At 49.6% G+C, this 115,343-nt stretch carries 93 protein-coding genes, 2 tRNA genes, 1 pseudogene and 1 riboswitch (2 of these 97 only partly in view); of the genes and pseudogenes, 37 read left to right on the top strand and 59 right to left on the bottom strand.

The window, feature by feature from the left end; translation table 11 throughout:
• Window positions 1-12, bottom strand: partial view of an alcohol dehydrogenase family protein gene (locus ACN5NT_RS01990; RefSeq protein WP_419174290.1) — the 5' end (the start) only. 1,161 nt of this gene lie to the left of the window's left edge; only the first 12 of its 1,173 coding nucleotides appear in the window; it begins with the start codon at window positions 10-12; its stop codon lies beyond the left edge, outside the window.
• Window positions 13-702: 690 nt separating this feature from the next.
• Between ACN5NT_RS01990 and ACN5NT_RS01985 the strand changes: the two genes are divergently transcribed.
• The 4 genes from ACN5NT_RS01985 to ACN5NT_RS01970 all read left to right on the top strand — a co-directional run bounded on the left by ACN5NT_RS01985 (window position 703) and on the right by ACN5NT_RS01970 (window position 5,897).
• A complete protein-coding gene (locus ACN5NT_RS01985; RefSeq protein WP_419174289.1) occupies window positions 703-2,295 on the top strand; it encodes an ABC transporter substrate-binding protein in 1,593 nt (530 codons plus the stop codon).
• A gap of 102 nt (window positions 2,296-2,397) precedes the next feature.
• Window positions 2,398-3,354, top strand: coding sequence for an ABC transporter permease (locus ACN5NT_RS01980; protein WP_136797558.1), 957 nt, complete (start codon window positions 2,398-2,400; stop codon window positions 3,352-3,354).
• A gap of 16 nt (window positions 3,355-3,370) precedes the next feature.
• Complete coding sequence (locus ACN5NT_RS01975; RefSeq protein WP_136797560.1) at window positions 3,371-4,192, top strand: ABC transporter permease; 822 nt, start codon at window positions 3,371-3,373, stop codon at window positions 4,190-4,192.
• Between the two features lie 67 nt (window positions 4,193-4,259).
• Entirely contained in the window at window positions 4,260-5,897 is a 1,638-nt protein-coding gene (locus tag ACN5NT_RS01970; RefSeq protein ID WP_419174288.1) for an ABC transporter ATP-binding protein, read from the top strand.
• Between the two features lie 227 nt (window positions 5,898-6,124).
• On the opposite strand, the gene ACN5NT_RS01965 is transcribed toward ACN5NT_RS01970, so the two are convergent.
• The 5 genes from ACN5NT_RS01965 to ACN5NT_RS01945 form a co-directional block, all read right to left on the bottom strand.
• Window positions 6,125-7,210, bottom strand: a complete 1,086-nt coding sequence (locus tag ACN5NT_RS01965) for a type I restriction endonuclease (protein ID WP_419174287.1) — start codon at window positions 7,208-7,210, stop codon at window positions 6,125-6,127.
• Window positions 7,211-7,311: 101 nt separating this feature from the next.
• The gene (locus tag ACN5NT_RS01960) at window positions 7,312-7,911 is read right to left on the bottom strand and encodes a hypothetical protein (RefSeq protein WP_419174286.1); all 600 of its coding nucleotides are present in this window, start codon (window positions 7,909-7,911) and stop codon (window positions 7,312-7,314) included.
• 971 nt (window positions 7,912-8,882) lie between these two features.
• A complete protein-coding gene (locus ACN5NT_RS01955; RefSeq protein WP_419174285.1) occupies window positions 8,883-9,950 on the bottom strand; it encodes a glucosaminidase domain-containing protein in 1,068 nt (355 codons plus the stop codon).
• 28 nt (window positions 9,951-9,978) lie between these two features.
• Window positions 9,979-11,142: a polysaccharide deacetylase family protein gene (locus ACN5NT_RS01950; RefSeq protein WP_419174284.1), complete on the bottom strand. Its 1,164-nt coding sequence runs from the start codon at window positions 11,140-11,142 to the stop codon at window positions 9,979-9,981.
• A 785-nt stretch (window positions 11,143-11,927) separates the two neighbouring features.
• Window positions 11,928-13,265 carry an acyl-CoA dehydrogenase family protein gene (locus tag ACN5NT_RS01945; protein ID WP_419174283.1) on the bottom strand — a complete coding sequence of 446 codons (1,338 nt, stop codon included), beginning with the start codon at window positions 13,263-13,265 and terminating at the stop codon, window positions 11,928-11,930.
• Window positions 13,266-13,698: 433 nt separating this feature from the next.
• Here ACN5NT_RS01945 and ACN5NT_RS01940 point away from each other — a divergent pair, with 433 nt between their 5' ends.
• Window positions 13,699-14,292, top strand: coding sequence for a histidine phosphatase family protein (locus ACN5NT_RS01940; protein ID WP_419174282.1), 594 nt, complete (start codon window positions 13,699-13,701; stop codon window positions 14,290-14,292).
• 788 nt (window positions 14,293-15,080) lie between these two features.
• On the opposite strand, the gene sbtM is transcribed toward ACN5NT_RS01940, so the two are convergent.
• The 3 genes from sbtM to ACN5NT_RS01925 form a co-directional block, all read right to left on the bottom strand.
• Window positions 15,081-16,649, bottom strand: coding sequence for a thio(seleno)oxazole modification radical SAM maturase SbtM (gene sbtM / locus ACN5NT_RS01935; RefSeq protein WP_419174281.1), 1,569 nt, complete (start codon window positions 16,647-16,649; stop codon window positions 15,081-15,083).
• A gap of 16 nt (window positions 16,650-16,665) precedes the next feature.
• Window positions 16,666-17,121 (bottom strand): SbtA family thio(seleno)oxazole RiPP natural product precursor, encoded by a 456-nt coding sequence (sbtA, locus tag ACN5NT_RS01930; RefSeq protein ID WP_419174280.1) that lies wholly within the window; start codon window positions 17,119-17,121, stop codon window positions 16,666-16,668.
• 456 nt (window positions 17,122-17,577) lie between these two features.
• Window positions 17,578-18,405, bottom strand: coding sequence for an MBL fold metallo-hydrolase (locus ACN5NT_RS01925; protein WP_419174279.1), 828 nt, complete (start codon window positions 18,403-18,405; stop codon window positions 17,578-17,580).
• A 992-nt stretch (window positions 18,406-19,397) separates the two neighbouring features.
• On the opposite strand from ACN5NT_RS01925, the gene ACN5NT_RS01920 reads away from it, so the two are divergent.
• The gene (locus tag ACN5NT_RS01920; protein ID WP_419174278.1) at window positions 19,398-21,833 is read left to right on the top strand and encodes a hypothetical protein; all 2,436 of its coding nucleotides are present in this window, start codon (window positions 19,398-19,400) and stop codon (window positions 21,831-21,833) included.
• 153 nt (window positions 21,834-21,986) lie between these two features.
• Here ACN5NT_RS01920 and ACN5NT_RS01915 read toward each other — a convergent pair whose 3' ends face one another.
• Window positions 21,987-24,923 carry an Ig-like domain-containing protein gene (locus ACN5NT_RS01915; RefSeq protein ID WP_419174277.1) on the bottom strand — a complete coding sequence of 979 codons (2,937 nt, stop codon included), beginning with the start codon at window positions 24,921-24,923 and terminating at the stop codon, window positions 21,987-21,989.
• A 414-nt stretch (window positions 24,924-25,337) separates the two neighbouring features.
• Window positions 25,338-25,496, bottom strand: a riboswitch (cyclic di-GMP riboswitch).
• A 746-nt stretch (window positions 25,497-26,242) separates the two neighbouring features.
• On the opposite strand from ACN5NT_RS01915, the gene ACN5NT_RS01910 reads away from it, so the two are divergent.
• Complete coding sequence (locus ACN5NT_RS01910) at window positions 26,243-29,437, top strand: HD domain-containing phosphohydrolase (RefSeq protein WP_419174276.1); 3,195 nt, start codon at window positions 26,243-26,245, stop codon at window positions 29,435-29,437.
• A gap of 573 nt (window positions 29,438-30,010) precedes the next feature.
• Here the strand turns inward: ACN5NT_RS01910 and ACN5NT_RS01905 are convergent.
• The 3 genes from ACN5NT_RS01905 to ACN5NT_RS01895 are packed head-to-tail and all read right to left on the bottom strand — an operon-like array spanning window position 30,011 to window position 31,634.
• A complete protein-coding gene (locus ACN5NT_RS01905) occupies window positions 30,011-30,490 on the bottom strand; it encodes a hypothetical protein (protein ID WP_419174275.1) in 480 nt (159 codons plus the stop codon).
• 11 nt (window positions 30,491-30,501) lie between these two features.
• Complete coding sequence (locus ACN5NT_RS01900; RefSeq protein WP_419174274.1) at window positions 30,502-31,005, bottom strand: DsrE family protein; 504 nt, start codon at window positions 31,003-31,005, stop codon at window positions 30,502-30,504.
• A 53-nt stretch (window positions 31,006-31,058) separates the two neighbouring features.
• Window positions 31,059-31,634, bottom strand: coding sequence for a TetR/AcrR family transcriptional regulator (locus ACN5NT_RS01895; RefSeq protein WP_136797587.1), 576 nt, complete (start codon window positions 31,632-31,634; stop codon window positions 31,059-31,061).
• Between the two features lie 432 nt (window positions 31,635-32,066).
• Between ACN5NT_RS01895 and ACN5NT_RS01890 the strand changes: the two genes are divergently transcribed.
• Window positions 32,067-32,438, top strand: coding sequence for a hypothetical protein (locus ACN5NT_RS01890; RefSeq protein ID WP_419174273.1), 372 nt, complete (start codon window positions 32,067-32,069; stop codon window positions 32,436-32,438).
• A 92-nt stretch (window positions 32,439-32,530) separates the two neighbouring features.
• On the opposite strand, the gene ACN5NT_RS01885 is transcribed toward ACN5NT_RS01890, so the two are convergent.
• The 15 genes from ACN5NT_RS01885 to ACN5NT_RS01815 form a co-directional block, all read right to left on the bottom strand.
• Window positions 32,531-34,165 carry a TPM domain-containing protein gene (locus tag ACN5NT_RS01885; RefSeq protein WP_419174272.1) on the bottom strand — a complete coding sequence of 545 codons (1,635 nt, stop codon included), beginning with the start codon at window positions 34,163-34,165 and terminating at the stop codon, window positions 32,531-32,533.
• Window positions 34,166-34,215: 50 nt separating this feature from the next.
• On the bottom strand, window positions 34,216-34,521 hold the full coding sequence (locus ACN5NT_RS01880) for a LemA family protein (RefSeq protein ID WP_419174271.1): 306 nt from the start codon (window positions 34,519-34,521) through the stop codon (window positions 34,216-34,218).
• A gap of 265 nt (window positions 34,522-34,786) precedes the next feature.
• Window positions 34,787-35,953, bottom strand: coding sequence for a glutathionylspermidine synthase family protein (locus tag ACN5NT_RS01875; RefSeq protein ID WP_419174270.1), 1,167 nt, complete (start codon window positions 35,951-35,953; stop codon window positions 34,787-34,789).
• Window positions 35,953-36,561 carry a DUF1190 domain-containing protein gene (locus tag ACN5NT_RS01870; RefSeq protein ID WP_419174269.1) on the bottom strand — a complete coding sequence of 203 codons (609 nt, stop codon included), beginning with the start codon at window positions 36,559-36,561 and terminating at the stop codon, window positions 35,953-35,955. The genes ACN5NT_RS01875 and ACN5NT_RS01870 overlap by 1 nt, the downstream gene beginning before the upstream one ends.
• A 12-nt stretch (window positions 36,562-36,573) precedes the next feature.
• Window positions 36,574-36,984 carry a DUF350 domain-containing protein gene (locus tag ACN5NT_RS01865; protein WP_419174268.1) on the bottom strand — a complete coding sequence of 137 codons (411 nt, stop codon included), beginning with the start codon at window positions 36,982-36,984 and terminating at the stop codon, window positions 36,574-36,576.
• Window positions 36,985-37,002: 18 nt separating this feature from the next.
• Window positions 37,003-37,650: a YjfK family protein gene (locus ACN5NT_RS01860; protein WP_419174267.1), complete on the bottom strand. Its 648-nt coding sequence runs from the start codon at window positions 37,648-37,650 to the stop codon at window positions 37,003-37,005.
• Window positions 37,651-37,799: 149 nt separating this feature from the next.
• Window positions 37,800-38,492 carry a PspA/IM30 family protein gene (locus tag ACN5NT_RS01855; protein ID WP_419174266.1) on the bottom strand — a complete coding sequence of 231 codons (693 nt, stop codon included), beginning with the start codon at window positions 38,490-38,492 and terminating at the stop codon, window positions 37,800-37,802.
• Window positions 38,489-38,893 carry a DUF2170 family protein gene (locus ACN5NT_RS01850; RefSeq protein ID WP_419174265.1) on the bottom strand — a complete coding sequence of 135 codons (405 nt, stop codon included), beginning with the start codon at window positions 38,891-38,893 and terminating at the stop codon, window positions 38,489-38,491. Before ACN5NT_RS01850 ends, ACN5NT_RS01855 begins: the two co-directional genes overlap by 4 nt.
• A 427-nt stretch (window positions 38,894-39,320) precedes the next feature.
• Entirely contained in the window at window positions 39,321-40,010 is a 690-nt protein-coding gene (locus ACN5NT_RS01845) for a transposase (RefSeq protein WP_419174264.1), read from the bottom strand.
• Between the two features lie 98 nt (window positions 40,011-40,108).
• Entirely contained in the window at window positions 40,109-40,711 is a 603-nt protein-coding gene (locus tag ACN5NT_RS01840; RefSeq protein WP_419174263.1) for a CIA30 family protein, read from the bottom strand.
• Window positions 40,712-40,911: 200 nt separating this feature from the next.
• Window positions 40,912-42,108 (bottom strand): response regulator, encoded by a 1,197-nt coding sequence (locus ACN5NT_RS01835; protein WP_419174262.1) that lies wholly within the window; start codon window positions 42,106-42,108, stop codon window positions 40,912-40,914.
• Between the two features lie 193 nt (window positions 42,109-42,301).
• Complete coding sequence (locus tag ACN5NT_RS01830) at window positions 42,302-43,660, bottom strand: sigma-54-dependent transcriptional regulator (RefSeq protein ID WP_419174261.1); 1,359 nt, start codon at window positions 43,658-43,660, stop codon at window positions 42,302-42,304.
• Complete coding sequence (locus tag ACN5NT_RS01825; RefSeq protein WP_419174260.1) at window positions 43,660-45,135, bottom strand: ATP-binding protein; 1,476 nt, start codon at window positions 45,133-45,135, stop codon at window positions 43,660-43,662. The genes ACN5NT_RS01830 and ACN5NT_RS01825 overlap by 1 nt, the downstream gene beginning before the upstream one ends.
• A gap of 58 nt (window positions 45,136-45,193) precedes the next feature.
• Window positions 45,194-45,712, bottom strand: a complete 519-nt coding sequence (locus ACN5NT_RS01820; protein ID WP_136797603.1) for an ATP-binding protein — start codon at window positions 45,710-45,712, stop codon at window positions 45,194-45,196.
• A 9-nt stretch (window positions 45,713-45,721) separates the two neighbouring features.
• Window positions 45,722-46,360, bottom strand: coding sequence for a PHP-associated domain-containing protein (locus ACN5NT_RS01815; protein ID WP_136797605.1), 639 nt, complete (start codon window positions 46,358-46,360; stop codon window positions 45,722-45,724).
• A gap of 1,008 nt (window positions 46,361-47,368) precedes the next feature.
• On the opposite strand from ACN5NT_RS01815, the gene ACN5NT_RS01810 reads away from it, so the two are divergent.
• The 3 genes from ACN5NT_RS01810 to ACN5NT_RS01800 all read left to right on the top strand — a co-directional run bounded on the left by ACN5NT_RS01810 (window position 47,369) and on the right by ACN5NT_RS01800 (window position 52,638).
• Entirely contained in the window at window positions 47,369-48,346 is a 978-nt protein-coding gene (locus ACN5NT_RS01810; protein ID WP_419174259.1) for a LysR family transcriptional regulator, read from the top strand.
• Window positions 48,347-49,176: 830 nt separating this feature from the next.
• Entirely contained in the window at window positions 49,177-50,850 is a 1,674-nt protein-coding gene (gene hcp / locus ACN5NT_RS01805) for a hydroxylamine reductase (RefSeq protein WP_419174453.1), read from the top strand.
• 867 nt (window positions 50,851-51,717) lie between these two features.
• Window positions 51,718-52,638: a homocysteine S-methyltransferase family protein gene (locus tag ACN5NT_RS01800; RefSeq protein ID WP_419174258.1), complete on the top strand. Its 921-nt coding sequence runs from the start codon at window positions 51,718-51,720 to the stop codon at window positions 52,636-52,638.
• A 165-nt stretch (window positions 52,639-52,803) separates the two neighbouring features.
• Here ACN5NT_RS01800 and ACN5NT_RS01795 read toward each other — a convergent pair whose 3' ends face one another.
• Complete coding sequence (locus ACN5NT_RS01795) at window positions 52,804-54,828, bottom strand: PAS domain S-box protein (protein ID WP_419174257.1); 2,025 nt, start codon at window positions 54,826-54,828, stop codon at window positions 52,804-52,806.
• A gap of 683 nt (window positions 54,829-55,511) precedes the next feature.
• Between ACN5NT_RS01795 and ACN5NT_RS01790 the strand changes: the two genes are divergently transcribed.
• Window positions 55,512-56,327: an HD-GYP domain-containing protein gene (locus tag ACN5NT_RS01790; protein ID WP_419174256.1), complete on the top strand. Its 816-nt coding sequence runs from the start codon at window positions 55,512-55,514 to the stop codon at window positions 56,325-56,327.
• 120 nt (window positions 56,328-56,447) lie between these two features.
• On the opposite strand, the gene ACN5NT_RS01785 is transcribed toward ACN5NT_RS01790, so the two are convergent.
• Complete coding sequence (locus ACN5NT_RS01785; protein WP_419174255.1) at window positions 56,448-56,675, bottom strand: hypothetical protein; 228 nt, start codon at window positions 56,673-56,675, stop codon at window positions 56,448-56,450.
• A gap of 282 nt (window positions 56,676-56,957) precedes the next feature.
• On the opposite strand from ACN5NT_RS01785, the gene ACN5NT_RS01780 reads away from it, so the two are divergent.
• On the top strand, window positions 56,958-59,777 hold the full coding sequence (locus ACN5NT_RS01780) for a hypothetical protein (protein WP_419174254.1): 2,820 nt from the start codon (window positions 56,958-56,960) through the stop codon (window positions 59,775-59,777).
• A 485-nt stretch (window positions 59,778-60,262) separates the two neighbouring features.
• Here the strand turns inward: ACN5NT_RS01780 and ACN5NT_RS01775 are convergent, their stop codons facing one another.
• The 7 genes and pseudogenes from ACN5NT_RS01775 to ACN5NT_RS01745 all read right to left on the bottom strand — a co-directional run bounded on the left by ACN5NT_RS01775 (window position 60,263) and on the right by ACN5NT_RS01745 (window position 64,689).
• Window positions 60,263-60,541, bottom strand: coding sequence for a hypothetical protein (locus ACN5NT_RS01775; RefSeq protein ID WP_419174253.1), 279 nt, complete (start codon window positions 60,539-60,541; stop codon window positions 60,263-60,265).
• A 332-nt stretch (window positions 60,542-60,873) separates the two neighbouring features.
• Window positions 60,874-61,053 (bottom strand): annotated as a pseudogene (locus ACN5NT_RS01770) (transposase); the annotation flags it as partial.
• Window positions 61,054-61,364: 311 nt separating this feature from the next.
• Window positions 61,365-62,135 carry a hypothetical protein gene (locus tag ACN5NT_RS01765; RefSeq protein WP_419174252.1) on the bottom strand — a complete coding sequence of 257 codons (771 nt, stop codon included), beginning with the start codon at window positions 62,133-62,135 and terminating at the stop codon, window positions 61,365-61,367.
• A gap of 74 nt (window positions 62,136-62,209) precedes the next feature.
• On the bottom strand, window positions 62,210-63,283 hold the full coding sequence (locus ACN5NT_RS01760; protein WP_419174251.1) for a serine/threonine-protein kinase: 1,074 nt from the start codon (window positions 63,281-63,283) through the stop codon (window positions 62,210-62,212).
• The gene (locus ACN5NT_RS01755) at window positions 63,280-63,741 is read right to left on the bottom strand and encodes a hypothetical protein (protein ID WP_419174250.1); all 462 of its coding nucleotides are present in this window, start codon (window positions 63,739-63,741) and stop codon (window positions 63,280-63,282) included. Before ACN5NT_RS01755 ends, ACN5NT_RS01760 begins: the two co-directional genes overlap by 4 nt.
• A 97-nt stretch (window positions 63,742-63,838) precedes the next feature.
• Complete coding sequence (locus tag ACN5NT_RS01750; RefSeq protein WP_419174249.1) at window positions 63,839-64,099, bottom strand: hypothetical protein; 261 nt, start codon at window positions 64,097-64,099, stop codon at window positions 63,839-63,841.
• Window positions 64,100-64,603: 504 nt separating this feature from the next.
• Window positions 64,604-64,689: transfer RNA gene (locus ACN5NT_RS01745), tRNA-Leu, on the bottom strand.
• 134 nt (window positions 64,690-64,823) lie between these two features.
• Here ACN5NT_RS01745 and ACN5NT_RS01740 point away from each other — a divergent pair.
• Complete coding sequence (locus ACN5NT_RS01740) at window positions 64,824-65,963, top strand: tyrosine-type recombinase/integrase (protein WP_419174248.1); 1,140 nt, start codon at window positions 64,824-64,826, stop codon at window positions 65,961-65,963.
• Window positions 65,964-66,220: 257 nt separating this feature from the next.
• Here ACN5NT_RS01740 and ACN5NT_RS01735 read toward each other — a convergent pair whose 3' ends face one another.
• On the bottom strand, window positions 66,221-67,309 hold the full coding sequence (locus ACN5NT_RS01735; protein WP_419174452.1) for an Abi family protein: 1,089 nt from the start codon (window positions 67,307-67,309) through the stop codon (window positions 66,221-66,223).
• A gap of 582 nt (window positions 67,310-67,891) precedes the next feature.
• Window positions 67,892-68,482 (bottom strand): tyrosine-type recombinase/integrase, encoded by a 591-nt coding sequence (locus tag ACN5NT_RS01730; RefSeq protein ID WP_419174247.1) that lies wholly within the window; start codon window positions 68,480-68,482, stop codon window positions 67,892-67,894.
• Between the two features lie 462 nt (window positions 68,483-68,944).
• On the opposite strand from ACN5NT_RS01730, the gene ACN5NT_RS01725 reads away from it, so the two are divergent.
• Window positions 68,945-71,545: a bifunctional DNA primase/polymerase gene (locus ACN5NT_RS01725; RefSeq protein ID WP_419174246.1), complete on the top strand. Its 2,601-nt coding sequence runs from the start codon at window positions 68,945-68,947 to the stop codon at window positions 71,543-71,545.
• Window positions 71,546-72,005: 460 nt separating this feature from the next.
• Here the strand turns inward: ACN5NT_RS01725 and ACN5NT_RS01720 are convergent.
• Both ACN5NT_RS01720 and ACN5NT_RS01715 read right to left on the bottom strand, forming a co-directional pair.
• Window positions 72,006-72,092, bottom strand: a tRNA-Leu gene (locus tag ACN5NT_RS01720).
• A 106-nt stretch (window positions 72,093-72,198) separates the two neighbouring features.
• Window positions 72,199-73,815 (bottom strand): SulP family inorganic anion transporter, encoded by a 1,617-nt coding sequence (locus ACN5NT_RS01715; RefSeq protein WP_419174245.1) that lies wholly within the window; start codon window positions 73,813-73,815, stop codon window positions 72,199-72,201.
• Window positions 73,816-74,620: 805 nt separating this feature from the next.
• Here ACN5NT_RS01715 and ACN5NT_RS01710 point away from each other — a divergent pair.
• From ACN5NT_RS01710 to ACN5NT_RS01700, 3 genes are all read left to right on the top strand, one after another.
• Complete coding sequence (locus tag ACN5NT_RS01710) at window positions 74,621-75,397, top strand: IclR family transcriptional regulator (protein ID WP_419174244.1); 777 nt, start codon at window positions 74,621-74,623, stop codon at window positions 75,395-75,397.
• Window positions 75,398-75,470: 73 nt separating this feature from the next.
• Window positions 75,471-76,826: an aspartate aminotransferase family protein gene (locus ACN5NT_RS01705; protein ID WP_419174243.1), complete on the top strand. Its 1,356-nt coding sequence runs from the start codon at window positions 75,471-75,473 to the stop codon at window positions 76,824-76,826.
• 78 nt (window positions 76,827-76,904) lie between these two features.
• Window positions 76,905-77,675 (top strand): ABC transporter substrate-binding protein, encoded by a 771-nt coding sequence (locus ACN5NT_RS01700; RefSeq protein ID WP_419174242.1) that lies wholly within the window; start codon window positions 76,905-76,907, stop codon window positions 77,673-77,675.
• Window positions 77,676-77,684: 9 nt separating this feature from the next.
• Here ACN5NT_RS01700 and ACN5NT_RS01695 read toward each other — a convergent pair whose 3' ends face one another.
• A complete protein-coding gene (locus tag ACN5NT_RS01695; RefSeq protein ID WP_419174241.1) occupies window positions 77,685-77,849 on the bottom strand; it encodes a hypothetical protein in 165 nt (54 codons plus the stop codon).
• 59 nt (window positions 77,850-77,908) lie between these two features.
• Between ACN5NT_RS01695 and ACN5NT_RS01690 the strand changes: the two genes are divergently transcribed.
• From ACN5NT_RS01690 to ACN5NT_RS01655, 8 genes are all read left to right on the top strand, one after another.
• Window positions 77,909-78,568, top strand: a complete 660-nt coding sequence (locus ACN5NT_RS01690; RefSeq protein WP_419174240.1) for an amino acid ABC transporter permease — start codon at window positions 77,909-77,911, stop codon at window positions 78,566-78,568.
• Window positions 78,565-79,347, top strand: coding sequence for an amino acid ABC transporter ATP-binding protein (locus ACN5NT_RS01685; RefSeq protein ID WP_419174239.1), 783 nt, complete (start codon window positions 78,565-78,567; stop codon window positions 79,345-79,347). The genes ACN5NT_RS01690 and ACN5NT_RS01685 overlap by 4 nt, the downstream gene beginning before the upstream one ends.
• On the top strand, window positions 79,344-80,039 hold the full coding sequence (locus ACN5NT_RS01680) for a CoA transferase subunit A (RefSeq protein ID WP_419174238.1): 696 nt from the start codon (window positions 79,344-79,346) through the stop codon (window positions 80,037-80,039). Before ACN5NT_RS01685 ends, ACN5NT_RS01680 begins: the two co-directional genes overlap by 4 nt.
• Window positions 80,029-80,685, top strand: coding sequence for a 3-oxoacid CoA-transferase subunit B (locus tag ACN5NT_RS01675; protein ID WP_419174237.1), 657 nt, complete (start codon window positions 80,029-80,031; stop codon window positions 80,683-80,685). Before ACN5NT_RS01680 ends, ACN5NT_RS01675 begins: the two co-directional genes overlap by 11 nt.
• Window positions 80,686-80,757: 72 nt before the next feature.
• On the top strand, window positions 80,758-82,029 hold the full coding sequence (locus tag ACN5NT_RS01670; RefSeq protein WP_419174236.1) for an ArgE/DapE family deacylase: 1,272 nt from the start codon (window positions 80,758-80,760) through the stop codon (window positions 82,027-82,029).
• Window positions 82,030-82,062: 33 nt separating this feature from the next.
• Entirely contained in the window at window positions 82,063-83,271 is a 1,209-nt protein-coding gene (locus tag ACN5NT_RS01665; protein WP_419174235.1) for an acetyl-CoA C-acetyltransferase, read from the top strand.
• 18 nt (window positions 83,272-83,289) lie between these two features.
• The gene (gene gabT, locus ACN5NT_RS01660) at window positions 83,290-84,597 is read left to right on the top strand and encodes a 4-aminobutyrate--2-oxoglutarate transaminase (protein WP_419174234.1); all 1,308 of its coding nucleotides are present in this window, start codon (window positions 83,290-83,292) and stop codon (window positions 84,595-84,597) included.
• Window positions 84,598-84,692: 95 nt separating this feature from the next.
• Window positions 84,693-86,462, top strand: a complete 1,770-nt coding sequence (locus tag ACN5NT_RS01655; RefSeq protein WP_419174233.1) for an aldehyde ferredoxin oxidoreductase family protein — start codon at window positions 84,693-84,695, stop codon at window positions 86,460-86,462.
• Window positions 86,463-86,542: 80 nt separating this feature from the next.
• On the opposite strand, the gene ACN5NT_RS01650 is transcribed toward ACN5NT_RS01655, so the two are convergent.
• From ACN5NT_RS01650 to argB, 13 genes are all read right to left on the bottom strand, one after another.
• Window positions 86,543-87,124, bottom strand: a complete 582-nt coding sequence (locus ACN5NT_RS01650; RefSeq protein ID WP_419174232.1) for a transglycosylase SLT domain-containing protein — start codon at window positions 87,122-87,124, stop codon at window positions 86,543-86,545.
• A 189-nt stretch (window positions 87,125-87,313) separates the two neighbouring features.
• Entirely contained in the window at window positions 87,314-87,958 is a 645-nt protein-coding gene (gene fsa, locus ACN5NT_RS01645) for a fructose-6-phosphate aldolase (protein WP_136796043.1), read from the bottom strand.
• Complete coding sequence (locus tag ACN5NT_RS01640; protein ID WP_136796044.1) at window positions 87,958-88,236, bottom strand: YHS domain-containing protein; 279 nt, start codon at window positions 88,234-88,236, stop codon at window positions 87,958-87,960. The genes fsa and ACN5NT_RS01640 overlap by 1 nt, the downstream gene beginning before the upstream one ends.
• Window positions 88,237-88,585: 349 nt before the next feature.
• A complete protein-coding gene (gene folK, locus ACN5NT_RS01635; protein WP_419174231.1) occupies window positions 88,586-89,143 on the bottom strand; it encodes a 2-amino-4-hydroxy-6-hydroxymethyldihydropteridine diphosphokinase in 558 nt (185 codons plus the stop codon).
• Between the two features lie 139 nt (window positions 89,144-89,282).
• Window positions 89,283-90,092: a 4-hydroxy-tetrahydrodipicolinate reductase gene (dapB, locus tag ACN5NT_RS01630; RefSeq protein ID WP_419174230.1), complete on the bottom strand. Its 810-nt coding sequence runs from the start codon at window positions 90,090-90,092 to the stop codon at window positions 89,283-89,285.
• Between the two features lie 48 nt (window positions 90,093-90,140).
• Complete coding sequence (dapA, locus tag ACN5NT_RS01625) at window positions 90,141-91,022, bottom strand: 4-hydroxy-tetrahydrodipicolinate synthase (RefSeq protein WP_136796047.1); 882 nt, start codon at window positions 91,020-91,022, stop codon at window positions 90,141-90,143.
• Window positions 91,023-91,139: 117 nt separating this feature from the next.
• A complete protein-coding gene (gene dapF, locus ACN5NT_RS01620) occupies window positions 91,140-91,976 on the bottom strand; it encodes a diaminopimelate epimerase (protein WP_136796048.1) in 837 nt (278 codons plus the stop codon).
• Between the two features lie 114 nt (window positions 91,977-92,090).
• Window positions 92,091-93,152, bottom strand: coding sequence for a fibronectin type III domain-containing protein (locus ACN5NT_RS01615; RefSeq protein WP_419174229.1), 1,062 nt, complete (start codon window positions 93,150-93,152; stop codon window positions 92,091-92,093).
• A 2-nt stretch (window positions 93,153-93,154) separates the two neighbouring features.
• Window positions 93,155-94,555 carry an argininosuccinate lyase gene (gene argH, locus ACN5NT_RS01610; RefSeq protein ID WP_419174228.1) on the bottom strand — a complete coding sequence of 467 codons (1,401 nt, stop codon included), beginning with the start codon at window positions 94,553-94,555 and terminating at the stop codon, window positions 93,155-93,157.
• 4 nt (window positions 94,556-94,559) lie between these two features.
• Entirely contained in the window at window positions 94,560-95,756 is a 1,197-nt protein-coding gene (locus ACN5NT_RS01605) for an argininosuccinate synthase (protein ID WP_136796051.1), read from the bottom strand.
• Window positions 95,757-95,974: 218 nt separating this feature from the next.
• Window positions 95,975-96,889 (bottom strand): ornithine carbamoyltransferase, encoded by a 915-nt coding sequence (gene argF, locus ACN5NT_RS01600; RefSeq protein ID WP_136796052.1) that lies wholly within the window; start codon window positions 96,887-96,889, stop codon window positions 95,975-95,977.
• Between the two features lie 300 nt (window positions 96,890-97,189).
• The gene (locus tag ACN5NT_RS01595) at window positions 97,190-98,389 is read right to left on the bottom strand and encodes an acetylornithine transaminase (RefSeq protein WP_419174227.1); all 1,200 of its coding nucleotides are present in this window, start codon (window positions 98,387-98,389) and stop codon (window positions 97,190-97,192) included.
• Window positions 98,389-99,279: an acetylglutamate kinase gene (gene argB / locus ACN5NT_RS01590; protein WP_136796054.1), complete on the bottom strand. Its 891-nt coding sequence runs from the start codon at window positions 99,277-99,279 to the stop codon at window positions 98,389-98,391. The genes ACN5NT_RS01595 and argB overlap by 1 nt, the downstream gene beginning before the upstream one ends.
• Window positions 99,280-100,186: 907 nt before the next feature.
• Between argB and lptA the strand changes: the two genes are divergently transcribed.
• From lptA to ACN5NT_RS01545, 9 genes are all read left to right on the top strand, one after another.
• Window positions 100,187-100,738, top strand: coding sequence for a lipopolysaccharide transport periplasmic protein LptA (lptA, locus tag ACN5NT_RS01585; RefSeq protein WP_419174226.1), 552 nt, complete (start codon window positions 100,187-100,189; stop codon window positions 100,736-100,738).
• Window positions 100,739-100,831: 93 nt separating this feature from the next.
• Window positions 100,832-101,554, top strand: a complete 723-nt coding sequence (gene lptB / locus ACN5NT_RS01580) for an LPS export ABC transporter ATP-binding protein (protein WP_136796056.1) — start codon at window positions 100,832-100,834, stop codon at window positions 101,552-101,554.
• Window positions 101,555-101,568: 14 nt separating this feature from the next.
• Window positions 101,569-103,029 carry an RNA polymerase factor sigma-54 gene (gene rpoN / locus ACN5NT_RS01575; protein WP_419174225.1) on the top strand — a complete coding sequence of 487 codons (1,461 nt, stop codon included), beginning with the start codon at window positions 101,569-101,571 and terminating at the stop codon, window positions 103,027-103,029.
• 6 nt (window positions 103,030-103,035) lie between these two features.
• Window positions 103,036-104,001, top strand: coding sequence for a helix-turn-helix transcriptional regulator (locus tag ACN5NT_RS01570; RefSeq protein ID WP_419174224.1), 966 nt, complete (start codon window positions 103,036-103,038; stop codon window positions 103,999-104,001).
• A gap of 193 nt (window positions 104,002-104,194) precedes the next feature.
• Window positions 104,195-104,647, top strand: a complete 453-nt coding sequence (locus tag ACN5NT_RS01565; RefSeq protein WP_419174223.1) for a hypothetical protein — start codon at window positions 104,195-104,197, stop codon at window positions 104,645-104,647.
• Window positions 104,648-104,801: 154 nt separating this feature from the next.
• Entirely contained in the window at window positions 104,802-105,635 is an 834-nt protein-coding gene (locus ACN5NT_RS01560; RefSeq protein ID WP_419174222.1) for a TRAP transporter TatT component family protein, read from the top strand.
• 46 nt (window positions 105,636-105,681) lie between these two features.
• A complete protein-coding gene (gene dctP, locus ACN5NT_RS01555) occupies window positions 105,682-106,692 on the top strand; it encodes a TRAP transporter substrate-binding protein DctP (protein ID WP_419174221.1) in 1,011 nt (336 codons plus the stop codon).
• A gap of 10 nt (window positions 106,693-106,702) precedes the next feature.
• On the top strand, window positions 106,703-107,266 hold the full coding sequence (locus ACN5NT_RS01550; protein ID WP_419174220.1) for a TRAP transporter small permease: 564 nt from the start codon (window positions 106,703-106,705) through the stop codon (window positions 107,264-107,266).
• A gap of 15 nt (window positions 107,267-107,281) precedes the next feature.
• Entirely contained in the window at window positions 107,282-108,544 is a 1,263-nt protein-coding gene (locus ACN5NT_RS01545; RefSeq protein ID WP_419174219.1) for a TRAP transporter large permease, read from the top strand.
• Window positions 108,545-108,651: 107 nt separating this feature from the next.
• On the opposite strand, the gene hpt is transcribed toward ACN5NT_RS01545, so the two are convergent.
• The 4 genes from hpt to ACN5NT_RS01525 all read right to left on the bottom strand — a co-directional run bounded on the left by hpt (window position 108,652) and on the right by ACN5NT_RS01525 (window position 113,646).
• On the bottom strand, window positions 108,652-109,185 hold the full coding sequence (gene hpt, locus ACN5NT_RS01540; protein ID WP_136796064.1) for a hypoxanthine phosphoribosyltransferase: 534 nt from the start codon (window positions 109,183-109,185) through the stop codon (window positions 108,652-108,654).
• Between the two features lie 177 nt (window positions 109,186-109,362).
• Window positions 109,363-110,535: a glycosyltransferase gene (locus ACN5NT_RS01535; protein WP_419174218.1), complete on the bottom strand. Its 1,173-nt coding sequence runs from the start codon at window positions 110,533-110,535 to the stop codon at window positions 109,363-109,365.
• Between the two features lie 241 nt (window positions 110,536-110,776).
• On the bottom strand, window positions 110,777-111,430 hold the full coding sequence (locus tag ACN5NT_RS01530; protein WP_419174217.1) for a class GN sortase: 654 nt from the start codon (window positions 111,428-111,430) through the stop codon (window positions 110,777-110,779).
• Entirely contained in the window at window positions 111,418-113,646 is a 2,229-nt protein-coding gene (locus tag ACN5NT_RS01525) for a marine proteobacterial sortase target protein (protein WP_419174216.1), read from the bottom strand. Before ACN5NT_RS01525 ends, ACN5NT_RS01530 begins: the two co-directional genes overlap by 13 nt.
• A gap of 268 nt (window positions 113,647-113,914) precedes the next feature.
• Between ACN5NT_RS01525 and ACN5NT_RS01520 the strand changes: the two genes are divergently transcribed.
• Entirely contained in the window at window positions 113,915-114,610 is a 696-nt protein-coding gene (locus ACN5NT_RS01520; RefSeq protein ID WP_419174215.1) for a response regulator, read from the top strand.
• A 98-nt stretch (window positions 114,611-114,708) separates the two neighbouring features.
• Window positions 114,709-115,343: the start of an ATP-binding protein gene (locus ACN5NT_RS01515; RefSeq protein ID WP_419174214.1), read on the top strand. Its footprint extends 1,522 nt past the window's final position; only the first 635 of its 2,157 coding nucleotides appear in the window; its start codon is at window positions 114,709-114,711; its stop codon lies beyond the right edge, outside the window.

Below are 115,343 nucleotides of genomic sequence, written 5' to 3'. Positions count from 1 at the left end.
CTTATTGCTCATGACTTCCCTCTTTTTTCTGATTCTCCCTCACGTTCAAACAGAACCGGCCTGAATTTAAGCGCAAAGGGGCAGGCCTGTAGACGTTGTACGGTGAGCCAACATGCCCAACGAGTTATAACGGGTTACTACAACATGCAATTACTGTAATTGCACATGGGCTAAGGTGCAGTTTTGCCCTTGCCCCGGATGAGTACCTGCCACTGATGAATATGATTCATTCATAAAACACCAACGGAATTTACCAGAACAATGTACACATCCTATTTTGCAAACACATTTGACATTACATCGTGTCCAATGTAGTTTATGCACTGATTGCGGAGTTCTGAATTTTCATATATCCGATTTTGCATAAATAATACAAGGCTCACATTTAACGGCCACAATATTTTTTTTTACAACTGCTCTCAAAGTGTCCTGGCTAAACGATCGACAATGATTCAGAACACTGCTCAATCCACCCTGTACGCCACATTCCTTTAAAATCTGAAAGTAGCGAAAATTGGCGGCGAACCCTGCGCCTGCCAGACAAATAGCTGAGGTGCCGGGAAACGTCTTTACCGAGCAGTGAAGACTTAAGACTAAAGATGGCCTGGCATCCAGGAATACATACTTCTCGGGGTCCTGTTCCACGGTTGGAAGAATTACACGCAAGAATGAAAATCTATTAATTCAAATTGGAGAAATTCTATGATCGGGCTGGAGCTATTACAAAAACTGTTTTCCGAAGGAAAAGTATCACGAAGAGAATTTATCTCTCAGGCTGCGGCACTTGGCGCAACAGCTGCTCTTTCTCAATCGTTTCTTGCAAGCCACGTTTTTGCAGCAAGCTCACAACCCCAGCGCGGCGGTCGTCTGAGAATTGGTATATCCGGCGGCTCCACCACCGATACAATCGATCCTGCTGCCAGCACTGACATGATGAACCAGATTATCATCAATGGTCAGCTCGGCAACTGTCTCGTTGAGGTGGACCATGAAAACAATACCGTGCCGGAACTGGCCGAGAGCTGGGACAGTTCCCCCGATGCCAAAACATGGAATTTCAAACTGCGCAAAGGAGTTGAGTTTCACAATGGCAAAACCATGGACGCCGACGATGTCATCTACTCCCTCAACCACCATAGAGGTGAAGACACAAAATCTGCAGCCAAGGTAATTGTCGACTCCATCGCAGAAATTAAAAAAGAAGACAAGTACAGCATCTCCTTTATCTTAAAAAGCGCCAACGCCGATTTTCCATATTTGCTGAGTGATTACCACCTGATCATATCTCCTAAAACCAGCGACTTTACCGACGGCGTCTTCAGCGGCGGCTATATCCTCAAAAAATATGAGCCGGGTGTCCGCTGCTTAACAGTCCGGAATCCGAACTATTTCAAAAGCGACCGGGCATTTTTCGATGAAGTTGAAACACTTGGAATCAACGATGTAAATGCCAGGACCAATGCCCTGAAAACCGGCCAGATCGACATGATGAACCGGTGTGAACTCAAAACCGTGCATCTGCTGAAGAGAACCAAGGGCATTCAGGTGCTCAGGCAGAATGGATTTAAACATTACACCTTTGCCATGCAGTGCAACCAGGCACCATACAACAACAATGATGTACGCCTGGCCCTGAAATATGGCGTTGACCGTGAGCAGATGCTGAAAACCGTCCTGCGTGGGTATGGCTCTGTGGGTAATGATCATCCAATCAGCTCCGCCAACCGGTACCATGCATCAGAACTCCCTCAACGTCAGTTTGATCCGGATAAAGCCAAATTCCACCTCAAAAAAGCTGGCTTGGAGGGTGAAATGTTCAAATTCCACACCTCTGAAGCAGCCTTCTCCGGCGCAATCGATGCCGCTGTCATGTACAAAGAATCCGCCGGCCGCATAGGTCTGAACATTGATGTCGTACGCGAGCCCAATGACGGGTATTGGTCCAATGTCTGGATGAAAAAGCCCTGGTGTGCTGTGTTCTGGGGCGGAAGACCAACTGAGGACATGATGTTCAGCACGGCATACGCCGCAGATGCAGCCTGGAATGACACCTCCTGGAAGCATGACCGCTTTAACGAACTGTTGATTGGCGCCAGGGCAGAACTCGACCAGACCAAACGCCGGGCAATGTATGTTGAGATGCAAAGCATTGTCAGGGACGAAGGTGGTGTGGTCGTGCCCATGTTTGCAGCAGACCTCGCAGCGACATCGGACAAGGTTGCACACGGCCCTCTGGCTGCGAACTGGGAGCTTGACGGCCTCCGGGCACCGGAGCGCTGGTGGTTCAAGTCCTAACCCGCCCCAACCACAGTCTCATATGAACATTGCAGGGGAATCGGCGGTACGTCATTCCCCTGCAACTTCATGCCCCTGAAAGACAATAGAGTATCCGTATTTATGAATAAACTCACATCAATGATCACCAAGCGTTTGATCTTCGGTGTCTTTACCTTATTGGTGATTTCCCTGCTGATATTCGTTGGGGTAGAAGCTTTGCCCGGCGACCTGGCCGAAGCCATACTCGGCCAGAATGCCACCCCGGAGACCATACAGGCCTTCCGCACAGACCTGAAACTGGATCTGCCGCCCCATGTTCGCTACTTCAGCTGGATCGGCTCCTTCCTCCAGGGTGATCTTGGAACTTCGCTGGCCAATGGACGCCCCATTGCAGAGGTAATCGGCTGGCGATTCGGCAATAGCCTGTTTCTGGCCGGAGTAACGGCCCTATTCGCCATTCCTGTGGCAATTATTCTCGGCCTGCTTGCCGCAATTTATCGCGACTCCTGGTTTGACAGGTTTATCTCAATCACCACCCTGAGTGCCATTTCACTGCCTGAGTTTTTCGTGGCCTACATCCTGATCGCCCTGCTGTCTGTGCAGATATTTCTCTTTCCCAGCATCAGCGCCATCAATGAAGATATGTCGCTCTTCCAGAAACTTCATGCAATCTTCCTCCCCTGCCTGACCCTCAGTCTGGTGGTTATAGGCCACATGATGCGTATGACCAGGGCGGCCATCATCAACGTTCTTTCGAGCCCGTTTATTGAGATGGCAAAATTGAAAGGCATAAACCGGGGGCGGATTATTTTAAAACACGCCTTACCCAATGCCCTGTCCCCAATTATCAACGTTGTTGTACTCAATCTCGCCTATCTGGTGGTGGGGGTAGTAGTGGTGGAGGTTGTCTTTGTTTATCCCGGCCTTGGTCAATTGCTGGTGGATGCAGTCGCCAAAAGAGACCTGCCGGTGGTGCAGGCCAGCGGGCTGATATTTGCCGGTACCTATGTCTGTTTGAATCTTACCGCCGACGTCTTGTCGATGCTCAGCAACCCCAAACTGAGGAACCCAAGGTGAGGAGTTACGCCCTAATATGTTAACGTTATTAAAACAATCACCCTTAAGCGCCCGGATCGGCCTGTTGATTATTGCGATCAATTTGAGCGCAATTCTATTGGCACCTTACATCGCCCCATACGGAGAAACAGAGTTTGCAGGCGACGTGTGGGAATCCATGGGCCAGGAACATCTCCTGGGAACAGATCAGCTCGGACGCGATATGTTTACCCGGGTGCTCTACGGTGCCAGAAATACCATTTCCATTGCCCTTGCCATCGTTATGCTCTCCTTCACAGTTGGCTGCACCCTGGGTTTTGTGGCTGCCACGCTCGGTGGCTGGGTTGATCAGATGCTCGGCCGTCTGGTCGACGTTATCATGGCCTTCCCCACACTGATTTTCGCCCTCATGGTGCTATCTGTCATGGGAACCTCGATTCCCACGCTGATTGCAGTCATAGCCATACTCGATTCCACCAGAGTCTTCCGGGTTTCAAGAGCCGTGGCCATGGATATTGAGGTGATGGACTTTGTTGAAGTGGCAAGGCTACGCGGAGAAGGATTGTGGTGGGTGATACGCTATGAGATTCTGCCGAATGCCATGCCACCGCTGATCGCTGAATTCGGTCTTCGATTTTGTTTTGTTTTCCTGTTTATCAGCTCCCTGAGCTTTCTGGGACTCGGTATCCAGCCACCAACAGCCGACTGGGGATCAATGGTTCGTGAAAACGCAGGAGCAATCTCTTTTGGTATCTATTCGCCGATGTACCCCGCAGCAGCCATCGCTCTTCTCACCATTGGTGTCAATTTAGTCGTGGATTGGATGCTCAACAGAAGCAGTTTACTCCGAACGCAATGATTTCACGTTCAGGCGGGAATGACTTTTTAAAGCAACCGGAACCACAACATACAAAGGATGATAGTCCATGGCACATTTGCTTGATCTAAAACAACACCAACCACTTTTAAGTATTAAGCAACTGAATATAGAGGGATATGACGGGGAACACTGGAAACCTATTGTTCATAACATGGACCTGAAACTGATGCGGGGTGAGGTTCTGGGTCTTATCGGTGAGTCTGGTGCCGGCAAATCCACCCTGGGGCTGTCATGCATGGGATATGCCCAGACCGGCTGTCGTTTAGCTTCGGGTACTATCAATTTTGACGGCCAAAACCTGCTCTCTCTTTCTGACAAAGAAAAAATCAACCTTCGTGGCTCACGTATCTCATACGTGGCTCAAAGTGCTGCCGCCTCTTTTAACCCCGCTCACAAGCTCATTGATCAATTTGCTGAAGGCCCTGTTCAACACGGAATCATGTCCTATAAAGATGCGGTGGAAAAAGCCATCGATCTTTATAAACGGCTGGATCTTCCTGATCCTGAAAATATTGGCTTTCGTTATCCACACCAGGTCTCAGGCGGGCAGTTACAGCGGGCAATGGTGGCAATGGCAATGGCCACAGATCCGGATATTATCATTTTTGATGAACCCACCACGGCTCTCGACGTCACCACCCAGATTGAGGTGCTGGTTGCAATCAAAGATGTTATCAGCGAAATGAACACCGGAGCCATATATATCACCCATGATCTGGCGGTAGTTGCCCAGCTTGCCGATCGCATAATGGTTCTGCGGCATGGCAACCTTGTTGAGGAGGGTCCGGCCCGCCGGATGCTCGAACATCCGGAAAAGGAATATACCAGGCAACTTCTGGCAGTACGATCTTCGGGTGAAGAAAAAATCAAGAACCAAAACGATCCCGATGTCGTTCTCAAAATCAGTAATGTCTCTGCCGGATATCAGAAAAACAACAACATCGTAGAAGACATCAACCTGAAGATAAGACGACGGAAAACCGTGGCTGTGGTCGGCGAGTCAGGTAGCGGAAAAACCACCGTGGCGAGAATTATCACCGGCCTGCTCCCGGCAAACAGCGGTCGTATCACATTTAGTGGTGACACCCTGTCACCGGACCTTGCTTCACGGGACCGGGACTGCCTCAGGCGTCTCCAGATGATCTACCAGATGCCGGATGTTGCACTTAATCCCCGCCAGAAAATACAAAGAATCATCGGCCGCCCCTTGTCCTTTTATTTTGGCATGAAAGGTAAAGAAGCCACGGCGAGGATCAAGGAATTGCTCAGCATGGTAGAGCTGCCTGAAAAGTATATGAACCGTTATCCTGCTGAGCTTTCAGGTGGAGAGAAACAGCGGGTCTGTATCGCGAGAGCACTTGCCGCCAATCCCGATCTTATTATCTGCGATGAGGTTACCTCAGCACTGGATCAATTGGTTGCAGAGGGAATTCTTAACCTTCTCAGACGATTGCAAAACGAACTTGGCATGTCGTATCTTTTTATCACCCATGACCTGGCCACGGTCAAGGCAATTGCCGATGAAATCATAGTCATGTACCGGGGACGAATCGTCGAACAGGGCATAAAGAGCGACATACTTAAGCCTCCTCACCACGATTACACCCGGCTCCTGCTCTCATCGGTACCGGAAATGGACCCGGATTGGCTGGACAACCTCCTCGAGAAAAGAGCTATTGCCTGAGGAGGCCTGGGAAGAACTTTGGCGTTGTAATAATTGCGGATAATTAAAGATCATTGCAGACCAATGAGGGCCGACCATAATGGCGCTGGCTTAGGCACCCAAAATTAAGAGACATCATACCCAAACGTAGAGAATTTATACGTTTCAGGTGCTATTTGTGTCAACTATAATCCCTTAATTTAGCGCCATTCCGGCCTGTCCCAAATTGTTTTTCTCCAACTACTTATCTAATTTGCGGTTTCCGCATCTTCATACAACAAAAGCGATTCTCTGATTAGATCAGTATAGTTATAAATCTCAGACAAACTGTCTATGGGGTGGCGGGTCTCGTTTTTGCCTTCATCAATTATGCCTATATACTTTTGTCTGGCATTGAAATGTAATCTGCAGATTGGTTTGCGGTTGTTATCATCAAGCAATATGCCAAAATAACTTTTCGTATCACGGTGAGTGACTCTGTCAATATCGATCACATTCCGCAATATAGCGCGAACAATATAAAACCCCTCCAATTCCTCGCCTGTTGTAACAATCCCTTTTTCATCTACGTTTTTTTCTTCCTCTGTCGTGGGAAGTGGGTCTTGGGAAACAAATTCTGCATTGGTGTCTAGAGCCGATTTCAGACGATCATTGATCCGGTCTGAAATCAATGAGGAAAATGCTTGTTTTACTATAGGTGTGAATTGTTCAACAACTTGTTGCGTTTTCGGTCCAGGATATGCTTCTGAAATGACAAGTTTCACAAACTCCGAAGATGGTGCCAATCTCTGCACATCTAAATAAGTTTTAATTTCTCTTGAGTATTTAAGGTTATTAGCCGTTGAAAGCATTGTGTCGAGTTCAAATGTGCTTTTAGCGAGTTTCTTCAGTTCTGAAACCAGCTGCTCCTCAAGATCCAGCAGGTCGATTTCCATGAACGGCTTGGAGTCCATTATGTTTGGTTCATCAAGATCTGAAAAAAACATATACTTGGCGCCATTAGTCAAAACACCAATACGAGCCTCTGTGACATGAAAGTATCGACGTAATTGAGCAGCGTGTGACTCCTGCAAATTGGCTGCACATGTCTTGCACTCAAAGAGCATTGTAGGTTGCCCTTCTATACTTATGGCATAGTCTACCTTCTCTCCTTTTTTACTACCAACATCTGCGGTGTATTCCGGAATCACTTCAGATGGGTCGAAAACATCGTACCCCAAAGCTTGAATGAAAGGCATGACGAAAGCATTTTTGGTTGCTTCTTCAGTTGTGGTTATTGAAATTTGTTTTTGTATCCGAGCCGATAGTGCCTGAAGCTGATCAATAAAGTCCACTGATTCTCCCTCCCTTTTTTGTGTGTTTAGACGAATTGTCCTGATTTCATTCAGATTCTTTGGGTCCGGCACTCTAGAATCCATATACGATCCATAGGAAGCTAATTATCAGTGATGAAAGATGCGCTAATAAGAAGAGCTGAGCCTACAATCAATATCCCTATCCCCCATTCAAGTTGAACGGATTCAATTGCAGCATTAGCAATATTATGAAAGGGACTGTCTGCCATTTCTTGGCCGATTTCCTCTATCGCTTTGCTCTTTTCTGAGTAATATGAGTAAAATAAATATACAATGAGCAGGCAGCTTCCCAAGCCTGTATAAAAAAGACATCTCGTCATCTGCAAAAAGAGAAAAACCAGGGAAAATGCTGCCAGAATGAGCAAGGTGATCCCAGCCCAATCATTGAGGTGGAGGATGTTTATTCCTCCCAAGAGGGGAATACTTACTATTGGACAGAATGTACCTACCGTGAGAGCTATGGTACCTATTGCCCCGGCAAGAAGAGCGAAAGGAGACTTATTATTTACTTGAAACATGGATGATTGCTGAAGAATTGCACCACAATGTGGGCAAAAACTAGCACTTAATGAGATGGTGCCATTGCAGGTTGGGCAAGGTGCCAGTAGCTGGCTTAATGATTGTCTAAAATGATTTGAGGAAGGTCTGGCCAACTTAGGTGAAATGGTTTTGTATCCCATTAATATAATCCTCTATACCTGATTACTGAATTCAACCATCTAACAACCACTCCTATTCTATTAAACGCTGTCGCAGATTGTATTGCCATTCGTATCAATCGCTTCCATTAGAAATGCTGGGACCCGGTGTTTGATAATGTGGTGATATTTGCCACCTGGTTTGAGCGGTGTAACTTCGATGTTATTGCAAGCTGCCACCTTTTATTGTCATGGGGGCTATCCATAACAACCCATTACCGTGAAGAAAATGATTGTGTTGCAGGGAACCTGAAAGCCTTTAACCAATATTCCCCACCAATAATAGCAGGAGATTGTCCCATTTTGCTGAAATCTCGTCAATAGGTGTATATACCCAGTTTCATTAGTCTAACGTGTTGTTTTCTGCCTCTCATACCGGATGACTACCAACAGATTAGCCAGTCTGGCAGGGTCAAGTTGAACACCCCCCGCTTTAACGGACACTTTTGCTTAGTCTTATTAGCCCCCCCGGACAGCCAAACAAAATTGAGTCAAGCCTTGAATTGCAATCCTAGCTTTGGTACGAGCTCGATTATCTTCGCAAATTGAAGCCTTCCCGTTCAGGAAGTTATGTGGGAGAATTCAGAGGCAAACCTGAATGGCGCTAGTTTAATCTATTTTTTGTATCTACATCCTATGATGTATCTCTTTCATTGAAAGCATTGAATGCCTTGATTCCGCGAGTAACTGATAAGGTTTTTGTCTTCGCTCCAGGCACCGCGGATCGCTTCGTCTAGTTCTGTCGAAGACTTTGCAACGTATAATCCCGAACCAAACCACGATTTCTGGCCTGGTAAAAACAAAAAAAGCCGTACCCTCAATATATTGAGAATACGGCTTTTTCAACTTATCGTAGAGATAAGGGCCAAACTACTATCAATCCCTCCACGATTACACCCAGCTCCTGCTCTCATCGGTACCCGAAAGGAAGCCCGATTAGCTAGACAGCCTCCTTACATTGAATCATGTTCCAGGCCATCCAGACGCATTTCCTCAAGAATGCGGTCCAGTTCACCCGAGGCGCGAAGGGACATAATCTGCTCCTTCGCCTTTTGGGCCTTCAGCTCATCCAGCATGCCCACAGTAAGTGTTAACGGTTCATCCCTGAGGTACGCCTTGTCTGCTATTGCGAGATTGTTGACGGAGATTATACCTTTCAGCGTATTAACGTACTCCTCACCCTTCTCAGAATAGCTTGTGAGGGTTTCAGCCAACTCAAGGCCGGTTGGTTTTTCGCCGGCTTTTCTGAGCGCTGCCCTTTTGTCGCGAAGCCCCTGATACGCTCTGTGGGAATTCAGGTTATACATGTAGCTTCTCACTGACTCGAGAGGCCACTGGTAGGCCGCCACGCTGTAATTACCTTTTGCTGCACGATGTTCAGCCGGCTTCATACCATCTCCACTATAGGTCCATTGCCCAAACAGGGCATTACCTTCCCGGGCAAAACGTGATGTTCCATAACCGCTCTCGTATGCGGCCTGCCCCAGGGCCAGTGAAGGAGGTATGATATCGACCCTTTGAAGCAGATGATCTATCTGCTCTGCGGGGTCCTCTACAGCTGTTGCACCATATCGTTTTACCAGGGCCTGAATACGTGCCTGTTCAGCCGGTAACAAACTCTTACCGTCTTCCAGGTCTCTCTTGATTGCTTCCAGCCCGCTTCTTTCTTTTTCAATCAGTTCATTGGATAAAAGAATCATTGGCACAATGACCCGGTAAAAGAGCTCCTTTTTCACCTGCACATCAATCTTACCTGACTGTGCCTGCCAGCGGTCACTGGCGATTGCGAGAATTATCCGAGGGACATCAAGTGACTCCGCGTGGCTTTCAGGCCCCCAGAAGTCTCTGCTCTTTAAATATTCAATCACCTCATCCACATCACCGGTATGAACCAGAATCTCATGATCCGGCTGACCAGCTGTGGAGCTCATTACAGCAGCAGGCATGAGCAGAGAACAACCTACGAGTACCAGAGTTGTAAATCGAGCGATGTGCCGGGTAATATTTTGTTGAAAATCCATAAAGCCTCCAACGTAAAAAGGGCGCTGTTTAATGATTTGAAACCCACTGCTGACTAAACCAATAATATCGATTACCTGCTATATTCGGTGCTGTACAATTATACCGTGACCGACCGGCGGGCAGGTCTTTTGTGGCCTGGATGCTGAATTTCTCATTCGGTATGAGCCACTCTATTTTCATCCGGTCTGCTCCGAAATAACAGGCAAGCTGCCCAAGGTTCGCATCTGCAGGGGTGAGAGTTAAGGTGAGTTCAGGTCTTCTTTCACCGGTCAACGGGTTCACAGGCTCCTGCCGAATAACAGGAAGGGGCAGTGATCTGGCTTTTGTTCGAAATGAGCCTAGATCTGCAAAAGCCTCTGCTATGGGAAAACGCGGGAGAGCCAACTGGTTACTTAATATACCCATTCCCCCGGAATGCTGACCAAAGGCTGTGTAACCGAGCTTTTCCACTAAATCCATTACTTCATGAGAATATTCACCATACGGGTATGCAAAGAGCATAGGTGCGTGGCCGAGCTCCTCCTGGAGGCGACGCTGAGCCGTCTCTATGCTTGCGGTAATTCGTTGGGTCCATTCCATTACTGACTCATCCTGCTGTCTCCGGACAAGATATTCATGTTTTTCCGTATGATTAGCGAAAGTTACCCCATTGTTATGCATTTCGCGAATTTGCTGCCAGCTCATGATGGCCGGATTTTTTTCGTCGACACTGCCGGTTGCTACAAAAACGGTAAATGGAAAGTTCATCGCCTGAAGACGGGGATAGGCAACTTCATAAACGGAGCGATACGCATCATCAATGGTGATAGCGACACTGTTCTCCGGCAGTGATTGCCGCTGCTGAATCGCCTCAACAATCTCTTCCAGTGGCAGTACGGTAAAATGGTTTTCCTTCAGATAATTGAGCTGCTGCTCAAACTGTTCAATGGTGACATTGGTGCTTGGGTATTGTGCTTCGCCAAAACGGTGATACATGAAAACCACCGCGTGCGGTTGCTGTTCATCGGCATGGACGGACGGCAATGGGTATATATTGGCGAACAGTATGAAAGCTATAAGAATTATACAGGAGCGGGACATATTGGCATGATCCTCGATGAAGTTGTAGTTGGTTCGTTTGATAAAAGCATGTCCTGTAACAGGAACGCGGACAAGGTGGTCAGGCTGCACCGCACCACTTCCATAATTCATCTCAATCCGCCTGAAACTCTGCTTGATTAAGAGAGAGGAGTACGCTTTGAAGCGCCACCAGCACTATCCTGAGAGTTCATTCAAAAACGAAAAATCCATATTACCACAAATAGTTATCATCTAACAGCTCAAGCCCCTTAAACTCTTCGCCACCCTCCTCACCCTTCGAAAGGCTGAGGAAAAGAGAAACTGACCGCTGTATTTTCACCCAAGCGATCAGGCTCTTTGCAATCGGGGCCCGTTGAAGAGAGGGAAAGGAAAAAGCAGGGTGGTAATGATAATACGTGTAATGACTCCAGAAAGTTGAATTGGCTGAGTGTAATAAAGTCATCACTGGCCCGCTATTTCCCTCCGGAGGAGGCTACAGCACAGTGCTTAAAAGGCAACTTTCAGTTTATTCACAACCTGGACATGGAACCCCGGAACAGACCACGATTTCTGACCTGGCAAAAACAAAAAAAGCGGTATCCTCAGCACATCATGAATGAGGTTTTTAAAATTCATGGTAGAGATCTGAGTCGAACTACTATCAATCTCACTACGGTTACCCCAGCTTCTGCCCGCATCGGTACCTGAAATGGGTCCGGCCTGGCTGGAGAACCTTCTAGAGGAAAGAGCCATTGCCTGGAGGAACCTGGGAAGAGTCCCAGCACTCAAATGAATGGACCACGATTTAGCTTACAAGCATGCTTCAAGTGTTTCCCAAACCCTGTGGTCGAACATACTGACTTCAATAATTTCCCTGATCTTTTATCAATGCGGTACGTAGGATCGCACCTTGCCTGTCAGGTAGTGATTTCCTTGAAAGCCTTTTCAGGAAAAAAGCAGTAGGGGCACTTTTCAGGGGCGGAGTCATTATAATGTACGTAACCGCAAATCCTGCATCGCCAGACCCTTTTACTATGAACAGCAGAGTCAGGATCGAGAGGATCATGATCTCTGTGAAGAGCTAGATCCTCGAGGCGGGGCTGCCTCGATTCATATTTCTTCATGAGATAATCGGCCAGAATCATTCTCTGTATCTCGCTGGTCCCCTCGTATATCCGCAACAACCTGACGTCCCGCAGCAACTTCTCAATAGGGAACATCTCAGTATATCCATAGCCTGCGAAAATCTGCAGGGCTTCATTGACAACCTCCAGGGCTGTTTCAGAGGCATAGAGCTTACTTGTCGAAGCACTTACAGTGCCATCCAGCCCCTGATCTGATTCCCAGGCCGCCTTCCAGGTGAGAAGCCTTGAGGTCTCGACTTTCTGAAACATCTCTGAGAGTTTGAACTGAATCGCCTGGAAGTTGGCAATGGGCATGCCGAAAGCATGGCGTTTTTTCACATAATCGAGAGAATACTCCAGTGCTGCCCTGGCAGCACCCACCCCGAAGGAACCGATAATTGGCCGGGTCCTGGCAAAGGTCTTCATAGCCAGTACAAATCCCTCTCCCGGCAGGGCGATAACGTTTTCGGCAGGGACCCTGACATTTTCAAAATGAACACCAACCGTATTTGAACAACGTTGACCCATCTTGGGAATAGGCCTTCCCCGCGTTACCCCTTCCCATGAAGTTTCTACAAAGAAGGCGCAGATTCCCTTGTGACGCGTTTTCGAGTCTACGGTGGCAAAAACAGAGATGTAATCTGCAATTCCACCATTGGTTATCCAGTATTTCGTCCCGTTAAGGATAAAGTCATTACCATCCTGCCGTGCCTGGCAGCTTATCCCCGCAACATCAGACCCCATGGTGGGCTCGGACGTTGCGAAGGCCGCAAGTTTGAAGTCGCAGGCTATTTTGGGGAGATATTTCCTTTTTGCCTTCTCATTGTTTGACAGGAGCAGAGGCTCCATTCCCAGCGATGAATCGAATATCGATGTTGCCAACCCCGGACAGGCGGCAGCGATTTCCTCAGTGATAATGGCTGAATCAATCAGGCTCAATCCTTTACCACCATACTCCTTTGGAATATCGGCACCTGCAAAACCTTCTTCAAATGCCTTCCTGATAAGGGGCAAAGGAGTTTCGTCCTTTTTGTCGTAATACCATGCCACTGGCAATACTTCTTTCAGAGCAAACTCCTGTGCTTTTTTCTGGAGAGAAAGTTGTTCCGATGTGAGGTGGAAATTGAGCATTGTTTTCCCCTGATAATGTGGAAGAGTTGTGGAACCTTATAAATCTGCCCCAACAGCTGTCAGCAGATCATGCTTGGGGACAGTGGCAACCGCAAAAGGTTGCCTAACAATTATAACGATTCACAAGCAATGTCTCAAATTGAAAAGTGGGAGCTGTAGCCCCACATTTTTCAATATGTGGGAGGAGCAGCCACCGCCACTGACTTGGCGAACAACTCATACTGATGAGCCAGTAAAACCTGTTTTTAAAAGCGATGTCCGACCTTGCCTTGAAGAAAGATTTGTGTGGCATAATATATAGCAAGCGCCCTGAATTGATGTGCCTGACCAGGACCTGCTGAAATTCGTGTTCTGGAGTTGCCGACTCCATTGAACTCCCGGGATCAATTCACACCGAGGGGAAAACCAGAGGAAGCAGAGGAGGTACAGTACCATGAGAAACAAGAAAACAAGGGGAGCAGTCTCATTCTGCCTATTGATCCTGGCAATTTTATTGCCCGAGGTTTGCCTTTCGTCTGAGGCCACTCGACAGTTGTGGAACAGCTTGAAGCAGCCCGACCATTTTGCCTTTATACGGCATGCCATTGCACCAGGCACGGGAGATCCCCCTGAATTTGCTCTTAGTGAATGTCAAACCCAACGCAACCTTTCTGACGAAGGACGGAGACAGGCGAAAAGAATCTCTGAACAATTCCATCAAAACGGTATTTCGCAGGCCAGTGTGTTTTCGAGCCAGTGGTGCAGGTGCATGGAAACAGCCAGGTTGCTTGAACTTGGAAAGGTTGTGGAACTCCCCGCTATTAATTCCTTTTTCCGTGAATATCAAAAAGGGTACGCGCAGACGGCGCAGCTGAAACAATGGCTGGGCAATCAGGATTTGCAAGGGGTCACTGTGCTCGTCACTCATCAAGTCAACATCACGGCACTCTCAGGAGTTTACCCAGCTTCCGGGGAGATCATCATAGTCCGTCGGAAATTACCTGCTCCAGCTGAATTTGAAGTTGTCGGAACAATAAAAATCGACTGAGAAACAGAGGCTTAGAGAGAAACCTTCGTACAGTGTTCTCTTCGCCAAACATTGTCAATTCTGTTGTATTTGACATATACTGTTCGGTAACAAAAGTGTGTCATGACGCACTTTCACTGTCTGGTCACTTCATTAAAGTCCAGCACCCCACGTCGAGATAAGCAAACAAATTGCACCAACAGACGTGAACATAAGAGTTTATGATGTTTCCAGCTTACCAGTTGTAACAGATTTCAACACAACGCTGCAGCCGGGAAACTGGCTGGATGGAGTTTGGGATTATCCTCCGGTGATCGAGGTTTGTTACCGAAATTAGTCCGCTGGGACCTTCAATCAATGGGGCTTCAATAGAAAAATATGTGGTTCAACCAGAATATAATGGCACTGAATGGAATGATGTCCTTCGTGTTCAGATTTCAGACTCTCAACCACCAACAGATGTCAACATAAGAGTCTACTCTGTTGAAACCCGCGAGGTCCCTGAACCCATGAGTGTGGTTCTTTTCGGGGTGGGCTTGGCTATGCTCACCATGTTGTCTGATCTTACTCTCACCCCTTTAACTGTCATTTCCTCCTAGCCATTATACCATGTGATGAAGGGTATACGGGGGGATGTACCGATGAGATGCTTGAGTACCTATGAGGTACTGACCACTGATGTCTATAGCTTGATAGATTAAAATGTTATCAAGAGTAGAGGAAGAATCGGCGCACCTGAAAACCTTGCTGGAGCAAAACCAGGGCCTCTTTCTGACTCGACGTTTCACACCTGGCCTTGAAAGTCCTTTTCAGGCAGAGATAAAACAATAGGGATCTATGTCGATGAAGGGATCTCCCCCGCTTCCCTGAACCACCGCCAGACAGCCTCCGCAAAATCTCCTGACCCTGCAACCGTTACAACCGGATGAGCCATTGCGATACTTCCCGGCCATCTCTGAATGATAGATTTCTTCAAGGCTTGAATCATGGATATTGCCGATAAGGGACGGGAATTTCCTGCAGGCGTGTACCTCACCGTCAGGTAGCAGGGAGACGAAATTGAAGGCGGCACCGCAGCCAAAACCTGTGCAGCCACCTGTGAGGGCGAGATCGTCTTCGTCCCGGATGATGTTGAACAGGTTATCTTTCAAGCCCATAATCGGGTTTTCGCCGGCGGCACGCATATACTCCTCAAGGAAATCGCGGTAATCATGGGTGGGCACAGTCTCCAGTGCCGCCCCCTCCCCCACAGGGGAGAGACGGTTAAAGTTGAAGAGATTGGTCTTATCTCGAAGAAGTTCTGCCAACGGCAGCACCTCTTTCAAATTGTGTCTGGTCAGGGTCAGCATCACCATTGAATACACGCCGACCTCACGAAGCATGGTCAGAAAATCTATCGTTTTCTCGAAATGGCCTTTGCCCCTGATGTAATCGTTATGCTCTTTAAGCCCTTCGAGACTCACCTGGATAAATTCCGGCCGCTTTATCGCCACCAACTTTTCGAGCTGCTCGCGTGGGGAAGGGTTTCCAAGGATTGCTATCATAAAACCCATTTCAGCCGCTTTTTGATACACATGATCAAAATGAGAATAGAGCAGCGGGTTACCGCCGCTGAAGCTTATCTGACCGGCCACCCTCTTGTGCTCACAAAACGATTCAAATTGCTCCAGGACGCTCTCTGCCTGCCCAATGGTCATCTCATCCCTGCCGCTACGATCATAACAGTGGCGGCAGCTTAAATCGCATTTTTGCGTTACATGCCATTGCAGGGTAAATATTTCAGCGTATAGCCCGTTTTGTGATTGAGCCTCATCCTCAGCCTTGAAGATCTCCCCATCCCTTTTAATCAGAGGCCGCGGCAGATGAATCAAGCCCTTATCCCGGGCCTCTGCCAGAATGTTCTCAACCACGGCAACCGATGTGCCACCCTCTTGTGCAACCTCTCTTTTGTCGAGGTCTTCGGCAACAAGCTTGATTGCCAGCAGATCGTGACCCGTTATCTTCAGAGCGCAAGCTCTTTGCTCACCATAGGGTCTGAACACTGCAACATACCCCTCACCAGGCTGAACAGAAGTTCGATTGCCAGCAAGCATTTCAGACAACCCACTCCAGGCTGAGGACAGGATTTCAAGGGTCGGATTCACTTCAGGGCAATGCTGGTGTTCCGGACCAGGGTTATGCTCGCGGTCCACCTTGTGGAGTGTCCACTCCAACCTGGCCAGATCAAAGATGAACGGATGCAACGTAATCTGGCCTGCCTGTTCGATATCCCTGATCGCCTTAAGCAGTGACTCAACCCTGTCATAGTTTTCCGTCCGGGCAAATACCTTTGGAAGGTACGACGCTGTTACGGGTAGCTCGGCAATGTTGGTTTTCACAGTTTCCGGAGGTCCTTTACGTTAAATTCAGGCTTTTATAATGGCGTCTCAGATGACAAAGAGAAATGCCGATACCACTCTCTGAAATATCGGCATTCCCCGTATACAATCCCTTACGATTACCGTACGACCGTACGTTGTATCAGCCGCTTCAACCACTCGATCCGGTTTTCTTGGGCAGAACCTCTTCACTACCCTCTTCTACTTTTTCCTCACCCTCTTTCTCCATGTCTTCCGCTGCCTGCTTACCCTTTTCAACCGTTTCTTCGGTCTTTTCTTCAGCGCTCACGGCGCCTTCAGTCTGACCGCTTCAGCCACTGGTCCCTGCAGGCTTTTCTGCATCGGCACCACCTGTGCCGCTGGAACCGCCTCAACCACTACCGGCAACATGTCCCGGCAGGGTTACCCCGCCTGCGCCGATCAGACCCGCCACCCCAAGACCTGCCAGCAACTTTTTCAAGTCCTTTTTCATGGTTTGCTCCTTCGTTTACCCGTGGTGAGGTTTCTCCCCCAAGAATGCGCCACCTAATAACATACCGATAGCAGAAGAAACACTGGCCTGTCAAACGTGTGCACTGTAACAGCTCTGCTACAGCCAATATCAATTTTTGATTCACATTGTGAGCAAGAGGAATTTTCCCTGAATAGCAGACACATAAACAGCAAGACAGCCGTAATCGATGAGGTAGCGTTCCAGATGTAGCTCCAGGAGTCTGTCGGACTAAGCTCTTTTCAGCCAACTCATCGTTATCGAAAAAAAATTAATGCTCACAGATAAGCGAACGAAGTGAGACTTCGATATTATGTATATGGCTCCGCTTAATTTTCTTTCGATGCCTCGATTTGAGTGAAAATCGCAATAGTCCGACAGTCTCCTGGCTCAGTAAAACTATGATAACCAGAGTGGCAGCGCCGGATCGTGGAGGGGTTAGCGAGTCTGCCGGTAGTCAGGTATTGTATTCAGAGATGACCTGACCATATGCCCGAAACTGGCATTGCCCATAGTGAAAAGCCTGACCGGCAGATCATTTTTATCGCGTAACTGCTGTATAATCTCTTTTTCTTCAAGCCCCTTTTGATAAAAGTCAGTGACTTGCTGCTGAAAGCTTTCGAGATAATCGATTTTTCGCCTTATGAGCTTAAGGCCATTTTTCATTTTCGGGCGATGGCCACAAAAGAGTGTTTCGAAATCCAGGTCTGCTATTTTTCGTAACGATGCAATCTGCTGGTCAATTTTTTCATCAACCCTGAAAAACTGGATTTTTTCACCGACAAAGAGATCGCCAGAAAAGAGCCATCCCTCCTCTTCCACATGAAAAACAGTATGATCCTTACTATGCCCCGGTGTGTGCAGTGCTTTAAGGGTTATTTTTTCACCTTCTACGACCTCCGGGCAAAACTCTGCCTGAAAGCGCTGAGCCTTGCCAAAAAGGATATGCTGGTAGGGCAGAATATTGAAGCCCTTCAACACCTTTGCCGCCCCGTACGGGTGCAGGTAGACAGGAGCCCCGGTCCGGCTTTTCAGGAAGGCGGCGTTGCCGCTGTGATCCTCGTGGTGATGGGTCAACAGGATGGAGGCGACAGCACTGCTGTTAATCATCAATCCTATTTTCTTTCGCAGATGATGGGGACCGGTATCAATGAGGAATGAGTCAATTTGATAAACATATGCGGATTTTATCAGCTTTCCCGCCGGGGCAATGCCCACTTCAAAACCTTGAACAGGTCCGAAATTGTGTTGTCTTGCATAGAGCATGAATATTCTTCTTCTGTTTAATGAGGATAAGAGAAGCGCAGGCCATCCATAATTTATTTCTTACTATCTTCAACTTCGTTGTAGAGCTGTATCCAAACAATATTATATATAAAAAGATCAAGGCAAAGACCACACCTGAAAGAATCGCCAAGCTAACCAGCGGTCGATAAAGGGCCCAATCCAGATAAATCACCATCGGTCCATCGGTGCTGCCAATGATGCCGATAGCGTCATCCTAAACGTTAAAGATATAACCCCCCCGATAAAGAAGAGACAAATACTTACACCAATCGCATTCATGCTCAATCGGCTCAATCTCGTCAGAGTTCCGGTTCCTTGTCCCGACTCCCCCAATAGCCTCTGATTAAGAGCAACCTGCTCAGCGTATTGTTGCGTCAATCTTCGAGCAAAAGAGCTTTGGGAAAATCTCATGTCAAGTGCACCAAACTGGCAAGGTACACTTTCAGCCGCGAAAAAAAAATAGGGCTATAAAATCACCTTCAGCAAAATCGGCAATTATCCTATTTTACATCAGTTATTATAGCACATTCGGCTTACTACCCATGTGCCCTCCTGGACAGATGTAGTAGATCAGCAATCACTGTTTGTTTTTGTTGCGCCATACCGCCTATACTGAGATATCAAGAAATGACAATCGACTGAAGGGCTATAAATAACAGCTGGAATCAGAGAAAATGCAACGAATCACTTTAACCGTATTTCCAAATAGTTGGACAAAACCCTTTTCTGTTGTGCCTGAATTTTTCAGGTGCCCGAAGGGCGAAAATCATACTTCGGCTGAAGGGGACAAAGTGCCACTCTGAAAACAACGACAACCAAGGGCGTATGTGTCAGATATCATACAATATAAACAAACAATTCAGCCGATTCCCATGAAATATTCGGGTTAGATAATTCAAAAGGACAAGGAGGTGATGCTGATGGCAGGAGTCTTTTGAGGCTAAAATGTGATAGAAAATGGAGGGAGTAATATGTGCAAGCTAAAATTTGTGTTTTTGTTTCTTCTCACTATCTTTATCGTGCCATTGTATGTCCTGGTTGGCACGACACCGGCCGGCGCTGGCATCTTTCCCGGCCTGGACCAAGAACTCTGTATGGCGGATGCCTATGTGCTTGCAGGTAATTCGCTGTCTCAAGGTAAGTTGAACTGTACCGCCAACGATGTGGAGATTACCCGGGTAATACCGATTGATGCGGACGGCGACCGGGCAACGTTACCGGACGGTTCTACAAACCCCGACTATGATCCAGTTCAGTGTACACTGGGGGAGACATTTCCATTAAATGCGGATATCACTATTCGCACCAACGCCAACGAGCGCTGGGACACCACCTTCTATTTGCCGCTGACCGAACAAAGCCCGCAGGTGGTGCAAAATAATGATCCTAACTGCAGTATCGTGTTACCTAACGCCTGGGACATTGAAGGTGCTCCTGTAGAGGCCGACCTGGATTCGGACCAATGCAGCGATATCACCAAGGCCTCCGGGACGGATGAATACACACTGGAAGATGAAACCATCACCATGTTCTGCGTGGATGAAGACGGTGACCAACAAGCCGACTTCACCTATTGCGCCGCATGGGACAATCAGGAGCGTGACAACTGTACTGGTGATGTTAATACTCCGGCTCTTTATTACGGCCAGATTCCCAACACCAAGTCAAAGTGTAAGTGCGACACCTTCAACATTCCTGTGTTCATTGCACCGGAACCGCCCATAATCACCAAAACGGTTACTCCGCTTACCGGTACTGAACCTTATCAAGATTTCGTCTATACAATTACCATCAAGCCCGCGGCAACGACAGCCTCCAGTATCTTTATCAAAGGGCTGTACGACATCGTCTCCTCAAGCACCAATAGCGATGGGCCCTACACCTTTGCGCTGAATAACGGCAATGGAGTCGGTCCGGGCAATAGTGACGTTGGCTTGACCCAGTCCTACTGGCAGCTTCTGGATGTCTCGGGAACCACATGTGATGATCAGCTAGACTTGACCGGTCCCGGTCTTGAGATCCCACCTGGACACCTGGGGGTGACCTGTGACTTCGTGATCAGGATTTCAGATGACGACCTGCCGGATATCCCTGATCCCGAACTGTTTCAGGACTTTGTCCAAGTTAAAGTTTTCGATGAGAACGGCGCCCCGGTCGGAAACAATGACTGCTCTTCTGCGGCGACAGGGAACTGCAGCAATGAGAAAGAGGTGAGCCTGACCAATCAATCACCCAGTATCACCGTGACCAAGACTCCGAGTACCACTGAGGTCCTGGAGCCGGGCGGCAATGTCACCTTTGATGTCGTCGTGACCTCCACCTCCGGCAGCTACGATGATCCGCTCGTCATCACCGAGCTGTCCGATACCGACTTTGGTGACCTGACAGCATATCCCGGTAGCACCTGTGCCACCGGCGGAGACCTTTTCCTCGGCAGCCCGTATAGTTGTAGCTTTACGGCCTTTATTGCGGGGAACGCGGGCGATGTACATAACAACACCGTCACTGCCAAAGCAATTGACAATGAAAACGACGAGGCAACGGCTACGGATATGGCCACGGTCAACATTAACGATGTTCCTTCCAACATCACGCTGACCAAAACCGCCGATCCGACCGAGGTGCTGGAGACAGGTGATGATCCGAACCTTTTCCGTGATGTTGACTATACCTTTGAGTTCTGCGTCAATGCAGCAGGGGTGGATGATGTCACTTTCAGCAGCCTGATAGACGAGGCGCCGCCAGAATCCGGCAACTTTATGGATTTGACTGCTGATTGTTCGGTCGACACGCTGAATGGTGGGGCAATCACGCCGACACCGTTGTTAGGTTTTACCCTCTCTCCGGGTGATTGTGCCAGCTGTGAGATCCCTATGCAGTTGCAGGGTAATGCCGGTGATATATATGAAAACCTTGCCACTATCTATGGGCAGGACGAGGATGGCCAGGATGTAATGGCCAGTGACGATGAAACTGTCACCTTCCTGAACGCTCCTCTGGATATCACACCTGAATTTGCGATAAAAGCCAGAGCGTTTCTCCGCCTGACCAACGGTGGTGTGGATGATGCAACCATTACCACGCTGACCATCAAGAACACCAATCTGGTCGACGGAGCTGGCAGTGTAGCAGCAGGATTTGAGATTTTGGATGAGACCTACACATACAGTTACGATACTGGTGATGGTCCCTATGAGTTCTGTGCTGCAAACACCGTTATCGCCGCTGGTGATACCTACGAGTGTGCCTTTACCATCAAGCTGTATCCAGGCTTCCTGCCTGCGGACGCAGATGTCAACTTCTCAGCGCTTGGTCTCGACGGGGTGGCTGTTACCCTGGACGATGGGGATGTTGGTAGCATACCTGTCACTGAGACGATTGGCATTGAGGTCTTTACGGTAGAGTAATGATTTTCAACCTGAATAGTTGATGCCGCTAGAGGAGGTATGAACCGGCATACATACAACAGGGGCAGCCCAGAGAGTTGGGGGCTGCCCCTGTCTTGTTTCAAGGAGGTCGATTCACTACCAGTTTGGTTTATCGTCTGTCTGTGTGGTCATTTATTTGTTCGTCTTGCCTTTGCCGCCTCCCGAATCCGTCAGGGTTACCTCCACTATCGCGGTGGCGCTGCTGTAACCGTCGCTTGCAGTATAGCTGAAGCTGTCGCTGCCCTTGAAGTTCTTCGCCGGGGTGTATAGAAGGCTGCCGTCGGCATTTATCTGTACGCTGCCCTTACTCCCCTGGGTTACCTGGACAACGGAAAGGGTATCCCCATCCGGGTCGGAGTCATTGGCCAGCACATTGATGATGATGGCATTTTTCGACGACAGGCTTACACTATCATCCACCACCCGGGGCGCAGTGTTAACCGGGCCGGCAACAACATAGCTCGCCGTTGTGCTGGCAGCATGAGAAGTATCGGTTGTATTTTCCGCTTTGATAGAGATGGAATACACACCCTCTTGGGCCCCAGGAGCCGAGGTGACACTCACAGCTATCGGTGCGCTGGCACCCGGTGCCAGGGTGAGACTCTGGCTGCTTGCGCTCCAGCTGTTTGGTACTGTGGCGGATACTTCAAAGTCAGAATCCACGCAATCACTGCTGTTCTGATTGGTCAAGGTCCCGCTGTACTGGACTGTGGTTCCCGCCTCAACTTCCTCGCTACTGTTTATCGACAGTATAAGCAGCGGATTGGCGGGTTCACATACCGCAACGGGCCCTTTCACGGTGTAACTGGCCGTGCCTTCAGCGTAATAATTATTATCTGCGATATTTGCAGCTCTGATGGCGATGGGGTAGGCACCGTCGGTTGCATCGGCAGCTGAAGTCACGACGACATCGACTTCACCACTTTTGCCAGGGGCCAGGCTGACACTTCCGCCAGTGTTGCTCCAGTTCGCCGGCACAGCGGCCGCAACCTGAAAGATAGCGGGATCGCAGTCATTGCTATTCTGATTGGTTATGGTGACCCGGTAGCTGACGCCGGTACCGGCCTCAACCGGTTCCCCGTCGGGGATGGATACTGACAGTTGCGGGTTAGCGGCCTCACAAACCGGGGCCGGTGAATCCACCACATAGGTCACTGTACCAGTTTGTTGGTATGCGCTGTTGGTGTTGTTGGTAGCACCGAGAGTGATATCGTAAAATCCATTGTCGGTACCAGGGGGGGAGGTCACGTTGATGGTGACCGTGCCGCTCGCGCCCGGCTCAAGGTTCAGGCTGGCGCTGTCGGCAGACCAGCCGGCGGGCAGATCAGCCGTCACGGTGAAGTCTGATGCAACACAGCCAATGCTGTCGTGATTGGTGACAGTGGCAGTATAGGCGACAGTGCTGCCCGCTTCAACCCAGGCGCTTTCAGCAGGGGTTATTGTCAATGCAGGGCTGGTTGGAATACAAATCTGTTCAGCAAAGCTGATATTTACTGAGGTGCCAGTGGCATCCGCCCACTCCGTGGTGATGGTCACACCGGCATCCAGATCAGTGTAACTGCTGCCGACTGCCAACGAAGCGTCATCTAAATCATATCTGGAGCTAGCTGGTGTCATATCCAGCAGTTGGCTACTTGCGGTTTCCGCCTCGGTGGCCAGTCGAAGCACCACGCCATTGGTAATTCCTGGCTTGTCACTGAGAAAACTGTCAAAACCCAGGGCCTGACGATATTCAAGGTAATACCAGAGTTGCTTTCCTGTTACGGAATCTATACCTCGCGGCACTCTCAGCCCTTTGGCGATTCCCGATTGGGTGCTTTCATAGGGGGCCAGCAGAAAACTTCCCTCACTCTCTGCAGTGATGAGTTCTCCCGATGCCGAAGCCAACCAGCCGAGCAACTCCTTATTGAATGTGTTGAAGTGACCAGTTACGTTCGAGTCACCCATGATGTCAAGGTTGTCCCCATAGGTAATTGATATGCAATTGTCGCCGATGATTTCTGAGCCGCATTCAAGCTGCTCGGCGTGCTGTAACCCGAAATTATGGCCTAATTCGTGACCGATGGTACGTAAACTGAGGGATCCGTTGGCCCAGGCGAGGGAAACTGTGCCACCGAGAGTTCCCTTTCCGCTCCAGCCACAACTGCTGTTTTCCGGAAAGATATAGACCATACGGTTATACAGACTCAGATCAATGCCCTGGGCCTCAGCGGCTTCCTGGGCATTGACATGGATTTCCCAGCTGTCGCATGTTTCATTGATGGGCAGGGTAAAATAGCCATGGACATCACCGGCCAACCAGGTCTGGCTGTTGGAGTTTTCCTGATAAAACTCGTTGACCGTGCCGAAGACGATTTGTTCGGCTTCCGCGGTCGTCCAGGGCTGTGCCTGGTTGTCCTGAAAATTGACCATCAGAGCCAGCACATTTTGTTCACCCATGGTGTTGGGCAGCACCGTCGAGCTTGCTGAAGAGTTGGTTACTGCAGCGGTTGTGGTGGTCACGCCATCGGCGAGCAGTTCCAGGCCATCCGATGCATCGTTTACTACCAAAGAGCCTTTGGTTTCACCGGCATGGGCAAACAACCAGCCTCGAGCACGTACCTGCGTACCATTTTGTATAGAATTGGAGTGCATGACCTGATCGGGCAACTTCAACTCGAAGCGACCACTTTGGGTCATTAGCACATGACGCAATTCGTGCTTGCCATCGGCATAATCCTCATATGTAACTTCCAGCTCCCCTTGCAGATCCTTTTTTTGTTCAAGCATTGACTGGACTTCGGTCGGCATGGCGGAACGGATCGTCTCCGGAAGAACCGCCCGCATTGCACCGGCAGGATCGGTTTGCACCAGTTCAGCCAATAGCTCCTGGCGGTTACGTGCCTGGCCTATCAGCTCTTTTTGCAACTTGATCTGTTCGGCCTTGCCGGCTCGATGATAGTTGCTGGTCAACTTTGCCAGTTTTATGGTTAGCTCTTCAGCGTACTGCCGGTCAGCCTGGCGTGCTGTTTGCTGCGCTACTCCGGCAGCTTCTACAAAACTGGCAGCAAAAAATACGGTAAACAGCATTGAGAGCAGCAGGGTCAAGAGACCTGGTACGAAACTACTCGACAATAATGACTTTATTTCGGAAGTATTTTCCGAAATCGTCTCCTGGGGTTGGGGGTTAGGGCTGCTAGTGGGAGGTGATGACGTTTTGATATCATCACTTCGGGCAGAACAGTACAACATAGAATCGACTCCTTCGTTTTGTTTTGCTAGGCGGTTGCCAATTGTGGAATCAACCTGATAAACAGAGGAGCGACAAGAATCAGTAAAATGGAGGTAATCCAGGAAATGACTGATCCGCCAAAACTCTCTGCTATCGAGAGAATCCAGCTGATCAGGAGTACAGGTATACGGGATCACATGACAATCCTCCTTCGCAGCTTTAACTTCGGAGGACCCCTGAATCCCAACTAGAGGTAACGTGATCTCCTTTCCTTCGGTAGCCCGGCCATCCAAAGATGTGCTGTTGGTAGAAGCGATGATGCCTTTTCATCGAAATAGCATCTGCGATACCTTACCAACTGCAGTCTTGAACCAGATATGGACCCGTGAGCTTTGCGTCACTGTCTCGCGACAGTTTTGCCGGTTCGGGAAAGAGTCCTCATACTTTTTGGATGATTAATCCTTGAATGGTATCCAAGCGATTTAGTCACCAATCATCAAGATTGGAGCAATTAATATGCCACAATACATACCTTCCTCATCGACTATAGTATCTCACTAAATTTATTGCTGATTGAAGTTAGCACGGAATTTCAGGCAGGTAGGGTTTGGTTTCGGCCGCTCCTTACCGCGAATGCATGTGCGCAAATTTTGTAACTGGTGTGCAATTATCGTAACTGGGTCGTTGCAGTGATGGGGAAACCTGTTCCGGTAACTTCAACTCGAAGCAGCCGCTTTCAGTCATCAGCAGATGGTGCAATTGGTACAAGTTCAGCCAGCAGCTTGAACCTCCCCCGTTTTAACGGACACTTTTAATACGTATCGATGAGTTATCGAGAAGTGTTCCTGTGACCAGCAAGAGAAAGACCTACCAAACCTACCCTGAAGAACTTAAATCAGAAGCCTTACGACTGATGGAGGAGTCAGACCGTCCAGCCCGGATATTTCCTTCGTTCCTGGCATTAAGTACCTCGAATGAAAAACCCTACCCGATCATTAATTCTTTGATTGGGTGCTGTTTATATCCTACAAGTGATAATATGTATGAAGACGAAGGATATTCTCAAACACGTCTCTCATTCCGGTTGTCATCTTCTACTTCACGGAACTCAGATTGACTGAGCCGAAACAGGCCCGAAGCAGAGAGAGCGGCTTCAGTAAGCTGAAATTGTGACCATATGGCTGAGCATAAAGTTCGGAAAACCCTATCCATCCGTACCACCGTGTTTGGTGTCTTCCTCTTTATGTCGTGCCTGATAGCGGGGCTGACTCTTGGGTTACAGCACTATTTCAGTAAAGACCTCGCCCAGACAGCTGCTGAGTCATCCTTTCACATCATGGCCGAGATGATTAACGAACGGGTAAAAGCCCTCGACAGCCAAAGTGTCAATCTGGTTGGAGTCCTCAGTCATTTTTACGAGCTCGAGAATTTTCCCGGGCCGGAACAGGAGCTCCGTGCAATCAAGCTTTTTGCCGGCGCAATGGAAAACGCACCGAGTATCTACGCGGTGTATATAGGATACGATACCGGGGAATTATTCGAGATTATCAACCTTGAGAGCAGCGACAATGTCCGGGGTGTGTTCGGCGCCGCCCAGCACGACAGATGGCTTGCTCTCAGGTTCTCGTCAGTTAATGGAGTTCGTAAAAAAACAACGGTCTATCTTGATTCAGCATTTTCAGTCCGCTTCGAGAAAACTGAAAACACCGATTATGATCCCAGGGTACGACCATGGTTTAAAGATGCCCTCACAACGCCTGGCATTATCAAGACAGCGCCCTATCTCTTCTCAAGCCTCAAATCGCCAGGGCTCACCTATGCAACCAGTATTGACGGAGGTCAGCGGGTCGCGGCTGTGGATATTTCCCTCGCAGGCCTGTCCGACTTTCTTCAGAAGCAGCAACTGCTACCTGACAGCCAGGCCTTCATGTTTGACAAACATGGGGAGATTATCGCCCAGGCATCATACTCGACAGATCGTGCCAAAAGCGTCGACTGGTCTTCCATTGCCCTCGATGACGAAGAGCAGGCGTTTCTCTCTTCGTATCCTGTAATAAAAGCTTCCAACGAGATGAACTGGCCCCCCTTTGACTTTGCCCTCAGCGGCAAGCCCAAGGGCTACTCCGTCGATTTGCTGAACCTGCTGGCCGACAAAGCCGGTTTCCGGGTCGAATATGTGAACGGCTATTCCTGGGAAGAACTGGTCGCCCTGTTTAAGGATGGTAAGCTCGACCTTCTGCACTCCCTGGTAAAAAATCCAGAACGCGAAAAGATGGGTGTATTCACCAGCCAATACATGCCCATGCCCCAGGCCTTTGTGGTAAGGAAAGATACCCCGATTCCCTCTTCCCTGGCAGAGCTGGCCGGCAAAACCGTCGCCATTCCCAAAGGGTGGGCCACTGACACCTATCTGGCAGAAAATCATCCGGAGGTGAAGCGTCTCCATGTTGCAAACAGTATTGAGGCCATGCGGGCAGTCTCCTCGAAAGAGGCCTATGCAACCCTGGACAGCGAACCGGTGGTTCGATACCTGGCCAATTCCTATTTCCTGAAAAACCTGGAAATAGGAGGTCGCCCCGAAGAACTCCAAACTCTCGGAGAATCTGCCGGGCAGGGACTCCATTTTCTTGTTCGGCCCGAGAAAGAACTTCTGGCGGGGATTCTTGAAAAGGCCATGGCTTCACTGGCCAACAGCGATCTCGAAAAGCTGGATGCTAAATGGTTCGGAACCGGCAAGGACCAGGATGAAAAGGTAGAGGTCCGCAAGACCGTACCACATCCTGTGCTGCTCGAACTCGCCTCAGAGTTTGGGACTGCAGGGGGACTGCGGGTTATTGAAATCAAGGGCCATGAATATTTTTGTTACGTTGCACAGATCGAATCGGTCTACGGATCAAGTGAGTTTTTGGGATTGCTGGTACCGGTGCAGAAAGCCATGGCACCGTATCTGGAGAAGATCCGGTTTTCACTCATTATGACCCTGATTCTGCTCCTGCTGTTGGCCCCCTTAGTCTGGTACTGTTCCACCATCATCGTACGGCCGATAAATGCCCTGGTAGTTGAGAGTGACAAGGTAAAACAGCGCCGCTACATGGAAGTGGCCATGGTGGAAAGCAATATCAAAGAGATTCGTGGGTTGTCGCGCTCCATGGTCACCATGGCCTCCGCCATACAGGCGTATGAAGTATCGCTGCGGGAACTTATGGATTCCTTCATCAGGCTGATCGCTGTCGCCATCGATCAGAAATCACCCTATACCGGCGGACACTGTGCCCGTGTGCCGGAACTGTCTCTCATGCTGGCAAAAGCAGCCAGTGAGTCAACAACAGGGCGCTTTGCCGGATTTTCCCTGGAAACAGACGACGAGTGGCGAGAGTTCCGGACCGCCGCCTGGCTGCACGACTGCGGCAAAGTCATCACTCCTGAACACATTGTCGACAAAGCCACTAAGCTGGAAACTATTTATAACCGAATCCATGAAGTTCGAATGCGCTTTGAGGTCCTGCTGCGGGATGCCGAAATCGGGTATTGGAGGGAGTTGGCACAAGGAGAAGACATTGACGAAGCAGCACTTCGAGAAAAGCTCGCCGCAAGGCAGCAAGAACTTAAAAACGATTTTCGCTTTATAGCCGAATGCAACCTTGGCGGAGAGTTCATGGCTCAGGAAAAGGTTGAAAGGGTCCATCAAATTGCCAAACAGACCTGGATACGGCATTTCAGCGACCGGCTCGGCCTTGGTCGGCTCGAACTTGACCGTTTCCCAACCAAGGAGCCAACACTGCCATGCGAGGAACCTCTTCTGGCCGACCGGCCTGAGCATATTGTCGAGCATCCTAAGCAAAAAGGAATAGGCGGCTCATCATCGGATTTTGCCATGCAACCGCTCAAGCATCTGTATAATCTCGGCGAAATTTACAACCTCTGCGTCTCAAAAGGTACCCTCACCGCAGAAGACCGGTATAAGATCAACGAACATATCATCACCACCATCAACATGCTTGAGACCCTTCCCTTCCCCGAAAATATGAAAAGAATCCCCGAATATGCCGGAACGCACCACGAGACCCTCAATGGCACCGGCTACCCCCGCAAACTCAGTGCAGACCAGATCTCAATTCCTGGTAGAATCGTTGCCATAGCAGATGTCTTCGAGGCTTTAACCGCCTCCGATCGTCCCTATAAAAAAGCAAAATCCCTGAGGGAGGCGATAGAAATCATGACCACAATGGCGAAAAACAACCATCTGGATGGCAACTTGTTCAGGCTATTTCTTGAAAGCGGCATCTACCTCAAATATGCACGAACATTTTTGGACCCGGAACAGATTGATGAAGTTGATATTGAAGCGTATCTGGGAACTAAAAAGTTTTGAAATATTCTTTTTTTAGCCTTTTCAGCAAAGAGGAATCAGGGAGTTTGTGAAAGTAAATCCTGGCCAGGCCACGTTTTCCAACTTGCCACAAACAAAAAGCGCCATCCTCAACAGAACTTTAGCAAACAAATGAGAGCGGATTGAAATTTTAAGCTACTGCGAAGCAATCAACGCCTCGCTTCTATAGGAGCGAAGACGTCAGCTTTGGCCTCTAGGTAAGCTAGCTCAGCTATAACCACATATTTTAAACCACCAAAAGCCGCGATCCAAAAAATATTAGGATCGCGGCTTTTTGTACGGTAATTCCCGGGTCAGGTCTTGAGTGGCAACATACGTTTTGCCGCATCCAGATTTTCTTTAAAGAGGTATATGTTTCTCTTCCATTACTCACTGAACCGACTCAAGTGACTGCTGGGGGCCTGTCGGACTAAGCCCTTTTCAACCAACTCATCGTTATCGAAGGAAAATCAATATTGGTAATATCAGACACATGGCTCAGCTTATTTTTCCTTCGATGCCTCGATTTGAGTGAAAACCGCCATAGTCCGACAGGCTCCCGGTATCTGAGAATTATTACTGCATGTCTCGAACGGCCCGGACATAGCCGGATTTCTCTCGATAAAAGCTGCGTGAAGGGCCGCACTGGTCGCCGATTTGCCAGGAGCCCACATAATCTTTGCCATCATCTTGCAGCCAGTATCTTCCCTCAAGCTGTATTTTGACTTCTCCGTTTAACTTCAAATCGAAGCTGGAGAACAGATCAGACAGTTCTTGTTTTGTCGGCAGGCGCCACTGCTTGCCCTCCTCCTTATTTAAGCCTTGCAGATAATGCTCCACATCCTCTGCTGTTTTGAAGTAGCCGGACCGCTCCAGACGCCACTCCACGCCATGCTTCTGGTCAAGGAAGGTATCATCACCCTGCTGAAGCACAAGAGTATCACCCCCTGCGGCATGCATTGAGCAACCGGAGACAAGCAGGACGATCAGTAGCAACCATACGACCAACACTCTATTCCTGCTGCTGGTTCCGTTGAATATACCGTAATATTTCATAATTCCTTCCCTCACTGAATCGGTACCAGCGCATAACCTTTATTCTGGTAACCGGTCAGGGAAACGAACGTGTTCCCTACAACCTTGACCCCATCCAGCAGAGTATCCGCATCCACCTTGAACAGGTTGATAGCGATGGCACACGCTTCAATCTTTACTCCCCTCTTTTGCAATTCAGCCAGGAGCTTAGCCGATTTTTTCAACAGCTCCTGATCCTGATCCGAAAACGACCAGTTTTCAGTGGTAACCAAACGGACAGAGGCCCCCCGAAATGCTATAACAAAATCAGCGGTCCTGCCCTGCCTGAGCAGATCATCGTAGGTCATATTTATGACATCAAGGTATAACGCGAGCTTGGAAGCTTCGCTGACATTGATATCAAAGAGAGTTTTAGTTTCCGTCAGGCCGCTCAAGGCATCCTGATCGTTCACGTCACCTGCCACCGCAACTCCGTTCACTAAAAACATCAACACGCAAGATGCTATAAATACGTTGAAAGCTCTAATACATTTCATTGCCAGCTCCTTTAGAACGAATGTTCGTTCTAATACTTATGAAAAAAAAATTGCTACTTTGCCACACCCCTCCAGGCACACTCCCAACATTCTTCCAGATAGTCGGGAAGCGGTCTTTCGAGGACACCATCCAAACGCAAGAAGATCAGACGAATGGCCCCACCAAAAAGGGTCACTGCAGCCACGTTCGGGTCGACCGGTCTGATATGTCCCGCGTCAATTCCTTCAATCACCATCTGTTTCATCAGGGTAAAGGGACGGGACGAACAGACTGGTTTTTCCCCAGGCATAAACTCCTGGTGTTTTGCGTACAACATGTAATGCATTTCAGCCCTGTTCGTTTCTGTCTCGTCAAAGAGATACTGCACCACACTCCTGCAACGGTCGTGAGCGGTTTCATGAATCTCCATAATCTCAGTAAGAACCCTCGTCATGCTTGTTTCAATTTCCTGAAACAACTCTTTGGCGATTGACTCTTTATTTCCAAAATGATGGTAGATAGAACCGATACTGACTCCGGCCTCTTTTTGGATATCATGAACGGAAGTATTGAAATATCCCCGCTCAAAAAATAGCCTCAAAGCGGTTGACAGTATCAATCCCCGCCGCTCCTGTGTTTTGCCTGACATAGCTGCTCCCTCTCCTTTAAAACGAACGTTCGTTCTAATAAATCTGAAATGGGCCTTCGTGTCAATTAATTTATCTCTTAAATAGTGCAGGACCGCAGAAGGTGGACATGATTCGTCATCACGATATATGCGTGTATGGCACAGCCTGATTTACGGGAATATTGCTGTAACCAATCGAGATTGGTTTAATAGGCTTCACCATCAAAAAAACAGGCTTGACGATTATTGCCACCCTGGATGATGTGTAAAGGGACTTCAGTGAATATGATTCGTGGTCGTCTAAGCACTCCTCCAGCCCTTTGATCTTATCTACTTTTCCCGGACATGGTAACTCGTTGAAATTGCTTTGACATCTATCACTCCCAATGATAATTTATATTTTTGCATGTCAATTCAGATAGATAGCCTTCACAACTCAACAGGGAGGAAGTCGTGAAAACCAACAGGATAACTCACCCATTCAGCAGATTACTACCAGTAGCCATCCTCATGCTTGGACTCTCAGTCACAGCACAAGCAGAGACCTTTACTGAAGATGGCTACCAAGTGGATGTTCAGTGGAAGTACAAGAAGAAAAAAGAAAAGTTCAAGGCCTGGGCGACCATTAAAGGTGGTCAATCATGCGCCACCCTCAACACCACCTTGATGTTTACAAACGGCAAAGAAATATTGAGTTTTGAATCGTCAATTCAAGACTACCAACCTTCTGCAGAAGGTCTGGAACTTGAACCTCAGGCGCAGAAAGTGAGTAAGGCCAGAAAAGCCGACTGGCGGGCATACAATGTTAAAATCAAGTGCTCATAGGCAACAGGGAATGGGGAAATGGTATGGCATCATCGAGGGACGATTGACCATCCAATTCCCCTCATTCAGTTCGACAACCTCATTCCTGGTAGTCAGTGCACTTTACCCATTGTGCGTTTCTCTCCAACGACAGTGGCGAGATTGATTAAATTGCCATTGCGATACACCTTGGCTGTCAATTCGTCTCCAGCATTGAGAGTGTCAAACAGATCATGAATAAAGCCTTGATCTGCATCTTCCTTACCCTGCCATGAGGCAATGAAATCACCTTCTTTCAGACCAAGCCTGTCAGCCAGAGAACCGGGTTCCACATAATGTACCAGACAAGATCTTGACCCATTACTATGATATGATACGCCAAACCGCAACGTGCCTTTAGCAGGGCGCGGAGGTGCTTTAAAGATTTTTTCCAAATACGTATCGTTACGCCGTACACGCGTGTAAATATCCAGTCCCGGCCGAACTCTCTCCATCCGCCGACCCACCTCATACTGATGAGGATATGTTATACTTTCCCATTGCTGAATCACATCGCCCACTTTGAAGCCCTGCTTAGCCATAAAGCTATCTTCTCCATGAAATTCAGTGATTTTAGTACCCTCGATTACATGATTGGCTTCCATCCCATAATCCCGATAATACGGAACGCCCTGATGTTCAAATTGTTCGCCACTTGGTCTGAGGAAATTGAGGTGTCTAAAACCAAAATTGTAATTCTTTATTCCTGACATCTCATAGCGCCGGTAATCAAGGTACCAGATATTGCCGTAGCTGTGCCCCAGTGCTGTGCCCAAAGTTTTTAGATCCAGGCGCCACTTCCCATCGTCTCCCTTTTCAAACAAGAACGGATCGCAGCCTCTATTACTTAGAGAGTAAACCATCACAGCGCGAGTATTTGCCTTATTATAGGTGACATGTTCAATGGTGCAGCGACTGTAGGTTTGAAACGCGTTATCCATTTGTGCAGCACTGCCGATCTTGTCACCCATATGTTGCTTAGTTTCATCGGTGAAGATATCGAGATCCCTGCGCCCGTTGCGGTTCGCAAAAGATTCAATAAAACGACGGTGCGTTTCTTCTGGCGTATCGGCCGCGAGAATATCGGGTTTATTTTTGGTAAACGTGGTGTCTCGGCCTGCGTTGATGCCAGCTTCAGCTGAGGCACCACCGCCCAGGCTTATTTGAACCGATGAGGGGTCGAATCCGATCCCTTCCTCTGCCTGAATTGCCCTGATACGAATCAGTTCACTGGTTGCAAAAATGCCTTCATCAACCCGTCCAAGGTTGAAAAATGGTACCATCTGCCGGTTTTCAAGATATGCGATGAATGCATCGGTATAGGTCGACTCCAGGTTACCCGAAACCTCAATGCGCAGCGTATCTTTGCCAGGGTCAATCACCAGCAGCATGCCTCGCCCATGCTGGCTTTGATTACCGACCTCTTCAGAATTGAACGTTTGCCAGGCATACTGATTAATATCCGGCAGGTTGTTTTTGGTAATAATGCGGTAATCAATGTCAAACCTTCTCAGCAACATTTGCTGATACTCACTGATGTAATTTTCTTCTTCAGCCGTTAACAGGTCTGCCTGATCGTCAATCAGGCGAGGCGCCAGGCCTATCTGACTCTTAAGTTGTGCCACATCAATATAACCCTGATCTATATATGTATAGCCGGCATACGACACAACAACAGCCAAGAGTGACAACAAAAAGAGCATCCGCATTATTCTACCCTGAATGGTAAAGGTTAACGCCCTGACGTCGGGATATCATATTATTTGAAATGTACCTGCACAGCCCCCTGGGCTTCATTGTTGGAATGAAAATAAGCCTTACGCTGAAAGCTGCACATTGATGCCAGGAAACGACCCGGGAATTCTCGTATTGAAAGGTTATACTCCTGTACTTTCATGTTAAAACTGATACGCGCCACATTGATCCGATTCTCAGTGCCTTCGAGCTGGGCGAGTAAAACGATTATCTGATCAGATGAGCGAAGGTCTGGATATGCTTCTACCGATACCACCAAATGGCCTAGCGCCTGTCCCAGGTTGCCCTGGGCCTGTTCAAAAGTCTGCAAGAAATCTTCTGAGTTCTTCTTAAAGACAAAAATGAGTCATTCTGTCGGCAGCATTTTACAGAATTCTTCCAGTCGTATAACGGCTCAAAATATGACGATGCCACTTCAGTTCAGTATGTTCCGGTTCTGACTCCTGTAGCATGCCGCCGATTTGCACCAAGTTCTGCCCCGGCTTTGCCGGGGCGCCGGGGCAGAGTAAAATAAAATGATAATTTATCCAATTCTGCCCTGCCTTTATCTAACCTTCTCTATGATCTTCCAAAGGTCATAGAATGATGTGTGGCAGGTAGCGGCTTAAGTCCTGAGTGATCATGTTGCTATCTTCACGTACGGAGATCCCGGCAGCCTGATCATCCACCAGCCAGGAGCCGATCAGCGTGTGATTGTTCCCAAATTTGGGCAAGGGCTCAAATGCCTGGTAAATAAAACCCTCTTCTCCATAGGCTCCATCGGAAGTGGCCAGGGGCCTGTCGTTCCTGGTAATGCTGATATTGGCCCCCTCGCGGGAGAATATGGGTTTTTTGACCACTCCCACCCCAGGTTCCAGTTTGTGCCGCTCGTCCTCAAAATAGGCCGGCAGCAGGTTGGGATGGTTGGGAAACATCTTCCATAGCATCGGCAGCAGAGCCTTGTTTGAGAGAATCGCCTTCCAGGGCGGTTCAATCCAACGCAAATTCTGGCGGCCCAGATACTGGCCATATTCCTCTTCGAACATAAACTCCCAAGGGTAAAGCTTGAAGGCCCAGTCAATAATTTCATTCTGGTTGTCGGCAAACCTGCAATCGGCGTCCATGCCGATGTCTTCCACGTAGACAAAACGTGTTTCAATACCAGCTTCATCTGCACAGTCCTGAAGATACTGCACCGTGCCGCGATCCTCTTCGGTATCCTTACAGCAGGCAAAGTGCAGGCAACGGTCCGGGGTCAGAATGGCAAGCTCGCGAAATCGATTCACCAGTTTTTCCTGAAGCGAATTAAACTGGTCCGATGCCAGTGGCAATACCAGCTGGTTCACATTTTCACTCAGCCACAGCCACTGCCAGAATCCGGTTTCATACAGGGAGGTCGGGGTGTCGGCGTTGTTTTCCAGCAGTTTGGCCGCGCCTTTGCCCCCGTAGGCAAAATCCAGTCTGGAATAGAGGGAGGGGTCTCCATTCTCCCAGGAGGTGCGAATGAAATCCCATTGGGATTCCGGCAGACAGAAGCGTTGCATCAGCTCATCATCAGCCAGGACCTCTCGCACCACCTCCATGCACATCAAATGGATCTCTTCGGTCGGGCCTTCAAGATCCTTTTCAATCTGCTCTAAAGTAAACTGGTAATAGGCGGTTTCATCCCAGTATGGCTCACCGTACAGGGTGTGAAATTTAAAACCCAGGTTATGGGCGGTCCGTTCCCAGTCGGGTCGAGGTGCAATGGGAATTCGAAACATCACCCACCCCAGGAAGATCGACTGCTGCTGCTTCCCCAGGAGGATTTGGCAGAGGCTTTGGAACCGAAACCACCGCGACTGACCGTACGGGTAACCTTCGGTTTGGCCTTATAGGTGGATTTACTGACCCTGAAACTTCCTTGCTTGGCCGACCCCAGCACCATACCATCCGCGGTCATGAACTTGTCGTGGTTGGCCGAGAATGGACGATTATAACGATAGACCGTTGCAGGATGGCTTCTGTCCATAGCCCGGCCAAACAGATAGCCTGCCATGGCCGGCATGAAATAATTACCGATCGGACGGCAGCCGCCGATTCCAAATTCAGCCTGGCATGAATCACTGCTGGAATAGCGTGGTGCCGTACGCAGGGCCTCTTCTTCGGCCTGGCGGTAAGCGGCAGTACATTGTTCCTCGTTCATGTCGGTTTTGGTCAGACAATCGTCGATGCTTTTAATTACAATGGCTTCTTCGCTGGAATCGGAGCAGCCGGCAATAAATGCACCGGAGATGGCAATAGCTGAGCCATTGATCAGAACCTTTTTCAAGGTATTGCCCAGAGGCAGTCCGCGCAGACGGGAAAGCAAAATGGAGCGGGAACGTTTCATGGCTGGTTCTCCTTAATAAGACATACAGGCCGCGTTTAAAATGCCTGCAGCAATACTGATTGCACACAGCATTACGGCAGCGGAAATCTCATCGTTTTTGATACGGGAGATGATTTTGGGCATGAAAACGAAGCGTACCAGGCCGAAGGCCAGAATCTGGGCTCCCAGCGCCACTATGGCCCACAGAATGAAGTCGGCGATGGACACCGAGTTCGTAGCGGCCCCGCCCAATGCGATGGCAAAACCGATGATGGCGCCGCCAAATGCAATGGCCGCAGCCGTATTTTTTTCTTCTTTGATCAGGGCCCATTCATCATGGGGAGTAATCCAGGTATAAATGAATTTAAAAACAACAAGCAACACCAGTGCGATGCCGTAATAGAGAGTGAAGTTCAAAAGGCCGGTCAAAAAGCTCCAATCCATAGCAATATCCTTTTTAAGTTATCCGTGAATGGTTAGCTGTGAGGGGGTAAGTTTGACACCAGTACTCAGGACCAGGCAGCGCTCCAGAGTACCCTCATTCTCAGTTTCCTCAGCTGAAACAAAAAGTAATTCCACATCATCTTGATCATTGATGTGTCGTTCAAAAAGCATGGCAAACTGGTCAGTCTGGGAGGGCCCGGACGTAGGGGCATTCCAGGTCTGCTCCCGCATATGCACCGGATTGTGATAATCGCCGTCACAGGTCCATACCCGCTGATAGCGCTTACCGTTCAGTTCATAGGTGGGTGCTCCGATGCGTTCATCCAGCAGGGATGCCCATTGGGCGTCATTTCCGACATCCAGCGTATCGTAATAGTGAAAGAGGCTGACATCCTCCACATCGGTATCCGCCTTACCACTGGCAACCACCTGCAGCCAGGCGTCGTCATCGGTGTAAAAGCGAAACAGCAAGGTATCGTCCCAGTCCACCAGACCGGCGGCTTCAATGATCTGAGTGACGGCCATCTCATCTACCTGCAGGTTCGGAAGCATTAACTTCACCCACAACGCATCCAGCTCAAAGCTGCCGCCTAGACCTAATCCCATGATCCGCGGCGTCTGGTCGCCTCGGGGCAAAGATATCTTTTTTTTGAATGGATTAAACATCTTAATAAAATTTCATTTAAGGTTTCCAGGAAAAACACTGGCGATAAGAGAGTCTGGCTCGCGATTAAACCGGTGAAAAACGCATTGGTATTATGCTATGGAGGCCGCTGTTTCCAAAACGAAAAAGGGAAACAGCGGTATTGGGAAAATCAGGCTTTGCGTTTGGCCAGAAGTTCGGCAAGCTTGTCACTACCGCTTTTGGTGCCCGGACCGGAAATTCCTGCCGCTTTAAGCTTGGCATCCAGAGACGCTCCGGATTCATCGCTGGCCAATTCCTGGGCCGCTTCAAGTTCAGCTGCGCGCTGGGCCTGTTTCTGTTTGATTCGTTCCAGACTATTGACAGCGGTTTTTACTTTACTGTCGGCACCGAGGTGCCTGCTGGAAATTGAGGCCTGCGCCTTTTGCACGGACTCAGTTGCCCTGACCTGGTCAACCTGCTGTTCCATACGTCGCACATTGGTCTTGGCCTTGGCAATGTTGGCTTTCAAGGTCTGCTCAGACGTATTGAACCCGTTGAGGATTTCCTGCTCTGTGGCCAGCTCTTCTTCCAGCTGACCCACGCGCTCCGCACACTCAACGGCCAGTTCATCGTTGCCAGATTCGCTGGCCTGAATGGCGTGGGTTGTATAGGTTTCAATATCTTTAGCAAGGGACGCACATTTGTTCTCAGCCATTTTCCTTTTGGCCATAATTGTGGTCAGGCTTTGATCACACTTTTGCAGTTCTTCCTTGGCTTCACGCATTTCCTGCTCCAGAATCCGAATCGCCTGGCTGTCCGCTGCCGTTTCAAGCCCCTCATTCACGCCACCCTTAAGGGCGGTCCATAACCGTTTTAAACTCATTCGGTAACTCCATTAGTCAGCTGTTGGCTGTATAATTCCAGAAATTCACCTACATTATCAAATAGGGTTTCGATCTCCTCAAGAACGACGGCGTCCTTGCTGTCCACAGACAGGGCACCAAAGGCAACGTAATAAGACTCACCTGCAATGTCCTGAAGACAGACGGCAGTCAACGGAAGCATGTGATGGCTGCGCAAGATCATTTCATTCAAGGCAGCGATATCTTTCACCTGTTCCTGGGCAAATAGCACTATTTCAGCAATCAGCTGCCGATTTCCGGCATAAACAAAGGCATCAATGCCTTCACTATTTTTAATGCAGATGCATTTCTCTTCTCTGGTCACCGTCCAGTTGGCCTGTTTCTCGGCCAGTACTGCGAGTGCTTCGTTACTCCAGCTCATATGTTATAGGTTCCTTATCTTATGTAGTCGATTCTGAAAAAGGCTGTTTCCTGATAATCGACAATTTTCAAGTTGACCGTCAAAATAGCCCTTCATCACTTTCTTTTTTTGGGACCGATCCTGCTTCCATGAAAGGCACAGGCGGATGGGAGACTTCACCTCTCAACATTCAGGCTAAAATTGTTCCTTTTTAGTGCCTGGATGCAGAACAAAGAATAAAGCAAAAATGAACAGAATTTGCTTTATGAAATTCAGCAACTTCATCTAATTCATTCCAGCTACGTTCAAAATAGCGTTTACAGGGGGTGATCGTCAATAGCGAACAGCACAATTTCAATATGTATTCAATCTGTTACACATCTCTTCTCATATGTTGCAAGTGGTGAACATCAAATTGGGGAAGCCTCAGACCCCGTTTTCTAGTTCTTCACATTTTTTTTCTCGGCCGGCCAGCCTTCCCGGGAATAACCCGACGATCAAGCATGGTTCCCACTTCCTCCTGAAAACGGCTTGTGCCTAAAACAAAATTCCCGTTGGTCGCTTTCCGTATTCTATCGATCTCACCGGGCTCCAACTCATGCTTGAACAGTTCTCTGTACGTAGATAGACGTTCTTTAGAATTTTGTCCCAGGTCATTATAGATCCGATGCTGTGTGAGCAGTTTCGACGGGTCACCTTGCCCGTTAACTCCATAGCTCGACCACCTGTAGTCCCCAGGATGTTTTACCATTCCGGCACGGACTGGGTTCATCTCGATATAACGCTGACAAGTGAGAAGATACGTATCCTGCTGAATAACGCTTGAGCGGAACCGCCCTTCCCAGAGCGTTCCACTACGTTTATAGGTACGATTGATGTACTGTACGTAACGCTGACCAAGCAGCTTCATGAGATTACCCGCACTCTCTTTTCGCTTTGGTGTCAACAGAAGGTGAACATGATTCGTCATCAAAACATAAGCGTGTATGGCACAGCCTGATTTACGGGAATATTCCTGTAACCAATCGAGATAAAAACAATAGTCTTCATCAGCAAAAAAGCAGGCTTGACGATTATTGCCACGCTGGATGATGTGTAAAGGGACTTCAGGGAGTATAATTCGTGGTCGTCTAGGCATAGGCTATCTAAACATATTTAATAGGAAAGTCACAACCAATATCGTGGTCTGTCCCCAATTTAAAGAGAAACGCAGATGGAGGCGGGCCGATGTGGTGATCAGCGCCGGTAGGCGCTGATCAGGTCAACCTCGAGCCTGAATGGTCCAACCTGTTTTTCAGAAATGAGAAAGCCGATCTGCTGGATCTTCTCTGGTGAGACCGGGTCCACGCCGCTCAGCTTGCGTCCTCGGAAGACAGGAACACACTCGCTGAAAGGAACCTCGACCGTCGTCCACTTGTCGGCTTCAGTCTGGAACTTGTAGCGATAGGCGACGCCGTCGAAACTGCCGTCGAGCCGCAGCCTAAACTGATAGGTGTTGCCGTCGCCCCGGACACGCAGGACGATGCCGTCGAAGCCATCCAGTCTGTAGGGAAGATGCAGCGTGCGGGTCGAGGAGAACCCACCGTTGTTCTCGAGCAAGAGGATTCCCTGGAACACTGCGGTGCCCGAGTCGGTTCTGATAATTTCCCCCCGCGATAATCCGCCCATCACGCCATCATTCACCACCAGCCAATCCTGCAGGTCAACCGGATTTTCAAAGTCGAATAGAACCATTTCTGTGTCACTGGGTAGAGAACTCTTTTGTGCCGCGAGGACAGGCTGCACCATGCAAAGAAGCATGGCCCATTGTAGTGCGAGAATAATAATAAGGGGTTGCATCTAATCTCATCCGCTCATGTCATCTTTGATTGGAAAAACTATAATCATGTTGCATGAAGATGATGAAACTATATACCTGGTAAAGGAATTATCCTTTTAAACAATCATGGCTGTCCCCTGTTTACTCTTCACAGCCTGAACCAAAAAGGGCCGCCCCCGATTTGGAGGCAGCCCCTTGAAGCAGTCACTTCTTGCCGGTATTAACGCAAAGATTCCGCGCATTCGTGAATGACGGACTCCAGCTTCATTTTGGCCATAGCCAGGTTGCCGCTTTCAGACAGCACCAGGACCAAATGCAGATGAGCTTTACCTGCTTCGGTAACACTGAAGTCTGTGTTCTCGTTGTAACATCTCGCCAAAATCTGGGCTTTCGGGGCGTTGATATGAACAAGCTGGCCACGGCCTACTCCCATCATCTCCGTTGATTTCTGCGCCTTCAGCAGTACGTCATTGGCCATGGAGCCAAGTTCAGCTATTTTCAGTCCTGAGTTGTTTAACTCGGCAGCCATTTCGCCATTAGGGGTAAAGATTCCCACGGCCATGAAGCCTTCAACATCTGCAAGTCTTGACAAGGCGTTTTTAATATCAGTCATTTGGTTGTCTCCTTCTTTGGTTAGTGTAACATTTATTGATGTCGGTGTATTTTCCAGTCGATCCTCTTCGTTGTCGCTAAAACCGGCTACCGGGGGAGAGTCGCTTTTTTCATAGTCGCCTGAAGCCTCATCCTTTCTCCGTAGTCCTTCCATTAAAAAAGCCATCAACGGACCTTCAACAGTTTTTTTGAATTTCCGTTTCACGTTTCTCTTTATCCGGATTTCAACCTCATCAAACAGGAGCATCGCATATATCGCCTCGTCTCCTTTCAGTTCGTTGTAAACTGCGGAGAAAAGTACACCCTGGTTGAAATAGATATATCCACTCGTACCATTTGAAGTGACTTCGATGATGCAGGTCTTTTTTTCTGTTTCAATGAGCTGGAGGAAACTCGGTAATGATATGCCGGTAAGCGCTCCTTCCTCTTTTGACTGTTTGAGTCCTTCGAAGATGGAATTGGCAAGCTCATCAATATCAAGAGGTTTTTCGAGCAGCTTCAGTCTGCTTGATTCCAGAAGTTTTTGCTCAATTTCCGGAGTGTTGAAAGCAGTCATCACTATTACGGGGATACTGGGGTATTTGCCTGAAATATGGGCTAAAAGTTCAAAACCATCCAGCTCGGGCATTTTAATGTCGGTTACAACGAGGTGAACCTGGATTGATTTCAGGATCTCGACCGCCTCTCTGCCGTTTTGCGCGGTAATGACTTCAAGGCGATCTTCATGTTCTTTGAGCCCTGCATGTACCGACTCAAGCAGTCTTGCTTCATCATCAACAATCAAAATGGTTTTTGTAGAGCCCATAGCCGCAAAAAGAGATAAAAGAATTAATCTGGATAAAAATGAGTTGCATGTTGCTGGAATCATTATGCATAAATTGTTCCAGACAACTCGCAATAGCTATAAGGGCAGAACTACAGGTGGATATAATGCCCTGGGTGGCAGGGGCGCGGACAGGTGTAGCAAATAGGGTGACCTGTTTTGGGGCAGTGTGTCATTATGATACAGCAAAATCTATATTATATTTTTTCATTTTTCTCAGGAGGGTAGAGCGAGAGATGCCCAGAGCTTTTGCAGTTTGGGTGTGGTTATGATCCAGTGTCATCAACGAACTTGTGATATGCTCTTTTTCCATTTCCTCCAAAGTGACGAGGGGGAACTTGGCCGGTTCTTCTGGTGGAAGGTTGCGAACGTGATTGCTGAGTAGCTCAGACGGAAAGATTTGACCGGCTCTTTGAAAAATCAGAGCGCGTTCTATTACATTTTTTAACTCCCTTATGTTGCCTGGCCATGGGTAGCCCTTGAGCTGCTCTATCTCGTTCTCACCCAGAGTTACATTTGGATTGACGGCAGAATGTTTAATGAAATGATGACAGAGCGCTTCAATATCATCTCTTCTTTTTCGCAGTGGGGGCATATGGATAGGGAGAACGGAAAGGCGATAATAAAGATCCTGCCTGAAACTGTTCTGCCGGGCAGCTTCTTCCAGATTTCTGTTAGTGGCGGCGATTACTTGCACTGAGACAGTCTTGGATAATTCCCCACCCAGCCTTTTGACTCTGTGATCATCCAGCACCCCCAGCATTTTAGACTGCAAGTGCAATGGCAGTTCGCCAATTTCATCAAGGAAAAGGGTACCGCCGTCGGCAAGTTCGAAAACACCTTTTTTGGCGGATTCTGCGCTGGTAAAAGCGCCTTTTTCATAGCCGAACAACTCGGCTTCTATCAGGTTTTCCGGCAAAGCGGCGCAGTTGACCCCTACAAAGCTGCTTTTTCTGTTTTTTTTGCTGTAATGGATGGCTCTGGCAACGATGCCTTTGCCTGTTCCTGTTTCTCCGCTGATCAATACCGGAACTTTATTGAGTGCTGCGAGTTGGATGATGTAACGAATTTCACTTAAGCTGCTGTCTTCCCCTATGAGTTCGTTCTCACTATCAAGGTTCTCCTTGTCGTTCTGGATCTGCCCGACCGTCTCCAATTCAAGGGATCTGAAGGCCCTGTTAATGCTCGAAACCACTTCATCAAGTTCCATGGGCTTGGTGAGATAATCACAAGCACCATTTCGCAAGGCGTTTACGGCACCATCAAGATTAGGAAAGGCGGTGATAAAAATGATTTTTATACAATCGTTTTTACTTAAAAGTGTTCTGCAAAGATCACTACCTTTTCCATCTGGCAGTTTCTGGTCCAGCAACACGACATCGACTTTCCTGCTGAGACAGATTCGTTCACCATCTTTTACGCTGTGGGCTGTGAAAATTTCGTAATTGCCGCTGGCGAGATATTGCTTGAGACTATCAACGAAGAGCTGGTTGTCATCAATGATAAGTAACGATTTTTTTTTAAAAGCACCCATCAGGTTCCCTCGGGTAAGGTTACGGTAACGGTGGTGCCGAAATCGCGAATTGAATCGATCTCTATCTGCCCCTTCATGCTCTTCAGCATCTTCTCGACAATGGCCAGGCCAAGACCTGTTCCCTGCGGTTTGGAGGTGAAAAACGGAGTAAAAATATTGGCGAAATCCTCTTTGGCAATGCCGCAACCGTTGTCATCAACCTTGATAACAATTTTGCCCGATTTCTCTTTAGCCGAGAGAGTTATGTAAGGTGCCTCTTTGCCTGTGACTGCATCGGCAGCGTTGGTTATGAGATTTAAAAGAACGTGGTGAAGGGCACGGCTGTCGGTCATGGCTGTCAGGTCGTCTTTCTGTATATCGGTCCAGACCCTGATACCTTTATTTTCCAGGTCTTCTTTAACCAGAGGGAGAATGCTCCGGAAAAACTGTCCAATTGAGGTTTGCTGGATCACCGGTTTTTCAAAAAGACTGTAGTTCTTCAAAGCCCGAAGCAGGTATTCAAGCCGGGTAACCTCCTCAAGGGAACGATTGATGAATTCAGCAGTCTTGTGCCGATCATAGATGGCGAGATTTTTTTGCAAAACGGTGAGGGCCATTTTAATTGAGTTCACCGGATTGCCGATTTCATGCCTGATCCCGGAGAAGATATACCCCAGGTTTTGGGTGAGGTTTGTTGCCTCGACAATGGCCTCCATCCGCTTTCTTTCTGTAATGTCAGTGAGTAAAACTATTCTTTTCTCTGAGAAAAGATCGAGACCGTTCACCAGGAGCTGCTTATCGAAGATATTGGCGATGAAACTGTTTGCTTTCTCGCGCCCTGATTGGGCGCATGATACTTTAGGGGGGGTGAGAATATCGCGCGCTTGAGTATCCGGAAGTTCATCGATAGAGGAGCCTACCAGGGAGTCTCTTGTGGTGCGCAGGAACGCTATGGCCGATTTATTCGCATAAAGAATACGTCCTCGTTCAATCTCAATTATACCTTCTGATATGCACTCAAGAAGTGATTCAAGGTGCCTGTTCTGGCTCAACAATTCCTGGGTGATCTGTGTTGGGTCCAAACCACCATACCCCTCGAGGGTAGGGACGGTGGAAGTGGGGGATCCCGCCTCGCGCAGGGTTTTAGCAATGTCTTCTGACATAGCGCTGAATGGTCCTTTGACAATAGCGCAATCGGCACCAATGGCTTCCAGGTTCAGCCTCTTTTCAGCAGATGGAACTGACAGAATGACGATATAGCATGACTTTAACCGCGGGATTTCCCGTATCATCAGCGCCAGCCTCTCACCGCCTAATTCGGGAATTGTTTGGTCAATATAGATAATTTGCGGCTGGTAATCCTTCAACAGGCCGAGCGCCGCAAAGGCGTCCTGCGCATTACGGACCTGATGGCCCTCCTGGACAAGATAGTTATCCAGGAGCGCTGTTATCTTGGGGTCGCTACTAATGATGAAAATTTCCTTTTTCTTGCCCATGGCTTATCTCACGCAGGAAGAGTTATTGTAATCCGACCCGGAGTGGGGGGAACCTGCTTTACCTAAGCGGGTAAATAATGCAGAGCTCCTTACCGTACATTTGGTAGCAGGCGGTAAAATCGCTGGATTGGTGAAACAGAGAAAAACCATTGCCGGCAATGTTAAAGAACTGCCGGCCATTGCTGTACGTCTGCTGAACTTCCGCAATATCAAAGCCGCTTCCCATGTCCACGATAGAGAAGCCCAAACCTTTCTTTGACACTGTGGCCCATACCCGGATTGGCATGTATCGGTCTTTTTGATGACCGTGGACGAAAGCGTTCGATATCGCCTCAGAGACAACTCCCCCAGGTCCGAAGAGAATTCTTTCCCGCCTGGGTACTAACTTTCGTCCGAGTAACCTCTGAATCCGGTATTTAAGTTTTTTTTCAAAAGAATACATCCAGGCGTAATCAGTGGTGTACCGATTATTGGGCAGCAGTTTGACCTGTTGCGGGATCACCTCTTCTTCAAAAGTTGAAATGACTGGATGGAGTTGTCGCGTTATGGCGTCTCTGGTCAGGTTATCCTGAAACATATGGGAACCTCAGTTGAAACATCGCTTCGGCATCACCGGATTGCCTAAACCTTGTCTGATCATCTGGCACAGGTGGCTGGTGTCGCGTGGGGAACAGGGGAACTGGGTATAGGACCAGCCAATTCTGGTCAGGGCATGGGCATCACTGCATCCGATTGCTTGTTTGCCCAGAAACTGCGCCAGGTGACAAGAGAGGTCGGTCTCTTTTCTTGATAGCGAAGTAGAGGCAATCTCTACGGCATCAACCATCTCAATGGTATGCAGCGGGGGCAGGCCATTTCGGTAGGGATGCGCAAGTATGGCAACCCCACCCTGCTCATGGGCCGTGGAGATGGCATCACTGCAGCTTATACCCTTTGGTAAAGGGGTGTTTTCATCCACCCCCAGAATCACTAGGTGGTGCCCACCATTCGTGGTAACTTCAATACCGTTAAAGAGAAGAATCGAACTCATCTGCGCTTGGAGTTCCTTGATTTCATTATTTCCCCACATGGTGTTGTGTTCGGTGATGACCACAGCGTGAAGACCGGCTCTCATCGCATAGCTGTCAATCTGACGAGGGTCAAGTGACTCGGCACACTCTGAATAGCGTGAGGTGTGGACATGCATATCAATTGAGAAGCAGTGGTTGTCCTTGTTTGCTGTCATAATCGGATCATCAGAAAAAGGGTTGGAGGATGAATGAGCATGTCGTATTCAAGTATAAAAAAGTAATGGTTCTGATAACGACGAATTGTAATCCGAGGGGCTTGGACTCCGTATTCTGTAAAGGACGAATTCGTTCGTATGCAAACGTTTGCAGAGCGCTTGCTGACTTATTAATGACCATGGGATTTTAGCGGGGTAAGCTATTTTTACAGCGTCTGATAGCGTGATAGGGCTGTGATGATATCTTTCTCATCTATACCCATCGACCTCGTTTCACCTAAGGCACGTGCACAAAACTGATGAAAACGATCTATGTCGCCAAATGATTAAATAGGGCAATACGTATCTTTTTGACAGAAGTTCTAATGTTATCTGTTAGATATCCTGCGGTGTGGTATGTAATTAATTTGCCAGGGAATGAAAATCAAGTGCAATGATTGAATACGTCGTGAACCTTTTTTGCACCGGGCTGCTCCGATTATTTGTCTATCATCTCCGCCTGTAATGGCTGGTTAGAGCATACCCATTCTATTTTGATTTACCGTTGGTGATCAAGGGCTGACTCTTGGAAATGAATGAACTGCAGCGACAGTGATCACATCTGTGTGTATTTGTCCTGAAGTCGTTCCGGTAAAGTAAATGACTATTAATTTCTTTACTAAAAAGTAAGCCTCAGAAAGCGAAAGTTGAGGCCGCTAATTATCTGTTTTGTAATGGAAAATATTTAAATTTATTCGTTGCGTATTTCCCGTGATCATAGTAGATATTCGCCGCACCTAACATGCAGAGAGATTTAATAATATAAGTGCGATTAATATATTAGAAATCATACCTATAAAATAGGTCAGACCGTTTGGATTAGCTCCCAGCAGCATCATGTAATTTCATATTCCGATACATTTCAGATAAGTGAAGGTCAACGAAACGAGAGCAAAAGGTGTATATTCGTTGCACCCTTGTGTTTCTCCGCCCGATGTGAATCTGCTTATTATTTCCCGCAGGCAATCCATGATAAAAATTCATCAACTTATTCACGCAAACGCCCTTATTGAGCATGGTTCTTTCAGGAAGGCCGCCCTGACTCAAAACATATCTAGACCGGCATTTTCCAGAAGCATTGCCAACCTGGAACATTCTCTTGGAGTGCAGCTTTTCCACAGGCATCCAAGCGGGGTCTCGATAACTGTTTATGGTGAGGTTTTGAAAAAATATATAAATAGCATTTCCATAGAACTTTCAGAGCTTGAGCGGGAAATTCAACTCATCAAAGGACTTGGCACCGGGGCGCTAACGATAGCATTGGGGTGCTATTTTTCACAAATTTCTGCATATCAGGCTTTAGGTATACTGATATCTGAGTACCCGGAGCTGAAAGGTAAAGCCCTGGTTCATGACTATATCGAGATTGAAAGGTTGATTCTGACGAAGGGTATTGATCTCGGGCTTACAGAAATAAGCAGAGCAAAAGAGAATGAATACCTGGAAGTTCAATCCCTGGGAAAACATCAGGGGGTGTTCTTCTGTCGTTCAAACCACCCATTACTGAAAAAAGAGGATTTAATCGAGGCAGATTTTACGCCTTATCCGCTCGTGTTTACGAAAGTACCGAAGCAAATTGCTTCTTTTATGCCCGGCAAACTGTACCAGGTTGAGAATCAGGATTATGTGCTTCCGTCACTGGAAGTGGAAAATTTCTCCAGTGCCAAGCAGATTGTGCTTGAAAGCGATGCATTCGGGGTGGCAGTACCGTTGCAGATCGAAAGTGAACTCGAAAACGGTCAACTCTCCGTATTGCCGTATCTGGCACCGTGGCTGGTAACAGAATATGGATTTATGTACCTTCGGGACCGGGCACTGTCACCGGTTGCGGAAAAGTATATTGGGATCGTAAGAGATCTGGAGCGGAAAGCTAATATACGCAATCAGGTGCTACTCGATAAATATGTAAATAATGCTTCCCTAAAGGGCTCTTTGGACGTGCCATGATGTTGGCCATACCGATATTGTTTTACGCTTCATGTAAGCACACCTATACCGACAAATAACCAAATATCTTATATCGGTTATTGCCCTGACTTGTAGGAAATTACAGTTTAGGGCTGCGCTGGTATACGCCGTTTTTATCCTGGCAGACACTAGCGCCAATATAGCTGAACAGAAGCAAACTATTGGTGACATGGTTGTAACAGTCTGTCTTTAGTCCGCAGAACTTTGAAAGTGCGTAATGGGCGCTGGTCCGGTCGTGCAAATTTTGCCCCGTAGTAATGAATACCTATATTTGGAAAGAGGTGATAATGGAGCATCTGTGTTGGCTGTTTTGCTACACCTCGAGAAGGTTTCACCCTGGTTTATGTCACAATTGCAGTTGGTCGCTTTCCGTATTTTATCGATCTCACCAAGCTCCATCTCATGCTTGAACAGTTCTCTGTACGCCGATAAACGTTCTTTGGACTTTTGGCCCAGGTCATTATGGTTCGGATGCTGTGTGAGCAGTTATGACGGATCACCTTGCCCATTAACCCTATAGCTCGACCACCTGCACTCCCCAGGATGTTTCACCATTCCGGCACCGACTGGATTCATCTCGATATGGCGCTGACAAGTGAGAAGGTACGTATCCTGCTGAATGGTAACCTGTAAAGATTAGATACCCTTTAACAGCCGCTTGAAATTTGAAATATATTGGCCAAAAGTGCTATTCTTTCAGGATAACTCGTTAGAACTTATTCGGGGTTTTGTCTGTATTTTAACAGATCTGGGAACGATTAATAGACCTACGCCAATCAACAACTATAACAGGGGGATGGATTATGGCCATGTTTTGTCACCAATGCCAAGAGACAATGAAGAATGTTGGATGCTCGGCGAAGCAGGGGATGTGTGGGAAAACAGCAGAAGTCGCCAACCTGCAGGATCTATTCATCTGGTGCTTGAAAGGGATTTCGTTCTGGGGACACAAGGCAAAAGAGTTTGATATATACAGCGAAAAAGCAGGTTTTTTTATCGACAAGGGTCTTTTTGCAACAATTACCAACGCCAATTTTGACCGTGATTTCTTCATACGTTCCATAAAAGAAAGTCTCAAAATCAGAGAAGAGCTGAAAGCTTCCTACCTCAAGGCATTCAGCCAGAAACATGGTCAGGATTTTGCCAAGCCCGTACCGGAATGTGCCACTTGGGTTCCCGCCGATGAAAACGAAATTACATCCAAAGCAGAAAGTGGGACCGGTGGCTGGCTGGAGATTGAGAATGAGGATGAGCGTTCTCTGAAGGCAACAATCTTATACGGATTGAAAGGGATGTCTGCCTATGCAGAGCATGCTTACCAAATTAACAAGTCATGTAGAGAAATCTTTGAATTCCTTATGGAGGCTCTTGCCGCATTAGTGGACAAAAACATGTCACAGGAGGATTTGTTTGATCTTGTTGTAAAAACTGGCCAAGTCGGTGTGAAGACAATGGCCTTACTCGATGAGGCGAATACACAAGCTTACGGGGCCCCTGAAATAACTCAAGTTAATATTGGGGTCGGCAGTAACCCGGGAATTCTGGTCACTGGACACGATTTGGTGGATTTAGAGGAGTTGCTGGAACAGACGCAAGAACAGGGGGTCGATATCTATACCCATAGTGAGATGCTGCCTGCCAACTATTATCCGAAGTTAAAGAAATACCCGCATCTGCATGGTAATTACGGCAATGCCTGGTGGCTGCAGAAAGAAGATATTGCCAACTTTAATGGTCCCACTTTATTCACCTCAAACTGCCTGGTACCACCCAAGGGGGTAGATTACAAAGACAAGATGTTTACCACCGGGGCTGTCGGTTATGAGGGAGTTTCCCATATTCCAGATCGGCCAGAGGGAGGCCAGAAAGATTTCTCAGCCATTATTGAAATGGCAAAAGCATGCCCTCCGCCAAAGGAAACTGAAACAGGCCAGATAACCGGAGGATTTGCTCACAGTCAAGTACTTGCCCTGGCAGATAAAGTGATTGAAGCGGTAAAATCCGGTGCAATAAAACGCTTTATCGTCATGGGAGGATGTGATGGTCGTCATAAAAGTCGCAGCTATTATACTGATGTGGCCAAGGCTTTACCGGCAGATACAGTCATTTTGACCGCAGGTTGTGCCAAATTCAAATACAATAAACTGGATTTGGGAGATATAGGAGACATCCCGAGGGTTCTCGATGCTGGTCAATGCAACGACTCCTACTCTCTCGCTGTCATTGCCATGGAACTGCAAAAAGCATTTGAACTCGATGACATTAATGACCTACCTCTATCTTTTGATATCGCCTGGTATGAACAAAAAGCGGTTCTGGTGCTACTGGCACTGCTGTCATTAGGAGTAAAAGGGATTCGAGTTGGTCCAACATTGCCTGGCTTCTTGTCTCCAGGCATTGCTAAAGTTCTGATTGAAAAATTTGACCTCAAAGCTATAACGACCCCCCGTGAGGATGTTGCAGCCATGATGGCAGGTAATTAATGCGGGTTCATTTCCATCACGTTTATTTGCAGTAAAAACATCTTAACCGAAGGCCTTCTTTCTGAAAGGGCCTTCGGTTCATGCTGCAGAAAATACATTGGATGATAGGAAACAATTCGCGGGACACGGGGCAGACCACGTTTCCTGTTTCTTCACATTCTTTTTCTCGGCCGGCAAGCTTCCCCGGGAGTAACACGGCGATCAAGTATAGTTCCCACTTCCTCCTGAAAACGGTTTGTGCCTGAAATAAAATTCCCGTTGGTCGCTTTCCGAATTTTATCGATCTCACCGGGCTCCAACTCATGCCTGAACAGTTCTCTGTACGCCGATAGACGTTCTTTAAATTTTGCCCAGGTCATTATAGCTCGGATGCTGTGTGAGCAGTTTCGACGGATCACCTTGCCCGTTAACCCTATAGCTCGACCACCTGTAGTCCCCAGGATGTTTCACCATTCCGGCACGGACTGGATTCATCTCGATATAACGCTGACAAGGGAGAAGATACGTATCCTGCTGAATAACGCTTGAGCGGAACCGCCCCCATGTGATGGACGACTTTGTAACCAATATATTGAACGTCGGGTAACTCTTCTTGTTTCGCTGTTGCCAGCAACACAACTTTTCGTTTCATTAAACACCTCTGGGGGGATTTGGTTCACTCATCAGGGAAGAATTTCAACTGTCCTCGACAGAGAACAATGTGTGATAATATTGTAAGCCAGGCACCCTCCGGGGCAACAGTCAAGTGAGGTAACCAGGTAGGAACCGCAGGCATCAAAATCGCCCTGGAGGCGATGGGACGCTTTTGCACAATGGCAGTGCCTGCATGGGCGACGCTCTTTTTCCTGCCAACAAGGATAATCAGACATGATCGAGACCACCTCCACCTCTGGAATCACCCTGCTCGACGGCGGCATGGGCCGGCAGCTCAAGGCAATGGGCGCACCGTTTCAGCAACCCGAATGGTCGGCACTGGCACTGATGGAGGCACCGGAGATGGTACGCGAAGCCCATGAGCAGTTTGCCGCAGCCGGTAGTGAGATCCTGACCACCAACAGTTACGCCGTGGTGCCGTTCCATATCGGTGAGGAACGGTTTGCCCAAGATGGCGCCAGGCTGGCCGCACTCTCGGGACAGCTGGCCGCTGAAGCCGCCGCCAAGTTCGGCTGCCGCGTGGCCGGCTCCTTGCCGCCACTGTTCGGCTCGTACCGGCCCGACCTCTTTGTCGCGGAACGGGCGCAATCGCTATTGGCTGTGCTTGTTGAGGCGCTCAGCCCCTATGTCGATCTCTGGCTGGCCGAGACCCTGAGTTCAATCGCAGAGTTCGAGGTGGTTGCCAGCGTACTTCGCCACGATAATCGGCCACTCTGGGCGGCCTATACCCTTCTCGAGAGCGATCAAGCAGAAGATGCCACGCCCCGATTGCGCTCGGGGGAGACGGTGGTGGAGGCGGTACGAGTAGCGGCAGAGCGTGGCGCCGGGGCCATCCTCTTTAACTGCAGCCAACCTGAAGTCATGCCCCCGGCAATTACGGCTACCTCCCGTGAATTGCAGCGCCTCGGCCTGACCAGGCCGATCGGCGCTTACGCTAACGCCTTCCCGCCGCAACTACAAGATGCTCAGGCAAATACCGCTATCCTGGAGATCCGCCAGGAGCTTGACCCGGCCGGCTATCTCGCATTCGCTGAGGAGTGGTGCCGGTTGGGCGCGACGATCATAGGGGGCTGCTGCGGCATCGGCCCGGAACACATCGAGGCCCTCCATGGGAAGTTGAAAAAAAAGGCCTGACCGGCGTAGCGCTTTTCATGCTCCCAGCAGTGTGACTCTGCGACAACAAAACTGGCGCCCAGCTCAAGCCACTTTGCTCCGATCCCAGCCGGCACTCGGGACAGTTGCCACCTGAATCGGAGCAGAGACAAAAGTGCAAGCTGACAGAGGGAACCTGATTGTCGGCTATTTGGAGAAGATCTCCCGCAATTTATTGGCCAATTCATTTATGGAAAAGGGTTTTTGGATAAAATTGATCTCCTGGTCCAGAATCCCCCGATGGGCGACGACATCGGAGTCGTAGCCGGACATAAACAGACACTTGCTGCCGGGGTGTAGGGAGAGAAATCGCTTGGAGAGCTCACGGCCGTTCATCTCCGGCATAACCACATCGGTAAGCAGCAGATCAATCGGCCCGGCATGCGTTTCCGCTATATACAGGGCCTCCGAGGGCTTATTGGCCGGCAAACACTCATAGCCCAGTCCGGTAAGCACGTTGCACGCTAACTCAAGGATGAGCGGATCATCCTCCACCACCATGATCACCTCCTGCCCCTTATATGATTCATCCTTTTCGGGAACCATTATCTCAGCCGAGTCGCATCCCAGGTATCGCGGGAGGTAAACGAGAAAGGTGGTGCCGGCCCCGGGTTCGCTTTCCACCTCGATAAAGCCATCATTCTGCATTACAATCCCGTAGACCGTGGCCAACCCAAGGCCTGTCCCCTCGCCCACCGGCTTGGTGGTATAGAACGGATCAAAAACGTGGGGCAACGTTTCCACGTCAATGCCGGCGCCATTATCTTTTACGGAGATACAGACATATTGGCCGGGCTTGACGGCTGGCCGGTTCCGGCAATCACCCTTTTGCAGGTCAACGCCCTCGGTGGAGATGATGATCTTGCCGATGCCGTTGATTGCATCTCTGCCATTGATTAAAAGATTGGCCATAATCTGGTCGATCTGGCCCGGATCAGCCCTGACCTGCCAATTATCGGACCCGGGTGCCCAGATCAGCTCGATCTCCTCACCGATGAGGCGGGTGAGAATCTTAAGCCCCCCCTGGATGGTATCGTTTACCTTGAGCGGTTTGGGAGAAAAGGTCTGTTTACGGGCAAAACCGAGCAGCTGCCGTGTTAAATCGATCGAACGTTCCGACGCCTTGTGAATCTGCAACAAGTGTTGGTGCAGTTTGGTACCAGGCTTGACCTCGCTGAGCGCCAGTTCTGAATAGCCGAGAATGGCTCCCAGCATATTGTTAAAGTCGTGCGCGACTCCCCCGGCCAGTCGACCGATAGATTCCAGCTTTTCAGCCTGCAAAAGCTTATCCTGCAGTTTCCTTTGCTCCTCTTCGGCTTCTTTCTGGGCCGTAATATCCCGGCCGACCCCGATTATTGACTGCACCTCACCACCTTCATCCAAAACCGCAGTGTCAACCCACGCCAGCCACCGCCAGCCATCCTTGGTCATAGCCCGCTGTTCCATATAGGCTGTATGGGGCGGAACCCAAAGTGCCTCCATCGCTTTCGCAGTCTGCTCTCGGTCGCCTTCATGTACCATAGGCATGAACTGCTGCCCCAGTAGCTCGCCCTCTTCCTTGCCGAACATCTCACAATACGAATGGCTGACGAAATGAAACCTGCCCTCCAAGTCAACCTTGACCACGAGATCCGTCTGGTTTTCCACCAGCAACCGATATTTCTCCTCGCTCTCCTTTAAGTGACGAAGGACAAGAAGAGTATTCAAGGCATCGGCCAGCCTCCGGCCTACCTCTTGAAAAAGCTGTTTATCTTTTGGGGTCCAGATCCGTTCGTGGGAACACTGATGCATTCCCAACAGCCAGGGTTTGCCAATTTTGGGGATAATGGCAGTGGTTATCTGTGACTTGACATCATACTGTTTCGCCACATAATTCGGCACTTGGCGTTTCGACGCGCTGTCATACGACACCGGATCCTCAGAATTTAATGCAGCTTCGAATACATTTCTCACATCTGGCTGGGTGGGAATCTCTTTCCCTCTCTGCAATGCTCCGGGATAGCCTTCCCGCGTCCTTTCCATCGGCACACTCCAGGTGGGAGTTGCCGGATCACAGGGGTAAAGCAGCCAGGCTCGATCACTTTCAAAAATGGAGAGTAAGGTATCCAGTACTTCGCCGATTGTGTCCTCAAAATCCTCGGACTTCCGCAGTGCCCTCTCTACTTTATCCAAATTTTCCAGGAGGTAGAAATATTCATCACGAGCTGAATAAGAAGTGATTGTAGTACTCAATGTTTACACTTGGTTGAATTTGAATCGTTCATCCGATTTCACCCTGGACTGCTCTTGGCAATATCAACTCTGTCAATTGAGCCACCAAGCGGATTCGGCACGGCACGAACTTTATATCACCAGATGATTCTGACAATGTGATGAGAAAAATAAGCAGCTTTCAAACCATTGTTGCTGTGTTGCGACATGGTATTGTCTCCAAACGCCGGGATTCGACAAACAATATCCATACATTCCTATTAAGCATCAATTGTTACTGAATTATTGATGGAGAATATTCTGCAGGTGCATCTCAAAATACCATTGCTGGAAGTTAAACATTTTTCACCGGACTGCAATTTACGACTATCCCCGAAAAGGCCACCCGCCGGCGCCAGAAGCAGAAGCATGGTACAGACTTTGCCCAGCGTTTTTTCCACTTCATTTTGCCGCCCAGGTTACGGCACGCACCAACCCGGAAAGGTTTGAGGTCTGCTGTTGAGACAATATCCGGCTGGATTTGAACACCAATGGAATTTATTATACTTTAATGGATATGAATCCGTCTTCAGGCTGTCTCCATTATGTTGTAATTGAGTGATTATCCATGCCCTAATCTTGTTAGACGGAACCAAGGAGTGATTGTGGGACCTCAACACCGAATTGTTGCCATATACCTGGTCATTGGTTTGCTCTGGATATTCCTGTCGGACGCTGTGGTCGATCTCATCTTTTTTAAAAAGGAACTCATCACCTCCGCCCAGTCGATCAAGGGCTCGCTGTTCATCGCGGTAACCGGCATCCTGTTGTTTTTACTGATCCGAAGGGATATCAACCACATCACCAAGTTGAACTCTAAATTGGTGGAGAGTTACGAGCAGACCATCGCCGGCTGGGTGCGGGTGATGGACTTACGTCATAAGGAGGCCAAGGATCATACCGAACGGGTAACCAGTATGACACTGGCGATGGCCAAACTTGCCGGAAATTTCAACGATGCAGAGCTCAAGCACATCGAGCGGGGCGCCTTTTTACACGATATCGGCAAGATCGGTATCCCCGATGAAATCCTGATCAAGTCGGGCAAGCTCACTGAGCAGGAATGGGCGGAAATGATTACCCATCCCCAGATAGCACACGATATTCTCTCAGAAATTGACTTTCTTGCTCCCAGCCTGAACATTCCCTATTGCCACCATGAAAAATGGGATGGCAGCGGTTACCCGCAGGGTTTGAAAGGTGACGAGATTCCCTTTGAGGCACGGATTTTTGCGGTGATCGATGTGTGGGATGCGCTGATTCATCCGAGGGTGTACAAAAAGGCCTGGCCGGAAGAACGGGTGCTGGACCAGATCAGACAGGGAAGCGGTCAACATTTCGACCCACGGATGGTCAAGATCTTCCTGGATAATTATTCCCACCTTAAAGGCTATGCCGAAATAAGCAGAGGATTGGCTTGAGCTGGATGGTCGACAGGTCTTGCCCGTTTATATCGTATGGTCTGACCCTTTGTATCAGGAGGGGGCACCAGGGAAGCAATGTCTGCGACCCTGGTGCCAGGAGACGGGAAAACAACGACTTCAGCAGGTAATTTCCCTTCTCTTTTCTTGGTAGCGACGGATTTCCTTATCCATCTTTTCGTCAAATTTCCGGTAGGCTTTATCGACCTTCCTCTGAAGCTTGCGCAGTTTTTCAGCGATCTTTTCCGGTTTGTGTTCTCGTTCGGCCTCTCTTCTCAACTTCTTGCGCTCTTTTTCCAGTTCTCTTTCCAGTTCTTCTTCCAGCTTTATGAGTTTGGGTAGATTCATATTCAAAGTCACAACCAATATCGTGGTCTGCCCCCTATTTCTACGCAATCTGCTTGAGGGATGCGGCCAATCGCTCGGCCAGCTTCCAAGGCGTAGTACGCCGTGCTTTGTTCGGAGTATATTATGTGTTAGGGTTAAGGTATACTGTCCGGATGAACGTATAGACAGATCATCAGCTTTTTGCAGCGAGGGGGAGGGGTTGACATTTCTCAAGTGTGTGGTGTGCCTGGGAACGCTCTGGCTGATGTCTGCGTCTGATCAACCACATAGGGAGGAGGGGCTATGGGAAAGGTGGTGAGAGTGTCGATTGTGGTATTGATGGTATTTACTGTCTTGACTTGGGCCTTGGGGGCGCAAGCTGCGATTCCGTCTGAGATCGGGGTAAAAGAAGATCCGCTGGTGCGAATGCCGGGAACCCAGCCGGCGCCTGAAAATACTACTGACATCGAGGCCCCGACTCGTTGCCTCAATTGTCATAGCGGTTTCAATCAGGCGGTGGAGCCGGGCCATAACTGGCAGGGCTCGATGATGGCCCAGGCGTCAAGAGACTTCTTATTCTGGGCCTGTCTTACCGTCAGCGCTCAAGACTCCATATTCGCAATCGAAAGGCCCAACGCCACGGATATCTGTCTGCGCTGTCATTTTCCCCAGGGCTGGCTGGGGGGCAGGTCCGGTCCGACCAACGGCTCTGCCATGGCCAGCAGCGATTTTGATGGCGTTCACTGTGATGTTTGCCACTCAATGTATGATCCGTTTTTTGAGGATACCTTCAATGGTTCCCGTGAAGGGGCCGACTGGCTCGGCTACTGGGATGAAACCAATCTCAGCACTACTCCCTCGGAAACTGCGGCACAGGTCACCCTGGAGGAAGACAGGCTGCTGTCCGGCACCATCCTGCAAGCTGACGGTTTGCCGTTTTTTGACCCGCTAAACAGTCCTCCGGCAAATTGGCAGGAGAATGGTTCAGGGCAGTATTTTCTCAGTGACAACAGGGCGAAGCGCGCCCCATTTGCCGATGCCAACGGTCGCCATCCAATGCTGTATAGTAGGTATCATAAATCGAAATACATGTGCAGTACCTGCCATGACGTCTCCAATCCGATACTGGCAAATCTGGATGGCGGTGTCCTGCCCGGGGATACCATCGCCGACCTGGGTGGTCCGCTGGTTTCCGAGACAGATTCCGCCTTTTCCTTCTACCATGTCGAGCGCACCTTCTCCGAGTTCATGCTCTCGGACTACGGACTGCAGGGTGGGGCCCCGGGCATCGGTCCATACGCCCCGGAAAACTATGACACTTCCCACCCGGATAACAACATCACCAGATGCCAAGACTGTCATATGCGCGATGGGGTTGGCAAAGCTGCCTCCCAGAGAAGTGCGGTGAACAGGCCGGACGGCAGCGTGGAGCATCCTCTAAGCGGCCAGCCGATCCACGATCTGACTGGCGGTAATGCCTGGGTGACGGCGGTACTTGCCTCCACTGACCCCAACTGCCAGGATGGAGGGGTAACGTGCTATGATCCGGTCAACGAAAACCTGCTGAACCAGGGGGCGGATATCCTGACCCTTGATCTCACCCAGGGCCAGGGGATCGACCCCGTTCGCCTGATTGATGGTTCAAACAGAGCCTTGCAGCAGCTGCAGTTGGCGGCATCCATCAATGATGCGGCCATAAGCGGCAATACTCTGAGTTTCAAGGTGCAAAACCAGACCGGCCACAAGCTTATTTCGGGTTTTCCGGAAGGCCGGCGCATGTACCTCAACATCCGCTTCTACGATGAGGCCGGTGGGCTGGTCCAGGAGATTAATCCCTATGATACAGTCGCCGGTACCTTCAAGGGTTTTGTCTACCCTTACGCTCCCGAGGTAGAAAGTGGGGTGCCGTGGCCTGCTCCGCTGGATGAGGCCACGGAGATCCACGACGACAGTTTGGTGTATGAGATGAAGCCGACCTCGAGCTTGACCGAGGAGGAGAAATCCTTCCACTTTGCACTGGCCACGGGCAGATACAAAGATAATCGTATCCCGCCCAAAGGGTTCAGGATACATGAGGCAGCCGCCAGGTTGTCGACCCCGGTGGACCAGGGAGCGGATGCTCCGAATTATTACAGTAGTGCCGAGTATGCCGGCGGCTATGATGATGTATCTGTCGCTGTGCCGACCGGAGCGGTCAAGGCGGATATTACACTGTATTACCAGACGACGAGCCGTGAATATATCGAGTTTTTAAGAGACGAGATCACCGGTACGGGCAATCTGACCCTGCCGCCAGGTGACTATGTCGTGCAGATAGATCCATGGTTTGCAAACCTTGCCGGTTGGGGTAATACCATTTGGCAGCTCTGGAAACAGAATATGAATCTTAAGTCCGCTGCACCCTATCAGATGACTGCAGCTTCCGTAGGTGTGCCGCCCCTGCCCTGTGATGCTCCGATACCGGTGCTTGACCAGGCGGTTGCGGCCAGCAACCAGGTGGAGTTGGGCTGGTCATCCGCACTCGACCCCAATGATCCCGATAGTGGGTACAATCTGTATTACGACCAGGTGGGCAAGGAGCTGTTTATCGCTGATACCGGCAAGGCGACCACGTTCACGGATATGAACCTGATCAACGGACAGACCTATTGTTACAAGGTCACTTCGTATACCGTGGGTTGCGAGTCCCAATTCAGCAACGTCCTCTGTGCAACCCCGCTTTCGCCGGGACAGAGTTTTGACAGCAGTGCTGTCCTTGGACCGATCGGTCGCTTGGAGGTGACGGGCAAAGGCAAAAATACCCAGATCACTTTTGTTGAAACCACGACTTTTCTCCAGGGCGATGAGATCATGATTTATGTAACGGTCAGCGACGCCGATGGCGTTCCCATAGAGGGGGCAACGGTGGATATTTCGGTGGTGGGGCCGGTAACCGTTTCCCTGACCAGTGGCCCCACCGATGTGGATGGTATCAGCTCTGTGTCATGGGCCACTGAGGCTCCCAACAAGAAAGGTGTAGGAGGTACTCCGACAGGCAGTTATAACGTTTCTGTATCCGGGGTAACGGCAACCGATTACACCTGGGACGGCATGGCAAATGCAGTGTCTTTCACGATTAATTAGAAAAAGAATGGTCCCTGACTGAGAGCAAAGGATCGGTACCAATCGACAATAACGATGACAGTAGATCAACCGCTTCTATAGAAAGAAGCGGTTGATCTACTGTTTATGTATTCCCAGTTCAAAAGAGATGTACCCAATGATTCTTTATGACCAGAGTATACCGGCGAGTCTTCAGGAGTTTGGTATTCAGATTACGGTCCGGGACAGTCGGCTCACCAAAACCTTTCAAGCGCTTCTGGACGAACCAGAGCTTCAGGCCAGGCAGGCCGAGTGCATCAGCCCAGGATTGTGGAGCGGCTTGAGCGAGAGGATCTGTTGCGTAGAAATCAATTCGGGACAGGCCACGTTTTCTAGTTCTTCACAAATTCTACTGTGGCAGAATGAATATGTTCAATCTCACATTGTAACAAATAATACTTCAAATATACTTATCAATAAGGACCTTGGAACGAGTGTGAATCGTAAGAGGTTTGTTTTGTCTGCTATCAAATATGCCGTTTATTCTGAGATGATCTGCGAGTCATCATCTGCTGCTTTGGCTGGGGAAATACGATTTTTTGTTGCTTGAATAATTCATCCCAGTTTGATGGCGAATGGGTGTATACCGCAACTGAGTTGAACTCCCGCTTGATCCTTGAACCATCTGCCATTTGGATGATTACACCACCCACTTTTGTGATCTCGTGAACGATACCGTAAGATCGAACAAACTGCCTTGACCTGCTATCGGGGTGGTCAGTGATAACATTGTCTCCTTTTTGCATAATTTACTCCTTTGTCAGTTGTAAAGTTTAAAATATAAGCACGATTCAAAATTATTCAGAATTATTATCTTTTATATCTCATCAACAGGTGACGCTCAGATGTCTTTCGTGGGCCGTTCTACGGCCGGTCAGGCAGTCTGACAGGAGATTGTAGAGGGGTAGCGTAGTAGTGTGTTCATAAATGCAGAAAGAGGCAGCTTTCTGCTAGGAGGCTGTCCGAGAATGCCCTTTCCCCCCATATCTTCGTTAAATTCGAAAAATTATCCTCCGGAAAGCGAGGGACGAGACTCCGAGATATTAACTATACAACTATCGGGGATGTCCCCTATTTTATGATTCGTCATCAAAACATAAGCGTGTATGGCACAGCCTGATTTACGGGAATATTCCTGTAACCAATCGAGATAAAAACAATAGTCTTCATCAGCAAAAAAACAGGCTTGACGATTATTGCCACGCTGGATGATGTGTAGAGGGACTTCAGGAAGTATGATTCGTGGTCGTCTAGGCATAGGCTACCTTAAACATATTAAACAGGAAAGGCACAACCAATATCGTGGTCTGTCCCCTTTTTTATATAAAAATTTCACAGCCTGCTTTCGAGCATAATTGATCAAACTCAAGAGCAGGATCTGTGTTTGCCTCAAGATCAGCAATTGATGTTGGCTCAAGTGGAATAAATATATTGGTATCAATAAGGAACTTCACAAGATATATTTAACCTGCATACTCAATTAATCTAACAAGCTTCTGACTGCTAGCCTAGACTTAGGGTCTGTACCCAATTTAAAAATCAGTTCCAATTTCCATATTAAACAACAGGTTACCTTTTCTGTAGGAGTCCTTTTATCACATCTGTGACTTTGCTTTTTGAAACTCCTTCTAGTGTATTTTTCCTGTAACTTAGACCAATGCCAACAAAGTTATTTTCAATGGTTGCTGGATCTCGAGAAATTGAGCGAACAAAGATTGCACCACCACTCATACCCCTAAATGAATAGGCTTGCTTTTTGAAGCCTTCATTGCGATATGTTACATTCTTGTTTTCTATACCGACTGATACTATAGTCTTTGAGGTTAATTTTAATTCACCGTTAGCTATTAAAAAATTTGCAATGCTTGAAAAAGGAATGCCATCCTCCTTTGAAGACAACGATTGCTCGATTTCCTGCTTTAAATCTTTTGAACGATGATACTGAGTAACAGCCTTTTTTTGTGGAAAGCCAGCCCAGCTTACAGATTCTTGCTTTACACTCTCAACATCTAATTGAAAAAAATTTTTGTCAGTATATTTTTCTTTCAATAAGCAGGTGACCATATCGTGTTCCTGACAAATATCATACGAAGTAACATCATTTTCAAGTTCTATAAAATCCCCTTCAGTAACAAAATAACCAAGACCATCAATGTTCTTTTGACCTTTGGGAAGAGAGTGATAAGCTAAGAGGCAGAAATATTGATTTTCGTATGTAACAAATGTCATTGTTGAGGAAAAATGAATGTTCCCAAGAGAATCCTTATAATAAATTGGGAATATGAATCTTTGTACTTCTTTCGCATAATCATCTGATTTATATCTTTGAGGTTCATCCACAAGAGCACCTTATAGCTGAGTATAATTCACTGGTTTCGCGTTGTTTACGAAAACCAGTGGAATGGTAGGTTCCATCAAATATTTCCTTCAACAACGTTAAGCATAAATTTTTTTATCAATTTAGTACATTCTCTTTTTGTTAAATTTCTCCCAGCCATTCTTGCAACTTTTGTTTCTCTATTCGTCGCCAATCTTTTTCTATAAGGTAAGAAACAAAATCCTCTATAATCTTTTGTAATTTCATATCGAAACACTTGATTATTAAAATGCCCCACGAAATTCCCTTTCGAATCAGTTGTCCAATAACCGTGAATTGCTATTGCTTCTAGAGCTCTTCGCATTTCCAATGCGGACTGGTATCTTTCTTTTGTATTTGCATTTGTTGCAGTTTTAATTATTTTTTTAATATTGTTCGGAATAAATAGAAGATAGTCTTTCTCATTTGGAATTTTATTTTGGCTTTTAAGTAGCTCAAATTGTGTATTACCAACAGATTGTTGAATATCTCTTATCAGTCCAATGCCATTCATCAATCTGAACAAGGTTAGACCAACTTGATATACATCTGTTTGGATTGAAATTGTGTTACTTGTTGTTGTCTCTGGGGCTCTATGTAAAATATAGGCGTTAGGTGCTTGGGTTGGTTGCGAATCGACTGAAATTCCTGTTATCCCATAATCAGTGAGTATTCCTTCCCCACGTGGTCCTATAAGAATGTTTGATGGCTTGATATCATTATGATATAAACTTTGCTCGTGCAAGTACTCTAACCCTCTTAGAATATCAATTGCCAGACTAACACTTGATATTATAGATAAAAAATTTGATGAGTTGAGCTGACCAACAACAGAACCACTGGGGTGGTAATCCATAGCTATTATTACAATATTGTGGCCATTTACATCCACCACATCAGCATAGTGTACATGAACAACATTACTATGGTTTAATCGATTTCCAAGTTGAGCCTCTTTTAAATTTTCAGCAACTGGTGCCATACTCTCATCAAGAATTTTTACAGCTATTTTTCTTGAAATTGTTACATCATTGGCAAGCCATACTTCACCAAAATTTCCTCCTCCTATTTTTCGAATAAGTTGATATTTATATAGGCTATCACCCGCCTTTAGCGTAATGTTAAGGCTCACAGTTCACCTCTTGCTGACCACGCTGCGATTACTCCATCAGCTATTTGCTCATTCCAGTATTTTGTTGTCCTTCCAACCCGTGATTCTGCATGCCCTTTGACCTTTGATCTCGTTGTTCCTAGTTGGCTGTACAATTTACTTTCAATTGGAATGTTAGCGGACTTTGTCGCTAAAATTACAGCTGCATCAAAATATGATCCCAACCGATTAGATTTAGTGTCTGTTCTTCCGTATTCAGCTATTTTTAGAACAACTTTTACAATATCGCTATTTTGACGAATTATTCGATCTACTTCTTCTTTTTGCCAAGCAATCATGTCGCTATACTCTTCAATCGAAACAGGAACTTTTATCAAACTTTCAGAGTCGGCGTTTAAAAGAATTAGATCATCATTTTCCTTCGTAATTAAAGCGTACCGTAATTGTGTGGGTGCAGTTCTAATTCCTAGTATTTTCATTTGATTACCTTTTTAAAGACCTAACAAGCGATTATACATTTTGCAAAACATTCAACTTGTGGACTATACAGAATGATGGCTTGGATATTGTTCCCATTCACTGCCCATCCTCACGCAGCATAGCCTCCGTCCGATATGAGAGATGGCGCATCTCGTCGATCTCGCTTTTGAGGTGCTTGTTTTGAACGTATTGGACTGCGGTGAGTAGAGTGAGGATTCCGAGCAGGGTTATCTGCACTGCTTGCAGTCGGATGATGTCTTTGGTGCTGACCTGGTCGGATAGGGGTGGTGCTTTGGGGTGGGATACGCTGATGTTGCCGCCCGCTGTAAAATTTCTGCTGCCGTGTATGTGCTGCATGAGTTGTACTCCTGATTTTGGTGATACAGTGTACATCCGTGTTGCAATACATCTCTTACAATGCTGAAAATGCTACATAAAGACCCTGACAATAAACAGCAACTTTACCGATTATTCAATAGGTATAAGTAGTTTTTTTTGTTGGATTTGTGTCTTTCAGTTAAGAAAATTAATCCTTTCCTGCCTAAATTTTCTCTCTGAGCTTTCCCAACTCCTCGGCTATTTCCAGCCGCCTCATTTCTGCGGCCAGCCCTTCCATAAAAACTATTGGGGACAGACCACGGTTTTAGGCACCTAAAATAGTAAGAAAAAAATTAAACAATTTCCCCTCCCCTTTTCTGTCTCCAATAGAGGTAGTTATTACAAGTTCCTTTAGGTTATTAAGATGTTAACAAAGGAAAAAGCTTGGGATCTGCAATAACCAGACTGACAGCAATTACAACAACACCCCTAAAAACAAAAAAGCCGCAATCTCAAACAATTGAGATTGCGGCTTTTCTAATTTGGTGCGGAGGTCGGAATCGAACCGACACGGGGTCGCCCCCGCTGGATTTTGAGTCCAGTGCGTCTACCAGTTTCACCACTCCGGCGTAGCAGCATTTTATACCGCATTACCCCTGAAGTACGGGTATTTAAAGCTGTGGACACAAGGCTCATCAACTACCATAGTTGACCACTGTTTCGCCCTCAAAAGCTACTGTAGGCCTACTAGGAGCCTACTAAAATGAGACGCAATATCACCCTCAACCTGCTGAAAAAACTCGAACCTAAGTCAAAAGCATTCTTCATCCGGTCTACTACCCTTCGAGGATTTGGCATCAAGGTCAATCCATCGGGCAGCATCAAGTTCATCGCAGAGACAAAACGCCAAGGTGTCAACTACAGGAAAACCCTCGGTTCATTTCCTGCGCTCTCAGTACCCGAAGCGGAAAAGGAAGCTATACACTTCTTAAACCAAGTCCATACAGGGCAGCTCCAAGCTTTAACCAAGCAGCAATACACCCTTGCCAAGCTCTTCAAAACCTACACCTCCAAAGTTCAACTCAAACCTAGTACCTTGAAGAACCACACTCATGTCGTCAGCTTCTACCTCAAAGATTGGCTGGATAAGCCTGTAGTCGCTATCACAAAGGACATGGTCGAAAAGCGCTTCTACCAAATCAGAGACAAGGGGGTACACGGTGGGAAGCCAACGTATTCCCAAGCTACAAAGACCATGAGGATACTGTCAGCCTTGATGAACTACGCCAAAGCCGATGAACTCATCGATAACAATCCCGTTGATGTCCTGAAGCTGAAACGGGTTAACCGCAGTATGGTGAAACGAGATGTTTACCTTAACGCCTGTCAAGCCAAGCAACTCATCGAGTTGACCAGCCATGAGCATCATCCGATGGTTCTGGCCGTTCAACTCATCCTGCACACAGGACTCAGGAAGAACGAAGCATTGAAGCTGACATGGGCCGATATACAAGAAGTCAACGGCATCCCATGCCTCTTCATCAAGGACACCAAGAATAGCCGACCACATCTCATCCCCGTCACAAAGCCCATCAGTGATATCCTGAGAAGGGCAGAAAATGACACAGAGTTTATCTTCCCATCTCCCCAAAAGCAGGACACTCATATAGGCGATGAGAGGCCCACAGTAAGGCGATTGTCGAAAACCTTAGGCATTGACTTCAGATGCCATGATTTGCGCAGGACGTTCGCTACAAGGGCTTCTGAGGTCGGCTTAGACTTCTTGATGGTTAAACGCCTCCTGAACCACAAGAGCAACGATATCACAGCTCAGTACATTCAGAGGGATTCACGGGAGAACCTGGCGGTCATGAAACAGGCATTGGAGCGAGTGGTCTATTAATTCTCCGCGGAGCCCGGAGTAAATAGGTGTATCGGATAATCTACTATGAATAAGCACGCTGCAAAAGGTACAAACTGATAAATGGGGAGTAGCTAACCAACGCTGCTCCCTCAAGCTCTTTTCCCCAGCAAAAAAATCTGTGAATCCATATCAACAGTGCTCCACGCTGATTATCCCCCGAAGGGCGGGTTCCATACTCTCTGAAATTGATATGGCGGAGGTGGTTGGAGCGAACCACGTATCGTTGACTCACCTCCTCACACGGTCTTCTTGCAACTCAACCATATTCTATTCAAGATACTGCAAAAAGCTAAGGGGCAAGAGCTATTGGCACCGTCAAAATACGCAAACTTATGCCTGGGAAATCCCTTATTACTTTGAAATCCCATAGCGGTATATGGACAGCTGTTTATGCGTGGCTTACAATCGATTAGATCTGCTACTCTACCAATCCAGTCTGAACTGGGACCAATCATCTGTACTAGATACCACAACACAGCTATATGAGCATAAATCCTCTCACGTGCATCCGATGAAAGGTTAAGCCTCTGAAAATATGGAATGCCCTCTGTGCCTTTAGTCGAGATAGCATTGGCCATTTTCAGGTTCCAAACCCTAGAATGATGCGCACAGCTATTCCTTAAGTTGTTAAGCTCTGTCAACCAACTCCGAAACGTTTTCGGATTGTCTAGGCCAAAATGCTTACATACAAGTTCTTGATAGGTCCTCTTTAGATTCTGAAAATACTTGGACATCAGTCCAAAATCCCAGCACTCAATAACTACCCAGAAGGGAATTTCCTTTCCTCTTTTCTTATGCCATTTAATACAGTCTACAGTACTGCTCTGTATCATCCCATTTTGCTTTTCAACCCAGTCTCCCCAAATTGTATATTTACTCCCATCTGGCCTTTTCTTCTCTTTCATTACATTGGGATTGATATAGCACTCACTCTTATACGCAAGTGGGTCCAGCCTTCCAAGTTCATGGGCAATCACAGACCTGATGTGTATTTCTACCCTCTCAATTGCATTGAGGAGCAATTGCCTTAATTTCTTATCAAACAAATAAAGGTCTGTAATATCATCAAACCGGACATTCTCCTGAAAAAGGTCGGACCGAATAGGCATTTTCGTGACAGGGTCTTTCGAATAGGTAACCCCATCTGCCTCGGTCAAAGGCTTTCGACACGGATACCAGAATCCACTTAGTCGATAGTAACCAATCTGGGATAACTTCCTTATAGCTCTATCTTTATCACAGATTTCCATTCCCCGCTTTTGGAGCAAATGGACGAGCTCTACATGTTCTTTGTGGGGTTTTGTCAGACAGGTGCAGGTTGTCATCGAAGGGGGTAAAAACAAGAAGGCCCAGCCGTGAAATTAATCAGGGGACTGGGCACAGTTGAGTTAACTATATCAATTGAGACATCATTGTCAACACAAAAGTGCATAACAGGTATATAAAAGTTACATACAAATAGCAACAGGAAACACTGATCTGACCAGTACTACCATTCTCTATAAATTGCCATATGAATTCCTCTTCTCATAAATATAATAGTTTGAGATTACATCACAACTTCTGCTAAAAACAATCTGAGAAGGTATATCGATAAGGGCACTTTCCGCTATTGTCCCCGTGTACCCGCCATTCGTTCTATCCAGAGTTAACACCCTGCCAAATCAGAAGGGAACACATCAAGCGCCTCCCTCAATTCACTACCGCTAATCCCGGCCTCAAGACTCAGTGCGGTATACAAAGTCTACCTTAACACTCCGTACCCTACTGCATGTGCCTTCTTCTGCTCACCCTGAACGAGCCTCTCCTTGATTTCAGCCACCTGTTCATCCGGCAGCATGGCCTTGGCGCCGAACCTAAAGTCCTTCTTATGGGTAGCCCTGATGCCTTCACAAACTAGCACCTGCCTATAGACACAATTTCAGATATGCCTCCTCAATTTCACTTGGCTGGATGCACAGATAATCTAATGTCTGCTTCTGGGTCGAGTGATTGAACATAACCATCAACTCAGCGATAGAAGTGTTGAGTTGAACACGCTGGTGATAACCGAAAGTTTTGCGGAGAGTATGACTGCCATAATTGCCCTTGAGGTTTATCTCCCGACACCATGACTTAACCAAGCGGTGGATAGACTGCACCGTGAGTGTCCCACGCTGACTTGTGAACAGGTCATCTTCTGATTGCAAATCTGAAGCAGCCAGCAACGTGTGTATTGCCTCACATGCCGCCCTGTTCAGGGTTATCCTTCTCTCCTTCTTCGTTTTCTGCTCATTCAGTACCAGCTCAGTTCCTTCAGTTGCACTTTCAACTTGCCCGACTTTGATTCTTCTCAGATCCGATGCTCTCAGATTCGTGTTGATGCCGAGAACGAACAGGCAGTAGTCACGAGGTTTGTCCTTCAGCAGTTTCTTGATGGTCTGGATATCTTTCAGGTCTGTAATTGGTTCGACCTTCGCTGCTTTCTTACGGGTCTTGTTATTCTCGCTGTCTTGCATTCTCCCTCCTCGAAAATCTTGTTAAGTTTTGAAGCATATAGCGGCTTTTCTTAACATGTCGCAACAAGTATTTTCTGCCCAACATTCGCATTCTCCAACTATCCACCTAATATATTGTGCTTATTTGCAATAACAAACTTGTTAACATTTGTTCATTTGTTAACGAGATTTATGACTACGCACCCTAGAAAGAGCGGATTCTGACTCCCCACTTATAGAAGGTAAAAAAGCAAAACACCCAATGAAGCCCTGAAGGGTGCTACACCGAGTTCCTCACGCTCGGTACACCACGTACAACCTTCAGGGTTTCTCTTTGCGTTCATCGCATTCGTGAGGATTCCACCAACCCAGACGCATAGAACGCTGTCGCATGTACGTCTCAGCGCTGTTGTCGAAGCTCGCAGTGAGCTGAACAGAATATGTGCGTTTTCTTATCAACCTCAAAACGTGAGGAAAGTAACAATGCAGAAACAAGAAGTTTGGAAACATTTAGCTGACGACATGGAACTGACCATGATGAAACTACCGCCCAGAAGCAAGAAGCCAGCAGGGAAATGGGGTCACCTCCAGTACAGGCCCTATGCTGACATCGGATTCCAGCCAGACGACAATGCAGCAGTCATCACTAGCGATATCATCGTGCTTGATGTCGACGATATTGAGCTTTTCGAGCAAGCAGCTATTGGCGAAGTACCAGAAACGCTCACCGTAAAGACAAGCAAGGGGTTCCACTACTATTACGGGCGGCCTGATGGAGATAGCTACAGGCTACGCTCACGGAAGCCATTTGGTTTTGATATACGAGCAGACGTCGGCTATGTCGTGGCCCCAGGTTCAGTACACCCTGACGGCTCATTGTATGAAATCGTGAAGAATGTACCGATGGTGACTGCGCCAGATTGGCTGGCTGACCTGTCCAGAGGGGGGAACAACACGCCTTGCTGTAAGGTATACACAATCAAGGAATTACCTGATGTTGACCTTAGTAGGCTCGATTTAACAACCAAGCGGACAATCCTGACCAGCGTGCCTGAAGGCGGACGTTCTGAAGCAATCCATTGGGTCATGCACAGGATGGTTGACAACCGGTATAACTACGCAGAAATCGTCAGCGTGTTCCTGTCTAACCCTATTGGTGAAAAGGCATTAGAGAAGGACAATCCTGAAAGCTGGCTGCTTGGCGAACTGGAGCGTGCTCTGGACAGCAAAGAGGAACGGACTATCAGAGTACCAGACGCAGATGAGTTGAGTAGCCAATACAAAGAACTCGCCGATGAAGGATGCACTGAACTCGTCCACATGCTCCACGATTATGGTAACCAGATATCAGAGGGCCAGAAAAGGGTACTGGCAAGCCTGATGTTACTCTATGCAGGTTTAGCACAAGGATTACTTGCTGGAAGGATTGCAGCACCACTCCCCACCGGATTTGGTAAAACAACATCCATAGTGGCTTTGCTGAAGACAGCGGAGAAAAAGAAGATGCTCGGTAACAATGGGTTCACTGTTGCAGTAGCAGCAGCTCGGGTCCAGCAAACTATTGATATCTATGAGGAACTGCTGAAAGCGGGTGTAGCAAAAGAGCTGATATCCATGATTCATCACGATGAAAATGCTACCCACCCAGCTACTATTGGTCAAGACGGTGCGTTCATTACGGATAGACCAATACTGCTTGCGACGCACAACAAAGTGATTGGTCAGAAGATAAACGAGCAACTCACAGAGCGTACGTTCATCATCTGGGACGAATCTCTGATATCCACAAACGCAAAGTATTTCAACATGAAGGACTTGAACCTTGGGGTGGCTGCTTTCAGGGATGCCAGTAAACAGCATGGAGTTCGACCGGAGACTGTTCGTTTTGTCGAAGACTGTGTTGCTTCAATTGAGAAGAACATCGCTGAGCAAAAGGAGACCGGAGAAAAGTCAGTACTGCGTCTTCCAATCTGGGAAGCAGACATTGCACTTGAAGACATTAAGCGAGTCATCCAGAAGGAGCGCCACCTTGCCTATAAAACGGCGATGGAAACTCTTGTTGCGATGGTCGAGGTAACTGACCACGACATGTCTGTTCACATCGCAAACAACACTGAGCTGGTCATCAGCTATGAAGTGGTTGTACCAGATGAGCTACAGAATGTGGTTGTGCTTGATGCATCTGCTGAGATAAACGAATTGATGAAGCTCGATGAGTCAATATACAAGCCTGAGAACTTCCCTGAGATACCAGTTACCTATCTTGACACGGTTGTTCATCGGATTGACCACAAGGCTGGGCGAGCTGCCACAGAGAAGGCCCTCAACGGGGAAAAACTCAAATCAGCAATCCTTGAGATAATCAGGAAACATCCATCAGAATCAATCCTGTTGTTTACCTACAAGCACAGGAACGGTGAGTTGAACCATCGGCAGGCCATCGAAGAGTATCTGACGGAGAATGGTATAGACATTCAGGAGCAACTCGATGGTAGGAACAGATTCAACTGGCTGACCCACGGCAACGAGACAGCATCAAACAAGTACGCCCATTGTACTGTAGCGCTTTTCGTTGGGGTTCTCTTCCAGAATGATGGTGCGTATATCAGCAAAACCATAGGACAATTAAGAGACCACAGCTCAACGCTGAACGCTGGGGAAGTGACCAAGGTTTTGCGAGGGTTGCAGGCACAGGCTGTACATCAGGGCATGAACCGATGTGCTTCTCGAAGGATTAAGAACGACAAGGCTGGTGCTGTGAACGTCTATTACACCTACCCAAATGAATCGCTGAGTGGCCACCTGAACCATGTCCTACCGGATGCCGACTTCAGGCTGTACAACTCGGATGTCCTTCAACCTCGGACAATGAAAGGTAAGGTTCAGAAGAGAATTGTCGATAAGCTTGCTACACTACCTGACAACATCAGCAAGATATCTAGCAAGGCACTGAGTAGTCTGGTTCCAGAGCTAGCCACCATGTCTAAATCGCATAGGAGGCGTGTTATGTCAGAACTCATAGCTGACCCCAGCATACCTTGGATGTCATCGGGCAGAAGCTTGATTAAGGCTGGAGCGCAATAGCCTGTTGGGAGGAACACTTAGGGTTCTTTATTTCCTTTAAGAGAAAAGGCACTTATCTGAGCTGGTAGCAGGAGCATTAAGTTTTCTACTATCAGTTCAGGACTCAGATGTCGAGGCTCAGCGTAACCACTTTGGTAATGTAATACCTAATCAACTGTGCTCGGGGTCATTGCGACGATGAACCTTATGTGGAAAGCAACGGGTGTACATTTGTGGTGTCTGTCTCTGCATCTGTTTTACTCCTTCTCCAAACTTCCTTTCAGATAGTTCATGGTAATCCCGCCACATTGACAGGAAACAACAGGGGTGTTAATGAAGAATCTGAGTCAGGAGTTGACTTAAAGCATGTTCACAAGGAAGCCTACTGTGAACCTACTACTTAAACCTGCCTACAGCAGCATGAAGGGAAACAAAAAAGGCGAAACTCCAAGTAGTACCTGAAGTTCCGCCCATTATGTCTTGGTGCCGGAGGTCGGAATCGAACCGACACGGGGTCGCCCCCGCTGGATTTTGAGTCCAGTGCGTCTACCAGTTTCACCACTCCGGCGTAGCAGCATTTTATACCGCATTACCCCGATACGAGTCAAGCATAAACCTCGCTACCATTGAATGCCCGATACATTCAGAACTGCTGACTCTCTATCTCACATATCTTAGGGTCTGTCGAAGAGGGTTGGGTCTGCCACTACATGGTAGCGTGGGTCATCAACCTCTTCCACAATTATTCTCTCATATTTCGGGTCGATTTTCCTAAGCAGTTTTTTACTATCGTCGCTGAGGTGCTTCAAGGCCACACTCTTACCCTCTTTCTGGTATCTGCTGACGATGTTGGAGATCGCCTCAACACCTGAATGATCTGAAACTCTTGATTCTATGAAATCAATCTCGATTTTCTCAGGGTCCCCTTTGAAATCAAACTTGGAGGCAAACATTGCAGTCGAACCAAAAAAGAGCGGCCCCCAGATCTCGTAGACCTTGGTACCATCGGCCTTGGCTCCCTTTCTGGCACGAATGCGAATTGCACTCTCCCATGAAAACACCAGTGCAGACATTATTACACCGACCAGAACCGCCACAGCCAGATCAAAAACCACCGTTAACGCAGATACGGTGACCAGCACCAGGGCATCCGATTTAGGGATCTTGTGCATAATTCTAAGGCTACTCCAGGCAAAGGTACCAATCACCACCATGAACATGATACCCGTCAATGCCGCAATGGGTACGATTTCGATATATGCTGAGCCAAAGAGCACGAAAAAGAGCAAACCGAGCGCCGCCACGATACCGGATAACCTTGCCCGTGCGCCAGAGTTCACATTGATCATCGACTGGCCGATCATTGCGCAGCCGCCCATTCCGCCGAACAGGCCGGTGACGATGTTTGCTGTACCCTGAGCCAGACATTCCTTGTTGCTGTTGCCCCGGGTCTCTGTAATCTCATCGATAAGGTTTAAGGTCAAAAGGGACTCTATCAGACCGATCATTGCCAGGATAAAGGCATAGGGCAGGATGAAGGAGAGCGTCTCCCAGTTCCAGGGCAGCTGGGTGAATATCTCGGTTTGAAAGGTAGGTAAACCGCCCTTCAGCCCCTCGCCGCCACCATCACGGATGAAGGAACCAACAGTGGCAACATCGAGCTTTAAGACCAGGGTGATGGCCGTAACCACGAGGATCGCAGTAAGCCCGGCCGGCACCTTTTTCGTTATTTTCGGCAGAAAGAACATGATAGACATTGTCAGCAGCACCAACGCGGCCATGACAGCTAAATTCGTTCCCTGCAACCAGCTGAGGCCATCGACCCCTGTCGATTTGAACATGCTGAGCTGGGAAAGAAAAATAACAATTGCCAGGCCATTTACAAAGCCCAGCATCACCGGATGCGGTACCAGCCTGATAAACTTACCAAGCTGAAAGTAGCCGGCCAGCGCCTGAATCAGGCCCATGACAATTACAGTAGCGAAAAGGTATTGCAGCCCCATATTCGCGATAGGCTCCGCCATGGCAAGCCCCCTCTCATTACCCTCTTTCACCAGCGATACCATCACCACCGCCAGTGCTCCGGTAGCGCCCGAAATCATGCCGGGACGACCACCCATAATCGAGGTTACAAGACCTACCATAAATGCCGCATACAGGCCAACCAAGGGGTCGACACCCGCCACAAAGGCAAAGGCCACCGCTTCTGGAACCAGCGCCAGTGCCACCGTGATTCCTGAGGTTATTTCATTCTTTACGTCCAACGAACCAGCTTTTAATCCAAACATCATACTTTCTTCCTGTGCATTACAACCAAAAGCGGGCATGCACCTAAACCAGGTGCATGCCCGCTTGCGATTTTTTTACTTCGGTTTTTCTTATATAACTTTTAAGGGAGCGGCATCGTAAAGAGTGTGGCGGTAAATAGCAAGGGAAATATCCGTCTCTTCACCATCTGCTCCCGCCCAAAAATATCAGAAGATCAAGCTTTTGTTTTATTCAGTCAAAAACATGTCTCTTTTTGAACGTATTGCAATAGGAAAAGATGTTTAAGCCAAAGCGGCTACTTAAAGCTTATCTTGTTCCTTGTGGCACCCAGGGCAAACGATCTCTTGATGTTCCGGAGAGTGCCGGTCAGTTCTTTGCCCTCTGGCAGCAAACCTGACAAAATAACATCGCGCCACCCCCTTATCCCAACCGAGTTCAGGTTTTATTGAAATAGATCGATTTTCCGGATAACCAGTCATCGGTTGCCGGCTGCACAATCAAAAAGGTCCACCCCGGCCCTTTACAGATGGAACATATCCTCCCTTAATTCTGACTTTTTTAATCTGTTTATTCCTCTCAGCGAAGCGCTATGGCAGTTGTTCACACCCTTGCTTTTACGTATTTGTAATAACTTGTGATAATTCATTCTTTTTCACTTTTTTTCCTCCCATGAATCTGCGCAATGCCTTACCCACCCGCGCCATTCGACGCTTTTTCAACCAGTTACAAATTTGTAGCAGGACATTTTCCCTTGACAGTTCAACCTTATAGCCGCTAACTTAACTATTATAGCAATTCATTTACTATTTTAGTAATTACGAGGAATTCATGACCAAAGCCCAATCATATTTTTCAAAATCTCTGGAGAAAGGACTCAAAATCCTCTCGTTGTTCAATCGTGAACGGCCGGCCCTTTCCCAGACTGAAATTGCCAATATCACCGGTCTTAACATGACTTCGACCTACAGGTACATCAACACTCTTGTAGAGATGGGATATCTGGAAAAGGATCATTCAACAAAGGTCATCAGGCCAACTATCTTCTGCCTGGCCTTCTGTAACAACCTGATGAAAGCAACCGACCACAAACGTCTGATCCAGACACTTGTTGATGCGGTTCATAAAAAATATAACGTAACGATAGATGTGGCACTCTCGGTGGATAATGACATGATGCGAATTTACCACCGGGAGGCTGCTGACACCCTTACATACAGTCTTCCCGATTTTACTAAAAATTCCCTGCACAACACTGCCCTGGGCAAAGCATATCTCTCAACCATCCCCCAGCAGGAGCTGGATGAAAGACTGGCCCAGCTTGACTTAACGGCCAAAACGAAAAAGACCATAACGGACCGTGATACTCTCAAGCGCCAGCTCTTACTCGCCAAAGTCCGCAGATACGCTGTAACCAACGAAGAATATCTGCCGGGACTTATCGCCATAGGTGCGCCTCTTTACAACCCGCACTCCGGCAAGGGAATTGGTGCCGTCTCCTTTGATTTTTCGATACTTCAGCGCAGTCCGGAAGATCTTGAAATGCAATACGCCCCGATGGTGGTTGAGCTGGCAGAGCAGATATCCGCCACTATCCCGCTCGAATGAGCTGAATATAATATTGCTGCATCCCCCGCAAGAAACAGAAGCCACAAACGACCTCAACACAGAGCGGCAGCACATGACGAACACAACAGACAACCCACTCTTTTACCAGACCAACTCCGTAACCCCGATGGTTTCACGGGCCAGGGGGATTTATATCTGGGATGACTCCGACAAGGAATACATAGATGCCGCCTCCGGTGCTATTATCTGCAATATCGGCCACGGAGACGAAAAGATACTCGAAGCCGTCAACGAACAGGCAAAATCGACGTTCTTCACCTACCGGACCCAGTTCGAAAACCGTCCGGCTGTCGACCTGGCCAGTAAGATCGTTGCTCATTCCCCGCCTCTGCTTGATAAAGTTTTTTATGTCTCTGGCGGTTCTGAAGCTGTTGAATCTGCAATCAAACTTGCTCGAAGCTATTTCTACAGCCGGGGCGAGGGAAGCCGCCATCTGCTCATCAGCCGCGCCCCCTCCTATCACGGCTCCACCCTTGGAGCGCTCTCCTGTACCAGTTACGCCCCGCTTGAGATGCCCTACCGGCCCCTGCTCAAATCACCGCCCAAAATCCCCGCTCCATATTGCTACCGCTGTCAATACGGCCTGACATACCCCGAGTGTGAAGTGGCCTGTGCCATGGCCCTGGAGACCACTATCCGCGAGCAGGGTGAGGAAAACGTGGCAGGCTTTATCGCTGAACCCATTGGCGGTGCCAGCACCGGTGCCTTGGTGCCTCCCGAGGAATATTTTGGGATTATCAGAGAAATCTGCGACAAATACGGAATTCTGCTCATTCTCGACGAAGTGATGACCGGCTTTGGTCGGACCGGCAAACTCTTCGCCTCCGAACACTGGAACCTAGAGCCGGATATCGTCGCTCTCTCCAAAGGGATGGCATCCGGATACTATCCGCTGGGAGCAATAATCAGCCGTAACTCCATTGTTGAATCAGTACTCGATGGTGGCGGATTTCCACATGGTCACACCTACGCGGGCAACCCCATGGCCTGCGCCGTGGGACTGGCTGTACTGAACCGTATTCTGGACGATCAGTTGGTGGCAAACTCTGCCGCCATGGGTACGAGACTGCTCGACGGGCTCCACCGCCTCGCCAAGGACTATCCGGTAATCGGCCAGGTCAGGGGCAGAGGTTTGCTCACTGCGCTTGAGTTTGTTGAGGACAGGGCAACAGCCGCCCCTTTCGCCAACGAAAAGGATGTGGGCAATTTAATGACTCGAGAAGCTTTTCAAAGGGGCCTGATCATCTACCCGCGGCGTTCCATCAATGGAATCGCCGGAGACCATACCCTCATCGCGCCACCCCTGATAACCACCGCACCCCAGATCGACGAAATACTCAACAGGCTCGACGACACCCTCAAAAGTGTCTCAAGAACGCTGGCTTCACCGGCGAATAACGGGAGATAATCCCCCAAAACCATGACCGGGAAATACCTCCCGGTCATCCCCACCAGGAACCGCATGATAAAAAGGAGGAGAGTAACAATGAAACTGAGACAGACTATAGGACTCGGCCTGTTTGCCCTGTTTTTGTGTACCGGCACCGCCGTTGCCAGCGACGACCTGAAGGTTGTTCAGGAGAAAGGCGAAATCACCATGGCCATGAGCGGCCAGTATCCACCCTTCAACTTCGTTGACGACCAGAACCATCTGACCGGTTTCGATGTGGAGATCGGCAATGAGATAGCCAAGAGAATCGATGTTAAAGGAACACCGGTAAGCACCGCCTGGGACGGCATCATCGCCGGTCTCCTCGCCAACAAATATGAACTGATTTGTGGCAGCATGGCTATTACCGAAGAGCGCCTGAAGTCCATCGATTTTTCTGATCCTTACTACCGTTCCGGTGCCCAGCTTTTCGTAAAAAAAGGATCCGCGCTGACATCCGTAGCTGATCTGGATGGAAAAAAAGTCGGTGTGACCCTCGGAACGACATATGAGAAATGGGTTCGTGAGAACATCCCGAACGTGGATATCCGTACCTACAAAGGTGTACCGGACATGATTCTTGAGGTCTCCACAGGCCGCATTGACGGCTTCATCACCGACAGAATTGTCGGCGCGCTGGCAATCAAGAAAAACGACATGCCGATCGATCTGGCCGGAGACCTGCTTTACGAAGAGAAAATGGGAATCGCCATGCGTAAGGGAAATACCGACTTGAAAAAAGCTGTCGATACTGCCCTTGCCGCAATGAAAGAAGACGGCTCATATCATGACATCTCCATGAAGTGGCTTGGTATCGACGTTCGCTGATTCCATTTTTTAATTCAGGCTTTCCGGAAATCCGGGCAATGCCATCGGTATTGCACAGATTTCCGCGCAAAGCCACAGGGGCAGATCTTTTTCCGTTTCATGCTGTCCGGCATAACCGTGTACCACACCTCTTCCGAGCCACATTGCGGTTTGGAGAGCAGTGTCTGATTCCATGTGCGGAACCCTAAAGTTCTGCCTCTCATTCGTTAGCGATAGCTCCAGAGGACGTCTATATGCTTGATTGGACAATTATCATCCATTACTTTCCTTTTCTGGCCAAAGGGGCCATCCTTACCCTGAAGATCTCCATACTGTCACTGGTTTTGGGCCTGATTTTCGGACTTGTGGCGGCACTCTGTAAACTTGCCGCCAACCCGTTCCTGCGATGGCCTGCGATGTTTTACATCTGGCTGATCCGATCCACCCCGCTGCTGGTTCAGCTCTTTATCATCTATTTCGGGTTTCCCCAGATGGGTATTGATCTAGGCCCGTTCGCTTCAGGAGTACTGGGACTTGCACTCAATGTGGGGGCTTATAATGCCGAAACAATTCGAGGCGGCATTATCTCGGTTCCCAAAGGGCAAACCGAGGCCGCCCGTTCCCTCGGCATGAGCGGTGCACTCTCCATGCGCAAGATCATCCTGCCGCAGGCGCTGCGTATCATTATTCCCCCCCTCGGCAACAACTTCGTCATCCTCATCAAAGATACCTCACTGGTTTCCACCATTACCCTTGTCGAGCTGACACTGACCGCCCAACGGCTTATCGGCTCTACATACAAACCGTTTGAAATGTACGTGATGGCCGCAGCTCTCTATGCCGTCCTGACCACCGCCGCAAGCCTGTTATTGACTTGGGTTGAAAGACGTACCAGAAAGGAGGCCAGAGCATGACCAATACCCCTTCAAATACAAGCGACGCCCCCATACTGCAAATCACCAACCTCAAGAAAAGTTTTGGTGACCTCAATGTATTAAACGACATAAATCTCGAGGTTTCTCCCCGCGAGGTGCTCGTAATCATAGGCCCAAGCGGTTCAGGCAAATCCACCCTGCTGCGCTGCATCAACCACCTTGAAGAACCGACGGGGGGTGGAATTTACCTCGAAGGTGAGCTCATCAACGATACCGGAAAAAAACGGCATGCATTCGAGAAGCACCTGAACGCCATTCGCTGTGATGTGGGCATGGTTTTCCAGCAGTTCAACCTGTTTCCCCACATGACAGTGCTGGAAAATGTCATGGAGGCTCCGCTACAGGTTCTGAAACAGAACAAGGATGAAGTCAGGGAAAAGGCGCTCTCGTTACTTGAAAGGGTTGGATTGAGCGACAAGACCGAGGCCTACCCGAGCATGCTCTCCGGCGGGCAACAGCAGCGCGTGGCCATAGCCCGTGCTCTGGCCATGGAACCGAAGGTGATGCTTTTTGACGAGGTGACCTCCGCCCTCGATCCGGAGCTGGTGGGGGACGTACTGCGTGTTATGGAAGATCTGGCCAAAGAAGGTATGACCATGCTGGTGGTAACCCACGAGATGGGCTTTGCCGAGAAAGTCGGCGACAGGGTCATTTTCATGGCAGACGGGTACGTGGTTGAAGACTCCTCACCACAGGAAATGTTCAGTAACCCCAAAGAACAACGAACCAAACAGTTTCTGGCTGAGGTTTTAAAATGATCGACAAGACGACAACGGCTGAAAATGCGCTGGCGAAACTGAAAGACGGTGCCACGATAATGGTCGGCGGCTTCGGTGTACCCGGCACACCCTTCCATCTCATCCAAACTGTGCTCAGCACCGGTGTTCGAACGCTGACCCTGATCAAAAACGAGGCCAATGAAGCGGGTCTGGGGGTTTCTCTCTTGCTCGAAGCCGAAAGGGTAGAACGTCTTGTCACTTCTCATCTCGGCCTCAACCAGGTTGCGATCAGGATGATGAACGAAAAGGCGCTCAAGGTCGACTTCTTTCCACAAGGCATCCTGGCCGATAAAATCAGGGCCGGAGGTGCCGGGCTGCTGGCCATTGTCACCGATATCGGTATCAATACCTTTTTACGACGTGAAGAAGATGTGGTCACCGTCAACGGCTGCGAGGGAATGATCGAACCCGCCCTGCGCGCCGACTTTGCCTTGATCCATGCAGCAAAGGCCGACCGGGCAGGCAATCTGGTTTTTGAAAAAAGCGCCAGAAACTTCAACCCGCTGATGGCCACTGCCGCAGATATCGTCATTGTCGAGGCTGAACAAATTGTAGAAACCGGATCAATCCCGCCGGATCAGGTTCACACCCCGGCCTCTTTTGTCGACCATGTCGTGCCCATTGGCGAACTTTCACAGGAATATGGAGTGTTGCAACATCATGTACGGTAACCCAAAAGAGAAAATTGCCAGCAGAGCCGCCAGAGAGATCACCCAGGGGATGGTCGTCAACCTCGGCATCGGAATCCCGACCCTGATTCCCAACTATCTGTCCGACGGCCTGCCACTCACCATGCATTCTGAAAACGGCATCATCGGGGCCGGTGAAATTGCCGAACGAGGTCACGAGGACCGGAACCTGATAGATGCCGGCGGTTCCTATATCACCACCGTACCCGGTGCCGCGTTCTGTGATTCGGCGCTCAGTTTTGCCCTTGTCCGCGGTGGCCGGCTCGATCTGACCTTTCTCGGGGCACTTGAAATTTCTGAAGCAGGCGATCTGGCCAACTGGATCATACCCGGCAAATTCGCTCCCGGCATCGGTGGTGCAATGGAATTGGCCCAGAAAGCCCGAAGACTGGTCATTACGACCACCCACACCACACGAAACGGCAGCCCGAAGTTGCTCAAGAACTGCACCTTGCCGCTCACAGCCCCGGCATGTGTTGATTTGATTATCACCGAACTGGCAGTCATCTCAATCAGGGCCGGGCAAGGTATGGTTTTGGAGGAAATTGCCGCAGAGACCACTCTCGAAGCCGTTCAGGCCGCCACCGAAGCTGAACTGATCATCCCCGACGAGGTGAAAACTTTTTAGCGCAGTTCACAGATCTAAGCCTGCACTGGGAGTACAAACACACTTACTTTAAAAATTTACCGAAAAGATACCATGGACATAAAGGAACGGAAAATCATCGAGACAGTCAATCACCTGAGCGATGATATCTTCGATTTCACCGCGAGACTCGTTTCGGAGCCAAGCACACTCGGCAACGAAGAGGGGGCAACACGCGTCATGGCCGAAGAACTTGCTGCGCTCGGTTTTGACGTCTCCCATGTTGCCATGAGCAGCAGCGCCTTGCAGCGCCATGAAGGATACGCTCCTGTCCCATGGTCGCCCGGTGAGCGAACAAATGTTATCGGCTCGCTGGTGAGCGCCGGTGATGATGGTAAAAGCGCTCTCTTCAACGGTCATCTTGATGTAGTGAACCCTGGAAATGACAAATTCTGGAGCAGAGACCCCTTTGAGCCCGCTATTTTCGATGGCTGGCTCCATGGGCGCGGCGCCGGTGACATGAAGTCCGGGGTTGCCGCCATGACCTATGCTGCCCATGCCATCCACAAGGCTGGATTTCGCTTACGCGCTCCCTTTACCCTGGCGGCGGTACTCGAGGAGGAATGCTGCGGCAACGGGGCCATTGCCTGTCTGGCTGAGGGCTATGATGCGCAGGCAGTACTCATTCCTGAGCCGTTTGGTCCGACAATTCTCACCAGCCAGCTTGGGGTACTCTGGTTTAAGGTGAGCCTCTCAGGCAAATCGACCCATGTCCTGGATGCCCGGGGCGGGATCAATGCCATAGAGAAATGCTATCCCATATTCAGGGCACTCAGGCAGCTTGAGGCAGAGCTGAACGCCGAGACAAGACCTGAGGAGTATGTTGAGACAGACCACCCGGTCAATCTGAATATCGGTACTATTGCAGGCGGCGACTGGCCATCCACCGTTCCCGCCGATGCCAGCTTTGAGGCCCGCCTCTCCTTCTTTCCCAATACCAGCTTCGAAGAGGTTCGCCAGCGCATAGAGACCACGGTCAATGCAGTTGTTGATGCTGACCAGTGGTTACGCCTGAATCCCCCTGTGCTGGAATTTTACGGGTTTCGTTCTGCCGGCCATACCCTGCAGCGTAATCTTGCCACGCTGAGTACGCTCGATTCATGTCATCAAGCCCTGCATGGTGCTCCGGCGAAAAGCTATATCGCCACCTGTACAACCGACCTGCGCGCCTATGTCCACTATGGGCAGGGCGAAGCCACCTGCTACGGGCCCGTGGCCGAGAACATCCACGGCGCCGATGAACGCGTCAACCTTGAAAGCATAATCAATGTCGCCCGCACCTACGCCCTGTTTCTCTCCCGTTGGTGCCTGATTGCCGAAAATTAATCTGATTCAAACTCTTCAGACAGGAGCTTCTGTATGAACGAAGTAGTCATTGCCGATTACCTGCGGACCGCTCAGACCCGATCCCGCCCCGCTGTCCCGGAGCGGGACTGGTTTTACAGACATCGTGCCGATGAATTGCTGGCACGGCTGATTCCCGAGGTGCTTTCCAGATGCCGGGTCGATTCAGCAGAGATCGATGACCTTATTGTCGGCTCTGCCCTAGGTGTCTCGGAACAGTGGACCTTTGGCGGCAGAACCCCTGTTTTTCTGGCCGGAATGGACACCAGGGTCGCCGCAAAATATATCGATCAGCAGTGCGGGTCCGGGCTCGCCGCCATTCAGAATGGTTTTCTGGAAATCGCCGCCGGATTCGCGGATATGGTCCTCGCCTGTGGCATGGAACACATGACCAGGGTGCCCATGGGGCCAACCCTCTTTGAAAACGGGGCTATGTCCGTGAATCCTGCGCTCTACGATGATGATCGCTATGAATATCTCGACATGGCAACAACCATGAACATGGGCCTGACCGCAGAAAAGCTCGCCGACCTGCAGGGTATTGAGAGGGAGGAGATGGACTTGTGGGCCGTACGATCTCACCAGCGGGCCGCAGCGGCAACGGAGTCAGGCTTTTTCGCAGGCGAGATTATGCCGATTGCGACAATGGACGAACATGGTGATCCACTCATGGTGGTGCGTGACCAGGCGATTCGCCCGGAGACAGACCTCGCCGGCACCGCATCGCTCAGACCGGTTTTTAAAACTGACGGCCGTGTCACCGCCGGCAACGCCTCTCCGCTCAGTGCAGGGGCGGCAACCATGCTGCTTACGACTAAAGATATTGCCGCAGAGAAGAACCTTACCCCGTTGGCGACCATTCGCTCTATCGGCTTCGCAGGCGTTGACCCGACACTTATGGGAGTGGGTCCGGTCCCTGCCACACAGATGGCTCTGGATAAAGCCGGTTTAAAAGCTGAAGACATCGACGTCTGGGAAATCAACGAGGCCTTCAGCGTTGTCGTGCTGAACTGTATCCGCGAGTTGAATATCGACCCGGATAAAGTCAATATTCATGGCGGCGGCATCGCCCTCGGCCATCCACTTGGGGCCACCGGTATCCGCATCACCGGCACCCTTGCCAGGATAATGCAACGCGAGAATTACAGATTCGGTTGTGCCAACGCCTGTATAGGCGGAGGCCAGGGAATATCCATCATTTTAGAACGAACACCAAATTCCTAACATGTAAAAGGTAACAATATGAACCTGACGACCAACGCCGCACTCCATGACCTTCGAAGCCAGGTAATCGCCAAAGGCAACGCCAGCGCCACTTCCAACTATATCGCCCACGCCAGGGGTGCCATGCTGGTCGATGTCGAGGGACGGGAGTTCATAGACTTTGCCGGTGGTATAGCTGTAATGAATGTCGGTCACTCTCACCCGAAAGTCGTTGAAGCGATCAAGAAACAGGCAGAAAGATTCACCCACACCTGCTTCATGGTTTCACCCTACGATTCCGCAGTGCGACTGGCGGCAAAACTGTGCAAAGCCGTACCCGGTGATTCCCCCAAAGCGGCAATGTTTGCCAACAGCGGCGCAGAAGCGGTTGAGAATGCAGTTAAAATTGCCCGATACTACACTGGGAAAACTGCTATTATCGCCTTTGAGAGCGGCTTTCACGGCAGAACTCTCATGGGCATGTCTCTTACCTCAAAGGTCAAGCCATATAAATTCGGCATGGGCCCTTTCGCCCCTGAGGTGTATCGTATCCCCTTTGCAAACTGCTACCGCTGTCCCTTCGGTACAGAATATCCGTCATGCGACCTGAAGTGTGCAGACTACCTGAACGATTTTTTTGTCAATAATGTTGCCCCAGAACAGACAGCGGCAATTATCGTCGAACCGATCCAGGGCGAAGGTGGTTTTATCGCCCCGCCAAAGGAGTATTTCCGTAGATTACATGAGATCTGTAAACAGAATAATATTCTTCTGATAGCTGATGAGATTCAGACCGGCATGGGTCGCACCGGCCATATGTTTGCAATGGAATATTATGGAATTGAGGCCGACATTACCACTGTTGCCAAGAGTCTCGCCGCCGGTATGCCGCTAAGCGCCGTAGTCGGTAAAAAAGAGATAATGGATTCGGTCCATCCCTCCGGTATCGGCGGGACCTATGGCGGTAATCCACTGGCCTGCGAGGCGGCCCTGGCTGTTTTTGAGATATTTGAGCAAGAAAACCTCCTGGACCAGGCCCAACAGCTTGGCGAAAGCCTCCGTCAAACATTTCTCGGCTGGCGGGAAAAATTTGACATTATCGGTGATGTGCGAGGAATAGGACCGATGATCGCGATGGAGCTTGTCATGGACCGCAACACCAAAGAGCCCGCTTCTGAAGAGACCAGAGCCCTGGTCAAATATTGCTTTGATCGGGGTGTAATAATGCTGGCCTGCGGCTCCCATGGGAATATTCTGCGCTTCCTGATGCCTCTCGTTATCACCGAGGAGCAACTCAACCAGGGGCTGGCGATCCTTCATGACGGTCTTACTACCCTTGGCCGCTAAGGGCCGGAACATAGCTGGTGCCGCCATGCAACCACCAGGGCGGCACTATGTTGTAATAATGAGCATTGGCACTACATCCATCCTCCGGAGGCAACATGCACGGATATTACCATCGCATTCTTACCGTAGATCTAACCAGCCAGACATTTGCCATTGAGCCGCTAGCCGATGATGTCCTCTCCGAATGCCTGGGAGGAAAGGGGCTGGCCACCCGCCTTCTGCTGGACCGTAACCCTGCCGGTGTCGATCCGCTCGCTCCGGAGAACAACCTGATTGTCGCGACCGGTCCTTTTTGCGGTGGCAGGCTCTGGGGAGGCAGTCGCTATGGTGTCTATACCAAGTCACCGCTTACCGGTTTGTATGCTGAATCCTATTCCGGCGGCAAGGTTCCTGAGGCTATAGATTCAACCGGATTTGACGCTATCATCCTTACTGGACAGGCCGAAAGGCCGACAGTTCTAACAATAACCCCGGATGGTGTTGTGTTTCATGACGGCGAAGGGCTGTGGGGTATGGAGACCTTCGAGGCAGAGGAAGAGGCCCTACAACGCTTTGCCCCGAATACTGAAGGCTACCGGAACCCCGGAGCCTTCACCATCGGGCCCGCCGGGGAGAACCTGGTGCGCTTTGCCATCATCGCCAACGATAAATGGCGCTGTGCCGGCAGAGCTGGCGTTGGAGCGGTACTTGGTTCCAAAAAAGTGAAAGCCATCGTATTTCAAGGTGACCAGAAGCGCCAATACGCAGACCGGGAAGGCATCGCCCAGTATGCCGTTCAGTTCTCGAAAAATAACATGGACCATCCCGGGGTCAAGGCATATCGCACGATGGGCACGACCATGATGGTGACACTGATGAACAGTGTCGGCGCATTTCCTGCACGCTACTGGAACCAGGGATCGGTCGAACACGTTGAACAGATCAGTGGGGAGACCTACCATGCCGAACATGAAGTCAAGCCGCACGCCTGCGCCAAATGTTTCATGGCCTGCGGCAGATTGACCAGATTGCGTAAGGGCCGCCATAAAGACCTCAAACTTGAAGGCCCTGAGTATGAAACCATCTACTCCTTCGGTGGCCTTTGCATGATTAAGGAAATGGAAGAAGTGGCCTATCTCAATGATCTCTGCGACAGGCTTGGCATTGACACCATCACGGCCGGAAACCTCTGCGGACTCGCTATGGAGGCCAGGGAGCTGGGCCGGCTCGATTATGACATTGAATATGGAAATGCCGACCAGGTCGCCAAACTGCTCATTGATATCAGCAATCGCCACAATGTTGGTGATATCCTTGCTGATGGCATACGGCCAACCGCACAACACTGGGATGTTGAGGATCTTGCCATTCATGTCAAAGGTATGGAGCCGGCCGGATACGACCCAAGAAAGCTGAAGGGTATGGGCCTCACTTTCGCCACCTCCCCCCGTGGTGCATGTCACCTGCGCACCACCTTCTACAAACCGGAACTGTCAGGGCTTATCCCCCCGGAAGAAACACACGGTAAAGCGGCAATGCTGGTCGACTATGAAGACCGCCTCAATATTTTTGACACCATGATCCTCTGCCGATTCTACAGGGATCTCTACAGTTGGGAAGAACTGCAGAAAACCATCAGCATGATCACAGGTCAGCCGACTGACAAGGAGAGCCTGAAAAAACGTGCTGCCGATATAGCCACGATGACACGCGAGTTCAATATTCGGGAAGGATTGTCACCAGCAGACGACCGGCTGCCGGCTCGTCTCCATAAAAAAGCCCTGCCGGAATCCGGCGACCGACTCTCTGCCGAAGAAATGGAATTTATGCTTGGGGAATATTACCAACTCAGAGGGTGGGACAGCGAGGGGACACCCCGCTCCTAGCAGTTGCCCAAATATGGCCATTGATACCTCGTGGATGTTGGGCCCTGGTTTCCGCCATTACTTAGCCGCCTGAACCCGAACTAGCCCTTGCCGCGGGTCTTGTATCCCTTGTAGTGTTTCATGACCCTCGACACATAATTGATGGTCTCAGGGAATTTCGGTATGCCCCCAGCCCTTTTCACTGCACCGGGCCCGGCATTGTATGCCGCAATTGAAAGCCTGAGATCACCATGAAAGGTATCGAGAAGCTGTTTGAGGTAGCGGGTGCCGCCATCGATATTCTGCCGGGGATTGAACGGGTCTGGTACGCCGAGTTGGCGCGCGGTCTCCGGCATAAGCTGCATCAACCCCTGCGCCCCTTTCTTCGAGACGGCCCGGTGATTAAAAGCTGACTCAGTTCGAATGACTGCTTTTATGAGATAGGGATCGACATTATACCGGACGCCAGTGGCCCAGATATCGTCATCATAGACTACAGTATCGTAGGATTTCTTTTGATTACGTTTTTTGGATTTTACTTCCTGGTAGAAGGGGTTGCACCCCTCTTCGGGAATGATGTTGGTGAAGTAGACGGACCCGTTGCTATCCCGGCAGGCGTACACTTCGGCCTGACAGTCGGCAGAATGCAACAGTAACAGAAAAACAACCGCTACTGCGATCATGGGGCTCCTATTGCCTGAGTCCTGTTCTGCCCGGATTGCTCATCTCTTCTCTTGAGAAAACCGGGGTTAGTCCCGCTGCCATCAGCTTGACCTGGTACTTTTTCTGCACCTCAAGAATGGCGGACTAACGGTTCGGGTAGAAAAAAACAGGCGGCATGGAGTACCATGCCGCCCGGGTATCAGTAAAGCTTACTTGGCACGCTTCTCCCAATCGGCCAGGAACTGCTCCATACCCTTATCGGTCAGCGGATGCTTTGCCAGCTGCTCGATAACCTTCAGGGGAATGGTGGCGATGTCAGCACCGATCAGCGCTGAATCTACAACGTGCTGAGGGCTGCGTACGGATGCCACGATGATCTCACTGGTGTAACCGTAGTTGTCGTACATGGTGGCGATGTCGCCAATCAACTCCATGCCCGGTGCACCAATGTCGTCGAGACGGCCCACAAACGGGCTCACAAAGCTCGCTCCGGCCTTAGCGGCAAGCAGGGCCTGCGCACAGGAGAAAACGAGGGTGACGTTGGTTTTAATGCCTTCTGCGGTAAGCTGCTTGACAGCCTTGATGCCTTCGATGATCATCGGCACCTTGATGACGATGTTGTCACCGATCTTGGCGAGCTCTTTTGCCTCAGCGACCATACCGGGAGCATCGAGGCTTACAACCTCGGCGCTTACCGGACCGTCTACCACTGAGCAGATCTCTTTGATGATCTCCTCGAAAGGCTTGGACTCTTTGGCGATCAGGGAAGGGTTGGTGGTAACACCATCAACCATACCCATCTCAACGCCTTTCTTGATTTCATCTATGTTGGCTGTATCGATGAAAAATTTCATCAGTCTTCTCCTTGTTGAGCAATAAATGTGTTACAGCACTTTTCACTACAGAAATAGACAGTCGATCCACGATGTTGTAGACGTATTGCCTGCTGTTTCGGAACAAGGCTGTGGCATACCGGATCCTCCATCAGCACATCCTCAACCGGCGTGCCTGATTCAGTCTCCGAATCCTTTGTTGTAGTCTTTTTGTCACGGTCTCCAGTCAGGGTGCTCCGCACCAATCGATACCCGATGTACAGCAGCACGGCCAGCACCAAAATTCGTAGAGGACTCAATCTACCTCTCCTTCGCTGCGCAACCGGGCTTAGCCCCGATGAAAACTTGATCTGCTATGTACCAGATTCAAAAAAATACGCAACAGTCTTAAGTTAAATTCGTTCATTACCTTAATTACTGCCTATCCACTTTACAACTCAACCAGGTATTCCATAAAAACCGAAAACACTTCTTTTTTTCAATATATTACGAAATCTTAAACCTATATTGTCATTTTGCACATGGTGATAACTGATACCCTGAGTATGGAATCAACAATCCCCCAAAACAGAAGCGCTTCCGTTATATATGTCCCAATTACCCATAAAGCTCAAGCTGTTAGAACACATATAATCTGAACATTCACATTTACTGCTCCGGCCAGGTCGAGGGGCTGATCTCCTGCTTATCCTCATTGCCCTCTGCGATCCGTTCCATCAGTCGTGCTGTAAGCTCCGCAACCGTCCTGTTCTGCTTGCAGTCCAGAAACTCCCTGGCTATCTCCGCCATCGGCTCAAGCACAAAACGCCTGTTCTGCAGATGGGGGTGGGGAAGCACCAGCTCCGGTTCATCCATCCGGGTATCACCGTAGTAGAGCAGATCGAGATCTATCTCCCTGTCCTGATAACCAAAAACACCTTCCCGTCGCACGCGGCCCAGGCTATTTTCCACCTCCAGCAACCGTCGCAACAACTGTCTGGGTCCGAGGGTGGTGCGCAGTTCGCCAACCGCGTTGGTGAACCAGTGCTGACTCTTCATATCCACAGGTGCCGATACATAGGGCCTGGAGAGCCGTACGCATTCGATATCCGGGTAACTACAAAGCTCCTGCCAGGCTGCCAGCAGGGTCTCCTTGCTGTTGCCCAGGTTTGAACCCATACCGATAAAAACGCGAATTTCTTCCACCGCACTCTTTTTAGCACTCATGGTGCTACTCCACTACTCTGGTTTGCTCATCGTTCTGCAGCAACTCATATCAACCTCTGGGATATCTGAATAATATGCCTTTACAGTCAATTATCAGAATATCATGGGTATCCCGGAATAAAGGCCGACTCCTTCTTGCTTAGAGGTCCTGCAGGCCAAGCACATCGAACATATTGTACATACCGTTCTCTTTACCGACAACCCAGGCCGCCGCTCTTGCAGCGCCTTTGGCAAAATGGTCACGGCTGTGCGCCCTGTGGGTGAGCTCAATACGCTCGCCAGGACCAGCAAAATAGACGGTATGCTCACCGACGATATCCGCAGCCCTGATGGTGGAGATACCAATCTCTTCGGGCTTGCGCTCGCCAATAATGCCATTTCGCTCAAACACTCCTACCTCGGAGAGCTTCCGCTCAACGCCCTCGGCAGCCATCTCACCAAGCTTTAAGGCTGTGCCGCTGGGGGCATCCTTTTTCTTGTTGTGATGGGCCTCGATTATTTCAATATCGTAATCATCGCCCAACAGGGCCGCGGTCTTTTTTACCAGCTTGAATAGCACGTTGACACAGACCGACATGTTCGGCGCCTGCACACATGGAAAGTTCCCGGCAAGTTCAGCCAGTTCTGCCAGGTTTTCTTCGGTGAGACCGGTGGTCCCGATGACCATGGCGCGGTTATGTTTGGCGGCGATACGGGCAAAACTCATGGTGGCGGCATGAAAGGTGAAGTCTATGATGACATCTCCCTGATCGATTACGGACTCAAGCCCTTCACCGATAATCACCCCGTTGGCTTCTCCGAAAACGAGCTGGCCTGCATCTTTTCCAATATTCGGGCTGCCTTCTGCCTCGAAAGCTCCGGCGTAATTGAGTTGTGGATGCGCCTGCACCATATGGGCGATACGCTGGCCCATTCTGCCTGCCGCGCCGGCTATAATCACATTTATCATTTTCTCTCTCCATGGTGCGGGCTCAGGGAAAGAGCCCGCGCTCGTGGTTTAAATCATTTCAAGTTGCTGCAAAACTGCTGTTAACCTGGTCTGGGTCGGCTCATCCACGGGTGTGATCGGTAACCGCACTTCAGCGCTCGGAATCTTGCCGATCATCTCCAGCCCTTTCTTGGCGGGAGCCGGACTCGGGCAGGAAAACATACACTTCATCAGATCATACAGTTTGTAATGCAGCTCCCGGGAACGCTTGACATCGCCTGCCAAAGCAGCTTCCATCAACTCTGCCATGCCCTTCGGGTAAATATTGGAAGCCACCGAAATAACGCCCTTGCCGCCGACATAAACTGTCGGCATGGAGGTGAAGTCATCACCGGAGAGCAGGATAAAGTCTTCAGGACATTTTCTGATAACGTCGCTGATCTGCTCCAGGGAACCACAGGCTTCCTTGATACCGATAATGTTATCGATCTCCGCCAGGCGCGCTACAGTGTCCGGCTCAATATTGACCACGGTGCGGCCTGGGACATTGTAAAGAAACGTCGGGATATCAACAGCCTCACAGACCGTCTTGAAATGCTGGTAGATACCTTCCTGACTTGGCTTGTTATAATAAGGAGCCACGGAAAGGACCGCATCTGCACCACTTTCCTTGGCACTCTCGGTGAACTCGATCGCCTCAAGGGTATTGTTGGCACCGGTACCGGCGATAACCGGAACGCGACCGGCTACAGTTTTCACCGCAATTTCAATAACCCGTTTATGCTCGTCGAACCCGAGAGTTGCCGATTCACCGGTGGTGCCGCAAGGCACGATACCGTGAATACCGTTGGCAATCTGATATTCAATCAGGTCCACAAATGCCTGCTCATCAACTTTACCGTCAGTGAACGGGGTTATTATTGCGGTAATTGCTCCGTGAAATCTTTCCATGACTCCTCCTGGTATTTCGATAAGACTGCAGAGTTGTACAGCCTGGTTAACCGGGTTGCACGCTCCTGCTTGCCTGAACTACTGTTCAATTCAGTCGTATGTTTTTAAACTACTTTTCTACAGCAAAGACTCTGCAGTAAGGTTACCGGTGTATATTCTTCGCGCCGGGCCCTGCAGATACACATTTTTCACCTCTGTGCCCTCTTTGTCAAAGGAGATCAACAGAGTATCACCTCCGGAAGTAAGGACCTCCACTGGCGAAGACATATTTTTTTCGATTGCGGCCATGATAGCAGCGGCGGTGGCACCCGTACCACAGGCCCGGGTTTCATCCTCCACACCACGCTCATATGTGCGGCACTCTATTCTGTTTTGGCCGAGCACCCGAACGAAGTTTGCGTTTGTTCCTGCCGGTGCGAAAAGATCGTGAAAACGAACGTCCCTGCCCCATTTTTTCACAGGTGCCTGCTCATCTTCGACAAAAAGAACCGCATGGGGCACACCGGTATTCACAAAACTGGCAGAATGATCGGTGCCATCAATGGCGATTTTGAGGTCAAAGCGGTAATCGTAAGGCTCAGTAAGCAATACCCGAACATCTTCAGCTTCGCCAATAATTTCAGCTTCGATGATGCCGGCCAGGGTCTCAAAGCGCATCTTCCGCTCTGCGATACCGTGACTGTAGGCAAAACGGGCAACACAACGCGCGCCGTTGCCGCACATCTCGGCGACTGAGCCATCTGCATTGTAAAACTGCCAGCGAAAATCTGCCTTTGACGAATGTTCTATCAAAAACATTCCATCAGCACCCACCGAGAACATGCGGCGGCAGACCTTTCTGGCAAATTCCGGCTGCTCTTCATGTGCTACGCGACCATCCCTGTTGTCGATGACCACAAAATCATTGCCCGTCCCACTTAATTTTTCAAAGGCTACCGGAAACTGCACCGCCATCGCCATACTCCTTAACTGATTATACTTTACATAAAACAAGCCCTTCAGCCATTACGGGTGGACTGAAGGGCCATTAAATTACATCGGGCACAGACCTGTTGGTACAACACGCCTTTAATGCCTCAGGGTTGCCTCCTCCGACCTTTCACTTTCGTTCGGTGGCTGCTGGCTGTCCAAGGCCGTGACGCTATAATAATACAGTCGTTCTTCTTCCGCTGAAGAATCGATAAACGTCGTGCTCGGCACAGTGGCGTCTCCCACCGCAGTCAGGCTGTCACGGCTATCATCCCGGCGATAAATTTTATAGCTCGCGGTATCGTCCTCATCAGGTGGATCCCAGATTATCCTGTTGCCTTCTCCGGTTGCCACAACCATCACCCCGGTAGGAACGGGCGGCGGGGTGATATCAATCGGGGTGGCGGAAATATGGGCACTGCGCTTGCCCGGAGTGAGGTCTTCGTCAAAGACCATCAGGGCCTGTACGGCATAGTCATAGGTCTGGCCATTGACCACAGCTTTGTCGGTATAGCTGGTGTCACTCGTTATGCCGCCAACCCTGGCAAACTCAACCTCACCGGTTCGACGGAAAACCTGATATTTAATTGTATTTTCAATAACCTCGCCTTCCACGGTGGTACTCACAGGTTGCCAACTCAGCTTGACGCTGGAGTCAACCGCCGCGGCCTGAAGCCCCTCGGGGGGAGCAGCAGGTATGTGGTATACGAAGGTAATGGTATTGGAATCATCACTGGCAGCAAGCCAACTGGTACGGGATTGAACTTTGAAGAAATACTTATACGCATTTTTCAGGGGCCCATACTGGTAGCTGGCAACCCTTGGAACGTTGTTCAGCATCGACTGGCCGCCGTCAATCTCTATGATACGCCCGTAAGGAACGGGGCAGCCTGCACAATAATCGTCGAGGGGGATCTCCGCCGTGAACAGTTCGAAGGTGGAGATCGCCTCTATATTTTCTCTTGCGATGGTTTCTACAGGATATGTCCAGGACAGTTGAGCACCATTGTCTTCAATGGTATAGCGCAGATCCCGAATTGCTTCAGGCACTACTGTATCCGGTGGCACCGGCTGGTTTTTAAAACCGCATCCCCCGGCAACCAGTAAAGCAGTCCCCAGGACCAAAGTCCCTGCAACTTTTGCTCCGCGCCCTGATCTCATCCTTATATCCCCATTTGTTTTTCAGCATTAACAACGGCCTCTTCCACGCGGGAGAGCCCCGTTCCTCCTGTTGAAACACGGCTATTCACCGAGCCCTCAACACTCAATACCGCAAAAACATCCTCTTCAATCGTCTCGGAAAACTGCTTCATCTCTTCGATGGAGAGGTCATACAGCTCACAACCCTTGTCAAGACAGTAGGCTACCGCTCCACCAACAATACCATGAGCCTCGCGGAAAGGTACATTTTTCATGACCAGGTAATCCGCAAGATCGGTGGCGGTGATAAAACCTGTTCTGGTGGCCTCCACCATATTATCGGTGCGGAATTTAAGATTTTCAAGCAATTCCGCCATAATCGCCACAGAGGCTGTGACAGTATCTACGGTATCGAACACCGGCTCCTTGTCTTCCTGCAGGTCACGGTTGTAGGTGAGCGGCAACCCTTTCACCAGGGTTATCAGGCTCATCAGGCTACCGGTTACCCTGCCGGATTTACCACGGATCAGCTCAGGGATATCCGGGTTTTTCTTCTGTGGCATAATCGACGAGCCGGTACAGAACTTATCGGAAATTTCCACAAAGCTGAACTCGGAAGAAGACCAGAGTACCAGCTCCTCGGAAAGTCTTGAGAGGTGCAGCTGGATCATGGTACAGGTGCTCACGAACTCGATGGCGTAGTCACGATCACCTGAGGTATCCATGGAGTTCGCGGTCACCCCGTCAAAACCGAGTGCCTCTGCCACCTGCTCCCGATTGATAGGCAAGCCGGTGCCGGCCATGGCCGCACAGCCGAGCGGCGAGAGGTTGATACGCTTTCGGCAGTCGAGAATACGCTCACGATCTCGACCGAACATCTCGTAGTAGGCCAGCATGTGATGGGCGATCTGCACCGGTTGCGCTCGTTGCAGATGGGTATAACCCGGCATCACCTGACCGAGATACTTCCTGGCCAGCAGCACAAACGCACGGCGGATGCTCTGCAGCAGATCGGCGAGGATATCGCACTGATCCCGCAGGTACATCTTGAAGTCCAGCGCAATCTGATCGTTACGGGAACGGGCACTATGCAGCTTGGCACCGGCAGGGCCGATGCGATCCACCAGCGCCTTTTCGATATTCATGTGAATATCTTCCAGTTCACGGCGGAACTCGAAATTGCCCTCTTCGATATCCTTTTCGATGGAGGAGAGCCCCTCGACAATCAGCTTCAGCTCGTCGGCAGCAATGATACCGCTATCAGCCAACATGGCGGCGTGGGCTTTGGAGCCGGCGATATCGTATTTATACAGCCTTGAGTCATAGTGGATGGAGGCGGTAAACGCCTCCACCGAAGCGGCTGTGCCCTCGGCGAACCTGCCGCCCCAGAGCTTATCCGAACCTTCTTTTTTTTGTTGTGTCATAACGTTACTTATTCTGCAAGGCCTGAATTCTGAGTCGCAGACCGTTCAGACGGATGAAACCGGTGGCGTCACCCTGGTCGTAGACAGTATCTTCCTCGAAAGTGGCAAAGCTCTCCTGGTAGAGAGACTGCTCGGACTTACGGCCAACCGGCATACAATTTCCCTTATACAGCTTCATGCGTACGGTACCGTTTACGGTTTTCTGGGCCTCATCCATGGTTAGCTGCAACAACTCACGCTCGGGTGAGAACCAGAAACCATTGTAGATCAGCTCGGCGTAACGCGGCATGAGGGAGTCGCGAACTTTCATAACCTCACGGTCGAGAGTTATTGCCTCCAGCGCACGATGCGCCTCACGCATCAGGGTGCCGCCCGGGGTCTCATACACACCGTGAGACTTCATGCCGACGAAACGGTTCTCGACCAGATCGAGACGACCGATACCGTTGGCACCGGCAACCTTGTTCAGCATGGTAAAGAGCGCCAGGGGCTCCATAGCCTGACCGTCAATGGCCACCGGATCACCCTTTTTGAACTCGATCTCGATGTAGGTTGCTTTGTCCGGTGCATTCTCCGGAGAAACAGTCATCTTGAACATGTCCTCATCAGGCTCGTTCCACGGATCTTCAAGGATACCGCCCTCATAAGAGATATGCAGCAGGTTCTCGTCGCAGCTGTACGGGTTCTTCTTGGTGGTCGGAATCGGGATGTTATGCTTCTTGGCGAACTCAACCAGCTTGGTGCGGGAGGTGAGATCCCAGGTACGCCATGGGGCGATGATCTTGATACTCGGATCGAGACCGATGTAACCCAGCTCGAAACGAACCTGATCGTTGCCTTTACCGGTGGCACCGTGGCTCACCGCATCGGCACCCTCTTCCCGGGCAATGCGGATCTGCTCCTTGGCGATCAGCGGACGGGCAATGGAGGTACCAAGCAGGTAGGAACCCTCGTAGATGGCGTTGGCACGGAAAGCCGGGAAGATGTAGTCCTCCACGAACTCTTTCTTCAGATCGGAGATGATCACCTTCTCCGCACCGGTTGCCATACCTTTTTCGCGAACCGCATCCCAGTCCTCTTCCTGGCCGATATCGGCGGAGTAGGCAATAACGGGAGCATCATATTCCTCAGCCAGCCACTTCAGAATTACTGAAGTATCAAGCCCACCGGAGTAGGCAAGCACAATCTTTTTCACATCCATCACATAACCTCAATCAATAGGTATATAATAAAATTACTAAATCTCTTTCAATTCACAAATAAGGGAAGGTCGCAAAATCACGGTTTTTTCTACCGTAGCCTTCCCCTCAGCCGGCTTTTCTGAGGTGGTTCAAATAGCTGCAAGCGTGCTGTTCCGCCATAGTAAAGCTATGCGGAACAGTGCGATCGCAGGCAGTTGAGCAGCATCAGGAAAGTCCCCTATTTCGAGAGCATTATCTCTAATATAGCCTTGTGAATATGCATCTTATTCTCAGCCTGATCCCAGACCACACTCTGCTCACCCTCAAGTACCTCTTCGGTAATTTCTTCCTCGCGGTGTGCGGGCAGGCAGTGCAGAACGATCGCATCGGCCGGTGCTTTCTGCAGGAGTTCACTGTTGAGCTGGTACGCCTCAAAAAGCTTCAGACGCTCATCCTGCTCTTCTTCCTGGCCCATGGACGCCCAGACATCAACGTTAATCACGTCGGCACCTTTTACAGCCTCTGCCGGGTCGCGGACCACCTTGATCTCTTTGGCCGCTTCCTTTCTCGCTTCTGCAAGAATTTCCTGGTCCGGCTCAAAACCTTCCGGGCAGGCGAGAGTCAGGGAAAATCCAAGTTTACCGGCTGCCTGAATCCAGGAGTTGGCCATGTTGTTGCCGTCACCCACCCAGGCGATGTGCAATTTATCGATATCACCCTTCTTTTCAATCACTGTCATGCAGTCACTGAGAATCTGGCAGGGGTGGTGTAAATCTGTCAGGGCATTGATCACCGGTACATCGGAATATTCGGCAAGCTCTTCGACCACTTCCTGGCCGAAGGTTCGTACCACCATGCCGTCTACATAGCGTGCCATAACACGGGCAGTATCCTTGAGCGGCTCTGAGCGGGAGAGCTGGGTGTCGCGACCTGAAAGAAACAGAACCTGGCCGCCGAGGCCGTACATGGCCGATTCAAAGGAGACACGGGTTCTTGTGGAGGGTTTCTCAAATATAAGCGCAACGGTCTTTCCCACCATGTGCTGATGGATGACACCTTCCGCCTTCTCTTTTTTCAGAACAATTGCCCGGTTAATGAAAGCGAGTAACTCTTCCTTGGTAAAATACTGTAATGCTCGTAAATGTTTTGGCATGATATCACCTGTGGATCATCTGGAATACATGGACAGGAGATCTGGGAACAGCTCCGATTGTGTAGTCCGGCTCCTGCTGTGCGGGAAATCCTCTCCCCACTCTACACAGTCTCCTTAGCGGGAAGAAAAAGAGTATCATTACATAAAAATGATACTCTTTGCAAAGCATTTTCCCCGTTAAATCAAACTCCTCATAGCCTGACAGCATTAGCTGCAGCGAGCGGCCCGTTCGGGAATGAAGCGATTGGCCCTCAGTTGCCTGCTGTCATAAAAGCCATAGGAACTCCATTCTACAGGCTATTAAAGCTCGGCGAGAGTCACATCGAGAGCTGCAAGGAGCTGGTCGATCTCCTCCCTGGTCACGGTCAGCGGCGGCACAAAACGCAGCGCCGTACCACCAGCGAAGTTTATAATAAAACCCTTTTCAAGCAAGGCGTTAACAATTGGCGTACCATGCTCTTTCCCTGTTTCGGTCAGCACCAGGCCAAGCATCATACCGCTGCCACGTACCTGGGTGACCAGCGCAGGATATTTCCCGACCATTTTGGCCAGCCCAGCCTGGAAATGCGTGCTGTTGGCATTCACCGCCGAAAAGAATGACTCCTCCAACATCACCGTCAGGGTTGCAACCGCCGCCGCGCAGGCGACAGGATTACCGCCGAAGGTTGAAGCGTGGGTTCCCGGCACCATTTTGGCCGCAAGTTTCTCAGTGGTCAACATAGCGCCAATGGGCATGCCGTTGCCAAGCCCCTTGGCGGAAGTCATGATATCCGGCACCACACCGAGCTGTTGGTACGCATAGAGAGAACCGGTACGCCCCACGCCTGTCTGCACTTCATCGAAGATCAGCAGCAAGCCACGTGCATCACAGAGGGCACGGATCGCTTTCAGGTACTCAACCTCAAGGGGGCGAACGCCGCTCTCGCCCTGGATCGGCTCACACATGATGGCACAGGTGGTGTCGTCGATCATCGCCTCAAGCGCTGCGAGATCACCAAAAGGCGCATGGCGAAAACCTTCCGGCATCGGCTCGAATCCCTGGTGGAACTTCGACTGGCCGGTTGCCGCAACCGCAGCAAGGGTACGCCCATGAAATGAACCTTCCAGGGTTATGATCCCGTACTTGCCTTCCGGACTGGCGATTCGTGCCAGTTTCATGGCAGCCTCGTTCGCCTCTGCACCGCTGTTGGCCATAAAGACCCTGTCGGCGAAAGTGTTGGCTACCAGCAACTCGGCAAGCTCAGTCTGCGGGCGGGTATAATAGAGATTGGAAACGTGGACCAGCTCTCCGGCCTGGCGGCAGATTGCCTCGGTAACACGGGGGTGGCAGTGTCCAAGCGCTGCCACGGCGATACCGCCGAGAAAATCAAGATACTCGCGACCGTCGGCATCGTAAAGCCGTGTCCCCTCACCCTTGACCATCGCCACAGGGTAGCGCGCATAGGTACCTACAAATACCTGATCGCCTTTTGCTTTCAACAGTTCATTTTGCGTTTCCATCAGTAAATCTCCGATCCTACACCCTCCCGGGTAAACATTTCGAGCAGGATGGAGTGTTCCAGCCTGCCGTCTACAATATACGTTTTCGACACCCCGCGTTTTAACGCGTCTTCACAACAGCGGACTTTAGGAATCATGCCGCCGGCTATGGTGCCGTCATCAATCAACCCTTCCAGCCTGCCCCGTTCGAGGGTCTGGATGAGGTTGCCTTCCTTGTCTTTTACGCCTGGAACATCGGTGAGCAAAATCAGCTTCTCGGCAGAGAGTTCACCGGCAATAGCACCAGCCACCAGATCAGCGTTGATGTTATATGCCTGCCCATCTTCACCAACTCCAACCGGAGCAATGACCGGGATAAAATCCCCCTGGTAGAGACTTTCGAGAACGCCGGCATTTATTTTCGTCACCTGGCCAACCCGCCCGAGATCAATCAGCTCCGGCGGCTTGTTCTCAAGCTCTTCCTTGTCACTTTTCGCGCACATTTTCAGCTTTTGGGCACAGACCAGGTCACCGTCGCGACCGGAGAGTCCCACCGCTTTACCGCCACAGTGGTTAATCAGGCCTACTATTTCCTTGTTGACCTTGCCCACCAGAACCATCTCGACCACATCCATAGTTTCGCCGTCAGTCACACGCATGCCCTGCACATAGCTCGGCTTGATATCGAGCTTGTCGAGAAAACGGTTGATCTGTGGCCCACCGCCGTGGACAATGACAGGGTTGATCCCTATCTGCTTGAGCAGAATGACATCGAGGGCGAACTGTTTTTTGAGATGCTCGTCCACCATGGCGTGTCCGCCATATTTGATTACCACCGTTTTGTGCCTGAACTCCTGCATATACGGCAACGACTCTATAAGGACCTTGGCCCTTTCAATACTTTCCTTCATTGGCTTATCCGCGGCTGCTGCTGGCAAAGCACATCAGCCTGTTGTTGAAATTCAGTGAAATAAACGGGTTGACGAGAGAAGATTCTTTAAAACAGGCAACCATTGTACAAATTCGCTCAGACCAAGTAAAGAATCTTCTCATGGGACCGTCCCCATGACCTTACAGCGTGTTATGTGCCACGCTCCCTGTAGAGAGCGAAGCCCCAATTTCACAGGATCGTTGAGGGGAGGCCCTTCAAAAGATAATCTTTAAAAGAACGAGACTCAACGGGAGGCAGTGAGGCGTAAGGAGCAAGGTGACAGGGGGAGCAGCTTGAAGCTGAAAAACTCCTCTCTACAAGCACATATGCATTATAATTGGGGGGCTAGGTCGCTGGCCAGTCTGTCACACCTCACCCAGCATCTCTATCTCATACCCCCTACAAGCTGAAGATCAGCAGTAACCAGAAAAAACGCTCTGTAACAACCACCCTTGAAAACCATATCTTTCACCCATGGTATCTGCCTGGAACTGATGGATGGATTATCCGGGCCAATTGAAAATTAAGGATTGGAGCCGGAGCGAATTTGCTTTAATACCAGATTGAGACAATTGTATTAAGATGTGTGAGTGAATCACTTCGACTGCCACCAGACAGCTTGTAACTTGTCGCAACAGAGGGTATACATTCTAGTTTTTCCCAACCATTATGTGAGAAATCTATTGATCGCGACCCGGGATATTGCAGCTAAAACACTATTGACGAACCAGCACATGCCCGGCTACACCAGCTAAAAAAATTATAATATTTCAATATCCGCCGTGCAATACGCATAGCTGTGCTTTACTTTTTTTATGCTATGCGCTAACATGGGCCTGGTAATTGCATAGGACACGTTCCGTAAAGGAGATTTTTGGAGAAATTCTATGATTAAGCGTTCCAGCATTATACGCATTCTAGCGGTATCACTGCTCATAACCTTGAGCCTCAGCGTGACAAGTTATGCTGAAAAGAAAGATCCCCCTATCCGGATCGAGGCTGACCGCATGTCCTCGCTTGAAAAGGAAAGCTCCGTGATTTTTATCGGAAATGTTGATGCGAGACAGGAAGATGTACGCATCCGTTCCGACAAGATGACCGTCTATTACACCCAGCAGGCCAAGAACAACAGTGGCGCACGGCTTGGTCAGAAGGTGGAAAAAATCCAGTCTGACGGCAATGTGGAAATTACCCGCGGCGATTGGCTGGGCACCTCCCAGAAGATGATCTACCAGGCTGCAGAGCGCAAGTTTCGCCTCATCGGCAGCGCCAAGGCCTGGCAGGGCGAAAACATGGTAAGCGGCGATGAAATCATCTATTACATCGATGAAGGCCGTTCTGAGGTTGTCGCCAAGCGTACTAAAGCCGTTGTGGGTGAAAACGGTGAAGGTAAAGACAAGAAGCCCGGCAGGGTCAATATGACCATTCTCGAACAGTAACAGCGACTACAACCCAAGGGCCGCGAAGCAGTATACGCAGCAATGCGGGTAGAAACTCAATTTCTTCCCAGCAAAAGGATACACCGGATAAACATGGCACTCCTTGAAACGCGAAACATCGTCAAAAAATATGGCAGCCGCACCGTAGTCAACGGGGTCAGTCTGCAGGTGAACACCGGAGTTGTGGTCGGCCTGCTCGGGCCGAACGGTGCCGGCAAGACCACCTCGTTTTACTCGATGGCCGGCTTCATCCGCCCCAACAGCGGCAATATCGTCTTAAACGGTGAAGTGATCACCCATCTGCCCATTCATAAACGGGCCCTCAAAGGTATCTCCTATCTGGCCCAGGAGCCTTCGGTGTTTAAAAAACTCACTGTCGAGGAAAATGTGCGCATTGTCCTCGAACCGTTGGGTTTAAGTAAAAACGAAATTAAAAATCGTATTGAAGAGTTGCTGGAAACCCTGAAGATAGGGTATCTTCGTAATAATCTTGGTCATGCACTCTCGGGTGGTGAGCGTCGCAGGGTTGAAATCATGCGGGCCCTTGCTACACGCCCCCAGTTCATCCTGCTCGATGAACCATTCGCCGGGATCGACCCATTGGCCGTAAATGATCTGCAAAAGCTCATCTACAGCCTCAAAGATCTGGGCCTCGGGGTACTGATCTCAGATCACAACGTCAGGGAAACGCTGCAGGTATGCGATTTTGCCTATATCATGAATGCCGGCCAGATCCTCACCAGCGGTGTCGCCAACGACATCATTGAAAGCGAAGTTGCAAGGAAAATGTACCTTGGCGAAAATTTCAGCATGTAGCACAGGCGGTTATTATGGCATTGGAACTCAGGCAACAGCTCAAGCTCGCCCAGAAACTGGTCATGACGCCACAACTGCGTCAAGCCATCAAACTTCTGCAGCTCAATAGGTTAGAGCTGGCCGGTGCCCTGCAGGCTGAACTCGAACAAAACCCAGCCCTTGAAGAAGATTTTTCCCAGAACGATACCATCGAGCTTCCCCCCGAACTGAAGGCATCCATAGAAGTCACCGAGCCAGGCAAGGAAAGTGACTTCACCGAAAAGCTTGGCGCAACAACCGAGAGCCTCGGCGAGGTAAACTGGGAGGACTACTCCAACAATTTCGACAGCAACTTTTCTTTTGCCAAAGAGACTCCACCTGCCGACGCGCCATCACAGTTTGACTTTATCAGCGAAAAGCCTGGTCTTTCTGCCTATCTCCAGTGGCAACTCGCTCACAGCGAGCTTGATGAGGCGGAAATGGACGTTGCCATCTTCATTATCGGCAATCTCAACCGCTACGGTTTTCTCGAAGTTGAAATCGAGGACATTATCGAAGCAGTGGGCAGCTACACCGACGAGGTCGAATATGTGCTTGAGCTTATTCAGGATCTTGACCCGCCAGGTATCGCAGCCCGCGACGTGAGCGAGTCACTGTACCTTCAGCTTGAACGAATGGGCAAAGGTGACAGCCTGGCCGCAATCATAGTCCGAGACTATCTGCACCTGCTTGAGGTTCGCAATTACAAAGAGTTGATGAAGGCCACCGGCAAAAAGCGTAACGACATCATACGTGCCATCGATTTTATCACCTCCGAGCTTACGCCGTACCCCGGTCTTCCATATACCAAGGAAGACACCAACTATATCGTTCCGGACGTCTATGTGGTGAAGGTGGATGGTGAATATGAGATCCGCCTGAATGACGATGACATGCCCAACCTCAAGCTTTCTGAAGAATACCTGGCGATGCTGGAAAACGGTGCCAAAAAGCTTGGAAAGGGGCAACGCAGCTACATCGTCGACAAGGTAAAGAATGCCGAATGGTTTATCAAGTCGCTCTACCAGCGACAACGCACCATTTACCGGGTTATGGAGTCGATCCTGAAGTTTCAGCATGATTTCTTTGAGCGTGGCCCGCAATATCTGAAGCCGCTTATCCTCCGTGATGTTGCCGAAGATATTGAGATGCACGAATCAACCATCAGCCGCGTTACCTCCAACAAGTACACCCACACCCCCCAGGGTATTTACGAGCTGAAATACTTCTTCTCCACCGCCATTCCCCGTGAAGGCCGGGAAGCACTGGCTGCCGAATCGATCAAGACCCGGATTCGCAAGATGATCCAGGAGGAAGATAAGGCCAAGCCCCTCAGCGATAATGCTATCGCAGAAAAGCTGGCCGACAATAATATCCAGCTCGCCCGCCGTACTGTCGCCAAATACCGCGAGCAGATGAAAATTTTGCCGGTGAAGCACCGTCGGCAGTCCAGGTAAAGTCTTATGAGCCTTCTCGAACGTGTCTACTCTTTTCATCAGGATATTCTTCGAGGGGCGTATCCCAACACCACCACCCTCGTCGAACAGTTTGAAATCTCCCGGGCAACCGCAAAAAGAGACATCAATTACCTGAGAGACAGACTGCTCGCACCGCTCGCCTTCGACCAGGCCAGAAACGGCTTTTACTACACAGAAGAGGGTTTCGCCCTGCCCTTCGGCCAGAGCCCCAAGATCACCCTGATGCTTGGCATACTCAACAAGTTTGCTGAAGAAGCGGGCCTGAGCGAACTTGAAGAAGTGCAGCAGTTGCAGAGTAAACTGTCATCCATGCTTTCCACCGATCACGCGACTCTGCTGCAGTCTCTTTACTGCGAGTGGATAGAGGTGGAGTCAATTGATACCAAGGTGTTCTCTGCCATTATCGAGGCAGTTGTGAACCGTAAAGCCATACACGTCAGCTATGCCGGTGCCGGAGCATCCGGAGCAGTCTCGAAGCGATGTGTCGAACCACAGCGTCTCTGCAATTACCAGGGGCGATGGTACCTGCTGGCCTTCTGTCGCATGCGCCAGGAACTTCGCATGTTTCATGTTGCACGTATCACCACTGCTGCACTGACCAGCGAGGCGATCTCCGTAATTGAAGATCTTGATAAAAACTATCTGTTGCCGTCATTTGGCATATTCAAAGGCGAAGCAACAGAAAACGCCGTTATCCACTTTACCGGCACGGCCGCAGACCTTATCAGACACCAGCACTGGCATGACAGTCAGCAAATAGAAAATATCGAAGGTGGAATTTCACTCCAGCTTCCCATAAGCGATTATCGTGAAATTACAATGAAAATACTGCAATACGGACCAATGGCCCGGGTCATCTCGCCAACCATGCTCAAAGAAAAGGTTGCTGGTGAAATCGCTGCCATGAGCAAGCTCTACCTCGACCCCGACACTCAATCCCTCCCGATATAGCCCTGCACTCACTCTCCATCCAAGACGCTTTCTTCAGCAAAAACGCACGCAATAGCTCGATACCATTAATATTCTGTTTGTTCTCACAGAAAGTTTGACAGCCGTTATTGCTGGTTGTTAGACTTACTGTATCAATGTGCCGGCCTGCCCTGCTCCAGGGCTACCGCAGCCATTGGATGCCCCGGAGACTTTTATGAAAAAAGCTCTCATACTGACCACACTGCTTTTCGCTGCCATAATTTCCGGAAGTCTCTGGAGAAGTCTGCGACACGAATGGGGCCAGAGTAAGCATACGCTTTCCCCGGAGACGATAGAGGCTCAGCTTATCGAAGGGTTTACAGTCACCGCTACCAGTATTAATGAGATCGCGCCTCTCACTGTAGATGAATACACCCGACTGGACGGCGCCACAGTAGGCCCAGGGGCCCGAATTACGTACCGCTATACGCTTACTGAGTTTGCATCAAAAGAGGTAGACCCCAACATAATCGCCTCAGAACTGATACCCGCTGTGAAAGAAAATGCCTGCAATAACGAGCAAATTAAAGCAACTCTGCTCTATGGCGGCGTATATATCTACGAATATTTTGGAAAAGATGATATACAGATTGGATCTTTTCAGATAGATAAACAAGTCTGCAAATGAGACAAAAACCCCACTTCCATATGGAAATCCACATTTATTTATCAAACCATCTTTCTGGCCTTCTGCAGTTCAATGGTCCACACTCACAAACCACCATCCCAAAACAATAATGAAAACTCCGCTCAATCCAAGCCGCGCGTTCACCAGGACTATAATGCTGGGATTACTCATCACCTTTCCCATGCTCAGTTCCTGCGCCAAGCTTGTAACCAACACCTTGATTGAACCAACAGTGGACAACATGCAGTATCAAACCGATCTCGACCTGGTCTGTGAAGGTTCGGCGGCATACCTGTTGATGATCGATTCAATGATCACCTCCAAGCCCGCAAACAAAGACCTGCTGCGGGTCGGCTCCCAGGCATACATCGGTTATCTCTCCGCTATTCCCGAATGCGCAATCTCCGGGGAACGGCTTGACACTGTTGCCGAAAAGGCTCGACAGTACGGCACTCGCCTGCTCGCAGAGCTGCTCCCAATGGAACCGGGTACTGATCCTGACACCTTCGACCAAAAGCTCGACCGGCTCGGAGAGTCAAGAGTACCTGACCTGTTCTGGGGAACGATGGCCTGGTTGAGCTGGATTCAGACCCAGCAGGGATCTCCAGCCTCGATGGCCGATCTGGTCACTGTTGAGAAGCTGATGGAACGTTTGCTGGAACTGGACGACGAGTACCAGTCAGGCGCGGTTCATGTTTTTTTTGGTGCATATGATGCGACCAAACCCGAAATGTTTGGAGGAGACCCCAAAAAGAGCAGAAGACACTTCGAGCGGGCTCTGCAAATTGGTGACCGCAGGTTCCTGCTGACCCAGACCACCTACGCTGAGACATACGCCCGCCAGAGTTTCAACCAGATCCTGCATGACCGGCTGCTCCAGGAGGTACTGGATTTCCCCCTGGACGAAGCGCCGGAATATGCGCTCAGCAACCAGATTGCCAAGAAAAAGGCAAGAAGACTCCTTGACGAGGATTTCTTTGCTGAATAGAACCAAAACATCGTAGTTTTAAATAGTTATTTGACCGGAGAATTACATGAGACTGCTCACAGTTGTATGTTTCACTATATTGATAGGGTTTGGCCTTACAGTTGACCATGCCCAGGCAAAAGCCAAACACCTCTTTAAAATTGCCAGCCTCGCCCCGGATGGATCAATCTGGGTAACCAAGTTTGAGGATTTTACCAAAGAAGTGAGCGAGAAGACCGGCGGTGAGGTGGGATTTCGGGTCTATCCCGGTGGTGTCATGGGCGACGATATGGCCATGTACCGCAAAATGCGCGTCGGCCAGCTGCAAGGCGGCGGCTTCACCATGACCGGCATGGCATCGGTGGTGCCTGACTTTACCGTTATGTCGGTACCGTTCCTGTTCAACTCCTATGCAGAGACGGACGCCGTCCGCACCAGCCTGATGCCGGACTTCAGGGAGGAGTTTGAAAAGAAAGGGCTTGAGCTCATCGCCATGACCGAAGTGGGCTTTATCTATACCATGTCCACCAAACCTATTACCACGGTCAGCGAACTCCAGCAGTCGACCAGCTGGATTCCTTCAGGTGACCCGCTTGCTTCTGCTTTTCTGAACAGCCTTGATATTACCCCGGTCCAACTGACTATTCCAGACGTGCTTTCCTCGCTGCAGACAGGCCTTATCGACACCGTCTACAACTCCCTGTACGGCTCAATCGTGTTGCAGTGGTTTACCAAGGCCAGATATGTGACTGATGCACCGTTCGCCTACGCCTATGGCTGTTTTCTGCTTGATAAGAAAAAATTCGATAAATTACCCAAAGAGTATCAGGACATAATCCAGGAATCCGCCGACAGGCATTTTTCCGACCTGATTGATGCGACCAGGAAATCCAACTCAGATTCACGCTCAGTGATGAGCTCCAGGGGTGTGAAATTTGTCGAGGTCGAGCCTGAAACCTTGCAAAGCCTCAAGAACCAGCACAACCTGATCATCGACCAGCTGAAAGATAACTCCTTTTCAGACAGAATTTACCAGAAGACCCTGAAAGTGCTGTCTGACTACAGGGCGAACCAATAAGAAATCAATCGTGACCCCCACTGAACCCGATCCACAGGCATCCCAGCCCGAAAGGCAGAGTCGATTTCTCAAATATACGCATCACTTCGAGGAACTTGTACTCTGCCTTTTACTCTCTTCAATGATTCTGCTGGCCTGCCTGCAGATACTCCTGCGCTCTGTGTTTTCCAGCGGTCTTGTCTGGGCCGACCCGCTATTGCGTTACCTGGTCCTCTGGAGCGGCCTGCTGGGTGCTGTCCTGGCGACCTCCCGGGGAGAACATATTGCTATTGACCTGGCAGAGCATATCGTGCCACTCAAGCTGCAACCGTTGGTCAAGGTGCTCTGCAATCTCTTTTGTGCTGTCACATCCGGTTTTCTTACCTGGGCAGCCTTTCTTTTCATCCAAAGCGAGATCGAATACGGCAGTCCTTCACTTTTCGGACTGCCAAGCTGGTACTTGAACGTAATCTTCCCTCTGGCATTCGGCTTAATCTGCCTTCGATATACCCTGCTCTTCTGCTCATCCGTGGTTGCCTTGTTTCGACCTGGGAAGGTATCGAACCTGAGTAAAGCAGATCAACCACGACTATAGGGAGCAGCCCACTCAATGAACGTACTCAAGATCATCTCGTTTTCGCTCGCCATTCTCGGTGCACCACTGTTCCTCGTTATCTCGGCTCTGGCCCTTATCGCCTTTCACAGTGTCGATATCAACCTTTCAGTAGTGGTGATCGAAATGTCACGGCTGGCGGAGACACCGCTGCTGCTCTCCCTGCCCCTGTTCATTTTCGCCGGTACCCTGCTCTCCGAGAGCCGTGCCCCTGAGCGCATCCTGATGCTTTCCCGCGTATTTCTGGGCTGGCTACCCGGCGGTCTTGCGGTTGTCTCGCTCGCTGTCTGTGCCGTTTTTACCGCTTTTACAGGTGCATCCGGTGTAACGATCTTCGCTCTTGGCGGCTTACTGCTGCCTGCACTGGTAAAGGATGGCTATAACGAACGCTTCTCCATGGGCCTCATCACGTCGTCAGGCAGTCTTGGCCTGCTCTTTCCACCGAGTCTGCCTATTATCATCTATGGCGTGGTGTCAGAGACCCGGATTGACCATCTCTTCCTGGCCGGCATCCTCCCCGGCCTGCTCATGCTGGTTCTGCTCATGACCTACTCGGTCTACAAGGGACCAAAGCACAACAAGAGCCAGAGTTTTTCCCGTAAAGAGGCGCTGCATGTGCTGCGTACTGCCGCCTGGGAACTGCCCCTGCCCTTTATAATTCTTGGCGGAATTTACGGCGGATTCTTTGTAGCCAGTGAAGCTGCAGCAGTCACCTGCCTTTACGTGCTGATTGTGGAGGTGCTCATTTACCGCGATATCACCGTCAAAGAGTTGCCGCGCATCATGGCAAAGTCGATGGTGCTGTTCGGCGGCATCCTGGTTATTCTCGCCGCCTCCATGGCCTCCACCAACTACCTGATAGACCAGGAGGTCCCGAATAGAATTTTCGAATTCATAAGCGGTTACATCGACAGTAAATATACCTTCCTGCTGCTGCTCAATGTGTTCCTGCTGGTTGTGGGGGCAATGCTCGATATCTTCTCGGCACTGGTACTGGTGGTGCCGCTGATTCTGCCCATCGCCGAAGCATATGGTATAGACCCGATCCATCTGGGCATTATCTTTCTCACCAACCTGCAGATCGGCTACTGCACTCCACCTGTCGGCCTGAATCTTTTTCTCGCCTCGTACCGCTTCGACAAACCCATCGTCGAACTGTACCGCTCGACCATGCCTTTCCTGGGGCTGTTGCTGATAACCCTGGTGATCATCACTTATTTCCCGTGGCTCAGTAGTGTGCTGATCGAGATATTCGGCTGACCCGGATTTTTCATGAACATTGGGTCAAAATAGAAAACAAAAAAGCCCGGTGCATTATAAAATGCACCGGGCTTTTTACTTTTTTTCGAGACCGTCCGTCCGGGTTGTTATTCACCCATGATGCCGACATAGGGAAGGTTTCGGTATTTCTGGGCATAATCGAGCCCATAACCAACAACGAACTCATTGGGGATATCCATGCCGCAGAAGTCGATATCTACCTCCACCTTTCTGCACTCTGGCTTGCTCAGGAAGGTGCAGATTGAGAGAGAGCGCGGCTTGCGGTTCTCCAGCATGCGAATGACCTTGCTGAAAGTGTTGCCAGTATCGACAATATCTTCCACCAACAGCACATCACGATTCTCAATGGACGTATCAAGATCCATTATGATCTTCACATCACCACTGGACACCGTTCCATCGCCATAACTGGACACCGTCAGGAAGTCCACCACCAGCGGCAACTTGACATGACGAACCAGGTCCGCCATGAAAATAAACGAGCCACGAAGCAGGCCCACTACAACCAGCTCACGCTCTGAATCTTTATAACGCTCAGTAACTTCAGCGCCAAGACGCTGCACGATTTCCTGAATCTGCTCTTCTGAGACAAGTACATCTTTAATTCCAGTTTCCGGCATACGTCCTCCATGGATATCATGCCACGATTTTATCGAGGTTATTTCAGGCTATTTCAAAATATATACTGTGAATTCACAAGCGCCCTGTCTACCACGATCAGCTGTTTTTTCAAGGACAGAATAGACAACTGTAATATATTCGGACAATTAGGGGGGCTGCAGAAACCGGTGACCCGATTAGAAAATAACAGGTTTGCTTTTTTTCAATTCATCCAGGGGGTAATAACTGTTTCGCCAATAAATCCCGGAGTCCCTGGTTACCAGCACCATGGCTCTGAGGACAATATAGATACTCAGAAACGGTGAAATCAGACCACCAAGGGCGACTCCCGGCCCCATGTTATACATTCCCGCTGTAACAAGCAGCCCGATAATACGGGTGAGGACGGCAGCCGTGAAAACCAGTTGCACCACTCCGGAAGTAAAGAAAATGGCCGCAACAGGCAACAGGGTGCCAACGAAGATCATGACCGCAACAACTACAGCCAGCCAGGCCCGATAGTGAAGTACAGAAAAGACATTCTTCATTAAACCATCGACCATAGCCTTTACCGAAGGGTACCAGCAAACCATGACCTGTTGGCGGCCAAGCATACAAAGTTGCCTGAAACCATGCGCTTTCAACTCCTTGCCGAGCATGAGATCATCAATCGGCTGCATGCGAATCCGGCTATGCCCGCCCACAGCGCGATAGGCGGTGGAGCGTACCATATTGAACGCACCCACTCCAAAGCCAAAGCTGCTTGACCTATCACCTGCTTTCCACGGCTTGAACATCGCCAGCAGGCCGCAGGCCGAATCGAGAATTAAGGCGTTGAGCAGCCAATTGCCGCCAATATGCTGGAAAATTAAACTCAGATGATCAATCTTACGGGACTCCAACACCTGCACGGCCCTGGCGATGGTTGTCGGCTCCATTTCAACATCGGCATCAGTGAACAGCAGTATTTCCCCACTGGCCTTTTCTGCACCAACCTGCAACGCATTGGCCTTACCCAGCCAGCCATCCGGAAGGTCGGTTATCTCCAACAACTCGAAGTCACGCCTGCACTCCTTTTGAATTTCCCTTACAATTTCAGCGGTCCTGTCGGTTGAGCGATCATTAACCACGATAATCTCGAGGTTTTGATATTGCTGGGCCAGCAAGCGTTTCAAGGCCGGCCTGATCGTTTCAGCCTCATTACATGCCGGCACAATAACCGAAACCTTTGGAGCCGATAAAGAGTTGTAATTTTTCAACAGAACCATCCGGTGCAGCTGTTCCATTGTCCTCAGCCCCAGTGTGATGTGGACGAAGGTGAACAGCTGCACCAGAAATATGGCACAAGCGAGTATTAAAAGCAGGGACATGCTGAGTCTCCCGGTTAGAGTAAGGAGTTAGGTGACAGGAGGGTTGCGCAGAGCCATAAAGCGACGATTACAATTAAAGGTCTTTATCTATCACCTGTCTCAAAATTTACCTGTCGCTCTATCACTCCTACCTTGAAAGCGAAGAGTGATTGTTCGAGTTATTGACTCAAACATATCAGCTACTCTCTTTTTCTCATATACCTTCTGGCCCGGATCAAGGTTTGTTTCATTTTTCCCCGCACTATGCCAAATGAAACGCCGCCGCCTTCATTGCCGGGTACGCATCGGGCTGCATTGCTGTTTTTGCAGGTAATTCAGCAGGTTCACTCTTTATCAGCCGGGCGAAAACCACATAACGCTGGTTGGTTCCCGGCTCAATGGCATCGAACGGGTAGCAGGTAATCATGGTCAGCCACGGCTCCTCCGGTCTCTCCAGATACAAACCAACCGCCTCTTCAACCCTTGCCGACAGAACCTCGAAGCGGTACTGCTCAGCCCTCATTGAGTCCATTACCACCACATCGCCTTCTTTCAGCTCCTGCAGGAACGCGAAGCTGGTATCCCGGTGACCTGATAAAATACAATTGCCCCCACTCCCCGGCAAACTGCTGGCAGTGAGCCGGCCGGGGCCAAAAGCCAGCACTTCGCCACTGTCTCCCTCCAGAACGATGTGATCGACTCCCAGCCGCTCGACCTTGAGCCGCGCCACTGGCCAGCTGTCCGCCCAGGGCCACGGTTTCACGGCAACCCCGGTACGTACTGTTTCCTCCCAGGCATGCTGTAACATCTTCTGGGCAAGCAGTGCCTTGGCTCTCAGCCACATCCCATCGCATATCAATAAACCTCCGCCCACCAGGAGCAGATAGGTTGTAACCTGCAGAATCATTTTACCCATATCCTCCTCCGAATGATGTGCACTCCCGCGGCAATCAGCATCAACAGGAAACCGACCAGCAGGTGCAGGTTTGAAGCAGTACCTGTTTTTGCACTTCCCGCAAAAACAGCGTCACCATTCTGGTTACCGGCGAATTGAAAGGTTCTCGGTGCCGGAGTTGGTACAGCTTCTTTTTTCAGCACCTCATGCCGGGGACGTGAGATCTCTTTATCCACTGCCACCAGGCTGGTGTACTTTGAGACCAGATGGTGCTCGAGAGCTGTTTCGAGAATTGCCTGCCTGACCTCATTTTCATCTTTTCCCAGCGCAAGCGATTCCATCTCGTCGGCGATCTTCTTTCTGGCCCAGAGGGTAGCAATTCCTGCCCTGCCTGCCCCCCTGCTCACATCGATCACATACTGCCACCGTTCTCCAAGCCGGGTTCCGGAAACCCGTATCTTTTTCCAGTCACTATCCATACGCATCGCCACCTGCAGCGGTTCACCAAGGTAGAGATCAGGCACTGGATGCGGGTAACTCAGAAACTCAACGGCTTCAACGGAATTACCTTTTTCATCCAGCGGTTCTATGGTGATATTGGTTAATACCGGGTTTTCAAGCCTTATGAACAACTCGTCGATGCGCTGGCCGACCTCACCGAGATTGCCGATATAGGTGTAGCTCCCGCGCCCGATTTTAGCCGCCCGGGTCATGAAGTGGCTGTTCGGTGCTGAACCGATGCCCACAGTGAAAAGACGCGACCTACCCAGCTCTGAATTGATCAGCGCAAACAGTTCAGACTCATTGCCGATGGCTCCATCTGTCATAAAGATCACCTGGCGAACCCGATCTCCCCTGCCAGCCGAATCGCCAACGTTCAATGCCATTTCCAGGGCAGGTTTCATCTCGGTGCCGCCATCGGCCCGCAGAGTGTTCAGGTACTCTTTGGCAATGGTGATATTACCGGAGTTTGCTGCCACTGAATCAGTGAAAAGCTTTCTGGCCGTATTGTTAAAGCTGATGATGTTAAAGCGGTCTTTGGGCTGCAGCTTATCCAGGGCCCTGGCGAGTGCCACTTTAGCCTGGCGGATTGGAGGCCCGGACATCGACCCCGAAACATCAAGGATATAGACCGCTTCACGTGGAACATGTCTGGTCTCACCGGCTGATTTCAGGTTTTCGGGCGGCATCAGCATCAACAGCATAAAGCTGTTCTCGTCACCCTCCGGCCTTTCTGTCAACAGCGCAGCAGTCGCATCCGCGGCTTTTGCCGGTTGCCACTCGAGCACAAAGTCATGATCAGCAAAAACGATTCCGGTAAATGAGAGCATATGACGATTTTCGGCCAACTCGACATCGTACATCTCATGGTAAAGACTCTCCACCCGGGAGAGAGGGAAGCCGCTTGCAAGATCTACCTCCAGCTCAACAGTCGGGATAAACTCCTGTTGCCGTTCCACACCTGCCACAACCATTGGCGGGGTGATCTCAAGAGCGTCCGGCACCTGATCTGTATTGACCGCCCAGCCTTCTTCTGAAAAACCGATTTCTGAAGCCTCTTCCCGGTTCACAGGTTTGCCGGGGATGTAACGGGGAGTCATGGCCATTGGAAACCTGATGGAGAAAGTCTGGTCACGATACTGCACTGTCTGCTGGTATTCTATTTCAATCACAATCTTCTCACCCGGGCCGATATTGGCCAGCCGGGTGGTGAAGATATTCGGTCTGTTCTGAGCCAAAAGCGAGGTTTTTCGTCCCTCACCTTTCGCTTTTTCATAGATTTTGCGGGCCTGCTCCTTCTCCTTTATTTCGCCAACGACCTCTCGTTCTCCGATTACCATTTTCAAATGGTCAACAGCACTCTCCGCCGGCAATGGAAAGACATAAACACCCTCCACCCAGTCAGGGCTGTTGTTGACGAACTCCTGAATCACCGTCACCCTTGAGGCAACACCGCTGATACTGATTATCACCTTTTGGCTCAGTTTCAGTGCCGAGACTACATTGCCATCCTGCCCCGGCACCAGGAGCTTTCCCTCGCTGATTTCCTCCAGATTGAACTCGCTCCCCTGCCCCTCATGTGATTCGGCAGACCGCGCCTCCCCGGCGTAGAGAAAGCCACTGCCAAGCAGGATCAGCCCAATCAATACGGTATACACCAGCAACATCAGATTGCCCGGGTCTGTTACCGCGTTTTCAATCTCTTTTTGTGTCAGTGTCGGTCCTTTTCTTTTCATTTCATTGCTCCTTGCTCGCGCTTTTTTCCCGGTCTGGGTGGCTGCCTATGTCGGCCGCTTCAATTTTTCATGCTGACACTGAACACAGAAAAAGTGATAGAGAGCTGAAGCAATCGTGACATATGGAGAAGGAAAAATGACAGATTATGACAAATGGATCTTAATCTGGCTAAAAAGTAGAAAACTCGTTAGTTTCCATCATAAAACAAAGCATTTGACCAATCTCAGCGTTGCATATCAATTTTTTATCCAGAAAAGAGGGAAGTCCATGGCGTTAACCATCGCACTCGTAGAAGACGACAATATGCTCAGGGCCAACTATACCCAGGCACTGGAACGTGAAGGCTACCAGGTGGTTAGTTACGCGAGCAGACCAGAGGCGGAAGCCGCCTTCAACAGTCAGCTCCCGGACATGGCCATCCTGGATGTAATGCTGCATGACGAGAAGGAAGGGGGCTTCGAACTCTGCAGGCAGCTCCGCCAGCTCTCCCCCACAATTCCCATCATCTTCCTCACCGCCCGAGATTCAGATCTGGACCGGGTTTCCGGACTTAGGCTCGGGGCCTGGGATTATCTGACCAAAAACACCACCACCCTCGATTTTCTGCCGGTACGGATTTCATCACTTTTCAAAATGGTTGACTCACTGCAATCAACTATGAACGTGCAGGAGTCGGTGGTGCAGACCGGTGAACTGCGCATCGTTGAAGAGCGCAAACAGGTATTCTGGAGAGATCAGCAACTGAACCTCACCCTCACCGAATACTGGTTGCTGCTGTCGCTCGCCAGACGCCCCGGGCACGTGAAGTCCCACGACCAGCTGATGGAAGCCGCCAATGTGGTTGTCACCAACAACGCAATTACCGCCCATATTCGCCGCATCCGCGATAAATTCCAGGAGGTCGATGGCGATTTCGATGCCATTCGCACGGAGTATGGCATGGGGTATCGCTGGCAGGTATAGCTGATTTTCCCTGAGCGTTGTTCCAAACCGGGAGAGTGCTCATCTGACGCTCTGGCTGGTCCCTGCAGAACCATTTTCACACCATTATCGAGATCATCATGCGCTTTTCGTTGCGGATCAAACTGACTTTAGTGGCTTTATTGCTGCTCATCATTCCCCTGATCGGTTTTCGCTTTTCCGAGATCATTACCCGTGATCTGGTGGAAAGCCGGGAGGAGACATTGCTCTTTTCCGCGCGTTCGGTGGCCTCCGCTCTCGCCGGTCGTACCGGCCTGCTGGATCAAGAGCTGTTTCACTCGCTGAACCAGAGCCGCGATCTCTATCTCTTCCAGCTCACCAACCCCATCCGCCTCAATGGCAAGAGCGATGACTGGATGCCTCAACTGCTTGAGGCTGAAGCATTTGCCGAAGAGCATCTGCTTCGCTCTACGGTCCCCTATCGCTATGATTCACTGCACTTCAAACATATGCTCGGCGTTCGCGGCGAATACGTCTATGCCATCTTTATTGTCACCGATGACAAGGTCATCTACAGGCCTCCGCACTCTCTGGGTATCGCCAGGGCCGACCATTTGCAGATAGGCATTGAAGATCAAAACGGAAAACTTCACCGCTATGTGGTTTCCACCACCAAACCAGGCTGGGTGAACGGCTACCTGATGCCGGAAAACCCCGCCGACTCCCTGCCGATAAAACTCGAACGCCGAATCCAGGGTGTGTGGGCCGAAACGCT

The sequence above is a fragment of the Desulfosediminicola sp. genome, assembly GCF_048381775.1.
Classification (GTDB): domain Bacteria; phylum Desulfobacterota; class Desulfobulbia; order Desulfobulbales; family Desulfocapsaceae; genus Desulfopila; species Desulfopila ganghwensis.
This window is presented reverse-complemented; position numbering and strand designations above follow the sequence as displayed.

What these genes read in the sequence shown, in the direction of transcription:
- ACN5NT_RS01655 (WP_419174233.1), top strand. Translation starts at nt 84,693, where the DNA reads ATGCACGGATATTACCATCGCATTCTTACCGTAGATCTAACCAGCCAG.
- fsa (WP_136796043.1), bottom strand. Translation starts at nt 87,958, where the DNA reads ATGAAATTTTTCATCGATACAGCCAACATAGATGAAATCAAGAAAGGC.
- ACN5NT_RS01595 (WP_419174227.1), bottom strand. Translation starts at nt 98,389, where the DNA reads ATGGAAACGCAAAATGAACTGTTGAAAGCAAAAGGCGATCAGGTATTT.
- ACN5NT_RS01985 (WP_419174289.1), top strand. Translation starts at nt 703, where the DNA reads ATGATCGGGCTGGAGCTATTACAAAAACTGTTTTCCGAAGGAAAAGTA.
- ACN5NT_RS01730 (WP_419174247.1), bottom strand. Translation starts at nt 68,482, where the DNA reads ATGCAAGACAGCGAGAATAACAAGACCCGTAAGAAAGCAGCGAAGGTC.
- ACN5NT_RS01565 (WP_419174223.1), top strand. Translation starts at nt 104,195, where the DNA reads ATGAAAAAAGCTCTCATACTGACCACACTGCTTTTCGCTGCCATAATT.
- ACN5NT_RS01820 (WP_136797603.1), bottom strand. Translation starts at nt 45,712, where the DNA reads ATGTTTCAGGATAACCTGACCAGAGACGCCATAACGCGACAACTCCAT.
- ACN5NT_RS01615 (WP_419174229.1), bottom strand. Translation starts at nt 93,152, where the DNA reads ATGAGATCAGGGCGCGGAGCAAAAGTTGCAGGGACTTTGGTCCTGGGG.
- ACN5NT_RS01815 (WP_136797605.1), bottom strand. Translation starts at nt 46,360, where the DNA reads ATGACAGCAAACAAGGACAACCACTGCTTCTCAATTGATATGCATGTC.
- lptA (WP_419174226.1), top strand. Translation starts at nt 100,187, where the DNA reads ATGATTAAGCGTTCCAGCATTATACGCATTCTAGCGGTATCACTGCTC.
- lptB (WP_136796056.1), top strand. Translation starts at nt 100,832, where the DNA reads ATGGCACTCCTTGAAACGCGAAACATCGTCAAAAAATATGGCAGCCGC.
- ACN5NT_RS01860 (WP_419174267.1), bottom strand. Translation starts at nt 37,650, where the DNA reads ATGTTTAATCCATTCAAAAAAAAGATATCTTTGCCCCGAGGCGACCAG.
- ACN5NT_RS01975 (WP_136797560.1), top strand. Translation starts at nt 3,371, where the DNA reads ATGTTAACGTTATTAAAACAATCACCCTTAAGCGCCCGGATCGGCCTG.
- ACN5NT_RS01925 (WP_419174279.1), bottom strand. Translation starts at nt 18,405, where the DNA reads ATGCTCTATGCAAGACAACACAATTTCGGACCTGTTCAAGGTTTTGAA.
- ACN5NT_RS01750 (WP_419174249.1), bottom strand. Translation starts at nt 64,099, where the DNA reads ATGCAGCACATACACGGCAGCAGAAATTTTACAGCGGGCGGCAACATC.
- ACN5NT_RS01520 (WP_419174215.1), top strand. Translation starts at nt 113,915, where the DNA reads ATGGCGTTAACCATCGCACTCGTAGAAGACGACAATATGCTCAGGGCC.
- ACN5NT_RS01855 (WP_419174266.1), bottom strand. Translation starts at nt 38,492, where the DNA reads ATGAGTTTAAAACGGTTATGGACCGCCCTTAAGGGTGGCGTGAATGAG.
- ACN5NT_RS01535 (WP_419174218.1), bottom strand. Translation starts at nt 110,535, where the DNA reads ATGTCCCTGCTTTTAATACTCGCTTGTGCCATATTTCTGGTGCAGCTG.
- ACN5NT_RS01825 (WP_419174260.1), bottom strand. Translation starts at nt 45,135, where the DNA reads ATGGGCAAGAAAAAGGAAATTTTCATCATTAGTAGCGACCCCAAGATA.
- ACN5NT_RS01690 (WP_419174240.1), top strand. Translation starts at nt 77,909, where the DNA reads ATGCTTGATTGGACAATTATCATCCATTACTTTCCTTTTCTGGCCAAA.
- ACN5NT_RS01675 (WP_419174237.1), top strand. Translation starts at nt 80,029, where the DNA reads ATGTACGGTAACCCAAAAGAGAAAATTGCCAGCAGAGCCGCCAGAGAG.
- ACN5NT_RS01835 (WP_419174262.1), bottom strand. Translation starts at nt 42,108, where the DNA reads ATGGGCTCTACAAAAACCATTTTGATTGTTGATGATGAAGCAAGACTG.
- ACN5NT_RS01845 (WP_419174264.1), bottom strand. Translation starts at nt 40,010, where the DNA reads ATGCCTAGACGACCACGAATTATACTCCCTGAAGTCCCTTTACACATC.
- ACN5NT_RS01810 (WP_419174259.1), top strand. Translation starts at nt 47,369, where the DNA reads ATGATAAAAATTCATCAACTTATTCACGCAAACGCCCTTATTGAGCAT.
- ACN5NT_RS01545 (WP_419174219.1), top strand. Translation starts at nt 107,282, where the DNA reads ATGAACGTACTCAAGATCATCTCGTTTTCGCTCGCCATTCTCGGTGCA.
- ACN5NT_RS01840 (WP_419174263.1), bottom strand. Translation starts at nt 40,711, where the DNA reads ATGCAACCCCTTATTATTATTCTCGCACTACAATGGGCCATGCTTCTT.
- ACN5NT_RS01680 (WP_419174238.1), top strand. Translation starts at nt 79,344, where the DNA reads ATGATCGACAAGACGACAACGGCTGAAAATGCGCTGGCGAAACTGAAA.
- ACN5NT_RS01740 (WP_419174248.1), top strand. Translation starts at nt 64,824, where the DNA reads ATGAGACGCAATATCACCCTCAACCTGCTGAAAAAACTCGAACCTAAG.
- gabT (WP_419174234.1), top strand. Translation starts at nt 83,290, where the DNA reads ATGAACCTGACGACCAACGCCGCACTCCATGACCTTCGAAGCCAGGTA.
- dapF (WP_136796048.1), bottom strand. Translation starts at nt 91,976, where the DNA reads ATGGCGGTGCAGTTTCCGGTAGCCTTTGAAAAATTAAGTGGGACGGGC.
- ACN5NT_RS01775 (WP_419174253.1), bottom strand. Translation starts at nt 60,541, where the DNA reads ATGCAAAAAGGAGACAATGTTATCACTGACCACCCCGATAGCAGGTCA.
- ACN5NT_RS01570 (WP_419174224.1), top strand. Translation starts at nt 103,036, where the DNA reads ATGAGCCTTCTCGAACGTGTCTACTCTTTTCATCAGGATATTCTTCGA.
- argH (WP_419174228.1), bottom strand. Translation starts at nt 94,555, where the DNA reads ATGACACAACAAAAAAAAGAAGGTTCGGATAAGCTCTGGGGCGGCAGG.
- ACN5NT_RS01980 (WP_136797558.1), top strand. Translation starts at nt 2,398, where the DNA reads ATGAATAAACTCACATCAATGATCACCAAGCGTTTGATCTTCGGTGTC.
- argB (WP_136796054.1), bottom strand. Translation starts at nt 99,279, where the DNA reads ATGAAGGAAAGTATTGAAAGGGCCAAGGTCCTTATAGAGTCGTTGCCG.
- ACN5NT_RS01895 (WP_136797587.1), bottom strand. Translation starts at nt 31,634, where the DNA reads ATGTCAGGCAAAACACAGGAGCGGCGGGGATTGATACTGTCAACCGCT.
- ACN5NT_RS01905 (WP_419174275.1), bottom strand. Translation starts at nt 30,490, where the DNA reads ATGAAATATTACGGTATATTCAACGGAACCAGCAGCAGGAATAGAGTG.
- ACN5NT_RS01785 (WP_419174255.1), bottom strand. Translation starts at nt 56,675, where the DNA reads ATGAATCTACCCAAACTCATAAAGCTGGAAGAAGAACTGGAAAGAGAA.
- ACN5NT_RS01650 (WP_419174232.1), bottom strand. Translation starts at nt 87,124, where the DNA reads ATGATCGCAGTAGCGGTTGTTTTTCTGTTACTGTTGCATTCTGCCGAC.
- ACN5NT_RS01920 (WP_419174278.1), top strand. Translation starts at nt 19,398, where the DNA reads ATGTGCAAGCTAAAATTTGTGTTTTTGTTTCTTCTCACTATCTTTATC.
- ACN5NT_RS01700 (WP_419174242.1), top strand. Translation starts at nt 76,905, where the DNA reads ATGAAACTGAGACAGACTATAGGACTCGGCCTGTTTGCCCTGTTTTTG.
- ACN5NT_RS01960 (WP_419174286.1), bottom strand. Translation starts at nt 7,911, where the DNA reads ATGGGATACAAAACCATTTCACCTAAGTTGGCCAGACCTTCCTCAAAT.
- ACN5NT_RS01885 (WP_419174272.1), bottom strand. Translation starts at nt 34,165, where the DNA reads ATGCGGATGCTCTTTTTGTTGTCACTCTTGGCTGTTGTTGTGTCGTAT.
- ACN5NT_RS01670 (WP_419174236.1), top strand. Translation starts at nt 80,758, where the DNA reads ATGGACATAAAGGAACGGAAAATCATCGAGACAGTCAATCACCTGAGC.
- ACN5NT_RS01830 (WP_419174261.1), bottom strand. Translation starts at nt 43,660, where the DNA reads ATGGGTGCTTTTAAAAAAAAATCGTTACTTATCATTGATGACAACCAG.
- ACN5NT_RS01915 (WP_419174277.1), bottom strand. Translation starts at nt 24,923, where the DNA reads ATGCTGTTTACCGTATTTTTTGCTGCCAGTTTTGTAGAAGCTGCCGGA.
- ACN5NT_RS01910 (WP_419174276.1), top strand. Translation starts at nt 26,243, where the DNA reads ATGGCTGAGCATAAAGTTCGGAAAACCCTATCCATCCGTACCACCGTG.
- ACN5NT_RS01875 (WP_419174270.1), bottom strand. Translation starts at nt 35,953, where the DNA reads ATGTTTCGAATTCCCATTGCACCTCGACCCGACTGGGAACGGACCGCC.
- ACN5NT_RS01870 (WP_419174269.1), bottom strand. Translation starts at nt 36,561, where the DNA reads ATGAAACGTTCCCGCTCCATTTTGCTTTCCCGTCTGCGCGGACTGCCT.
- dapB (WP_419174230.1), bottom strand. Translation starts at nt 90,092, where the DNA reads ATGATAAATGTGATTATAGCCGGCGCGGCAGGCAGAATGGGCCAGCGT.
- ACN5NT_RS01970 (WP_419174288.1), top strand. Translation starts at nt 4,260, where the DNA reads ATGGCACATTTGCTTGATCTAAAACAACACCAACCACTTTTAAGTATT.
- ACN5NT_RS01780 (WP_419174254.1), top strand. Translation starts at nt 56,958, where the DNA reads ATGGGAAAGGTGGTGAGAGTGTCGATTGTGGTATTGATGGTATTTACT.
- ACN5NT_RS01560 (WP_419174222.1), top strand. Translation starts at nt 104,802, where the DNA reads ATGCTGGGATTACTCATCACCTTTCCCATGCTCAGTTCCTGCGCCAAG.
- ACN5NT_RS01850 (WP_419174265.1), bottom strand. Translation starts at nt 38,893, where the DNA reads ATGAGCTGGAGTAACGAAGCACTCGCAGTACTGGCCGAGAAACAGGCC.
- ACN5NT_RS01900 (WP_419174274.1), bottom strand. Translation starts at nt 31,005, where the DNA reads ATGAAATGTATTAGAGCTTTCAACGTATTTATAGCATCTTGCGTGTTG.
- ACN5NT_RS01710 (WP_419174244.1), top strand. Translation starts at nt 74,621, where the DNA reads ATGACCAAAGCCCAATCATATTTTTCAAAATCTCTGGAGAAAGGACTC.
- ACN5NT_RS01735 (WP_419174452.1), bottom strand. Translation starts at nt 67,309, where the DNA reads ATGACAACCTGCACCTGTCTGACAAAACCCCACAAAGAACATGTAGAG.
- ACN5NT_RS01945 (WP_419174283.1), bottom strand. Translation starts at nt 13,265, where the DNA reads ATGCTCAATTTCCACCTCACATCGGAACAACTTTCTCTCCAGAAAAAA.
- dapA (WP_136796047.1), bottom strand. Translation starts at nt 91,022, where the DNA reads ATGGAAAGATTTCACGGAGCAATTACCGCAATAATAACCCCGTTCACT.
- dctP (WP_419174221.1), top strand. Translation starts at nt 105,682, where the DNA reads ATGAGACTGCTCACAGTTGTATGTTTCACTATATTGATAGGGTTTGGC.
- ACN5NT_RS01715 (WP_419174245.1), bottom strand. Translation starts at nt 73,815, where the DNA reads ATGATGTTTGGATTAAAAGCTGGTTCGTTGGACGTAAAGAATGAAATA.
- ACN5NT_RS01705 (WP_419174243.1), top strand. Translation starts at nt 75,471, where the DNA reads ATGACGAACACAACAGACAACCCACTCTTTTACCAGACCAACTCCGTA.
- ACN5NT_RS01605 (WP_136796051.1), bottom strand. Translation starts at nt 95,756, where the DNA reads ATGGATGTGAAAAAGATTGTGCTTGCCTACTCCGGTGGGCTTGATACT.
- ACN5NT_RS01665 (WP_419174235.1), top strand. Translation starts at nt 82,063, where the DNA reads ATGAACGAAGTAGTCATTGCCGATTACCTGCGGACCGCTCAGACCCGA.
- ACN5NT_RS01530 (WP_419174217.1), bottom strand. Translation starts at nt 111,430, where the DNA reads ATGGGTAAAATGATTCTGCAGGTTACAACCTATCTGCTCCTGGTGGGC.
- ACN5NT_RS01865 (WP_419174268.1), bottom strand. Translation starts at nt 36,984, where the DNA reads ATGGATTGGAGCTTTTTGACCGGCCTTTTGAACTTCACTCTCTATTAC.
- ACN5NT_RS01725 (WP_419174246.1), top strand. Translation starts at nt 68,945, where the DNA reads ATGCAGAAACAAGAAGTTTGGAAACATTTAGCTGACGACATGGAACTG.
- argF (WP_136796052.1), bottom strand. Translation starts at nt 96,889, where the DNA reads ATGCCAAAACATTTACGAGCATTACAGTATTTTACCAAGGAAGAGTTA.
- ACN5NT_RS01685 (WP_419174239.1), top strand. Translation starts at nt 78,565, where the DNA reads ATGACCAATACCCCTTCAAATACAAGCGACGCCCCCATACTGCAAATC.
- folK (WP_419174231.1), bottom strand. Translation starts at nt 89,143, where the DNA reads ATGAGTGCTAAAAAGAGTGCGGTGGAAGAAATTCGCGTTTTTATCGGT.
- rpoN (WP_419174225.1), top strand. Translation starts at nt 101,569, where the DNA reads ATGGCATTGGAACTCAGGCAACAGCTCAAGCTCGCCCAGAAACTGGTC.
- ACN5NT_RS01940 (WP_419174282.1), top strand. Translation starts at nt 13,699, where the DNA reads ATGAGAAACAAGAAAACAAGGGGAGCAGTCTCATTCTGCCTATTGATC.
- ACN5NT_RS01955 (WP_419174285.1), bottom strand. Translation starts at nt 9,950, where the DNA reads ATGGATTTTCAACAAAATATTACCCGGCACATCGCTCGATTTACAACT.
- ACN5NT_RS01525 (WP_419174216.1), bottom strand. Translation starts at nt 113,646, where the DNA reads ATGAAAAGAAAAGGACCGACACTGACACAAAAAGAGATTGAAAACGCG.
- ACN5NT_RS01755 (WP_419174250.1), bottom strand. Translation starts at nt 63,741, where the DNA reads ATGAAAATACTAGGAATTAGAACTGCACCCACACAATTACGGTACGCT.
- hcp (WP_419174453.1), top strand. Translation starts at nt 49,177, where the DNA reads ATGTTTTGTCACCAATGCCAAGAGACAATGAAGAATGTTGGATGCTCG.
- hpt (WP_136796064.1), bottom strand. Translation starts at nt 109,185, where the DNA reads ATGCCGGAAACTGGAATTAAAGATGTACTTGTCTCAGAAGAGCAGATT.
- ACN5NT_RS01695 (WP_419174241.1), bottom strand. Translation starts at nt 77,849, where the DNA reads ATGGAATCAGACACTGCTCTCCAAACCGCAATGTGGCTCGGAAGAGGT.
- ACN5NT_RS01800 (WP_419174258.1), top strand. Translation starts at nt 51,718, where the DNA reads ATGATCGAGACCACCTCCACCTCTGGAATCACCCTGCTCGACGGCGGC.
- ACN5NT_RS01950 (WP_419174284.1), bottom strand. Translation starts at nt 11,142, where the DNA reads ATGAATTATGGAAGTGGTGCGGTGCAGCCTGACCACCTTGTCCGCGTT.